Below are 115,343 nucleotides of genomic sequence, written 5' to 3' on the forward strand. Positions count from 1 at the left end.
CGCCTGGTCGTCGTAGTACTGGATCTGCACGGGCTTCAGCCCGTGCGCGACGTTCTCGCGGTCCCATGCGAGCAGGATCTTTTCCTGGTTGGTGCCGGCGTCGGTCACGATGCGCAGCCCCGCGACGTCCTTCGGCTCGCGGATCGCCTGGATCTTGCTGTCGTTGCGCACGTAGAAGCCGACCTGGTCCTTGCGGTAGGTCGAGAAATCGAACTTCTGCTTGCGCTCCTCGGTGACGGTGACGTTCGAGATCACCGCGTCGACTTTCCCCGATTCGAGCGCGAGCGGCCAGTCGGCCCACGCGAGCGCGACGATCTTCAGCTTGCGGCCGAGACTGTCGGACACGAGCTGGCCGACGTCCGCGTCGAAGCCGATCACCGTGCGCGCGTCGGTCGCATACGAGCTGATCGGCGGCAGGCTCGGCGCGATGCCGATCGTCAGCGTGCCGGGCTCGGCGAACTTGAACGACGCGGGCACCGCGCGTTCGACCGCCGCATCGGCCGTGCCGCGCGGGCGGCCGCGCTGCTCGGGGCTCAGGTCGAACGTCGCGGCGGCCGCGGCGAATGCGGTCAGGCCGATCAGCGCGGCGGCCAGCGTGCGCACGGCACGGGAAGAAAGCGGTACGGCTCGTTGCATGAAAACGTCCTGTCGTGGAAAGCGGAAGCGGAGATCGGAGTCGGAGGAAGCGGGGCCGTTGGTTGCGCCGTCAGCGCTGCAATACCGGTTCGGGCACGGGCGCCCACAGATCGGCGAGCGTCGACGTGCGCGATGGATCGGCGAGATCCTTGCCGAACCGCAGGTGGAAATACGCTTCGGGGTCGATCGACGAATCGAACAGCCGCGTATAGCCGGTGCGGTCGTACAGCGCCCACGCTTCGGGCTGGCGAAATCCGGTGGTCAGGTAGAGGCGGCGGTAGCCCTGCTGCACGGCGCGCAGTTCGAGCGCGTCGACGATGCGGCGCGCGAGACCCTGACGGCGCAGGTCCGTGCGGGTCCAGATGCGTTTGAGTTCGGCGGTCTGCGCGTCGAAGCGCTTGAACGCGCCGCCGCCGATGGTTTCGCCGTCGCGCAGCAGCAGCACGAACGCGCCTTCGGGCGGCGCGAACAGTTCGGCCGGGTAGCGTGCGAGTTCGTCGCGTGCGGACGCGCGGCTGTCGGGGCGATACGCGTCGTAACGGGTCGAATATTCGTCGATCAGCGCGTCGATCAGCGGTTGCGCGCGGACGTCGAGCGGCGTCGTATCGATGATGCGGTCGGTCGTGGCCATGGGCATCGCGAAGGGCGCGCGATGCGGACGTTCCTGGCGGGGCTCGGGCACGCAGCCCGTCCGGTCTGTTCCGTTATCGCGACGCGGTTGTCGTGATGACGGCAGCCGGTGCGCATCCTGCGATGCACGGGGCGGGCCGCCGCCGTTTCGAACACGTTAGCGGCGCGGCCGGCAAAGGCGAACGAAGCAATTTCGATAAGGATTTCGCGGGAAGCGTCAGAAGGCTTGCAGCGGGAGTGGGGTGGGGATGACGGGCCGCGTTCGCATGCGTCGGAGCGCATGCGCGATGCCGACATGCGAGCGCCTATGCTGCTCGAACTTCGGCGAGTAGATCGGGGTGACGATCCAGGATCTTCAGCAATTTCACGAGGGCAAGCGGCGGATTCGTCTTGCCTGTCTCGTAACGGGAGAACGCGTTGACGCCACCGCCGAAGAGCTCGGCCGCCTCGCGCTGATCCAGCCTCAGCTTCTTGCGTACCTTCGCGATGTACTTCGGGTCGACGATGGTTGCGTTCACCTGCTTGTTGAACTCGGCGATCGCCTCGCCGAGACGGGTCGCCTCGTCGAGATCCAGTATCGATTCCCCGCAGGCCGGGCAAAAATCGCCGGTGATATCGTGGACGACAGTCGACCGGCCTTTGTAGGTATAGGGGATGTCTCGCGTGTCGCGGACCAGCCTGGCGGCACCGCATGCGGGGCACTTCATCATCATCTCTCCTTGAAAGACACGATCAGCACATCGTCGATCACCGTCAGTTTCAGGTACACGTCGCCACGCACCGTCAACGGCCGGTAGACGTCCTGCCAGATCGTGTGGTCGGCGTACGTCGTCATGCTCTTGTGGAAGTCGAGGTCGGTCAGCGACATCACGACATCGAGCGCCTCCCTTTCCGTGAAACCCAGTTGCCGGGCGCCGAATACCGCACTCGTGGTCAACCGGACCTTGCCGGATTCGACCAGCGCCTTGACGAGGGGCAGCTTGCAATGAGGCCTTCTCTTTTCCATTTGCGATCATAACCAAGTAAGTTAATTTGTCAAGTTGGTTAATGACGCACGTATGCCGTCCGTCACGAACGACAGACTGCATGGAAAAGGGATGAATCCGGAACTGGCCTATTGGCCTATGCTCGGCGCTGCCGACGGCTCCGCGAGCTGGAACAGGCAATCGCCGCGCCGTACTTGCGCGGGCACGCGCTTGCACACCACTTCGCCGTCGCCCTTGAACCGGTGCAGCACCGGTTCACGCAACGGCGTATCGGGGAAATGCACCCATGCGGCCGGCTGCCCGGCCTTCACCTGGTCGCCGAGTTCGACGAGCGGCTCATACAGCCCGCGGTCGTACGCATAGACGAAATGGCGGTCGCCGTCGACGCGCATGAAGCGCGTGACGGTCGGCGGCGCGTCGGGCACAAGCGCGCCGTGCAGCAGGCCGATATAGCCGAGGTAGTGCAGCAGCCCGTGGCGGCCGAGCCGGATCAGCGACGGATCGGCCATGCCCGCGCCGCCAAGTTCGGTCACGATCGAGATCGCGCCCTGCCGGCGCGCGGCCGACGCCGAATGCACGGGATTCGGCGCGTGCAGCAGCGCATTCTGCAACCCGAATGCGACCAGCAGCCCGTTGAGCTTCGCGGCTTCGTCCGCGTCGAGCGGATCGATCGCGAGCATGTTGCCGCCGTGGTAGAGCAGCGAGCTGCCGCCCGAGTGCAGGTCGACCAGATACTGCGCGCGCGACAGCAGCGCATGCTCGATGTAATGCGCGATCATCTGCGTCGGCGTGCCGGTCGGGTCGCCGGGGAAGCTGCGGTTCAGGTTGCCCTCGTCGAGCGGCGACACGCGCAGCCCTGCATCCGCCGCCGGGAAATTCGCCATCGGCAGCAGGATCAACTGCCCGCTGACCATCTCGGGCTCGATCTCGCGCATCAGCTGCGACACGATGATCTGGCCTTCGTATTCGTCGCCGTGGTTGCCGGCCATCACGAGCGCGACCGGCCCGTCGCCGTTGCGGATCGACGCGATCGGGATCGGCAGCCAGCCGTACGCCGAGCGGTGCACGGAATGCGGCAGCCGCAGGTAGCCCGCGTGCTTGCCTTGCGCGTCGAGATCGATTTCGCAGTGGATGGGGTTTCGCTGTGAGGAAGGGACGGTCATGGCGGCATCGTGCGATGAACGGAATCTGCCATCTTATCGGGAAACGACCGCCGCGCGGCGCACCGGGGGCGAGTAGCGCCGAACGGTGTCAACCGGCATGCGCGCGAATGCGCATGGGCGAGCCGTTGTTTCGATACGCGCGACCGTGCGCGATGTTGCATCGGTGAACGCATGCCGGCGCGTCGGCCGGCTGCATTCTTGTGTGCGGTTTCGCGCCGATCCCTTGTCGCGACAGGGCCGGCGCGCGCGGCCGGCTTACCGGCCCGATGTTTCAGCTTCGAGACGTCCTTCTTCCCACAGTGCCCAGAAACGGCTGCCGGCGCGATACGGATTCGCGCGCCGCGTGCCGTAATCGGCGACGCCCTGGCGAAACGCGCCGTACAGCGTCAGCGGCGGATTGTCGACGCACGCGGCTTCGCGGGCAGCCGGCATGCGGCGCTCGGAGACGAGCCGCCGGATCAGCGATGCGCCGTCGATCACATCCAGTTCGTCGATGGTTTCGCTGCGGCTGAGGACTTCGACGGTATTCATGTTGGGTCTCCCTGACAACCTGTTTCCCTGACAGGGAGCAATAAGAGTGCCAGCCATGAAAAGCCTTGCCCTGCATCGATCGTGCCGGCTTCTGCGGCCAACGTGACGCGTCGAAACCGACGATGTTACGGAACACGTCACGTGACACGCGAGCGCGCCGCGTGACGTGCGAACACGCAAAGGGTTTCGGAATTGAATCGTCGGGAGGATGCGGACGGCAGGGGAAAGACGGAGGCGCGGCCGGTGCGCGCGGTGTCGGGTCAGCTCGCGGCGGCAGGCGCCACGCGCCGGCTCCCGTTCGAATAGAAGCGGTAGATGCCCTTGCCGTCCGACTTCGCATCGTACAGCGCGCTGTCGGCCTGCCGGATCAGGTCGTCGGGAGAACCGTGCCCGTCGTCGAGCGCGATGCCGATGCTGATCCCGAAGCAGACGGTCTCGCCGATCGACAGCGTGTACGGCGCCGAGATCTGCCGGATGATCCGCGCGGCGAGGATCGAGCACGCGTGCATCGTCGTGTCGTCGATCGCGACGACGAATTCGTCGCCGCCGATGCGCGCCGCAAGCTCGCCGGGCGGCAGCGTCTTGCCGAGCCGCTCGGCGACTTGGGTGAGCACTTCGTCGCCGGCCTGGTGGCCGAAGCGGTCGTTGATCGCCTTGAAGCCGTCGAGGTCGAGATACATGACGGCGAGCGAGGGGCCCGGCATGCGTGGCCGGCGCGCGAGCATCCGCTTGAGCTCCGCATGCAGTTCGTGGCGGTTCGGCAAACCCGTCAGCGCGTCGTGCCGCGCGAGGTGCCGGATGTGCTGCTCGGTCCGGCGGCGCGTGGTGACGTCCTCGACGATGATCACCGCGTTGCCGTCCGGTACGCGGTGGCGCGTGAGTTCGAGCTGGCGGCCGTCGCCGAGCACGATGTCGAACGGCGCGGGCTCGTCGCGGTTCAGCCAGCCGGCGCACTGCGCGGCGAGGCCGGTGTCGCGCGCATCGGTCACGGCGTTCGCGCCGAGCGCCGCGATGACGTCGGGCAGCGGCGTATCGAGCATGATCTCGCGCGGCGAGCCGAACAGTTGCGCGGTGCGCCGGTTCGCGACGATCACGCGACTGTCGCCGTCGATCATGCACAGGCCGTGCGGCATATAGGTGAGTGCGGCGTCGAAGCGCGCGACGAGTTCGGCGTTGCGCTGGCGCGCGGCGATCAGCGCGACGAGCACGCGGTAGTGGCGCTGCACGACCGTGCGCATGGCCGCGAGATAGATCGCGAGTGGCGGCAGCAGCAGCCACGCGCCCGAGCGGTGGGCCAGCAGCGCGCCGACGCCGATCGGCAGCACGCCGAGCGTGACCTGCGTCATCGCGAGCCGCGGCAGCGCCGAATTGCGCGACGCGATGCCGCCGAACACACCGCCCGCGACCATCACCGACAGCGTGCCGAGCTCGACGTCGACGGCTTGTATGCAGCCCATCACGCCAAGGCCGAGCACGAAGCACGCGACGAGCGACACCGGCGCATAGCGCATCGCCCAGTATTCGGCGCGATCGTTGCCGGCGTTGCGTTGCACCGCATAGGCACGCGCGATCGCGAGCCGGGCGGCGAGCAGGCTGACGTCGGCGATGAGCCACACGAGGCACCAGAGCTGCTGCAGCCGGATCAGCGCGATGGCCGCGACGAAGCCGCTCGCCAGCCCGGACAACGCCATCGGGCGGACGTCCTCGAACAGCGTGACGAGCATCGACGGGCGCAGCGCGGCCGTCACACGGTGGTTGCCGGAAGGGGGAGTGGCGAGAACGGAGTTCAGGAGAGATGCCCTGACTGCCATGGTTTTTGACCTCGACACGATGTAGCGATGGCTGGCGATGCCCGCACGGCACGTGGCGGAAGCGCCGGCCAAGCCGGATACGCGCGACATTACCATGAAACATGCGCGGCGCGGAGCGTCCGGGCGCCGGCGCCGGACGGGCCGGCTGGCCCCGGACGCTAGTCGTAAACCACGGCTGCTGAGGTCTTGCGCATTCGACAGCACGGAGGCAGCATCGTTGCACAACGAGACGATGTGCTGCGGCCGACCGGAGACCGGCCGCCATGGGTGGCGCGCTTGCGCGTCGGCAGGCAAACGTGCACAAATCGTCGACGCGTTGCGCGCCGCGACCGGCCGCCGCAGCCCGGCTGAATCCCGTTATAAGAAATTCAATAAGTATTTCATGCGAGAAATACTATAGGCGATATATCAAAAACAATGCCAGAATGCGCGCCGCTCCGAACGCCGCGACACCCTATCGCCGTCCGAGCCGCATCAGGAGGTTCCCCCACATGAAAAACCACGGCCTGTCACGGCGGGGTTTTCTGAAAGCCAGCGTGCTGGCGGGCGTCGCAGTGTATGTCGCGCCCCTGGGCAGCCGCGCATTCGCGGCGCTCTTCGAAGAAAAACTCCTCACCCCGGTCAAATGGGATAGCGTCACCGGCATCCCCCAATTTCGCATCGACGGCATCGCGAAGGTCACGGGCTCGAAAGTGTTCGCCCGCGACGTGCGCGCAGCCGACATGCCGCACTGGCCGCAGCAGCAGTCGCATGCGCTGATCCTGCGCGCCACGCAGGCCGACCGCACGTACGAAGGCTTCGACCTGTCGCTGCTCGGCGACGACCTGAAACCGGACCGCGTGGTCACGGCCGACGATCTCGCGCGCGACGGCGTCGCGTTCCCGGCGTTCTACGGCGACGACATGCTGTTGCCGACTGGCAAGACGCCCGCGTATCTCGGCCATGCGGTCGCGATCCTGATCTATCACGACTTCGCTCGCTTCCGCTTCGCGAAGAACACGCTCAAGTTCCGCGACGACGTGATCCGCTACGGCGCGGTCACGGGCCCGCTCGAGCGCGATCCGTGGGGCACGTTCCGCTACGTGCGCGTGGGCGGCAAGACGGCCTACGACGACGACGTCTATTCGAGCCTGAAGGACGCGCCGATCTTCCCGAGCATGATGCGCAAGCACCTGCCGGTGTGGCCGGACGGCAAGGAGCACGGCAAGCTCGACGAGCAGGGCATGTTCCTCGCGGGGCAGATCGCCAGCGAGCTCGATCATCCGTCGGCCGACTGGCTCGTGTTCGATCGCGAGTACAACACGCAGTCGATCGATACGGCCGCGCTCGAACCCGACAACGCGAACTGCTGGTACGACGCCGCGACGCAGTCGCTGCACCTCGTCGTGCCGACCCAGTCGCCGCTCGAAGTGTCGGAGAACGCGGCCGCGATGGTCGCGAAATGCCGCTTCCCGGTGAAGAAGCTGTTCGTGCATCCGTGCTACACGGTCGGCTACGGTTCCAAGGATCACTTCAATGTGCCGTTCTACGGCCTCGTCTGCGCGCTGTACGCTGACGGCCGCCCGGTGCGTTTCGCGAACGACCGCTACGAGCAGTTCCAGACGTCGCTGAAGCGTCACGCGTTCAAGATGCACTACCGGATCGCGGTCGACCGCAACACGGGCCTGCTGCAGTCGTTCAAGGGCGACTTCGAGGCGAACGGCGGCGGGCGCATGAACTTCTCGCCGTCGGTCGCGATGGTCGGCGCGACGGCCGCGCAGTCGATCTACTACTTCCCGAAGAGCGACCTGGCCGCGGTCGCGATCGCGTCACGCGCGATCGACGCCGGCTCCGCGCGCGGCTACGGCACGCTGCAGAGCATGGCCGCGACCGAGATGGCGGTCGACGAGATCGCCGCGCAGTTGAACATCGACCCGATCGATTTCCGCCTGCGCAACGCGCTGCGCTCGGGGATGAAGAACACGCAGGGCGCGATTCCCGCCGGCGCGCTGCGCGTCGACGAAGTGCTGGAACGCGCGAAGCAGCATCCGCTGTGGACGCACCGTGTCGCGCGCAAGGCCGAATTCGAGGCCGCGAACCCGGGCAAGCGCTACGGCGTCGGTTTCGCCTGCGTGCAGAAGGATTTCGGCACGGGCGCGGAAGCATCGTTCGCGAAGGTCGAGTTCGACGAGCACGGCAAGGTGTCGCTGCAGCACACGGCTGCCGAGATCGGCACCGGGATGTCGACGTCGCAGGCCGTCGCGGTCGCGAAATGGCTCGGCCGTCCGGCGACGGACGTGCGCGTCGCCGTGACCGAGTGGCCCGACCTGCCGGTCGAGACGAGCGGCGATCCGTACCTCATGTCGCAGGCCGACCAGGATCGGCTGAGTGCGAACCCGCGCTGGTCGCCGAACTATGCGTCGCCGTCGAGCGCGACCAACTCGGCGTACTACTTCACGCACAGCACGCGCGAAGCCGCGCGCGCGGTGTTCCGCTACGGGCTGTGGCCGGCCGCGATGTCGATCTGGACGCGCGGCCTCGGCGGCGGCCAGGCCGCGCCGTACACGATCCGCATCGAGGACGCGCGCTGGGTCGACGGCAAGCTGACCGCCGACGGCCTCGAACCGCTGACGTTCGAACAGCTCGCGAAGCAGGCGCATGCGCTCGGCCTGCCGACCGGCGCCGTCGTGCACGTGTTCAACCGCTGGCAATGGACCGACGCCGAGTTCGAAGTGGGCGGCATGGTCGATCGCCTGCCGATCGACGGGCTGTCGCTGCGCGTCGGCGCGCCGAAGACGGGCGACGACAACGGCCCGGTGCCGGGCACCGCCGCGCCGGCCGGCGCGACGACGATGCGCGGCACGCTCGCGCCGACCGCGAACGGTTATCGCGTGCTGGACCGCAAGCGCGTGTTCATCCCGCCGACGAGCCGCAACAACGCGGCCGTCACGTACTACACGGCCGTCGGCACGCTCGTCGAGCTGGCCGTGCACGAAGCGACCGGCAAGGTCGAACTGATCACGCACCACTCGATCATGGAGTGCGGCAACCAGATCTCGCCGCAGCTCGTGTCGGGCCAGTTGCAGGGCGGCCTCGCGATGGGCATCGGCCATGCGCTGCATGAATACCTGCCGCTCTACGAGGACGGCCCGGGCAACGGTACGTGGAACTTCAACCGCTACCAGCTGCCGCGCGCGTCCGACGTCGCCGTGTGGTCGCAGACGGGCGACATCCTGCCGCCGCTGTCCGAGACCGATCCGCCGAAGGGTGTCGCCGAAGTGGTGATGATCCCCGTCGTCGGCGCGATCGTGAACGGCATCGCGCACGCGATCGGCCATCGTTTCACCGACCTGCCGGTGACCCCGCAAAAGATTCAGGAGGTGCTCGCATGACGACCGCCCAAACCGCGGCTTCGGCCGCGAGCGCCAGCGCGGCTGCGACCGGCGCTTCCGCGCCGGCGGCGGCTTCGGCCGCACCGGCGTCCGCCCCGGCCGCTGCGCCGGCAGCCGTCGAGCGTCCGCTCGTCCGGTTCCAGCAGAAGCCGCTGTCGATCAATATCAACGGCAAGTCCGTCGGCCCGATGCAGGTACCCGAAGGGCTGATGATGATCGAGTTCCTGCACGAGTACGCGGGCCTCACCGGTTCGCGGCTTGGCTGCGGGCAGGGCATCTGCCACGCCTGCGTCGTGATCGTCGACAAGCCGGACGGCACGAGCGAGGAAATGCGCACCTGCATTACCGGCGCGCACTTCTTCCACGGCCGTTCGATCCGCACGATCGAAGGCCATGCGAAGCGCAACGACGCGGGCGAAGTGGTCGAACTGTCGCCGATCCAGCAGAAGTTCCTCGAGCACTTCAGCTTCCAGTGCGGCTACTGCACGCCGGGCTTCGTCAACGCGGCGACCGTGCTGATCGAGCGCCTGAAGCGCGAACCGGTCGCGAAGGCCGACGTCGAACGCACGATCACCGAGGCGCTCGACGCGCACATCTGCCGCTGCACGGGCTATGTCCGCTACTACGAAGCCGTGAAGGACGTGGTGCTGACGACGCCGGGACTCGTGAAGGACGCCGCATGAAACGCACATTCGCCCATCGTGTCGCGCGGGCCGCGGGCCTGCCCGTGCTCGCGGCGGCCTGCGCGCTGCTGCTCGCCGCCTGCGGCGGCCATGACGCGCCTGCGTCGAACGCGGCGTCCGGCGCACCCGGTGCCGACCAGGTCGCGCGCGGCCGTTATCTCGTCAAGGCCGCCGACTGCGCGGCGTGCCACACCGCGAAGGACGGCGCACCGTTCGCCGGCGGCGCGAAGCTCGATTCGCCGTACGGCACGTTCTACGGTTCGAACATCACGCCCGACAAGGATCACGGGATCGGCAACTGGAGCGCGGACGATTTCTACGCCGCGCTGCACGACGGCAAGGCGCCCGGTAAGCGCCTGTATCCGTCGATGCCGTACACGTCGTATCGACAGCTCACGCGCGCCGACACCGACGCGATGTACGCGTACCTGATGACGGTCAAGCCGGTCGCGCAGGAAAACCGCGCGCACGACCTGAAGTTCCCGTACAACATGCGCTTCGGGATGTTTTTCTGGGACATGGTGTTCCTAAAGGACAGCCTGCCGGACGCGTCGGCCGGACAATCCGCCGACTGGCAGCGCGGTCGTTATCTGGCGAACGCGCTCGGCCACTGCGCGGAATGCCATACGCCGCGCACGTTCACGGGCCAACTCGACAGCGCGAAGCCGCTCGCGGGCGCCGCGCTCGGCCGCGTGGCCGCGCCGGACATCACGCCGGCCGGCCTCGCCGCACGCGGCTGGACGGGCACCGACCTGCAGACGTTCTTCGGCGTCGGCATCGCGCCGCAAGGCTCGGCGTTCGGCGAGATGTATCCGGTCGTGCACCTGAGCACGCAATTCATGACGAAGGACGACCTGCGCGCGTTGTCCGTGTACCTGCTCGGCGACACGCCGCCCGCGCCGCAACCGGTGAAGCCGGTGTCGGCCGACGCCGCGCAACTCGCGGCCGGCCGCTCGGTGTATCTGGCGGTCTGCGCGGGCTGTCACGGCTTCAACGGCGAAGGCAAGCCGCACGTCGCGGTGCCGATGAACGGCAATTCGACGGTGCGCCAGGGCGACCCGCGCAACCTGCTGGTCGCGATGCTCGACGGCATCGACGAGCAGAAGTTTGCCGGCCTCGAAAACCTGCAGCCGATGCCGGGTTTCGCGCACACGCTGAGCGACGACGAACTCGCGCAGCTCGCGAACTACCTGCGCGCGACGTGGGGCGGCCAGCCAGCTAGCGTTACGCCGGCCGACGTGAAGGCCATGCGTTAAGTCGTGCCGCAGGGCGGGGCGTCGCGCGCGATGCGGCCGGTTTCCGGCGCTCGCGCGCGATGCGTCGCCCGACTTTTTGCGGCGGCGCTTCAGTAGCCTCCGCCGCCTCCGCCACCCCCTCCGCTGCCTCCCGACCCGCCGCCGTACCGGCTCATGCCGGGCCCTTGCGAAGTGCCGCTGCCCGACGTGCATCCCGCCGACAGCACAAGCACCAGCGCCGCGATCAGCGCCGCGGCCAACGTTGCCGATTTCATTGCAATCTCCTTGCAGCGCGCAGGCCGCTGGACAGGCCGGTTCGCGTGAACCGCGCGACTGCGCGATGACGAAACGTTTCGGGCGGACCGTTTATTCCATGCTTTTTGCGTATCGTCGTGCGTGAAAGTGCCGGATCGGACGCGCCGCACGGTGCCTTGGTACACTCCGGCACGCCGCCATTCCGATTCCGATTACAAAAACATGAGTGCCACCATCGATCGTCCACCGCGCAAACCGCTGCGTGCGTCCAGTCCCGTTGTGTTCGGCTGCCTGTCGTTTGCCGTCGGCGGCCCGCTCGTTGCGGCGATTGTGTGGCCGTCCGTGATGCTGGTTGCGTGGTCCGTGATTCACGGTCCGCAGTGGGATACGCTGAAACTCTGCGCTGGCATGGTGCTGATGGTTTTTGTCGCGTCGTTCGTATTCGGCTATTTTCTGCCCGCGGCGGTTGCGGGCGGCATCATGGGCGCGATCGGCACGCGCATCCGGCGGCGCTGGTTCGTGCTGCTGGGGATCGTCGTGGGCACCGGTTCGATGATCGGATACGTGCTGCTGCAGACCTATCTGTTGAAGTTGGATGAAATCGGTGGCATCGACGGGATCGCCATACTCGATTCGTTCGTGACGTCGGGCGTGATGTCCCATTGGCTGCATCGGCGCCTCGAACGCTTGCGTTGAGCATGACCGCGTGCGTCGCGCGATCCTGCGCCACGACGTGCACGACTTCGGTTGGAAGCCCGTTGCGCGATCACTGTCACGGTTCGGTGGTGTCCGGATGCGGCCGGGGCCCGGGCAGGCCCGCAGCCTGCAGTGCGTTCCTTTACGCGATGCCGCCGGCGCGGCTGCATCCTCGGATCAACGATAAACGAGATCGGCGCGGCGGTTCTGCGCCCACGAATCCTCGTCGTGCCCCAGCGCAACCGGCTTTTCCTTGCCGAGGCTGACGGCCTCGAGTTGCGTGGCCGGCACGCCGAGCGTTTCGAGCACGCTCATCACGGCCTGCGAACGGCGCTCGCCGAGCGCGAGGTTGTATTCGGACGTGCCGCGTTCGTCGGTATTGCCCTGGATCAGCACGTGCCGCGCCGGATGGCTGCGCAGGTAGTCGGCGTGCGCCTGCAGCAGCGACTGGTATTCGGGTTTCACGGAGTACTGGTCGAAATCGAAATAGATGCTGCGCTTCGCGAGCGGGCCGTTCGGATTGTTGAGCTCGTCGGCCGCCACCGTTGCGACGGCTTCGCTCGACGGCGTTGGCGCCATGCCGGCATTCTCGGGTGTTTTCGCCGCGTGGTGGCAACCGGCCAGTAGTGCGAAGGCTGCCAGGACCGCAAATCGGTTCGTTTTGCTCATCGTTCGTCTCCAGCGGTTGACTGCGTCGAAAGCGTGGTGCGTGCCACATCTGCACGTACGTATCCGGCCGCAACGGCGCGAAACTGCCGGCTCCGTCACGCGATGCGTTTCGTAAGCCGGCGGGACGCCATATGAAAGAGTGTTGTGGCCGGAGCACCGAAACACGATGCCGCTGCAACTAGATTAGGAAAAATGTCACAGCGTGACCAGTTTCTCCGCATTTTTTGCGCAGACGCGACAGTTCGGGAGACATTCCTGCTTCCGTAGGCGATCAAGCGAGCAGGGTGCCGCGTCGTCAGAACTTGTGACGCAAACCCAGTGCGACGACAACCTGGTTGCTGTTCGCCGACGGCGTCAGCGTCCAGACGGTCGCGTTGAACGCGGGATTGCCGTTGCCGCCGCTCACGCTCTGGTAGGTGCCTTCGAGGTATGCGTCCGTGCGCTTCGACAGCGCATAGTCGGCCTGCGCGACGACCTGGTTCCATTTAGGGCGTGTCTGGCCCGTGCGCGTGTCGAAGCGGCCCATCGTGTAGGTGTATGCGGCGGCGAGGCTCAATGCGCGCGTGACGAAGAAGCGCCCGTCGACCGAGAAGTTGTCGAACACCAGTGATTCGCCCTTCAGCGGCGCGATGCTGGCGCCCTGGAGCACACCCGTCACGCCGTCGGTGGTCGAGTGCGACCATGCGGCGCCGACCGAATGCGGCCCGAACGCATAGCGGCCTGCCGCGGCCCAGATCTGCTGGTTGCCGCCCGTGATCGTCGCGGAACCGTCGACCGTGCTCAGCGCGCCGTCCGGGTTCGGCGCATTGCGGTCGCGGCTGATCTTCAGGTAGCCGGCGCCGAGCTTCAGCGGCCCGTTCGCATACGACAGCCCCGCGCTCCACGCCGCGTTGTTGCTGAACTGGCCCGCGGTGTTCGAGAAGCCGAACATCGCGCCGAACGTCAGTCCGTGATACGTCGGGCTCGTGTACTTCACCGCGTTGTTGATGCGCAGGTTGCGGTTCGAATCGTCGTTGTCGTACGGATGGACCGCGAGGTTGCCGCCCCAGCCGGGCCCGGACGCGCCGAGCGGCGTCACGAAATCGAGGATCAGGTCGTACTGGCGGCCGAACGTGAGCGTGCCGGCCGTCTTCGAGCTCACGCCGATCCACGCCTGGCGGCCGAACAGGTCGACGCCTTTCTGCGACAGCTTGCCGGTGGTGCCCGAGAAGCCGTTTTCGAGCGTGAAGACCGCGGCCATCCCGCCGCCGAGATCCTCGCGGCCGCGCAGCCCCCAGCGCGCCGCGTTCAGTGCGCCACTCGTCATCGCGACAGCACCGCTGCCGGGCGAGCCGGCGCCTTGCGTGCGCTGGTTGGTTGCATAGGTGATCGACGTATCGATCAGGCCGTACAGCGTCACGCTGCTCTGTGCGTGGGCGACGCCCGGCACGAAGCCGGTGATGCATGCGGCAAAAAAGGTCCCCGCGACGCGCGCGCCGGCATGCTTGTTCATTTGGTAGGAATGCATAGGAGTTTTTATCGTTGGCCCGGCCCGGTGGCCGGCAGGTCGCGTCGGCGTGCGGGCCGACGGATCGCGCGGCCATTATTGGAGATCGAGCGACGGTCGATTAAGGCGCTGCACTGGAAAGGTCCTCTGCGAAATCGAGCGGAATCGCGACGTGTCGGCGCAGGCGTCGGGGAGTGTGTGGCGCGGGAGGGGGCGTGTCGAGGTGTCGGCGGCGCGTTTCGGTTTCAGTGCGACATCAGGCCGGTCGAGCCGTCGGTACGGAATCAAATGTCGAACGGTTAACGGCGGGCAATCGGCAGCGCGGCGTCGACGCCACCGCTTCGATACGCGGCACGCACGGCGATCGCCCTGGCTTCGATCGCTTCCGGCGACGGGCACGGTCTCAGTCGAACGACGACGCGCGGCAACACGGCAAGCTGATTGCGCAGGCGCACGATCGACCGGCAACCACGAAACGCCGCCGACGACGCATCCGGATGCGATGCGGCTTCGGCAAGCCCGACGGTCCACTCGACACCGCGATGGCGCCTGACGTCGTCGAGATGCGGCAGGTAGCGTGCATTGCCCGATAACGCGATCAGCAGCGCGGCCCAGTGCGCGCCGCGCCATCCGTGATTCATGTCGCGCGTCAGATCGGCCAGCAGCGGGTCGTCCAGCACGGACAGGCTTTGCTGGCACAGGTAGTGGAAATCGAGCGGTTGATAGCGGACCTGCGGATATTCGCGCAGGACATGCCCGAGTTCGACGCCGGTATCGACCGCGGCAGCAAGAAACCGTTCGGCCGGCGCAGCGCGGTTCAACTGCAAGGTCGGCACGCTCAGGAACAGCCGGCTGATGTCGTCGGGGTGGTAGTGCATCGGGAATGTCGTGGTGTGTGGAGGTTCGTCGCAACGGCGCGCACGGCCGCCGCGCCGGGTTTCTCCCGACCAATCAGTATGAATGGACGGCACGGCCGGCGGCAACGGGAAAAATTTACCGTTCGGACGGCATCGAACCGCGATCGGCAAGCCACGCCCGTTTTCCGCGCGCGCTGTTCGTAGCGCGCGTTTGCCGCTGCCGGCTTAACCGTGCCGCGGACTACGTAATTCGCGACTTTTTGCGCGCGATCGGTTCGGCACAATGGACCATTGCGCGTGGCGGCCTGCCGCTTGCCCGGAACGTCACGCATGCCGCGGGAGAACGGACATGGTGTTGATGGCAGTGGGAGGCGGGGGCGGACCGGTTGACGTGCCGCAGCCGCAGAACGACAACAACCCGACGAACAACAACGGGACGAACAACAACGCCGCCAGTGCCCCGCCGGCTCAGACGCCCGACCAGAAGGCCCTCGCCGCGGCACAGGCCGAGACGCAGCGCCTGCTTCAGCTCGCGCAGGCGGAGATGGCGACGCTCAAGCGCCTGAACGACCAGGGCGCGTCGCAAGCCGACCTCGACAACCAGGTCAAGAAGGCCGAATCCGCGTGGGGCGCGGTGCAGGTGGCCGTCGAAAACCAGATGCGCGTGGCCGCCGACGGCGGCGGCGACACGAACAAAGCGATCGCGGGCGTCGCATCGGATCTGCGCAACGCGACGCCGAACGATCCCGTGCTCGGCGAAGTCCTCGACGACGCGCAGAAGACCGTCTCGGCGGAATCGGCGCCGCAGCGCGCGACCAACGAAAAGGCCTTCCAGCTTGCGCAGGTCGCGCAGCAGGACCAGGACGCGAATACCGACTTGCAGCAGTACAACGCGTTGCCGGGCGGGATCCGGCGCGACGACCCCGATACCGGCGCGCAGTTGCGTCAGGCGGCCAGCACGGCCGATGCCAACTCCAACACCGCCTACACGGCGCTGACGAACGCATTGCGTCACGAATACAGCGTGTCGGCCGCTACGCTGCGCCTGAACGACGCGAAGGCCGACTATGCGGCGTGGCAGAAGGAGCCCGGCGGATTGCGCCGCGCCGACGAGTCCGACATCACGCAGGAAATGTCGCAGGCGCAGAGCCAGTACGACAAGGTGGTGACGGGCAGTGACGACACCGCGCTGACCTACGTGACGCCCGACGAGCAAAACCAGGCCGTCGCGTCCGTGAAGCAGAACCACGACGGCATGTGGTACACCGGCCTCGTCGACGTATTCGGCGAGCAAAGCCAGCTCACGCGTACGATCGCGACGATCAATCCCGACGATCCGTCGCTGACGCCGCAGATGAAGCAGCTCGCGCAGTCGGATCCGGTCAGCTTCGCGCTGATGCAGGACACGGGCCAGACCGTCGATCCGAACGACCCGAAGCTGTCGAAGCAGGAACAGGCGCTGGCCGCGCAGAATCCGCTCGCGGAGGCGTTCGTCAAGCTGACGGGCGTGCCGGTGAACCCGGCGGGCCTGAGCGAGGCGGACGCCAAGGCACTGAACGCACAGATCGACCAGGCGGGTGGCGTGTTTGCGTATGCGATGGCGCACGTCGACAAGAACTCGCCCGCGTACCAGAAGATCCAGACGCTGCTCGCGGCGGCACCCGACGTGCGGCTGCAGTACACGAAGCAGCAGGTCGACCAGCTGATGCATGATCCGGGCAGCAATCCCGGCGCCGCGCTGCAGGTGCTGAAGACCAACATGGACGCGTCGTTCTCGCTGGACGAGCGCCAGACACTGTGGACGCAGGCCGGCCAGCCGCATTTCGACGCGAAGTTCATCCATTCGCAGATCGATCCGCTGATGCAGAAACCCGATGCGGATGCAACGGATCAGGCGAGCATGCGTGCGCGTTACGACGACACGATGAACGCCGACAAGGCCGGCAAGTGGATGCAGGACATCCTGAACAACGCGCCGCCCGAGTTCGCGGGCGTCGTGCTCGACACCGTCGAGAAGGATTTCAACAACAAGTGGATGCAGACGAACACGGGCACGCCGCAGCCATACGGGCAGGGCACCGAGTTCTTCAAGGGGCTCAGCAAGGCGGTCGGGCTGGCCGACCAGCAGCCGACCGCGAACGGCGTGCCCGTGCAGCGCGAGGACGACGTCGCGAACTGGCTGCTCGACGACAAGAGCAACGCGAAGGCGGTGATCTACACGCTGCGCGGCAGCGACCCGGGCTACGGTTTCGACAGCGTGCGCGTGGCGCTGTCGTCCGGTGTCGATTCGTCGCTGTCGAAGGCGCTGCTGTCGAAGATGCAGGGCAACGACCGGTTCAGCGGAAACTTCGCGGTCGACTTCCAGCTGCGTTACCAGCAAGGGACGCAGAACGCGCAGAACAAGCAGAACAGTCAGGCCGCAACGGCCAGCTACAACCTGTTCAAGTCCAATCCGGACCAGCAGCTGCAGGCGTATTTCAACGACTTCCAGAAGAACTTCGACGGCCAGTCGCGCACGTTCACGGTCGGTTCCGACCAGCTCACGAACTTCGTCGGCGCAGGGCTCGGGATTCAGCCGGACGACCCGGGCGCGGTGCCGACCGACCGGAACGACGTGCCGTCGATGGCAACGCTCGAGCAGTTGATCGTCAGCAACGGGCAGTTGCAGAACGGTACGGCCGTGAACAGCCAGTCGTTGTATGCGAAGAATTCGGCCGCGACGCAGATGATCCAGACCGTCGTCGACCAGATCCGCAAGGTCGGCGGCGATCACGCGGTCGTGTCGCTGGTGCCGATCTACTACGTGTCGAAGGGGACCGGCACAGCGCCGAGCGCGCTGTTCAAGGTGCAGGTCGCGGGGCATCCGGACCAGTACCAGCTGATCGACGATCGCGGCTGGAAATACGACAGCGTCGACAACTACCAGCACAACAATGCGCTGTCCGACGACGGCCAGCTGTACGTGCCGAAGAGCTTGACGACCGATTCCGCCACCGGCGGTTTCTCGCAATACCAGTCGATCGACGCGCACAAGACCGAGTGGTACCAGCACGTCGAACACTACCTGGAAATCGGCACGGGCATTCTCGCGGCGGCCGGCGGTGTCGTGCTGGTCGCGAGCGGGATCGGCGCGCCGGTCGGCGGCGCGCTGCTCGGCGCCGCATGGACGACCGTCGGCGTGGGGATGGCGGTCGGCGTGCCGACCGCGATCGCCGACCTGAAGAACCTGAGCGATCACGGCCAGTCGATCGGCTTCGGCAATGCGCAGGCGCGCGGCGACTGGATCAGCCTGATCGGCAGCGGCACGGGCATGGCGGGCGGCGGGCTCGGCGTGGCGGCGAAGTCGCTCGCCGAAGCGTCGTCGCTGCTGCGCACGACCGGGCAGGTATCCGACATGATCACGCTCGCATCGCGTGGCGAGGGTGTCACGGCCGAGGCGGCCGGTGTCGGCCGTTTGACGCAGGGGGCCGATGCGTTCCAGACACTCGCGCAGATGACCGGCCGCACGGCCGGCGTGTTCAACGTGACCGGCGGCGCGATCGGCGGTTACCAGATGCTCGACCAGGGTGTGTCGCTGGTGAAGAACTGGGACGCGATGTCCGACTCCGATCGCGCACAGCAGTTGCTGAACCTCGGGATCGGCGTTGCGCAGATGGGCCTCGGCTCGCACACGCTGATGGAGCGGCCGATCCGCGCGATCACGAAGACGCCCGAGCCGCCGTCGGCACCGAGGCCGGTCGCGGTCGACGTCGCGAACTCGATGCTCGCCAACGGGCTCGCGAACCAGCGTCTCGCGGTCGGCGAGATCGGCAACCCGTGGCAACACGCGGAGGAGCAGGCGAACAGTTTCGGCGAATCGGCCGACGATGGCGAACCGGTGTCGCCGGCCGACGCGGGGCTGCGGTCGCGATTCTCCGCGTGGCTGCGGGCGCGCCGCACGCAGGGCACACCGGAAGAAGGCGACGCGATCCCGTTGCGGCTGGCGCCCGACACGGAGGCCATCGACGGCGAACCGACGCCGGCGATCGCGCATGCGCTGGCCGCCGACGAAGCGCCGCCGGCCGAGGCCGGCACGCCGGCAACGACGGGACACCCTGCGTCGTGGGAAATTCCCGCGCGGGCGGCGGCCGATCCGGACGTGCTGCGCACCGTGGTCGGATCGGTTCTCGCCGGCGGCAACCGTCTCGAAGACATCGAATACTACGTGTACGCGCTGGAGGACACCGAAGGCAACGTGCGCAACCCGGAGGCGGACGGACTGCCCGCGACCGACCGCGGCAACCTGTCGGACGACATCCGCGCGGCGAACGCGGACGAACGGCGCGCGGCCGCGGGCGACGATGCGGCGGCACGCGCGGCCGCGGCGGCCGAAGAGGACGGCACGATCGGCGTGACGCGATATGCGTCGTACCACGACGCGATGATGGTCGCGCTCGGCGGGACGGTGGCGGGCCGCTACCAGGTCGCGCTGGTCGACACCACGAGGCTCGCTGCGGACGGCACGGTGCCGCCCGAAGCGATGGTCGGCCATGTCGGGTTCGACAATGCCGGCAAGGCGCTGACCCTGTCGATGAACGATACGTACGATCGCACGCTGCGTGTGGTGTATCCGCGCGGATTCGATCCGGCCAAGCCGTTGATCCGCTTCGAGGACGGCAAGCGCATCGACGTGGTCAACGCGCTGGGCGGCATGCACGAAACGCAGTGGGGCGCGTATCCGCGCCGCGAAGCCGACCTCGCGATCTATTCGAACCACCCGTCGCAGCCCGAGAACCGGCTGCCGGCGGGCGAGCGGCCGTTGATGCCGGTGCCGCCCGGCTACTTCGCCGTGTACGCGCACGCGTGGTCCGATGCGTTGGCGAGCGCGACCGGCAAGCCGATGAGCGCCGACGACGTGGCCGCGATGGTGCGCCAGAGCGGCTGGGACGGCAAATCGCCGGTGATCCTTTATGCCTGCGGCTCGGGCACGCGCGTGACGTCGTTCGCGCAACTGCTGGCGAACGTGCTGGGGGTGGATGTGTACGGCTCGAGCGGCTTCGTCGTGTGGCGTTCGCCGCGCTATCGCAGCGACGGCCCCGATTCCGGCTATACGGCCGGCATCGAGCTGGAACCCGGCGCCCCCAGTTACGCGGGGAAGCCCGACCACTCGGTGCAGCATGCGCCGCGCACCTACCGGTTCTCGCCGGCTTTGGCGGTCATCGATCAAGGCGCGCATGCGGTCGACTGGAGCACCGTGGCGCCGCGCCCGGTTTCGAACCGCTGGGGCGGCCGCGACGCGTCGGGGCAGTCACGCGTGCCGCTCGGCGTGTACGTGTGGCGCGTACTGACGAATCGCGGGGCGATCGTCAATCCACGCAGCGGCCGCTCGGCGAGTGCGCTCGAGATGACGTACGCGCTGGAGGAGCTGGCGTGGAAGGGCTACACGCCGGGCGTGCCGGTTGCGCTGGAGGGGCCGCACAGCGGCGCCGATCCCGAGTTGCTGCAGGAATTCGCGGACCTGATCCAGGCGCCGGTATTCGGCCGGCTCGGCAACGACGACGCGGCCGGGTGGCGGCGCGCGATCCCCGATCCGGGCCGCCGGCTCGCGCGTTTCCAGATCGAACCGGACGTGAACGGCAAGTTCTCGCCGGGCCGTGCGCAGCCGGTTCGCGTCAATCCGCTGGAGTTGCGGCCGGTGCCGGGTTCGAGCGTCGTGAACCTGCTCGGCCATGCGACCGCGCGGCAATTCCTGAAGGTGTCGGGTTTCGACATCGCCGAATCGCACGGCACGCGGCCGCGCGACGTGAGCTGGGACAGTTCGAGCGCCGTCACGCAAGACGGCACCACGATGTCGCCGAGGGAATTCGCACGCAAGCTGCTCGAGGATCCCGCCTATACCGAAGGCAACGGCGTGCTGCTGACGGGGTGTTATCTGGGCTCCGGCGGCTACCCGTTCGCGCAGGAACTGGCATACGAGCTGCAGGTGCCCGTGATCGCGTCGATCGCGTCCAACTCGGTGCGCGGCACCGGGGCGCTCTACCTGTATCCGAACGGCGACGACATCGTCGTGCCGGCGCACGACCCCGACGTGTCGACGCGGCTCTACCTGCATATCCCGGAGGCACCCGACGCGAGCGAACCGCCGATGGTGTTCGCGCGACGCGGCGAGCCCGTGCCGAACGCGGCCGCGCATGGCGACGCGCCGGTCGAACCGGTGCGCCCGATCGAAGCGCAGATCGATCCGGAAGCGGACAGCGGGCGGCGCGGCAACGCCGGTGCGCAACGCGATGCCGGGCAGCCGGTGTCGCCGCCGCGCGGGCCCGCGCATCCGCGTCTCGGCGCCGAGCCGGACGCGGGCGAGCCGCCTGTTTATGTGCCGACGCCGATCGATGTGCCGACCCCGATCGTCGAGGTCGGGCCCGGGCAGATCTTCACGGCGGACGAATGGGCGGCGCGCGCCGAGCGGGCCGTCGCGGACGAGGCCGACGACGGCCTGTCCGGCATCCCGCAGAAGACTTATCCGAAGAACAGCCGGGTCTATACGGATCGCAGGATCGTCGACGGCGGCGTCGTCACGACGACGATCCACGGCCAGTCGATCCTGCAGACGGGATTCGACGACGTGACCGGCGTCGACGCGACGCAGCACCCCGAATTCCTGCGCCCGGCCGACACGCTGCTGATGCCGCCCAGCGACCCGCTGCATGCGATCGGCGCGCGCGCGCTGATGTCGCCGCCCGGCCATCACGTGGTGTTAGGACACGGGATGTCGGCCGACGCGATGCTGGGCCCCGAAGGCCGGCCGCTCACGCCGGACGAGGTGGCCGCGCGCGTCGCGCCGCATCTCGAACCGGGGCAGGACGTGACGCTGTACTCGTGCTTCGGCGGGTCGACCAAGCACGATCCGTTGCGGGTCGCGCCTGGCCAGGTGAAGGCCGCGAGTACGACGTTTGCCGCCACGCTCGCACAGCGTCTGTCCGAGCTCACGGGCCGGCCGACGACGGTGTGGGCGCCGCCGGACATCCTGCTCGTGCAGCCCGACGGTTCGGCGGCCGTGCGCGGGACGCGGCCGACCGGCCAGGTCGACAAGGATCGCCTGGCGATGCAGAGCTTCCGCGGCGACCCGACGCGCGCGGGACGCCCGGCGCTCCCCGCCGGGTCGGGCGCCGAGCCTTCGTCGGCCACCGCGTACACGGCGGCCCCGCCGATGCGCGAGGCGCCGGTGCGTCCGACGGTGCCGCGCGTGGCCGATCCGACCTTTGCCGATCCCGGCTACGACTTCACCGCGATTCCGGACGGTACGTTCGAATCGGTCACGCTCGACCATCCGTTCCGCAGCGCGCTGACCGATCGGCCGGGCGTGATCGGCGACACCGCGCGCGTCACGCGCGCCGGCGGCACCGTGAGCCAGCGCTGGCCGAGCTATTTCCTCGACGAACCGCAGCCGACCCGCGTGATCGACGGCGTGATGCAGGCGTTCGACGAAGCAGGCCTGACCAACCTGCGCGTCGAATTCGTCACGCACGACGGCAGTATCGTGCTCGGCAGCGGCACAGATTTCGGCGCGCTCGATCCCGAGGACGGCTGGTTCCGCTTCAGCGGCACGGTGCCCGACGCGACGGCCGAGGCAACGCACGCGCCGGGCCACGCGATGCCCGATGCACAGCGCGCGTTGCCGGAAGGCACGCGGGTGGTCGCGCACGATGATCTCGGCCCGGCACTCGATGCGGAGCATACCGGGCCGCGCCATCACGCGTACGTGCCGGCCGATGCGCTGCCGGACGCAACCGCGTTCGCGCAGGGTGACCTGACGGCGCAGGAACGCGTCGCGGCCCAGGCGGCCGCGAACCTGGCCGCCGTCGAGGCCGCCGCGCCGGCCGACGTCGTGCTGTTGTCGGCGCTCGGCCACGATCCGGCACGCGCGCTGCGCATCACGACGCCCGGCGGCGAGCTGTTCAAGCCGGCCGGCGTCGACATGTATGTCGTGCGAACCCGTGACGCGGCTACCGGCAATGTGTCGTACCGGCTCGCCGGCGTCGATGGTTCCGGATTGCCGGAAGGCTATGCGGCCGTGCATGCCGCCGGATTGCGCGCGGTCGGCTCGGTCGGCGGCCGCCCGGTCTGGCCGATGCTCGGCGGAGCGGACCCGGCCACCGGCCGCCTCGCGGGCACCGCCGGCGACCCGTCCGGCGCGGCGACGCCCGCCACCGTCTCCGGTCATGCGGGTGCACCTGCCACACCGCAGAGTGCCGCGGTGGCTGAAGCGGCCGAATCCCAGGCGCGTGCCGCCGCATGGCTCGACAGCGTCGGCCAGCGCACGCTCAAACGCGTCGACGGCCGGCACGCGCCGACGCTCGACGGCCTGGCGCGCCAGCTCGGATCCAACGCGCACGTGCTGATCACGGCGCATACCGTGCCGCCCGCCGACGGCGTCGAACACGCGCTGCCGGCGGTCGTCGCGGTACTCGAAACCGATGCGTACGGCACGCTCGGCCCGGCGCGGATGCTGAACGGCAAACGCGTGCAGCAGACGCTTCAAAAGGCGCTGGAGCAAGCCGCCGGCCACGGGCGCCGCGCGCGGCGCCAGTACGATTTCTATGTATCGCCGGTCGCGCACGACGAACTGGTGCAGCTCGGCGGCCCGTCGAAGATCGAGACGCCGGACGGCAAGACGTCGTGGCCCGTGAAGGGGGCGGCCGGCACGATCGATCCCGTGCTCGCCGCCGACGTGTCGAAGCTGCAGGACGCGCCGGCCTTCAAGCGGCCGCGCCAGGCGGTGCGCGCGGTCGAAGGTGAGCGCCGCTGGATTCACGTGGTCGAGGACGAGACGGGCAAGGTGCTTGGCTACGCACAGCGCAACACGAACCACGAATGGAAGTACGTCGAGAAGGCGCCGCTCGGCGATACCGAGATTCCCGAGCAGAACCTGCGGACGGTGTTCCGGCGACGGCGCCGCGGCGGCATTCCGGTCGGCCGCTCGCCGCGCCGCGGTATCCGGTTCGTGGTCAGCGACGTCAGGCCCGAGGTCGTCGATCGCATCGGCGGGTTCCGGCCGGCGAAGGACGCCGCTGCCACCGACAAGAAACCGTTGCGCTCGGCCGGCGACATGTTCCAGTCGATCGTGCCGGTCCGCAAGCCGCTGGCAGCCGCGGAACAGGGCGGCGGCACGAACGCGGCGCCGCGGCCGCCGGTCGATCCGCACCTGTTGCCGTCGGACAAGTCCACGCTCAACGCGGTCGACTTCAGCGGCAACGGCGTGTCGCACCTGTTGACCGCGATCCGCAACGGCTCGCTGGACGGCGGGCGTCACGTGATCTACGTGTTCAAGACGGACCAGGCGGTGGCCGAGGCGCTCGACAGTCCGCTCGGCGCGATCGCGGTGCGCAACGGCGAGATGCGCTGGTTCGACGAGATCAAGCACGCGGGCAACCAGAACAAGCCGGGCATCCCGCTCGACGAAATGCCGATCGGTACCGATCGCTTCGGCGCGGACGTGCATTTCCTGCTCACGCAGTTGCAGCCGCGCGACTTCCTGAACAGTGCGCGGCCGACGCGCGTCGCGGCGCTCGAGGCGCGTGAGAAAGCGCTCAAGGAGCAAGTGTCCGACGCGCAGGCGCGCGGCCAGCAGTCGGCCGCTTTCCGCGCGCTGGCGGCCCGCCTCCAGCACGGCTACAACGACGTGCTCGGCGAATTGCGGCGCGTGGGGAGCAGTGGTCCGGCGCCCGAGCCGCTGTCGATCGAACCGTACCAGCCGGGGTTGCCGTCGGCCACGGTTGTCGAGTTCAGCCTGCGCAACGGCGCGGCGAAGTCCGACGATTATTTCCCGACCCACGACCAGGTCGAGGCGTACAACAAGCAGGCGCAGCGGCCCGGCAACGTGAATCTCGTGCTGAAGGGCGACCCGCAGGCCGTGATGGTCGACGTCGGCATGTGGCGCACGCTGAACAACAAGCTGTATGTCGCGCGCGACGTGTCGACGTCGGCATCGCGATTCCTGCCGGTCAACGGCAAGCTGCGCCCGCACACGCGCCGCGTCGGCGCGGCGACCGTCGCCGACAAGCGGGTCCGGCAATTCTTCACGCGCTCGGACCCGCAGTTGCAGGATCGGATGGTGCCGATGGCGCGTTCGTACTCGTTGAGCGACGATCCTGCGCTGATGGGCGCGCAGGTCGAACGGTACGGCGGCGTGACGCCGGTCGTCACGCTCGTGATCGACCCGCATTCGCTCGCGGCGGCGCTCGGCAAGGCGCACGATCCGGATTTCCTGCGCGCGGTGAAGGCACTCGGCGACCAGAAGAACGCGACGTTCGACGGCGAGAACGGAATGATTCATCCCGCGCCGGGCTCGAAAGGAAAAGCGCTCGCGCTCGACGATCTCGACCATCTGCACCGCTGGCTCGACGAGGCGGCGCGCACGGGTTTCGCGATCCGGCTCGAGACGGCGCCGTCGCGCGCGCTCGTGTCCGGTGTCGACTACCGGTTCCAGTCGGGCACCAACGACACGTATCACGACTATGTGCGGGTCGTCACGGCGCTCGAACGCTGGTCGAACGCGCATCCCGACACGGTCGCGCCGAACGTGATGGTCACGTTCCACGGCTGGGACACGGTGCCGGAATCGGTGCCGGGCGCGGGGCACGAGAAGCTGTTGCGCGCGGTGCTCGAGCGCAAGGGGCTCGAATGGGTCCACATGGGGCTGTCGTACGGCACGCACGGCGCCGACTTCATCGGCAACCAGGAGCTCACCAGCGCGCTCGCGAAGCTGATCGTCGACAACCGCAAGCGGCCCGACGTGATCAACCGCCTGCACGGCGCCGATGCGTTGACGCGCGTGTTCGAACGTGTCGACCGGAAGACGCTGGCGAATCAACATCAGTTGCTGTTCGCGGAGGTCGAGCGGCTCGGCGCCGCGCAAGGGATGACACCCGCCGAAATCGCCGGGTTGCGCCAAAAAATCTACGAAGGCAACACGACGGTGTGGCTGAACCAGGCGCGCAAGGCGACGATCGAGCATGCGACGAAGCAGTGGGAGGCCGACGGCAACAAGCCGCGCTTCCCCACGGACAAGGGCGCGCGCACGTTCGGCGGGCGCTGGCTGGAGCAATACGGCAGCAGCGTGCCCAAACGGGTGAAGACGCGCGCGCAGCCGGCCGCGGCGGACCCGCTCGACTACTGGCGTGCGGTCGTGCGCGATCCCGCGCTGCTCAACGACGGCACGAAGCCGATCGGTACGAGCCGCCGGGAGGCCGCGCAACTCGCGAAGGTCGATATTCCCGACGCGCAGCGCGCACAGGCGGAGTTGCATGCGCTGCGGGTGCACAACGAGCCGATCGGCGTCAACCGGCCGCCCACGTCGTGGTGGCGGCGGGCCGGCGGCGACCTCGGAGCGGCGGCCGTGACCGGCGCCGCCGGGGCCGGCGTGCTCGTTACGGTCGGCAAGGAACCGGTACGTACCGCGACGAATTCCTTTTACGCGGGGCTGCGGGTCGGCCGCGTGTTCCAGGCGCTGCATCACGGTGCGGTCGCCAGCCTGAAGAACGGTGATCCGCGCGTGTTCGACCGGGTCGTCGACCGGCTCGTGCGCGGGTTGCAGACGCAACTGAAGGTGAACGGCTTCGACGTGGCGGGGCGCGGCGCGCAACTGGAGCAGATCGCGTACGAAGGCAAGGCCAAGGCTGCGCAGCTGCGCGGGCTCAACGACGACGGCCAGCTGTCGTTCGACGACACGGTCATGCATACGAAGGCGATCGCCGCCGACATGCTCTCGCAGATGCAGGGCGTGGTGGGCGGGACGTCGCTGAAGCTGCTGCACCACGGCAGCCCGCGGCACTCGGTCGGCCGGATCGGCCGCGTGCTTTCGCTGGGCGGTTACGGCGTCGCGATCAAGTTGAACGTGGACAAGGTGAGAGCGACAGGCGACTTGCTGGCCGGCGGACAGGCCCTGGGCGGAATGTTCGGCGCCGCGTATACCGGCATCGTCTACCGGGGCAGCCTGCGCGGCATGAATGCCGACAATCGCAGCCAGCTCGCGCGTACCCTGAGCGCGACCGGCGATTACGTGACCTCGGCAATGAGCATCGCGGGCGGCATTCATACCGCGATGACGAGCGATCCGTACACCGGCACGCTGACGACGATGTCGGGCTTGCTGCTCGGTGCCGGGCGCCTGCATTCGCATTTCCCGAACGCGACGCCGTGGCTGGCGCGCTTGCCGACCGGCATCGCGCTCGCGCCGGTGGCGATCTTCGGCATCACGCAAGGGATCAGCCTGATTACGTCGGTGACGGCGTCGCACGACAAGCACAAGCCACCCGGTTCATCGACGAATCATCTGGGCCCGAGCAACGGGATGCCGACGCCGGGCGCGTCGCTTGCGCCGTCGCCAGGGGCGACGACGGCGCCGGTTCAGCCGAGCGCGTCGGCGACGCCGTCGCAACCGAACGCATCCGCGACACCGTCGCAACCGGCGCAGCCTCCGTCGAGTTCGGCAAGCGCCACGCCGCTGACGGTGAATGTGGCCCCGGGAGATTCGTTGTGGACGATCGCCGAACGTCACGAAGGATCGCTGCTTGCCGCGGCCCACGTGCCGGCCGATCAACAGCAGCAGATGTCGGACGGTCAGCGGATCAACGTCGCGCTCAACGAGATCCTGCAACTCAACCGGAATCTGGCGAACGATCCGGGCGCGATCAGTCCTGGGCAGCAGGTCGTGGTTGGGTGAGGGTGGGCGAGTGGGGCCCGCGGTTCGGCGGTGGCCGGGCGTTCGGGCCGCCGCCGTGCCGCAGCGCATGGCGGTGCCGTCGTCACCGAAGCAGGCAATGGTCCGAACGTGACCGGCCTTGTCGATGTGGCGGCTTTTGCGCCCGATGCCGATAGCTTCGTGAAGATATGCAAGACCGGCATATTCGAAAGACTTCGCGCAGGATCTGACGCGAACGGAGAAGGGGCTGATCGTCGGCATGAGCGAGATTGAGCGGCCCGCCAAATTGTGCGAATCTGTATCGCAGACTTCGGCGTTCAACCTTCTCTACTGGCCCGGTACGGGAGACAACCATGGCCCTCGATCGAAGCGCGAGTCCGGAACGGACCGCTTTCGTGTTTGCCGGCGGGGGCAGCCTCGGTGCGATCGAGGTGGGCATGCTGCGCGAACTGCTCAATCACGGTGAACGGCCTGACTTCGTGGTCGGCGCGTCCGCTGGTGCGATCAACGCCGCGTATTTCGCCGGGCAGCCCGACGGCGACGGCGTCGCGAAGCTCGAAGCGCTGTGGTGCAGCATCCGCCGGCGCGACATCATGCCGTTTTCGATGCTCGGCCTGTTAAGGACGGTTCTGCAGAACCGCGCACACCTCGTCGAGGCGACCGCGCTGCGCATGCTGCTGGAACGGCATCTGCGGTATCGATACGTGGAGCGCGCATCGCTGCCGCTGCACGTCGTCGCGACCGACATGCTCAGCGGCAACGAAATCGTGCTGTCGTCGGGCTCCGTCGTCGACGCCGTGCTCGCCAGCGCGGCGATCCCGGGCGTGTTTCCGCCGGTGCGGATCGACGATCGACTGATGGTCGATGGCGGCGTCGCGAACAATACGCCGATCTCGATAGCCGTCGCGCGGGGCGCGACGCGCATCGTCGTGCTGCCGGCCGGCTTTGCGTGCGCGTTGCGCAAGCCACCGGGAAGCGCAATCGCGCAGGCGATGCATGCGCTGACGCTCGTGATCGCGCGCCAACTCGTGCGCGATCTGGAGTTCTACGAAAGTCGCGCCACGATCTGCGTCGTGCCGCCCCTATGTCCGCTCGACGTCTCGCCGTACGACTACACCCGGTGCAAGGCGTTGATCGAACTCGCGGCCGAGCGGACCCGCGCGTGGCTCGGCGATGGCGGCCTCGAACAGCGGTTCATTCCGGGGGCGTTGCACGAGCACACGCACTAGGCGGAGCGTCCGACCAGCGATGTCGGTGCGTAGCGCCTGCCCGGTCATACCGCCTGCATCGGCCTTCAAGGAATCAGTACGATTTTTCCGCTGACCTTGGATTTCGCGAGCTCGAACGACATGAGCGCTTCCGACAACGGCAACCGATGGGAGATCAGTCGAGCGAGACGTGCCTCATTGGCGATCACGAAATCGACCACGTTCCGCCAGGTCCGGCGCGTGGCTCGATAGGTACCGCGAATCTGGTGGCGCATCCGGACGAAGCGCGCGCCGTCGAAGGTGACGCCGTTTGCGTGAATTCCGCACAGCACCATTACGCCGGACGCGCGCAGGACGCTGAGACCGCTGTCGACGGCCGACTGGACGCCGGCTGCGTCGATCACGATGTCGAACGCATCGGTGCCGACCAGTGCGGCGGCGTCGCGCGGCGACTGCCGCTTGAGGTCGACGGTTCGCTCGATTCCGAGTGCGCGCATGCCGGCAAGCCGCTGCTCGTCGTCGTAGCCAGCAACGACGACCTGCGCGCCACGCTGCTCGGTGAGCAGCGCGATAGCCTGGCCGATGCTGCCGGGGCCCAGCACGAGCACCTTGTCGCCCGCGCGCGTGTCGCCGGTTTCCACAGCGCTCAGGGCGATCGACAGCGGTTCGCACAGCGCCGCGATCGACAGGTCGAAGCCGTCGGGCAACGGCAGGCAGTTACGGGCCGGTACTTTCACGAATTTCGTGAATGCGCCGTCGCGCAGCATGCCGATGCCTCGTCGGTCCTGACAGTCGTCGGGCCGACCGGCCGCGCAGTGCCTGCAGACGTTGCACTCGACCGACGGAATCACGACCACGCGCTGTCCGAGCGGAAGCGTGCGGGCGTCTCGTCCGTGTGCGACCACGACGCCGGCGAACTCGTGGCCGATCGTCACCGGCATCGCGGGCGTCACGAAGTCATACCCTCCCGACCAGTCGTAGATGTGCAAGTCGCTGCCGCACACACCGGCGGCGCCGACTTCGACGATCACGTCGTCGGCCGCGTCGATCGTCGGCGACGGGACGTCGCGCCATTCGAGACCGAACGCGGGCGCAGTCTTTTGCAATGCTTTCACTCGTTATCCTTGGTTCCAGTGCGGGGGAAAGAAGCGCGGCGAGCCGGCGATCCACGCGGATTTCACGCGGTATAGCACAGATCGTAGATGCCCGACGACATGATTCGGTCGGTGCCGTACGCGCCAGCCAGCTGCGCCTCCACGTCGGACAGTCGCGCCAGAAGCGACGATTCGCGCGCCGCCTCGAGCAGCAGCACGTAGCCAGGCGGCGTACCCATCTGCCACGCGTCGAAGATGGGCGCCGCGTTGTCGATGCGTTCTCCGAAATGCACGGCGGTAACGCCGTCGAGCGAACGGCATGCGAGGCCGAGCGCGCGGCCTCGCGAGATGTCGTCGTCCGGTGCATCGCCGGATGCGATGCGCACGCATGCGAGCACGCCGCCGACGCCGTGGCCCGAACTGTAGTGAGTCCGGCATACCGCCCGGACGACGTTGCGGAACGACGGCCGCATGGCGCGGGACCAGGCAGTAGGATGGCTGACGAGCGACAGGTAGTCGCGCGATTCGAAGACGGCAGCCTCGGTCACGTCGTACAGCGTGAAATAGTGCAGCGCACCGGAGCTTGCACGATAGCGGCGCCCGGAAAGGAAGCCGGGCACGCCGACGCGTTGCGGCACGTGTTCGACGGTGTGCCAGAGATCGTAGTCCGCTTCGCGCACGCCTTCGATGTCGTTCCAGAGGGCGAGAAACGCCGAGCCTCTCAAGGTCATGAGTCAGGATTTCCGTTGATTCGCGATGTTGAAGGACAGGTCGCCGCTCGGATCCGCGTCGCGCTGGCGCATGGCACTCATGCACAGCGCCGCTATCAGCATCGGGACGCAGGTCGCGGCGAACAGCGTGGCATACGGCAGGCCGGTGGCGAGCAGGTAACCGCCGAGCGCGGAGCCCAGCATCGAGCCGACGCGGCCGACGCCGGTCGCCCATGCGACACCCGTCGCGCGCACGGCCGTCGGGTAGAACTCGGCAGCGAGGCCGTTGATGCCGACTTGCGACCCGCTGATGCAGAAGCCGGCGAGAAACACGATCGGCGCGAGGAGCGCGGGTGTTGCGTAGACCCGGCCAACCGTGAAGATCAGCACGCACGCCGCCGTGTAGGCGAGCGCGAGCACCCGGTGCGGCGGGAAGCGGTCCATCGCCTGGCCGAGGAGCAAGCCGCCGCAGGTGCCGCCGACCGACCACAGCGCGGTCGTGAGCGACGCCGCGCGCATCGAACCGCCGGCCGTGGTGAGGATCGTCGGCAGCCAGTTCGCCATCAGGAACAGGACCATCAGGCCCATGAAGAACGTGGTCCACAGCAACATGGTGCCGCGGGCACAGGCGGGCGACAGCAGTTGCCGTACCGACGCGCGTGTGACTTCCCGCTCGGTGGCGACGAACACCACGTCGTCGCCGGGCGCGGCATCGCCGTGGCTGCCGGCAATGTGGCGGGCCAGCGCACGCAGCTCGGGCTGGGCATCGGGGCGGCGCAGCGCGAGAAAGCGCATCGACTCGGGGAGCCCGAACCACAGTGCCGGCAACAGGGCGATAGGCACCGCGCCGCCTATCACCAGCATCGCGTGCCAGCCGAAACGGGTGATGACCTGCGACGCAATCACGCCGCCCAACGCGGAGCCGAGCGAGTTGCCGCACAGCATGATCGTGATGATCGACAACCGGCGGCGCTCGGGGGCATATTCGGCGGTCAGCGTCGCGGCGGTCGGTGTCGCACCGCCGATGCCCATTCCGCAAACGAAGCGCAGCACGGACAAACCGAACACATCGCCGATCAGGAGCGTCGCGAGCGTCGAGACGCCGAAGAATGCGACCGACGCGAGCAGCACCGGACGCCGGCCCCAGCGGTCAGCCAGCGGCCCGAAAATCAGTGAGCCGACCATCATCCCGACGAGCCCCGACACGAACACGGGGGATAGCTCGGCGATCGAAAGGCCCCACTCGCGGCGGACCGACGGCGCGATATAGGCAGCGAGCCCGATGTCGATGCCGTCGATCGCGACGATCAGCAGACACAACACGACGACGCGGATTTGCAGCGCCGACAGCGGATGGGTATCGATGAAGCGCTGGACGTCCCGGCTGGCGGGGTGCTGGACTGCGGTTGCGCTGGCGGGTGTGCTCATCTCGTTCTCCAGATAGGCGGTGCGCGAAGGATCAGAACAGGTGCCGCAGGCCGATGCGCAGCGCCAGCTGGTTGCTGTTGCTCGACGGCGCGAGCCCGAGCAGGTCGGGGACAGCGTGCTGTCCGGTCGAATCGGTGCCGCTCGCATGAGCCCACACGCCGATCGCGTAGAGGTACGTGCTTTTCGAAAGGAAGTAGGCGGCGCCCAGGTCGACCGCCTGGTAGGTCGCATGCGGCGCGGCGCCGTACTGGTAGCCGACGCCGGCCATCGTTGCCGGGGTAAACCGGAACTGGTAGTTGATCTGGTAGCTGTTGAACGCCGCGTTCGGTTGCACGGCCGGGTTCGCGAGGGTGCGAACGATGTCCTGGAACCGCACGTTGGTATAAAGCACCGTGACTTCCGAGCGGCCGAACGCGTAGCCGGCGCCCGCGCCGGCGACCTGCTGGGTGCCCGCCGTCGTATAGGCGGAGTAGATCGGGTTCGTGACGGGGAGCGCATACGCCGCGCCGGCGGTTGGAGCCGTGCTCGCCCAAAACACCGATGTCGCAGGCGTCGACATGTTCATGTAGGCTGCCGCGACGGTCAGCCCGCCGCGCACGTACGAAGCGCCGAAGCCGTAGCCGCGGTTCGTCGCGAAATGGCCGGCGACGCCGCCCAGGCTATACATCGTGCTGAAGCGCAAACCGCGATAGTCGTTGCTGTTGAACTTGATTACGTTGCTGATCTTGTTGTAATTCCACGAAGCATCGAGATCGCCCAGCGTCGCACCGAGTCCGCCCGCGAACAACGTATCGGTGCCGAGCGGGCCGAGATAGTCGTTGGTCAGCGTGTACTGCCTGCCGAGCAGCACGGTGCCCCAACCGCCGCTCAGGCCGACATACGCCTGCCTGCCGAACAGGGTGTTCGCCGGCTGCTCGCTGCCGTCCTCGATGCTGAAGCCGGACTCGAGCACGAACACGGTCCTGAGTCCACCGCCGAGATCCTCGATACCCTGCAGTCCGAACTTGTCGCCAGCGCGTCCGCCGCTGGACGCCTGGTACGCCGACGCGCCTTTCTGGTTGTTGGTATAGGTCAGGGCGGCGTCCACGGCGCCGTAGAGCGTCACGCTGCTCTGCGCATGGGCGAGCGTGCACGCCATGACCGGCATGCATGCCAGGAATCGTTTCACGGTTGTCTCCTTGTTCCGCTGCCGAGCGGTTGTTGTCGTACGCATCGTCGAATGCGTCAGCCGGATTGTCGCGAGCATTGCGTGGCCCACCAAGCGGCAAACCGGAAAAAGTCGCTGGCAGGAAAGTGCGAGATGCCGGCCGTCGCTATGCGCGCCTGTACTTCATGACGCACACCCACGGTAATGCGATGAGATTGATCGCCAGCAGCAACTGGAAGTCGGTCTGGTACGCAGCGAATGCGGCGTCGGGCCACGCGCGGGTGGCGAGATTCGCTTCGGTGAAGCGGGTGAGCAGCGATTGCATCAATGCGACACCGGCACTGCTGCCGACGTTGCGCGCCAGCGCGAAGATCGCCGCGCCGTCCGCGCGCAATCCGGCATCCAGCGTCGCGAACGTCGTCGCGTTGAGCGGCGCGAAGATGAGCCCGAGCCCGACGCCGAGTATCGTGCCGGACACGATGATCGACACGGCCGAGACGGGACGCTCCAGCAGGCAGAGCTCGAGCAGCGCAATTGATGCAATGAGGAAGCCGCCCGCCATCAGGCGCCGCGGATCGATGCGCTTGATGACCGCGCCCGCCGCGAGCATCGCGGCGAGCGTGCCGACGCCGGTCGGTGCCATCAGCAGGCCGGTCGCGACGATCGAGTATTGCTCGACGTGCACGAGCAACTGCGGCAGCAGCGCACGCGTGGCAAACAGCACGACGCCGACGATCGCGGTGAAGCACAGGCCCGTGACGTAGTTGCGGTCGGCCAGGAGGCGCCGTTCGAAGAACCCGCCTGTCGGCGTGCGCATCACGTGCCGCACGAACAGCCCGAACGCGACGACGGCGATCGCGGTGGCCGCGACGATGCGGGGCGCTCCGAACCATCCGGCTTGCTGGCCGGTATCCAATACCGTCTGCAGAAACCCGACCGCCGCAGACAATGTGACGAAACCGACGACATCGAACGGTCTCGCATGGACCCGGGAGGTGCGACCGATCCATGCCGCGACGCCGGCAAACGCAAGCAGCCCGACCGGCACGTTCACATAGAACACCCAGCGCCACCCTTGCCACTGGCCGACGAGCCCGCCGACCACCGGGCCGAGAATGGGCCCGAGCATCACGCCGGCACCCCAATGCGACAGTGCGCGCGCGTGGTTTTCCTGCGGATTGATGTCGAGGATGAGCGCTTGCGACAACGGAATCAGCGCGGCGCCGAATACGCCTTGCGCAATGCGAGCCCACACCAGCAACGTGAGCGTCGTCGCGGCACCGCACCAGACCGACGCGCCCGTGAAGCCGGCAATCGACAGCAGATAGAGTGTCTTGCGTCCGAGCCGCGCGGCGAGCCAGCCGACGAGCGGCGTGGCGATCGCCGTGGCGACGACGTAGGACGTCAGCACCAGCACGACCGCGTCCTGCGAGACGCCCAGGCTGCGCTGGATCTGCGGCAGCGCGACGTTGGCGATCGTGCTGTCGAGCCCGGTCAGGATCGTCGCCAGCATGATCGAGCCGGTCGCGATGTGTTTCGAGACACCCTCGAGCGGCCGCGCGGCGGCAATCCCGACGTCGGCCATCTAGTCCGCCGCGACGCCGGTCGCCGGCAGTGCTCCGCGCAGCAGCGCGACGATCGTATCGATCACGTTGGCGTCCGTCGCGCCCCCCGTTGCGACGATGAAATCCGCCGCGGACCGGTAAGCCGGCAGGCGCTCGTCGTACAGACGTGCGAACGAGGCGTCGGGATCCGCGGCATCGACGAACGCCGGCAGACGCCCGCAAAACCAGCGCCGGCGGATCGTCTCGCGTGGCGTATCGAGCAGCACGAGCGGGCCCAGCTGGCGCAACCGGGCGACATTGGCGAGGGAAAGCGCGGTCGCGCCCGTCGTCGCGAGCACGGCCGGACGCTCGGGCGCGTCGTCGCCGAAGGCGCACAGTTCGTCGAGCGAGGCGCCTTCCAGGTGCGCGAAATGCGCGGCGCCGTGCCGCTCGAAGATCTCGTGCGCCGCGAGCCGTTCGCCGCTCGCTGCCTCGTGCCGCTGCTCGAGCACGCGGTCGAGATCCGCGCACCGACCCTGCAGGCGCGCGGCCAGCAGCGGCCCGTAGGTGCTCTTGCCGCACGACTTGAAGCCGATCAGGACGACGGTGGAAACGCTCATACGTACTGCTCCCCGTATGCGACGACATGCGTGCATTCGATCGTCAGCTCGCGCACCGACGCGGCCGGCGACAGCGACAGCAGATACCGCACGGTCCGATAGACGTCGTCCGCGGGAATCTTGTCGTCGTCGGGCAGCCACGTCTGGCGGGCGCTCTGATCCGTGTGCACGTAGCTCGGACACAGCGTCGTGACCTTGACGCCGTCGCGTGCGAGCTCCTGGTACAACGCGTCGCCGTATGCGCGCAGCGCGGCCTTGCTGGCTGCGTAGCCCCCGTTACCGGCCTTCGGCAGCAGCGCGGAGCGCGATGCGACATTGACGATGTGGCCGCTGCGCGAGCGCCGCATGAACGGTGCGACGGCGCGAATCACGTTGAGCGCGCCGAGCAGATTGGTGTCGATCAGCTCGCGCGCGTCGGCGTCGCTCAATGCGGCGGTACCGCGTCGGACGATGCCGGCGCCGTTGAACAGCAGGTCGATCCGGCCGGTGCACGCATGCACGGCCCGGATCGCGTCGGCGACCGCGGTTTCGTCGCCAACGTCGAGCGCATGCACGATCGGCGGCGCGGCGCCGGACGCCACGATGTCGGTGGCGACGGAATCGAGCGCCGCCGGGGTGCGCGCGACGAGCGCCACCGTATAGCCATCAGCGGCCAGGCCGCGCGCCACGGCGCGGCCGATGCCGCGGCTCGCGCCGGTCACGAGCGCGACGGGGCGATCCGCATCGGATTGCTGGGTCATGGGCGATCCTCGTTAGGTCGGGGCGAATCCGCAGGTCGCTTACGCCGCGCGCAACATGCCGCGCATCCGGATGATTTCGCGGAACAGCTCCGGGTGCGGTTCGAACACCTCGCGACCATGCAGCCAGTAGTTGTTGTTCAGGAACATCATCGAACCGACCGGAATCGTCAGGTACTCGACCGCCGGGTCCGATTCGATCGACTCGACGAACTCGCGCAGGTACGCAGCGTCTTCCAGCGTCGTCGGATGGATGAACTGGTCGGCGAAACGGACACACAGCTCGTCGTGCCAGTCGAAGAAGATCGGCCGGTCCATCGGCTGGCTGCGTACGTTGTTGCCCCATTGCTGCTGACGCGGATCGTTGGACGGCGGCAACGCGATCAGGAACGGCTTGCGGCCCTGCGGCGCGTCCGCGAAGCGTCGCAGGTCGCGCCAGTCGTCGAGGTGCAGCAGCCGGTTCCGGCCGCCCTTGACGTGACGCTCGACGGTCTTGCCGAATACCAGCCAGTCGGTGGTCGGGCTCGGCGACGCCGCGCCGTCGGTATGCAGCCCGAAGGTGCGGTACGGCTGGAACAGGTTGCTGCTCTGTGGCGTCACGTCCTTGCTCTGCACCGGCAGGCGCGCGTAGAACTTGCCCGACAGCACGTCGTTGTCGGGCGTGCCGATCGCATGCGCAAGCGCGGTCGTGAAACGAATCAGGTCTTCGTCGTTCGTGGTGGCCTCGGCGATATCCAGCACGAAGCCGCCACTGCGGCGCGCGACGATCAGCGCACGGAGCGTGTCGATCAGCGACGTCCCCCAGATCCGCTGGACCGATTCGGTCAACGTGAAACGGCTGTACGGCACATATTCGAGCGAACGCGTCGTGATGTGCGCGGTGTCGTCGAGAAACTGCCGGACGTCGTCGCACTGCAGTGCGACCCGGGGCAGACGTTGCGATTCCGGGTGGGGGACAACCCGGTGCGGCGCCACGCTGGCGCGTGCGCGGTCGGACGTGATCGGAGCGGATTCGGTATGCGGATTCATCGGCAGGCCCTCTCGTTTTGTGTCAGTTGTCGGTATCCGTCGCCCACGCACCTTGCCGGGTGAGCAGGTCGAAGTTCTGTGCGCGGTGGCGCAGCAGATGATCGAGCAGCACGATGGCCACCATGGCCTCGGCGATCGGTGTCGCGCGAATGCCGACGCAAGGGTCGTGGCGGCCGTGCGTCGAGATCACGGCCGACTGTCCTTCGATGTCCACCGTGTTTGCCTCGAGGTGCAGGCTCGCGGTCGGTTTGAGCGCGATGCTCGCGAGGATGTCCTGTCCCGACGAGATGCCGCCGAGAATGCCGCCGGCATGGTTGCTGCTGAACCCGTCCGGCGTGATTTCGTCACGATTCTCGGTGCCGTGCTGTTCGATCGACGCGAACCCCGAGCCGATCTCCACGCCCTTGACGGCGCTGATGCTCATCAACGCATGCGCGAGATCGGCGTCCAGCCGGTCGAAGATCGGCTCGCCAAGGCCGACGGGTACGCCTGACGCGATAACGTTGACGCGCGCGCCGATCGAGTCCCCGGCCTTCGTGAGCGCAGCCATGAAGGTTTCGATCTCGTCGATCCGATCCGGATCGGGGCAGAAATACACGTTGTTGTCCGCATGATCGAGATCGACCGTACGCATCCGGATCGGGCCGATCTGCGCGAGATAGCCGCGCACGCGAATACCGTGGCGATCGGCCAGATATTTCTTGGCGATCGCACCGGCGGCGACGCGCACGACCGTTTCGCGCGCGGACGAGCGACCGCCGCCGCGATGCTCGCGCAGCCCGTATTTCTTGTAGTAGGTATAGTCGGCATGGCCGGGCCGGAACAGGTGGCGGATCGAGTCGTAATCCTTCGAGCGCTGGTTCATGTTCTCGATGCGCAGGCCGATCGGCGTGCCGGTCGTCACGCCGTCGAGCACGCCGGACATGATCCTGACCGCATCGTCTTCCTGGCGCTGGCTGACGAAGCGAGAGCGGCCGGTCTTGCGCCGCTCGATGTCCGGCATCAGGTCCGCCTCGCTGATCCGCAATCCGGGCGGGCAGCCGTCGATGATGCAGCCGATGCTGTCGCCGTGGCTTTCGCCATAGGTTGTGACGGAAAAATTCTTGCCGATCGTATTGCCTGACACGATGTACTCCCGGAGATTTACAAGATGATGCTGACCATGCCATGCGGGGTCAGCGTTTCGTGATCGAGCACGGCGGCGCGGCGCCGGATGCGCAGGATGCCGTCGCAGTCGACGAGCTGGTGCCGGTAGTGACCGACGAAGGTGTGCATGCCGCCATGCCGGAAGCGCCGGATCGTGAAGTTCGATTGCACGTCGATCGTCGCGTCGCGCCGGTCGACGAGCATCACGTTGGTGATCTCGCGCCGGGTCCTCGACGCAGGATGCTCGGCCCATGCGCGACCGCCGAGCAGCAGGTCGACCCGGTATGCGAGCCGGTGCCGGTCGTCGTGGATCAACGTCAGGTCGCTGTCGGGCTGCGGAGCAGGGTGATCGGTCGTCGGGACCAGATAGACTGCGTCGTCCGTGAACAGGTCGAGCCATTCACGCAGTTGCCAGCGGTCGAGCAGGTCGGCTTCGCGATAGAGGAACTGCCGCAGCCGGAGGTCGAGCGACAGCTCCGCGAGCATCGGCTCAGGGATCGCTGCATTCATCGCGTGCCTCCTGCCGCCGCGTCGCGCGGATCGGTCGCCGCGACGCGGCGGCGCCACTCGCGCCAGAAGATGCGGTTCTGGTATTCGTCGGTATGGAGCGGCACGTCGCGCGCCACGCCGCGCGACAGGTCGTTCCAGCGGATCTCGGGTGCGGCGTACGCGCGCTGGCATGATTCCAGGATCTCGACGTCGTCCGGCGTGCCGAAGCCGCCCGGGCCGACGAAAGTCAGCAGCGAATCGAGTCGCAGCTTGCGCGCCTCCGGCGCCTCGCCCTTCGGCGCCAGTGCCCAAAGCTGAATCGCGATCCGGTCGACGGCCACGGGTTCGAACGTGCGCAGGGTGACGGCCATGTTGTCGTTGACGATCAGGTTCGGGAAGATGAACAGGCCGCGATTGGTTTCGCACATGTCGCGCGCTTTGCGCTCGCCGTACTTTTCGTAGAGCGACGCACGCAACGCGTCGAGACGCGGGCGATGCGATTCGGGAAACGCAGGTGCCCACCACGCGATCGGCCGCCCGCCCGACGGCGGCGAACTCTTCGCGACCGCGTGCCCGCCGCCGAGATGGACGACTTCGCCGGTGCGCCGAAACGCGTTCTCCTGCGTGCCTTCCCCGCTCAGGAAATCGAGGTAGCGCCTGTGTGCGAACGGCAGGTGATAGAGGTCGGTGCTGTTGTCCGCGAGCACCTTCCAGTTGATCTGCATGCTGTGCAGGTACGAGCCGTGCACGACCTCCCAGCCGCCGTCGAGCTGGTCGCATATCAGGTCGAGGTAATAGCGCGCGTCGCCGAGATAGTCGGCGAGCGGCTCCGCATCGGCCGAGAAGTTCAGGAAATAGAAGTCGCGGTACGAGTCGACGCGGCCGGCCGGCATCAGGCCCAGTTCGTCGCGACGGAATTCGCCGGTATAGGCGTCCGCGCCCGGCAGGCCAACCAGTTCGCCCGTGTTCGCATAGGTCCAGCCGTGATAGGGACACTGGAAACGCGCCTGATTGCCGCGCGCGGCCGGGCAGACCTGGGTGCCGCGGTGTCGGCAGGCGTTGAGGTGGGCACGAATGGTGCCGGCCTCGTCACGAACCACGATGATCGGCCGGCCGGCGATACTACGCGTGACGAAGTCGTTCGCACGCGGCAGCTCGGACGCATGGCCGAGATACAGCCAGCAGGTCGAGAAGATCGTTTCACGTTCCCGGCGGAACAAGGCCTCATCGGTGAATGCTGCGCGATCGACGCGGAACAGGGCCCGTTCGGGGGCATCGATCAGATATTCATCGGGTACTCGCACGCATGCCTCGCTTGTCTGGCGTCATGGTTGCTCTTCCCGGACGGAGACGACACGCGGCGTCCGGCCTGCCGAGTTCAAAGACTCGGATGGCGCTGCTGGATATGCTGCACGCGCGACACCAGATGGTCCGTCAAGCGCGCGAGCAGCAAGGACTTGTTGTGATGTGAAGGGCGCTGGATCTTGATCCAGAGATCCGGCAGTTCGTACAGGCCGAGAATCTCGACCAGTTCGCCTTTCTGGAGGCTTGCCTGCGCGCGATAGCGCGGAAGGATCGCGATGCCCAGCCCGCTGACGGCCGCGCAATGCATCGCCTCGATATCGTTGCTGTGGAACTGACCGTTCACGCTGACGTCGATGTTGCCCGCCTGCGCGCTCTTGAACATCCAGACACGCGCGGGCTCGACATACGAGTACAACAGGCAGCGATGATTCTGCAGGTCGCTCGGATGAATCGGTTCGCCCATCCGTTCGAGATATGACGGCGCCGCGCACACGATCCTGCGGAACGGGCAGAGCGGCAGTTCGTCGACGCCGTCGAACGACGTCGGCAAGCCGGTGATCACCATGTCGAGATTCTCGGTCAACGGATTGACAGGCCGGTTCGTCAGTTGAAGATCGATATTGATCTTCGGATGTTCGAGCAGGAATTCATTCAGCACTTCTCCGATGAAATGCACGGTGAACGAAATCGGCGCCTTGATCCGCAGACTGCCGGACAATTCGCGCGTGCCGTGCGCCGTTATATTGACGATGCGTTCGTATGAACTCAGGAATTCGCGTGCCAGCGGAATCATCTCGCGGCCCGTCGCGGTCAGTTCGAGGCGCCGCGTGCTTCTCACGAATAGCAGTTCGCCGACTTCCTCTTCGACCGCGCCGATTCGCTTCGTAATCACCGATGCGGACACACTCAGGCGACGTGCGGCACTCGAGAAACTGCCTGATTCGACTACAGCGAGAAACGCCCGAAAGTTTTCTACTGAGTTCATTTGGCCATCCTACACACGGGATTTCGTATTTATCGAGAAAAGTGACTTTCCGTAAACAGCGTAAATATATTCGCCTCGGACGATTTTGACGCGCACCGTTCTGGCAATGAATGGCCTTGGGCGCAGGGTGGGGGCGATTCGATGCGATTCGGAATGATTCGACGCGAAACCGGTCAGGCAAACAAGGACCGAGACGAACAGTGATAATCCCGTCAGGCCCGATGGCATTCAGGGAATGAAACGAGTTCCTTTCAATTTCATAACATTTTCGGATGCGCAGAAGCAGATTTCTTCCGCGTCCGATGCGTCGGTATGCTAGGCTCACCCGTCGCGCGACACCACCTGAATAAACCAAATTGCAATCGGTTCGATCGGCGAATCTGACTTGCTCAGCCAAGATGCTTGATCGCACGCGCGAAACCCAGAGCAACGGACTTACCCGCTTTCGGCGGCTCGGCCGGGTCCGTAGAGTCGAATTTCGTGATGTGTTGAAGAGGTTGGCTAATGAACGTTACGCTCCGACAACTGAGGGCATTCGTTGCGGTCGCTCGTACCGGAAGCTTTACCCTTGCAGCCGGAAATCTTTCCGTGACGCAATCGGCGCTTAGCGGTCTTATCAAGGAACTGGAAGAAGTAATCGGCTTGAAAGTCGTCGATCGCAAGGCGCGCCGTGTCCGTCTTTCGGATGTCGGTGCCGATATTTATCCGCTGATCGAGAAGATACTGGGGGAACTCGATACCGTAACGGCCGACCTCCTGAACCGTAAAAATCTGAGAACGGGAACGGTTCGTGTCGCTGCGCCCCAGTTGCTGTCGTCCACCGTGTTGCCTGCCGCCATTTCCGCGTTTGGCAAAAAGTATCCGGGCATCCATGTCCAGGTCGCCGACTGCATGGTGGACAACGTGACTGCGCATGTCGTTGCACGGGAGGTGGATTTCGGGATCGGTCCCGAGCGCGAGACGCACTGCGACATCGATGCCGCTTTCCTGTTCGAGCAACCGTTCATCGCGGTGCTTCCGCCCGGGCACGTCCTCGAGCAGCAAGCGAAGCTCCGCTGGGAAGACCTCGCGCCATTGCCGTTCATTTCGCTGCGCGGGCAGTTCACCGAGAACCTGTCCTGCGACCTTCGGGCGACGCACGATTTCAACCTGTCGCCGTCCAGCGAAGTGGCGTTCATGTCCACCGCGTTGTCGATGGTGAACGCCGGCCTCGGCGTGACCGCCTGCCTGTCGTACGCACGATCGCTTGTTTCACTGTACGGGCTGCAGGTGCGTCCGCTGATCGATCCTGTCATTACGCGCGCGTTCTACATCTTCACGCACAGCGGGAGATCGCTGTCGCCGGCCGCGCAGGCGTTCCACGATTTCCTTCTCCAGCACCTTCAGCAATCGACCGATACGTTCTGAACATCCGGCGCGAGGCCGACCCCGCCGCCGGTCGACCGGCGATCAGGCGGCTTCAGTTGTCCGTGCGCTGGCGGCGCCTCCACCGGCGCGCCGCACCATTCGGCGCACACGGGCAGCGGACCCGTCAGACGCCGGCTGCATTCGTCTCCGCGAAGTGGTGGCCTTCGATTTCACGGATCGATTTCCAGTCGGAGACCAACTGGTCGAACTGCGTATCGAACAGCGCCACGGTGCCGAGCGCAGTCTGGAGGTCCGTCGTGACGCTGAGCTTGTCGCCCGCCTTGACCCACCGCTTCACACCGACACACGACGGAAGCTGTTCGATCGATGCCCACGGGAAATCGGCGCTCATCACCCCGGCTCGTGGAGACACGAGCAGAACGTGGCCGCAAAAGCCGCTGAAGCGTGGCGGTTCGTCGAGTGTCTGCTTGAACAGCACCGGATTCAAAAACGCCTCGACCGTTGCCGAGACGTGATTCCGTCCGGTTACCGCGGTCGTGAGCCGCGGGTCCAGACTGCCGTGCAGACGCGAGTTCAGCTCGACGATGACCGGCCCGTCGGCAGTGACGATCAACTCCATGTGCGACGGGCCGTAGTGCAGGCCGACGGCATCGAGCACCTTGAACGCGTATGCGATCAACTCGCGAAAGCGGGGCGCCGTGTGGTCGACCACGAGCATTTTTTCCAGTCGCGGCGAATGACCGCGATCGCGTTCGACTTCCCACACGCTGATCACCTTGTGCCGACCGTCGAAGGAGACCGCGTCGACGATGTATTCCTGTCCCTCGCTGTACGACTGCACCAGGATGTCATCCTGGACTTCGCCGTAGTACGACGTGCTTGCCTGGATGCAGCGGGCGGCTTCTTCGACCTGCGCGAGCGTCCGGCAGATTTTCACGCCGCTGACGCCTGCGCCGCGCGTCGGCTTGACGACGACCGGCAGGCGCCCTAAGGTTCGCGCCCAGTCGACGATTTCTTGCGCCGAACGCGCCTGAAACTGCTGTGGCGTGTGCACGCCGGCCCGCTTCAGTGCCTCGATCTGTTCGAACTTGTCGCGCCGTGCGCTGGCCAGCTCGACCGGGTTGCGCAGCGGAACGTCCAGCGCTTCGGCCAGCCATGACGCAAGCTCGATGCCGCTGCCGCCACCCGGCAGCACGACGCTGATGTCGAGATCGCGCAACTGGTCGGCTGTTTCCCTAACATCGCCGCGATGCACGACGTTGCGTACGTAGTCGCCCGGATTGATCTGCGCCTTCAGCCGGTCGGGAAGCGATTCGCTGCTGAGGATGTGGACGCACTTCACCCCGTACGAGCGGAACGCGGGGGCGAGATGCACGCTGGTCGATGCGCCGTCGACGATGGCAACCGTGTCAATCAATGGTTTTTGCATGGAAGGCTCTCTCTGCTTCGGGTTGAAAGGGACTGCGCAGGTACAGATAGGCGCGACGCTGGCGACTCGTCAGCCGCTGCGGGCCATAGCTGATGTGGAGGTCGCCGTTCTTCAGTTCGCCGGGCTGCGAGTAATCCCAGGGCACGGGATCGCTGTCGAGAAGGAAATCGACGCGGGCGAACGCGCCCGGCGCGAACAGTTCGGGCACGACGACGCGTTTGCCTTCCAGCTTGTCGAGCAGGCGGTCGATCGTGTTGAAGCCGTATGCATCTCGCACGATGTCGCAAATGAAGCTTCCCGCGATGCGCGGGTTGATCTCGACGATGTGTGGTCGACCGTCGCTGACGATGCAGTCGAGATGCACCGGCCCCCATGTCAGGCCGGAACGTACGACGGCCTCCGTGCCGCAGTCGATCAGGCGTCGCAGCGACGGCGCGTCGAGGTCGAGTTCGGACGTATAGCCGCGCTCCAGGAAGCCGTCGCCATACCGTTTCAGCTTGCGCAGTGCACCGACGTATCGACCGTCGAAATACTCGACACAGTATTCGCTGCCGGCAAGGTAGGTCTCGATGATGACTTCGTCGCCGGAGTCGACTCGGGCTTCGGCACGGGCATTGCGGGACAGCGAGGCCAGGTGGTCCAGCACGTCGTGCCGGTTGTCGCAGCGCCTCACGCCGTACCCGGCCGTGCCGCCGACCGGCTTGATCACGACCGGAAAACAAAGGTCGTCCAGTTTCCAATGACATGCCGGCAGGTCGGACAGCTTGACGACGATGCATTCGGCGCTCGGTATGCCGCAGTCGGCCAGCAAGGCCTTTTGTTGCGCTTTCGACGCGGCCCGCACCACGCACGGTGCATCGGGGCCCGGGAGCCCCAGCGTATTCGCAACCGTGGCGGCCACGGCCGCATAGGCGTCGTTGGTGGTCGTGACGCGCAGCAGGCGGTCCGGATCGGCGTAGTGCTTGCGAATCCATGTGGCAATGACGTCGGCGTCCCGGGCCATGCAGACGATGTCGACGTGCGCGGGAAACACGCCTTGCAACGCGTCGTCCGGGCCGCCGATCACCGTGACGTCCAGGTTTCGGTCGAGTGCCGCACGAACCAGGGCAAGGCTGCTGCCCGTCTTGCGGGTGCCGATTACGATCAGGCGCGACATGAGGATTACCTCTGGGCAAGGGAGTCAAAGAAAGAGCGCGGCCAGCAGCGCGCTCACAAGACGCAGGCAGGTGGATACGTCGAACGAGACGGCCGCGCCGGCGGCGATCTGCGTCGGTGCGCCGGCCAGCAGCGTTCCGACCAGCGCGACGCCGAGTGCACTGCCGACCTGGCGCGATGCGCTGAAGATGGCCGACGCGGTGGCGGCGCGCGCTGGTTCGACGCTCGCGAGAATCGACGAGGTGAGCGCCGGCGTACTCATGCCCGTGCCGAGGGCGAGGAGGAGCAGCGCAGGCAAAATCTGCAGGTAGGGCGTTCCGTCGTCGATCCCGTGCAGCAGCGCGAAGCTGACAGCCGACATGATGTTGCCGAGGATGACCGGCGTGCGCCGCGAGAAGCGTTTGGCAAGATGCGCGCTGGTCAGGTTCGCCAGCATGATGGCGGTGAAGGGCAGTAGCGCCAGGCCCGTCTCGGTCGGGGTATAGCCCCTGGCGCGTTGAAAGTAGATGCTCAGTACGAAAATCAGTGCGTAGAACGTCAGATTCGTGATGATTCCGAGGATGACCGACACCGAGAGCACGCGGTTCCGGAAGAGGCGCAGGGGAATCATCGGCGCGGCAACGCGTGCCTCATTGGCGATGAACGCGCCTGTCGCGACCGCCGCGATTGCAAAGCCGGAAAGCACATCCGTTGCAAGCCAGCCCGCCACGCCGGCCTCGATCACGGCGTGCGTCAGAAAGACCAGTGCGACGATGGCCAGCAACTGACCGCCGATGTCCAGCCGTTGCGCAGGCAGGCGGACCGTTTCGGCCACGTGGCGACGCGTGGTCAGCAGGCCGATTGCACAGATCGGGAGATTGACGAAGAAGATCCACCGCCAGCCCAGGCTGCTGGTCAGCACGCCGCCGACAACCGGGCCGATCGCGCTTACGACGCCGCCGATGGCGGTCCACCAGCCGACGGCATGTGCACGCGCTTCCGAATCGCCGGCGCAGGCATGGGAAAGGAGCGAGAGCGAGGCGGGCAGGATCAAGGCGGCGCCGATTCCCTGCGCGGCGCGCGACAGGACGAGGGCCGCGATCGACGGCGCGGCCGCACACGCGAGCGACGCCAGCGCGAACAGGACGAGCCCGACACTGAACACGCGGCGACTGCCGAAACGATCCCCGATCGCGCCGGCGGGCAGCAGCAACGCCGCAAAGGCGATGGTGTAGGCATCCACGATCCACTGGAGCCCCTGTACACCGGTGCTGAATCCCGCACCGATGGTCGGCATCGCGACGTTCACGATCGTCACGTCGAGTTGCACGACGACAAACCCGAAGCTCGTCGCAGCGAGCGTCAGGCCCATTCCGTTCGCGTTGCCTGCGGTGGGTTGCCTGGTGACCGTATTCATTGTCGGGACTTTCCTTGACGCATTCGTTCGTGTGGGAAAACCTGCCGCTTGCCACGCTCGCGGCTCGCGGCGCGGCGACGCGTCAAGGCTGGTAGTCGGGCTGGGCAGCTGGCGCCGAATCCAGAAAAGCCGGCATCGTCATGCACGTATCGAAAATCTCGGTCGAGATCGGAAAGCTGGCGAAGTCGCATCCCATTCGCAGCGCATTGGTGATCTGCGGAACGAGACAGCATTCGGCCAGCGTCGGTTCATCTCCGAAACAGAGTGCGCCGCGACGATGCTTGCGCAGCAGGCTCTCGACGGCGACGAATCCTTCGTGCACCCAATGCCGGTACCACTGCGCTTTCTGCGCGTCGGTCGCATTGAAGGTCCGGCCCAGATACTTGAGTATCCGCATGTTGTTCACGGGATGGATGTCGCATGCAATGGCATACGACAGTTCCAGGGTCCTCGCCCGCGCGACAGGATCCTCCGGCAGCAGTCGTGGTTCCGGAACGGTCTGGTCGAGCCAGTCGATGATGGCGATCGACTGGTGAAGGGTAAAGTCGTCCTGGACCAGCAACGGGACGCCGCCGGCAGGATTCAGCGCCAGATAATCGGCGGACCCGTTCTCATTTGCCCGGAGATTGACGGGCAAATATTGATAGTCGATACCTTTGAGGCGCATCGCTATGCGTACGCGGTAGGAGGTCGAACTGTTGAAGTAGTTGTGCAGTTGCATGCTCGGCAGTTAGATGGTGAGACTGAGAGCCCGAGAATCGGGGCTTTCATCGGTCGCGGCTTCCTGCGCGGTTGCGTCGAGCTGCGTTGCCAGGGCTGCGGCAATGCGCTCGGCCTGGCGCGAGATCATGTCCAGCGAATCGACATAGAAATAGGTGCCGCTCGTAACGTGACCGAGCGCACGAATGTTCGGGTCGATCGATCCGGTGCGGGATACGAGCGCACCGCTTTCGAAGTCGACCTTGATCCCGCCTCTTGCGTCCCGCTCGGCGATGCCGGACTCGAGAAGTGACCAGATCAGCGCCGAATCGTCTTGTGTGTCGACGCAGGCCGCCGTTCCCGTGGCGTTGACCACCATGTCGTATCGCTGTTTCGCGCCGTCGCGCCGCGTCATCTCGATCCGGCCGCACGCGGTCGGGGCGAAGGCCGCCGGCCCGGACAGGATCCGAAGCTGGTCCGCCTGCATCATCGCCTGCAGGCGGGTGGCGTTCTGAAGCGGGATCGGCGTGCGAATCGACATCCAGCGTCTCGAGAAACGGGCCAGAAAGAGATGCTGCGACGCTTCGTCGAGCGCATGCCAGAGATCGTGCACGAGCCCGTTCAGCGCGCGGAATACCGGCGCCCATGGCCGGATCTCGCCCGCGCTCCTGATTTGCGCGTCGAGATGCGCGTCGGCCGGACCGCATTCCGCGCCAAACAGGACTTTCCAGCTGACGCCGACAGCGCGCAGCTCCCGCCGGAACAGCCGGAACATCGTCCGCAAGCCGATCTTGGCGGTCCCGCCGCCGGTCATCCGTGCCAGTGCCTGCCCGGTCAGGTGCCGAAGGGTATGGGACGGGTAGCTCTTTCCCTTGACGTACGGCAGCAGCCCGCGTTTCGAAAGCATATCGATGCGCCCGCGATATCCGACTGCCTGAAGGCTGACCGCAACGTCGATCGCGGTCAGGCTCGCGCCGAGGATGCAGATCGACGCGACGGACCGCAGCTTCCCGAGATGCTCGCTGACCGGGTAGGCGAAGTGAAGGTAGCGATCGTGGCCCGCGAGCCCGTAGTAATCCTTCGGGTTGGTGTGACCGGTCGCCAGGACGATGTGCGTGGCAGGCCAGCTTCCGGATTCGGTATGCACGCACGGGACCGAACGGCGATCGATCGCGGTGACCGTTTCGTGAATCACCCGCACGGATATTCCTCGACTGGCCGCGACGCGCTGGATTTCGAGGAAAGCGTCGTGCAGGAATCGTCCGAACAGCCGCCGCGCCACATAGGTATCGGGAAAGCCGTCGCCGGTGGCCTCGCGTATCTCGCGCGAGTAACAGGCTTTCCACAGCATCCAACGGGAAAACAATGTGGTGTCGGTCGGGGAGATCGACATCGCATCCGCAATGCGGTTCAGGACAAGCGCCTCACCGTCCTCCTGATACGCAAGGCCCGGCCCGACAGCAGGTTTCTTCTCGAATACGAGAATGTCGAGCGGGCTTGCTCGACGGTCGACGCAATGCGGAATCAGCTGATGCAACAGGGAAACACACGCCGCGCCGCCACCGACGATCGCCACGCTTGCGACCGCTGCGTTAGTTGAAGTTGTCACGTCGTATTCCTGATTTTTTTCGATCACGAAAGAGGGGGCGACGACGCCTGGACCGCACGCGCCGGCGTCACCGGTTGCGTGCGGACATCGGATCAGGCCCGGCGTCGCATGGCGGCCGATCAGGCCGCGGCGGTCGTGTGTGGGCCGGGGTGCGTGTCGGCCTTGCCGAGCGAGCTCGGATCGAACACGCGGGCCAGCGTTCGGTCGAAAACCCGGTAGTTCCAGAGATTCGGCGCGAGAAAGATGCGCTGCACCCAGCGATTTGCGCGGCCATTTTCGTCGAACGTCGGCGAGAACCGGTCGCGGGAATGCAGCGCGAAGCGATTGTTGATGTAAACCAGTCGGCCGGGCGTGATCTTCACGCCGACGGACACGGATCTGACGGCCTGATAGAAATTCTCCAGTGCCGTGCGTGCGTTCGCATTCACCGGAAGCACCATGTCGGGATAGAACGCGACCGTGACGCGAGGCGCCTCCGCGGGGCCGGATACGATCGAGCACAGTTCGGTATTGTCTTGCGGGCCGGACGCGGTGCCGCGCCAGCGATAGGGCACGCGGATGATGAAATGCCGTTCCCTGAGGTAGCGGATGTCGGAGTCGTCGAGCAACGCCAGCGCCTTTCTTGCATCCGACAGGTGCGTTTCAGGTTCTCCGTCGCCGGATTGCCGACGAATGCCCAGCAGGATCAGCGCGATCGGCGAAGTGTCGCCGTAGGGCATGTGCGCCTGGGCGGCGTTCTCAGTATGAAAATCGAGTTCGACCAGTGAGCCCAGCCCCGTGTAATCGCGTGCAGTGTGCAGATGCGGCGTCAGGTTGTTGATGAGTTCGCGGCCCTCGTGATAGATCGAATACGGCTCCGCAATCACCGCACCGATGGCGGACAGGATATTTTCGCTGAGTACGCCCGCCTTGAAGGTCGCACCTGTTTCATGAAACGAGGGGCTCCCCGTGATGCCGCCGTCGATGGGGAGATTGTCAACGACGAGGTAGGGCGCGTGCGACCCGCTGGATTCCTTCAACGTCTCGAGAAGGGCGATCAGCCTGTCCGGGAAGCGTGAGTAAACGGCCTTTCTCAGTGTGGCCAGATATTCGACGCCACCGCCGGGATCGTACTCGATCCCTTCCAGGGCGGCGCGAACCGACGCGGCCTCCGAATCGTCAAGTTTTACAAACGCTTCATCGTTTTCGTGAATCTTAGAAGCCATGCAGCCCTCCGGATTATTCTATATTTTAAGGATTACAGAATAAAAAGATTGGAACCGTGTTGACGAGATACCTGAAGTCATGCTGGAAAAGCGGGCGATAAAGCGGCCGGCCGTTTGCCGCGCATCTGCGCGTGCTACGGGCCGCGCTCCCTGCTTGCCGGGCCGGCTCGTCCGGCCCCCGGACGGCCCGGCATCATGCCCGTGTGCTGGCGACGCGGGCGCTGCCGCCGCGCGTAATCGTCAAGATGACGATTGCACCGGCCAGACCCATGATTGCCGTCGGCATCATGGCCAGGTTCGTGCTGCCGGTCTTGTCGAGGATGATGCCGTACACGTTGACCATCAGTCCTCCCGCCAGTGTTCCAACGGCGTTGATGCCCGCGAGCCCGACGGCCGCGACGCGTGGCGTCAGTAACTCGAGCGACAATGCCCAGAAGGGGGCCTTGAACGAGTAGGCGCCGATCAGCACGCAGGACAGTAGCGCGAGAATTGCGCCGAGGTTGCCGGCCAGGCCGGCGAAGCCGAAACCGACGGCGATCAGGAGCAGCGGCGCACAGGTATGCCACCTGCGCTCACTCGTGCGGTCGGAGCGCCATCCCCAGATCACCATCAGAACGGACGCGATGCCGTATGGAATCGAGTTGAGCATGCCCGTTTCCAGATTCGTGAGGCCGTGTGACTTGATCAGTTGCGGCTGCCACACGCCCAGTACACTGCCGGCCGCCAATGCCGCCGCGCACGCCAGCGTCAGGCCCCAGACATGCCGGTTGCGCAGCAATTGCCACGCCGAGACTTCGGCGATCGGGCGGGCCGTGTTGCGCTCGGCCTGCAGACGCGACGCAAGCCATTCCTTTTCGGCAGATGTCAGCCACGATGCGTGCTCGGGGCGATCCGTGAGCAGAAACAGGCAGACGAAACCGAAGCCGAACACCGGAAGCCCCTCTGCGATGAATAGCCAGTGCCACCCGCGCAGGCCGTGCAGGCCGTCGAGCGAAAGAAGCCACCCTGAAATCTGCGAACCGAAGAACCCGGACAACGGGATCGCCACCATAAACAGCGCAATCACACGGGCCCGGTAGGCCGCAGGTAGCCAGAACGTGAGGTAGAGCAGCACACCGGGGAAGAAGCCTGCCTCGGCCGCGCCGAGCACGAATCGGGCGATACCATACGACACCGGCCCCGTGACCAGCGCCATCGCCGTCGCGATCAAACCCCAGCTGATCATGATGCGTGCCAGCCAGATTCGGGCGCCGAATTTCTGGAGGAGGATGTTGCTGGGTACTTCGAACAGGAAATATGCGATGAAAAACAGGCTGCTTCCCCAGCCGAAGGCCGACCTGGACAACCCGAGATCCTGGTTCATCTGCAGTGCGGCAAGGCCAACGTTGTTGCGGTCGAGTATCGCAAACACGTAACAGACGGTCAGGAACGGGACAATGCGCCAGATAAATTTTCTTGTGACGCTTTGCTCGATCGGGTGAGTGCCGTTCGTCATCTCCGCCATGTTTCCTTATTGTGTGTAGTGGCTTCCAGGCCGCGTGCGTGACTCCGCATCGAGCAAGGATTGGGGGCATGCTGATCGATCGGCACGTCGAGCGGACATCCGGCGCCCGTCCTGCTTACCGTTCGTGTGCTTCGAGTTGGCATTCTCGGGGAGCGATTTCGATCGAGCAAACGGTCTTTTCTGATAGTTCCATGGGATTCTCTTATGCTATCGAACGGTACTGATTCAACCCGGCTCGGTTGGGGACGAGCACGACGGGTTGCCGGTTATCGGACCACCTTGGTGGTTTCTATGCCTTGGTTTCCTGAACGTGCAGGGTGCTTGCGTTTGTGCCGCTGCTATCGGTCTGGATCAGCTCGCCCAGACAAGCACGCCGCGCCCGCGGCTGGTAAATCTTCGGCGGATGCTCTTTGCGCGGAATCCATAGTCTCGCGTCTTGCATCCAGCGCCGCACCGTTTCCTTGGCCAGTCTGATGCAGTGGCACTCGTACAGCTTCTCGCAGGCCGGCGTCGACCCGAAATCGGCGTAGCGCTCCCGCACGAGCGCTATCGTCTGTGTGCGCAAATCGATCGGTAGCGCCCGATTGCTTGGCATCCCGCGTTTGACCGATACCAGACCCGCCACGCCGACTGGGCTTCAAACCCGTCTCGACGACCGCCTGGATTTGAGTCGGTCAAGTTGGCTAGAACACGACATCAGGATATGGCTGCCACAAGCAAAATGTAATGAATCCTGGTACTTGGGGCGCCGCGTTGAAAAGTCCTTCCGGAGAACGTTCGCGGGAGCCCGCCTATTGGCTCGGGGCGAGCGGGCGTGTCATGGCAAGAAGCGAGTCGACGAATGCCGCGCGCTGCGCCGGGTCCAGCGGACGCAGTCCGCACACCTCGTCGAACCACAGACCTTTCACGGCAAAGCGGATGATATGGGCGGTGCGCTCGGGCAACTGGTCGCGGCTCAGCAATTCCGCCCAGCGGGTCGCGATGATGTACGTGCGCGTCCAGGCGCCCGGCTGGCGTAATCGCTGGCGTCGACCGGCACCCGTTCGCTCAGGTATGGCTGTCGTCGCCCGGGGCTGGTAGATCCCGGGTGGGCACTGTCGGGCCTGGATTTTCCGGACAGTGCCGAGCGTTGGTGCTCGGCCCAATGAAGTCTGGAGCCTGGACATTGTCGCCGACCAGTTGGCCGACGCTATCCCCGATGATTTGCCCGCTATCGACTCGGCGTCATTTCCCCGCCATGCGTCGGAGATCCACCAGCCTGTCGAATGTCTCTCCGTCCAGCAGGCCAAGCTCGATCGCTGCCTCGCGCGGCGCGATTCTGCGTCCGGTGGCATGGCGGGTGATGGAGGCTGCCTTGTCGTATCCCAGCACCGGATTCAGGGCGGTTACGGCGAGCAAGGGGCTCTGCAGATCGCGCGCGAGTCGTTCCGTGGCCGGCCGGAGGCCGGGAATGAGGCGAGTGGCCGCAACGTTGGCACAGTCCGCCAGCAGTCGGATCGACTGCAGGACGTTGTAGATCAGCACCGGCTTCGCCACATTCAGCTCAAAGCTGCCGGACGCTGCGGCCATCGTCGCCGTCACATGGTTGCCTGCCACCTGCATGGCGGCCTGCACCATGACCTCCGCGATGGTCGGATTGCGTTTGCCGGGCATGATGGAGGAGGTGAGCCCATCGTCCGGCAGCAGCAATTCGCCAAGGCCGGCGTTCGGACCGGAACCCATCCAGCGCAGGTCATTGGCGATCTTGGTGAGCGACGCGGCGATCACGTTAAGCACACCAGAGAGTTCGAGCAATGCGTCGTGTGCGGCCATGCCCTCGACTTTGCAAGGATTCGGACGGAATGCCAGGCCGCTCAGGCGGCTCGCTTCCTCACAGAACGCCTGGTCGAAGCCGGGCGGGGCGTTCAGGCCGGTTCCCGCCGCCGTACCGCCCTGCGGCAGGACGAGCAGGCGGGGCATCGTGTCGCACAGGCGTGCCAGCGCATTGTCGATCTGCGCGGTGAAGCCGTCGAAGGCGCGGCCGAGCGTGGTGGGGACCGCGTCCATCAGGTGGGTGCGGGCGATCTTCAGCACGTCGGCAAAGGCGCCGGCGCGTTCGTGCAGGCTGTCGCGCAGCCGGCCGAGCGCCGGGACCAGTCGGTCTTCCAGTTCGATGGCAGCGGTGATGTGCATGACCGACGGAAAACTGTCGTTTGACGATTGCGACGCGTTCACGTGGTCGTTCGGGTGGACGGGCGACTTGGTGCCCAGAGGCTGCCCCAGCCGTTCGTTGGCGCGGTTCGCGATCACCTCGTTGGTGTTCATGTTGGTCTGTGTGCCCGAACCGGTCTGCCAGATGGACAGCGGGAAGTGTTCATCGAATCGGCCGCCGCGCAGCTCCCCCGCGGCCGCGATGATGGCTGCACCGAGCGACGCGTCAAGCACGCCGCACCGCATGTTGGCGTGGGCGGCGGCCATCTTGTGCAGGCCGAACGCATGGACGAGGCAGTCCGGGAAGCGTTCCTCCCCGACTGCGAACACGGCCAGCGCGCGCTGCGTCTGGGCACCCCAATAGCGGTCGGCGGGTATGTCGGCAGGGCCGAACGCGTCATTCTCGGTGCGGTACGTTGTCATGTTGAATCCAGCGAAGGTTGTTCAGTTCAGGCGGCCGTCGTGCGCTGCAGCGGGGTGCGGGACGCAGACGGATCGGCCGCATGGGTAGCGCCGCCCGGCAGAACGCCGTCGTCAAGCGCGGTGTCGGCCGCGGCCGGGTCGGGATAGCGCTCGGGATAAAGGTGGCGCTTTGCGGTCTCGGCATCGAACGTGCCCGACCACTTGGCCACGACCACCGTCGCCACGCTGTTGCCGATGGTGTTGCAGGTCGAGATGGCCATGGACAGGAAGCGGTAGACACCGAAGATCACGGCCAGCCCTTCCACCGGCAGCACCCCGGTCGACGTCACGGTCGCGGCAAACACCACGAACGAGCCGCCGGATACCGTGGCCGCGCCTTTCGACGTCAGCAGCATCAATACCAGGATGCCGAGCTGGTGGTCCGGTGTCAGTGGCACCCCGTACGCATGGGAGATGAACATCACGCCCATCGCCATGAAGATGGACGTGCCGTCGAGGTTGAACGCGTAGCCGGTAGGCAGCACCAGACCGACGGTCTGCTTGGCGCAGCCCAGCCGCTGGAGCTTGATCAGCAGACGCGGCAGTGCACTTTCCGACGAGGCCGTGCCGAGCACGATCAGGATCTCGTCCTTGATATACCGCAGGAAGCGCCACAGGCTGAAGCCCGCCACCTTCGCGACGATGCCGAGCACGACGGCGATGAACAGCGCCACCACCGCGTAGAAGCTCAGGACGAATTGCGCCAGTGCGACCAGTACCGCTGCGCCGTTGATACCCACCGAATAGGCCACCGCGCCGAAGGTGCCGATCGGCGCCAGCTTCATCACGAGATTGATGAAGGAGAACAGCACTTCGGAGAGGGTGTCGAGGCCATGGTTGATCGTCGCGCGACGCGTCTCCGGAATGGCCAGGATCCCGATGCCGACCATGACCGCCAGCACCACGACCTGCAGTAGTTCGCCCCTGGAAAATGCGCCGACGAAGTTGTCGGGCACGATGTGCATCATGAATTCGGGGAAGCCCTGCGGTGCCACCGCCTTTGACGCCGGCGCGACGGCGCTGCCCGTGACGTGGGCCATCCCCTTGCCGATCTCCAGCAGGTTGCCTGCGAGCATGCCGACCATCAGCGCGACGGTCGAAATTACCTCGAAGTAGAGGATCGACCGCCAGCCTACGCGCCCGGCGCTCTTCACGTCGCCCGCCGAGGCGATACCGTGCACGATGGTCAGGAAGACGAGGGGCGCCACGCCGACCTTGATGAGCGACAGGAACAGGTCTCCCAGCAGCTTCAGCTTCACGGCCAAGGTCGGGAACACGAAGCCGACGCCGATGCCGAGCAGCAGCGAGACGAGCACCTGCATGCCGAGCTTGCGATACCAGGGACGCCGTGGGGAGGCCGGCGGCGCGGTGGGTGGAACTGCAGGGGTCTGGATGGTCGGGTCTTGCATGATGTCTACCTCCACCGGGGCCTGTGTTCAGGCCACCTTGTTCGAGAGTTCGATGGCGCGATCCACCATCTGCGGGGCGAGGCCGAGATAGTTGACCGGGTCGCACAAGCGCTCGACGGCGGCCCGGTCGAGATGCTTCGTGACGATCGGCAGGGCGCAGAGCGCGTCGGCCAGCGTGCCGCCGGTTTCGTTCACGGTGCGGCAGGCGTCGTACACCACGTCGTGCGCTTGCTGGCGGCCGATGTGCGGCGCCATGCCCATCATCACGGCCTCGGCCACGATCAGGCCGTTGGAGATATCGAGGTTGTGTCGCATGCGGGCGGTGTCGACGATGAGCCCGCCCAGCGCGAATTTCGCCTGGTGCAGCGCGCCCGAGGTCAGGATGAAACTCTCCGGAATGGCAATCCACTCGGCGTGCCATGGGCCGGTGGCGCGCTCGAAGTCCTGCACCATTGCATCGACCATCAACCCGGCGTGCTGGCGCACGGCCTTGGCGGCTGCCAGCATCAGTTCACTGGAAATGGGGTTGCGCTTCTGCGGCATCGTGCTGCTGGCGCCGCGCCCTTTCACGAAGGGCTCGTAGACTTCCGCGAACTCGGTCGAGGCCATGATCATGATGTCGAGTGCGATCTTGCCGAGCGAGCCGGTGACAAGCGCGAGCAGGTTGACCGCTTCGGCGAAACCATCACGTGCCACATGCCAGGTGGTGGCCGGCACGCCCAGGCCCAGCTCTTCGGCCAGCGCCTGCTGGATCGCAAAACCCTTCTCGCCAACCGATGCCAGGGTGCCGGCCGCGCCGGCGAATTCCACCACCGCCACGCGGGGGCGCAGTTCGGCGATACGCTGCTGGTGCCGGTCGAACATCGCCAGCCAGATCGCGGTCTTGTAGCCGAAGGTCACCGGTAGCGCCTGTTGCAGGTGAGTGCGGCCGGCCATCGGGGTATTGCGGTGCTTCGTCGACAAATCTGCGAGAATGCCGCGCAGTTCGCGAATGTCGGCGTCGATGCTGTCGAGCGCGTCGCGCACCTGGAGGGCGACGGCGGTGTCCATGATGTCCTGCGTGGTCGCCCCCCAGTGCACGTAGCGACCTGCTTCGCCGCACATCGTCACAAGCTGGTGTACCAGCGGCAGGATCGGATAGCCGACGATGTCGGTTTCCTCGCGCATATGGTCGAAGTCGATTCGCTCGATGCGCGATTCGCTCGCGATGACCTCGGCGGCTTCGTTCGGGATCGTGCCGACGCGTGCCTCAGCCTTCGCCAGCGCGATTTCGACGTCGATGTAGCGCTGCACGAGCGCACCGTCGGAGAAGATCTGACGCATCTTCTTCGTGCCAAAAGCATCTCGGAAGAGCGCGGAGTCGACGACGGTGCTGGCGGCGGGGATGGCGTTGAGGGGCATGGTGCTACCTTGTGATGGGAAGTCGGGTTGGCTAATATGTTCGAACAAGTCGCATTAGATATGTTCGAACATGTTTGGCAAATCCGGGTTTACCCAATTCGAATGGAACGTGATGTTGTCGAACCAGATGAGCAAAACCAACGCGGCGGAGATCGCCAGGCAACTTCTTGACGGGATCGCCAGCGGGCGCTTCCCGGTCGGCACTCTGCTTCCCACGGAATTCGAGTTGTGCGAGCAGTTCAACGCGAGCCGGTACACGATCCGCGCCGTGCTGCAGGAATTGCAGGACCAGGGACTTGTGTCGCGCCGCAAGAACGTGGGTACGCGGGTGGAGGCATCGAGTCCCCAGGCCAGGTTTCGGCCGACGCTTGCCTCGGTGGACGATCTCGTCCAGTTCGGCGTCGAGCATTCGCGCCACGTGCAATCGGTGGGAACGGTCAAGGTAAAAGGAGATCTGGCGCGAGAGATCGGCTGCGCGGAGGGGACGCCTTTACTGCGAATTTCCAGTATCCGTCTGGAGGAGGGCCGGGCCGACGCCCCGATGGCCTGGACGGATATTTATATCGATCCGGCATACACGGACGTCGGCGAGATGGTGCGCAAATCGACGGAGCTCGTCAGCGCCCTGATCGAATCGCGCTATGGCCGCCAGATCGCGGAGATCGAGCAGGACGTACGCGCGTCGACCCTGACGGATGAACGCGTAGGAAAGGGGCTCAGGCTTGAGCGTGGTGCAGCCGTGTTGAGGATTTCGCGCCGCTATCTGGATGCCACCGGTGAAGCATTTGAGTTTTCCGTGACGGTGCACCGTGCGGACAGCTTTTCGTTGTCGATGCGGCTGAAGCGATCGACGAGGTAGGTGTTGGGGCTCGTCGGAATCGTTAAGGCCGGCGCATGGTTCTCGAACCAGCGGTGGTCGCTGCCGTCGATCTGAATCAGTTCGCCCAGGCACGCGCGGCGATTCCGCGGCTGGTAGACCTTCGGCGGGCGCTGTTTGCGCGGAATCCACAGGCCGGAAGCCATCATCAGCGTACGAACCGTTTCGACGGCCAGATCAATGCCATGACATTCGCGCAGCTTCTCGCACGCCAGCGTCGGCCCAAAATCGGCGTAGCGCTCTCGGATCAGCGCCAGCGCCCGTTGAGCCTTGCCAGCAGGCAACTGATGATTGCTTGGGCGCCCACGCTTGCCCGACACCAGTCCCGCCACGCCGGCCGCGCGATAGCGCAACACGAGGCGCTCAACCTGCCGCACGCTCAATCTCAGCCGGTCGGCTGCCTGGCCGGGCTTGAGCCGGCACTCGGCCACCGCCTCAATGACCTTCAGCCGATCCACTTCATGCATCGTCATCGTGATCGTCCCAGTCGCGTTCATTGCCGGCGCTCCCTGTGGGGTGTCGGCGATCAACCTACAGGCCAAAACGCGACATTTTTATTTAGCGGAAACGCGACATCTGAACTTGGGACCTACACCAAATGTCATACCCGGATTCAGATGTCGTAGCGCCAGCTAAATACAGATGTCGCATGTTTCATCGGCTTTCTCGTCATTCAGCGTCGAAGGAACAAGCCTGAAGTAGCAGGGCGCTTACGCTCGATCAGCGGGCCTTGGTTGTCCGCCGCGGCCCGTTTCTGTTTCTGCTTGATGTGTTCGAGACGCGATCTGCAAGATGGCCGCCTCGACGTCTGTTTCCGTGAACGCACGCTGTTTCTTGACGTCTGGAGCCGATACCTTGGCCCGTACCGGCAGTCCCCGATTGGTGCGTGACGGAGAACCGGAGATCCGCCGATTGTCGCGCTGCGCCTGCATCGCTTCCGCCACTTGCAGCGCGTGACTCAAGCGCTTGTGTTCGACGATCGCGCCTTGATCGACCTCCGCCAGCTTGTCGTACAGGCGGCATGGCAATGCCTCGCCATCTGCCCGGATTTCGATCCGACCATCCGGGTACTCCCAGACGTCGATGTAGCGATGAATCAGCTTCCGGTTCTCAAGCGTATCCTCCAGCAGATACAGCACTCGGTCGTACAGCACCGTCAGCGACTTCGAGACCCGGCGCGTTTCGCGCCAGGTCATCAACCGGTCCAGATTCTCGTCGTTTCGCAGCGGCCGGTGCGCATTGAAGTCGCTGCGCGGCGGCTTCGCGAAGCGCGCGTTATACATGGCGATGAAGGAGGGCGCATAAGCGTTGGCGTCGGCCACCGTGTTGATGCCGCGCAATCTCAACTCCTTGACCAGCCGATCCTGCAGCGTCAGGTGCGCTCGCTCGACACGTCCCTTGGCCGAGCTGCTGTTCGCGCAGAACGTGTCGATGTTCAGCTCATACATGGCCCGACCAAACTGCGTCACGCTGCTGCCGGTCTTGCTGGCCTTCGGGCTGCGGAACACGCTGTACTTATCGCTGTAGAACGCTACTGGCTTGCCGTAGTGCTCCAGATACGCCCGCGTTGCCTCGAAGTAGCTAAAGGTCGATTCGGTTGCCGTGAAGTGCAGATGCATCAGCCGGCTCGTCGCGTCGTCGACGTACACCAGCAGCGTGCAGGCCGGCGCCCGCTCCTCAAACCATCGATGATCGCTGCCGTCGATCTGCACCAGTTCGCCCAGGCATGCCCGGCGCGCTCGCGGCTGGTAGACCTTGGGCGGTCGTTGCCGGCGCGGAATCCAGAGCCCAGCGTCCGTCATCAGCTTCCTGACCGTTTCCTTCGACAACTGCAGCCCGTGACATTCCCACAGCTTCTCGCAGGCCAGCGTCGGGCCAAAATCGGTGTAGCGCTCGCGAATTAGGCTCAAGGCTCGATGAGCCAGATCCTCGGGCAGTTGATGGTTGCTCACGTGGCCACGACGCTGCGAAACCAGTCCGGCCGGGCCAGCAGCACGATACCGGGCGACCAGTCGTTCAATCTGTCGTCGACTGATCCCGAGCCGTTCTGCGGCTCGCCAAGGCATCAGACGCTGCTCGACGATGGCTTCCACGACCTTGAGACGATCCAGCTCACGCATGCTCATGGTGATCAGTCCAGGATGGCCCACGATGCGCTCCGGCAGTCCAAATCGCCGCCAGCATGCGCTCAACCCCTCGAACTACGACATTTCAACTTTGCCCAGATGCGACATTACAATTTTGCTCCCACACACAAATTATCGATAATTCACGTTATGTAAAATCATTCGAACCACTTATGAGATGGAGAACACTCCCATGGAACCTTCCGGCATATTTGCACCCGGTGTCAACCTGCTATCCGTTCTCGGCTGTGGGGTTCTCACCATCGCTGTCGCAACAGGTCTTACCCATCTTGTCGGCAGCATCAACAGAACCGCAGGGATCTTCGCTGAGATAGTCGGCCTGTTCGGCGGCCTCGCGATCATGTTGCAGCTCCTTCTCTGAGTGCCTTGTGGTACAGACATCTCGTATTGACATCTTTGCTTTGCTCTACGGCCAACGCATGCCTACTCGCTGCCGCCAACTACTCACGTCGAGCCCGTCCGATAGCATCGCATTGCTCTCGTCGTACAAGTCCTACTCTACGGTACTGATCGGTCGCTTACGTTCAATGGCTGCGTACGAGATCAGCGGGGTAGTACGGATTGTCACAAAAGCTGGCATCGTCGATTCCGAATAATTTCACCACCAGCGCCGCTTCGAAACACCAGTAGCCAAAGTAGCCAACGTCTTCACCGTGATGATTTTCGTACCAGGCTGCCTGGGAACTACCTTCGTACCAACCGTCAAGAAACGTCTTTACGAATTTTTCTTGCTGCTCTTGAGAACAGGCATCTAATGCTTGAAGTAAGTTCCCATATTGCGCCGGAAACTTTAATTTTCCGCCCACAGTCCGCTCTTCGCCGAGCTGGACTGCCAGGCGATCGATAAGGGCATCTTGACCTGCATTGCCTATCAGCGCGAGTACTTGGTGAACATGCGCCCTTTCCATGCCCAGGCAGACAGCAAGAGACAGCCACCAAAACCAGTCGATATAGTTATCGAAAGATAGACGTTCGTATATGACACGTGCAGGTTGTTCTTCAGGAGGCAGAGCATCGCAAAATTTCAGAATCTGTTCACGGGCTGTCAGTAATAAGACCATGTCGTCATGTAAATCGGCCAGGTCATCTCCGCGCGAATATCTCATGATTACCCGACGCAATATTCCGTCGGACTGTTGATAAGACGTAATCACTCTTCCATAAGGCGAAACAATGGCACCGGAATCCAGCCGGACCTGGGTTTCCCTCATTTGCACCGCATCAAACCCAATCCAATGATCAAAATACTCGTTCGCCTTGCGCTTGTCACGAAGCATAATCTACAATCCCTCAAAATTTCGGAATGGTCGAGCTGCGGATAACATCACCATTCGCGTCAATAAGTGTTTTTTTTATTCTGCCTGATCTGTCAACATCAAGTAGCCACTTCTCCACTTTACCATCCTGCATTGCCTTTTTAATCGCCGCAACCTCTTTGCCATCTTTCACAGCCTTATTTAATCGTTTATCAACCCATACATCATCCATCTGATTCGTGCGGTCGGCGAGATTTTTTTTAAGCGGGGCTCCTTCGAATTTCACCTCGGTTATTATATAATTAGGTGGAGGGTGCGGATTCTTGTAGACGCCATCAATTCCTGTTTCTCCAGGTTGGTAGGGTTCATCGGTTTTGCCAAGTGGTTCGTAGTCCTTGACCTTCATTCGCTCGTTGGCGGTATATTCGGCAAATGCGGCATTCCTGTGTTTTTCGATGGTTTCATTTGCGCTGGCGATTATTTTCTTTTGTCTTTCTTTTTCATTTTCAATTATTTTTAATCTATTTAAATATTCTGAGCCTCGCAGGGGGTAAACACTCCCGAACCCGTCATCGTACTCTTTGCTGCTATAATATTTCTTGAGTTCTTCGCCCTCCTTTTTAAGCAATTCTGAAATTCTCTCCTTTGCAATTTCAGCATTTTCTTTCTGTCTTCTTTCCCAGTCTGCCCTGAGGTCCTGATCTTGCGAATCCGCTGACTCGTCCTCGTGCTGTTCAGACGGATTGTCCTCGTTTTTCGGCGTTGCTTCCTGGTCCGAACCTGATTCCGAACAATTCTCCGGGCATGCATCGCCATGAATTGGGCACGTCGTCAACCCCAATACGTCCACGTAGACCAGCGGATTTGCTCCATATGCATATAAATTCACGCCACCCGATTGACCCGCTGGATCCGATTGCAAGTAGCGCGCCATCGCCGGTCGATATGATCTGAATCGGTTGTAATGCAGCGCTGTTTCGACATCGAAATAATGTCCAGGCCATCGAAGTGCGTAACCCACGCTGTTTCCTGCTGCAACCAGAACCGCTCCGTAGGGGTCGATATCCTCCGCCATCCACACTTTCCGGCGCTCGGCGTCCTCGATCCATTCCGGTACACCGACCTGATTGCAAAAAACAAAGTACGCTTGGCCCAATTCCGGTAGCGCATCTGCATACGGATAATCTATGAACATGAATGGCAGATACGCGCTCTGGCTCGCATAGACGTAGATCCGCAACTGCCCGCCAGGTCCCAATTCCGCCGCCAGCCGATCTCCGTCCCAGTAGAACTCGGTGCGGATCTTGCCCATCGTCTTGGTGACGCGCCTGCAAAGTCCGTCGTACTCCGCCTCCCAGACTTCGTCCCGATCGCTCCAACGCACCTTCACCAGCAGGTCCATGCTGTCGTAGTGCCAAGTCGTGCGCCGGCCATCTTCGGCGGTTTCCTCGGCCAGGTGGTTGCGATCGTTGTAGTAAAATGCGCCGTGCGATGCCGTCGCAAGGCGGTTGCCGTCTGTATAGCGCATCCACTGACACGTCGGCGCCGACAACAGGTTGCCGCTGCGATCGTACTCGAAGCGTCGCACGGGCCATCCGTCGTGGCTCTCGCCGATCAAGCGATGTGCGTCGTCGTAGAGATATTCCGTGGTGCCCGTTGTGTTAGCGATCACACGCCGCAGTTCGCCCATCGCGCTGTACTGATACGCAACACGGTGGCATTCTTTTGGACGCCCCTCAGGCCACACGAGTCGACCGACGCATCGACCGTGCGCATCGAACCGGCACAACACATTGGCACCATTGCCGAGGCGCAGCAAAATCTGACCATCGGAGGAGCGCTGGAGTCGGTGAGTACCTCCGACTGGAGCGTGGATGAGCACTTCACCATCGGCCTCGGCTTCGTAGCGCACCGTGAAGCGCCCGAAGTATGTCGTGCTGCGTAGCCGTCCGTCGCCATATACGTGCTCGATGCCGCGTCCGTCGCGCTTCTCCCCGGTGCGGCGGCCGTGTGCGTCATAAGTGCGCGTGACGTCGAACTTGTCCGTCGACGCTTTTGTAAAATTCCCGCGACGGTCGTACTCGTAGGTGTGCGTTTCACCGCTCGCTAGGATGCGCTTACTGTGCAGGCCGCTTTCGCCCACCTCGAAGCGCAACAGCAAGATTCCTGCCCCATCGCGCTTTTCGATTAGCCGGTCGCCCGCATCGTACGCGTAGGTCTCGCGTACCACGCCATGCCGTATAACGCTCGTAATGCGCCCCTTGTAGTCATACGCGTACGCGCTTTCGTTGCCATTCGCATCGACGATAGCCGTGATCTCTTGTTTGGGTGAATACCGGTATCGGACAACGTTGCCCAGCGGATCGGTCTCGCTCTCGCGCAGGTTCCACGATGCGATGCGGTACCGGTACTCGCGTCCGTCTTTGTCGCAGACTTGAACAATATTTCCGGCAGCATCGCGTCGGAATTGCTCAACTCCCCCTTGTTCGTCTGTACGAGCAACTACCTGCCCGCTGGCATCATGTTGTTCGCTGGGAGAAAATGCGGGCTGCTGAAATAGCGATTCCGCAACTTTCTGTATTTCTGGGGGAAGCAGAACCATATCTGTCAGCTCTGTAGGCTTGACCTCTCCCCATTGCAGACCAAGCGGCGTAACCGGTACGGTATGCGCCAATGGGTTCGGCAAGACAGGGGCTTCGTCTCTCGTCGGCCAGCGATTTCCCCATCGGTCCGTGCGTCCCGTGTTATGCCCTCGCTCGTCATAGAGCCAGCGCATGACGCGTCCGCCTGAATCGATCTCGTGAAGGATTCGACCGTCGTCGCCGGTGACGCGCTCGTTCACTCCGCCATACGGATCGACGATGCGTGTCACCGTGCGCGCCTGGTCGTACAGGAATGTCCATTTGCCGCCATCGGCACGCGTCACCACGGTGCGACCCGGCTGATAGTCGAGCGACACATGCCACAGCCCGTCCTGGCCCATGCTCTCGATGCAGCGGTCCTGGCTGTCGTATTGGTAAGAGAATGAGTAACCGTTTGCGTCCGTTTCCCGGACCATCCGACGCCGGCCGTCATACCCATGCGACATCACCGCGCCGAGGGGATTGGTAAACGCCACCAGACATCCGGTCGTGTCGTAACGGTAGTGGACGATACGTTTCACCTCCCCCTGCGGGTCCGTGAGGTAAAGCTCAACGATATGACCGCGGTCATCGTAGCCAAAGTCGATCAGTTGCCGACGAAGGTCGCGGCCTTCCTCTTGGGTGATGCGCATAAGTGCGCCGTTACGCGCATATTCCAGCGTGCTCTCGACGCCGTCCCGGATATGGTTCACAAGCCTGGCTGTGCGGTCAGCTTCGCTCGCACGCTCGAAAAACATGTCCCCGAGCCGACCGTGGCGGAGCACGAAGCGACGCCCGTCGTGCTGCTCCAGTTCATAGCCGGCGAAGACGCCTTGATAACGGCCGGCTGCATTCCGGCGAATCGGATATTCCCGGTTGAGGCTATCCACGTATATCGCCTGCGTGCGCAGCAGACGCAACTCGTGCAGAAAGCAATGCCGGAACCCGAAGCCAAGCTCTCCACCCTGCTCACTCCAGCCGCTGCAGTAGTAGCGCTCCCACTTGAAAGCGGGCGCCGAGTGCGCCTCGTAGTCGACAAACTCGTTTTCCGCGGTGCCTCTGACCACATCGACCGGATGTCCATCCTTGCAAGGACTGGCTTCCTTTTGCCTGTTCGTTATTTTGGTCTTGACCTTCTTCCCGATCCCATGCTTCGCCCCATGCCACATCATCTGCGAGTCCGGCAGCGGAAACCCGCCGATCAGCACCGTCGGATCACCCATGAGCAGCGTGCCCATACTTGGCTCGATACCGGGATCCTTGCCCATCAGATTGCTGAGCATCATGAACGCGAGATCCGCGGCAGTCTGCGCGGCCGTCATCGCGGCGGCCGCGATCTCTCCTTGCCATGCATCGTCAGCGGCAGTCGCCGCCCCTGACGCAGGCCCAACCGCCGCGTTACCAACCGACCACGCCTTACCTGCCCTCCCCAGCAACTTCGCCCGGCCAGACACCTGCGCTGCCTCGCTCGCCACCTCTTCGCTTTTCTCGGCAGCACTCGCCGCTTCACCGCCCGACTTCCCCACATGCCCCATCGGATTGCAATGCCGCGTGATGTCGATTCCCATGCGTGCCGCACGCATCCCGCCGATGAACGTATTGCTCGAGCCTGTCTGAATGTCGAAGTAAGGCGTCAGCCCGCCACAGGTAGGAGCGAAGCCGATATCCAGCACCCGGGCTGCAGGAATCCCGCCGATCAAAACACTCAAACAACCGCTGCCGATCGTCGTGCCAACGCTAGGCAGCGGAAAGCCGTTGCTCGGAGGATGACCGTGCGCATGTGGCGTGCCGAGGTGAGGAACGCCGATAGTGGCTGCCGGCATCCCCGGCATCTTGTCGAGCAGCGGGATCTGCGCGATGCCGGTGTTGAGCAACTGCGACGGCATGCCCTGCAAGGATGCAAGCGAATTTACCGCCTCGCTGACATGATGGAGCGTGCTCCCTTTCGACGAGAACGTTTCCTTGAACGGATCGAGAGTCGACTTGACCGTACCGAGCAGCGAATCGCACGCGGTGTCCGCTTTGGTTTCCGATTGCGTCGTGTGACTTTCGGACGAATCGGACGCACGCGTAAAACGAGGTTCGGATTCGCTCATTGCCTTGCCCGTTCATATCCGGCCATTGCCTCGCGCGCAGCTGCCGTAGCCGTTCCACGTAGGCGAGCCATGTATAGCGGATCCTTCTCCAGCTCGTACGCTCTCGCCTCCGTTTTCAGGCCGGCGTCTCCGTAAAGCGACACAAGTCGATCAAGGATGGCGATGCGTTGTCGTTCGCAGCCAAACTGCTCGCATAGCCCCTTCGCGGCGATCCAGCTTTTCGCGGCTTCCGCTGCCTGGCCACATGCCAGCAGGGCGACACCGCCTTTCTCCATCGCCTCGATCTTCGTATGTACGAGCATCAGCCTGCCGGCGGCGCCGCTCGCCAGATCGAAATAGGTCGCCGCCTTCGCATGCTCGCCGAGCGTGTTGCAACAGCCACCTGTCGCCATCAGCGCATTGAGCACGACCAGCAGATTCCGGCCGTCGAGCGCTGCCGGCAGCGCTCGCACGTACCAGTCCTTTGCATCGCGTGGCGATCCGTGGCGCAGTGCCACGTCACCCAAGCCGTGCAACGCGACTGCACAACCCGTTGAATCCTTCCGTTCCGCATGAAATGAGAAGAGCGCGTAATACTTGCGCTGTGCGTCGGGCAGCCTGCCGTGCGCAAGGTCGATACCGGCGATCTGCATCAACGCACCCATGCGCTGTTCGATCGGATGCGCCGCGTCGTTCGCGATGTCGACCAGATTCCGGGTTGCCTTTTCTGACGAGAAATCGACAAGAAGAATCAACACGTGCTCTGCTTTTTTCTCGCGAGCGAGCGGAATCAGGCAAGGATGCTTCCGGTCGTCGCGGATGCAGAACCGATGCCCTTCCATCCAGTCTTCAAAGCCGTTCAGTGCCAGACATTGCAGCACCAACTTCGCGAAGCCGCCAAAGTCGCCCATCGGTGACGGCAACCATGCCCAAACGACTTTCACACGTTCCGGAACCAGCGTGTGCACGTGAGCGATAGCGTCACGCAATCGCTGCACAGGCGAGCGCCTTTGATCGGTACAAGTCAGAGGCAACGGCGGCCAGCCTTTTTCACCGCGCTCGACGCGTGCATTGCTTTCGTCGTCGATTTGACGAGCAAGCGCCGCCATGCATGTCTGCAAATACGCGTCGACCGAGTCGCACGGAAACGGAAAGATCAGGAAAATCGCGTCGCCGACACGCTCGTCGAGCGATTGCATCATCTTCAGCACGGGCACGATGTCGTTGTCGGTTGCTTCGAGTAGCAACGTGGGATCGTCAGGCTGATCGATGAACGCCTCAAGCGACGATTCGATGGTGGCGAATTCGCGGTGCATGTCGTCGGGCCGCCGTTTCAGTTCAAGCGAACGTATCGGCTGCGCACCACGGTGTCCGCTTCGGTCCGGATGTCGACACCGCCCCGCCCACCTTCCAGTTCGAGTGTCTGCGCACTCAGTCTCAGCTTACCGGCGACTTCGATGTTCACGTTCCGGTTCAGCAGCGTCACGACCGGTCCGTCCGGCGATGCGCGCACCTGCAGCAACGGAGTGCCCGCCGCATCGGCGATCTGCACGCATTTGTCGGCTTCAAGCGAAAGCGCTACGGCAGGCTCGACAATCGGCTCGACCGGCTCGCCATTTCCCTTCCGCTTCAGCATTCCGGCGATCAGCGGTTCGGGCCAGTTCACCGGCGATTGCAGCAGCACACGATCGCCGATACCGGGTTTCACACCGTCCACGCATTCGAGCCAGCGTTCGCACGTTTTACCGTCTTGCCCCGACCACTTCACGCGAATGAGTCCCATCGCATCGGGATGATGCGTATCGGTCACTTCGCCGATCAATGTCGATGATTCGTGGTGTTCCGCAGACGGAGTGCGATCCGGCGTCAAATCGCTGGCGAACAGCCGACGCAGCGCATCGACCGTTTCCGCTTCGAGCGTTTCATTGACCGTCATCTGATCCGATTCGTTTTCCATCGAACGTCTCCCATGCTTCGAATGCAATCGGGCAGCCGGCAGCCCGCCGGTCGAAATCAATTGATGTGGGCGATCGTTCCCTGGATCGTCACGCCCGAACCGTCGAGCGTGACTGAACCGCCGCCGGTTGCCAGAACAATCTTTGTCGCATTGACATTGACGTTGCAGCTGTCCTTGCCGTTGTCGATATTCACCGTCGGTGCCTGAAGATTGGCCGTCGACTTGCCGGAAAGATTGAGATCGTTCTCGCCGTAAATCGTCACGCCCGGTGCATAGCCTGCAATGTTGACGCCCTTGCCGTATCCGGCGATGACCACACCGCCATCCTGGCCGCTGATCCCGACACCGGTATCGCTTGCGGTTCCGCCGATGGAGACGCCGATGTTGTCCTTGTTGATCGACACGCCGCTCTTTCCTGCACCCATGTCGATGTATTTGCCGGCTGCCAGTGAAGCGACTTTGTTGACGTCCACGGAATGGTCTCCGGCATTGACCTTTGTCACATACGACCCGGTGCCAACGACATGCGTGCTGTTCCCTTCGACAAAGACATCATGCGTGCCGGCGACCACCGCGAGGTTGTGATTGCCCTTCGTCACCGTATGCGAGCTATTGCCGTCAACGGTCACGCTGCGATTCCCGGTCACCCCATGCGTCTCATTCCCCCCGATCTGCGCAGCCTTGTGCTGCTTGATATTCACCGTCTCGTTCTGCCCCACACTCCGTTGCCGATTGTTCTTCACCTGCATCGTTTCGTCGTTCCCGACCGTATGCATATGGTTGTTCCCGACCGACAGCGAGTGATCGGCCTCCGTCTCCGCATCGAAATTCCTTTCCGCGTGCATCCACAGCTGTTCCGCGCCCTTCTTGTCCTCGAACCGGAACGCATTCGCATGCTCGGTCGTCCCACCCGGTGATGATCTCGACAGCATCCCGCTCTGCGTCGCACTCCCCGGCAAGCCCCAAGGCGGCATCTTCTCGCCGTTATAAACACGCCCGGTCACGATCGGCTCATCCGGGTCACCATTCAGGAAATCGACCACGACCTCGTCGCCCACACGCGGAATTTGCACGCCACCGAACCCACCGCCAGCCCAAGGATTCGACACCCGCACCCAGCACGACGAATCCTGATTACTCTGCCCGTACCGATCCCACCGGAACTGCAGCTTCACGCGCCCGTATTGATCGGTCCAGATTTCCTCACCGGGCGGCCCGACGACGGTGGCCGTCTGCGGCCCGTTGGTCCGTGGCCTCGGCGTCTCACGTGGCGACCGATAAGGCAAGCTTGACGGTTGCACGAGCATCATCGTCTGATGCACGACAGCCTCCGCGCCTTGATCGCTCGCATACGCGTTCTCCTGGAATCGGTACTGGCATCGCACGATCAGGTACTCGCGGTTCTGGTCGGCACGCGGGCAATGCGCAAGCGTGAACAGATAACCAGGCGCCGCCCCGCGCACATCGGTATCGGCGTTCGCGCGCTCATGTTCGGCCTGCTGTTCCTCGAGCCGCACGCGGCTGTAGTGCGCACCGGGCGCGTCGTCGCGATATCCACCGGGCCATTCGAACGACGCGAAGCTGTCGTGATCGTGGCCGCGCGGATCGACCTTCTGCGAAGAAAGATCGGCGCGCGGCTTCGTGTAGTCGTAGTCGGTGGTCTGGTGCTTGCCGACGCTCACCTCCTGCGCGGGCAGCCAGCCGTCGATGTGTTCCTCGTCGGCGATCGCGGTGCGGTCGCGCGCGATGTACGGAATCGTCTCGTAACCGGGCAGCGCGGTGTGCGACGACATCGCGTCGCTCAGCATCAGCGTATGCGTGTCCTCGGCGTGCCGGAACCAGTAATAGATGCCCTCGAACTCCATCAGCCGCGACACGAACGCGGCATCGGTCTCGTTGTACTGCACGCAAAACTCGCGCGGCACATACGATTCGACGAGGTGGTTCTCGATCGGAAAGCCGTACGTCGACAGCACCTCCTGCACGATCTCGGGCACGGTCTTGTTCTGGAAGATCCGGCAGTCGGAGCGTCGCGTCGCGAGCCACAGCCACGGGCGCACGACCAGTTCGTAGCCGTAGTACCGCTCGGCACGCCGGCCGGCAAGCGATGCGCGCGCAACGATCCCGTTGAGGTAGCGCGTCGACTGGTCCTGCTGTTCGATCCGCACCGTCACGGGCTTGCCGAGCATGTCCTTCAGCGACAGGCTGTGGCTGTCGGCGAGCGCCTCGATCCGGAATTCGAACAGCCGGCCGAGTTCGTCGCCGCCGTCGAGCGTGTGGAATTTCAGGTCGTCGCCGTGCGGGCTGTCGAGTGTGAAGACGCGATTCACGCCGCTCCCTCCTCGTCGAACCGGTAAGCGAATTCGCCGCCGGCCGCGCTCACCTCGATCGACGTCAACGCGCGCCCTTCGAGCGTGGCCTGCAGGATCGCGCGGCTGATGCGCGGCATCACGGTATGCGTGAGGATCGCGTCGACCATCCGGCCGCCGGATTCGATGGTCCGGCAACGCTCGACGATCAGCGCGGTCGCCGCGTCGGTGCAACGCAGCCGGATGCCGTGATGTGCGTCGATCCGCTTCTCGATCCGCCGCACCTGAAGTGCGACGATGCGCGCGAGCGTCGCGTCGGTGAGCGGGTAATACGGCACGACGGTCAGCCGGCCGAGCAGCGCGGCCGGAAACACGTCGAGCAGCGGCGCGCGCAACGCATCGGCAAGCGTCTGCACGCCGGGCAGACGGTCGGGATCGCGGCACAGCTGCATCACGCGATCGGCGCCGACGTTCGACGTCAGCAGGATCACGGTGTGCCGGAAATCGATGTCGCGGCCCTCGCCGTCCTCCATCCAGCCCTTGTCGAACACCTGGAAGAAAATCTCGTGCACGTCGCGGTGCGCCTTCTCGATCTCGTCGAGCAGCACGACGCTGTATGGCCGGCGGCGCACGGCCTCGGTCAGCACCCCGCCCTGGCCGTAACCGACATAACCGGGCGGCGCGCCCTTCAGCGTCGAGACGGTATGCGCCTCCTGGAACTCGCTCATGTTGATCGTGATCGCGTTGTGCTCGCCGCCGTACAGCGTGTCGGCCAGCGCGAGCGCGGTCTCGGTCTTGCCGACGCCGGACGGGCCGCACAGCAGGAACACGCCGTGCGGCTTGGTCGGATCGTCGAGCTTCGCGCGTGCGGTCTGGATCCGCTCGGCGATCAGTTCGACCGCATGCCGCTGGCCGACGACGCGTTCGCCGAGCGTATCGGCGAGCTTCAGCACCGCCTGTGTTTCGTCGCGCACCATCCGGCCGAGCGGAATGCCGGTCCAGTCGGCGACGACGGCCGCCACCGCATGCGTGTCGACGGCGGGCAGCACGAGCGGCGCATCGCCCTGCACGTCGGCCAGCGCCTGCTGCGCGGCGGCGAGGCGCGCCTGGATATCGGTGCGCGTGGCGGCGTCGAGTTCGTGCGACGGATCGTCGTCGAGCAGCGTGGCTCGGGATTCGACGATCGCCGCCAATGCATTGCGTTCGGTTTGCCAACGCGCGTCGAGTTGGTCGAGCGCGGCCTGCGCGTCCGAAATGTCGGTGTCGATCGCGTCGCGCCGCGCGGCATCGCCGGTGCCGAGCGCGCACTCGCGGCCGATCCGCTCCTGCTCGACGCGCAGGCTGTCGATGCGGCGGCGCGCATCCTCGATCGGCGCGGGCACCGCGTGCTGGCTGACGGCAACGCGCGCACAGGCCGTATCGAGCAGGCTGATCGCCTTGTCCGGCAACTGCCGGGCGGGGATGTAGCGATGCGACAGCGTGACGGCGGCCTGCAGCGCGTCGTCGAGCACGAGCACGCGGTGATGGGCTTCGAGCTTCGCGGCGAGGCCGCGCAGCATCGTCAGCGCGGCCGTCTCTTCCGGCTCGTGAACGTGGACCAGTTGGAAGCGCCGCGTTAGCGCGGGGTCTTTCTCGATGTACTGCTTGTACTCGGACCACGTGGTCGCGCCGATCGTGCGCAGCAGGCCGCGCGCGAGCGCGGGCTTCAGCAGGTTCGCGGCGTCGCCGGTGCCGGCCGCCCCGCCCGCGCCGACGAGCGTATGCACTTCGTCGATGAACAGGATCGCCGGCCGCTCGGACGACATCGCTTCGTCGATGACGCCCCGCAGCCGGCTTTCGAACTCGCCCTTCACGCTCGCGCCGGCCTGCAGCAGCCCGATGTCGAGCAGGTACAGCGCGACGTCGCGCAGCGACGGCGGCACGTCGCCGGCCGCGATCCGCAGCGCGAAACCTTCCGCGACAGCCGTCTTGCCGACGCCGGCCTCGCCGACCAGCAGCGGGTTGTTCTGCCGGCGCCGCAGCAGGATGTCGACGATCTGGCGGATCTCGGCGTCGCGACCGACGACCGGGTCGATCTCGCCGGCCCGCGCGCGGGCGGTCAGGTCGACGGCAAAGCGCGCGAGCGCCGAGCCATCGGCGGCCGCTGCTCCGCGTACGGCCGCGTCACCTCCCGTGATGGCAGATCCAGCCGATTGCGCCTCCGGCGAACCGTCGACGATCGATTCGAGTTGATCTGCGAGCACATCCGGCACGATGCGCTCGAATTCGCGCGTGATCGCCACCAGCACGTTGCGCAACTGCGGCGTCTTCAGGATCGCGAGCAGCAGCACCGCACCGCGAATGCGGGTCGCGTCGTATTTCAGCGTGGCATAAACCCACGCGCGTTCGACCGAGTCGTCGATATGCACGGACAGGTCCGACACCGATCCCGCGCCGCGCGGCAGCCGGTCGAGCGCCGCGACGAGCCCGCGGTCGATGGTCGCCGCATCGATCTCGAAGTGGCGCAGCACGCGCTGCAGGTCGCCGTCGGGCCGCTGCAGCATCTGCTTGAACCAGTGCGCGAGTTCGACATACGGATTGCCGCGCAGCCGGCAGAATCCGGTCGCCTGCTCGAGCGTCTCGTAGAGGAACGGATTCAGTTTTCCGAACAGGTTGACGCGGCCGATATCGGACATGACGGTTCCCGGTTAGGCGGTTTCGCGATGAAGGGCCGTGGCGCCGCCCCGCACGTCGTAGCGGACGACGAGGTCGCGCGCGGGGCCCGGTTCGAGCCGCTGCCCGAGCCACGCGGTGCGACCGATACCCTGCGGTTTGCCGAGCGCGATGGCGGGCACCGCGTCGGCCGCCAGTTCGAGCTGCACGTCCCAGTCGAACTCGATGCCGACGTATTCGCGCACCCATAACGCGAGCTGCCGCGCGTGCGGCCCACCCGGCAGGAAACGGCGGTACGCATCGAGCGAGAGCGGGCCGAGCACGATCCGGAAGCGCGACTGTGCATCGCGTACCGCGACGCCGAGCGCGACGGCGCCGACGCGCAACGTCGGCCGTGTCGCGCGGATCGTGCAGCGCTGCGAGCGCTCGATCGCGACCCATTGCGGCACGTGCTCGACGATGCGCGCCTCGACGCCGAAATGCCGGCGCAGGATCTGCACGAGCCCTTCCGGGTTGCGCGTGTGCCGCACGAGATGGCCCGCATGGAAATAACGCGCATGCGGCGCGAGCGTGTCGCCATCGGCACCCGTACCGGCACCGGCGTGCACGGCCGGCCTGTCGCCGTTCGCCGTGCGCCCGATCAGGCTCGCGACATAACCGTCGAACCGTGCGCGCTCCGGACGATCGAGGCTCACCGTCGGCTGCGCATCGGCCCACGCGCGGTAGAACAGCAGGATCAGCCGGTGATGAAACAGGTCCGCGAACGCGGCGAACGTCGGGTCGTCGTGCTGGGCCGCGCGCTCGTGCGCGTATTCGGTCAGATGCGTCGGCAGCGGCCCGTTCGGCCCGAACAGCCCGAAACCGTGGATCGCGATGCGCGGCGGCGCGGCGCCGTTCTCGTACACGCCGGCCAGCATCGACGCCGCGAACGCGAGCGACGGCTGCTGCCCGAGCCGCACCGCTTCGTCGCGCGGCCGCGCGGCATGGCCGAGCGGTGCGTGCCCTGGCGACAGCGCGTCGAGCCAGCGCAGCGCCTGGAACAGGTCATAACCGTGCGGCGCGGCCCGCAACCGCGCCCACCATGCGTCGCGGCGGGCGGTTTCGGTGGCCGGCGGCGCGCCGGGAGACGTGTCACGCTTCATATCGCGGGCCGCCTGCCGATGCGCGCCGGCCAGTGCGCGAGCGTGCCGCGCTGTACGCTGGTCAGCACGCATTCGGCGAACGCGTTGATCGATACGTGACGCGCGAAGAACTGTTCGAGCACCGCGCCGAGCAGGAACGGACTGTCGCCGGAGAACGCATGGTCGTCGACAGTCACGTTGACCTGCACGCCGCGCCCGAACATCAGCGGCCCGGACGCCGGTAGCAGCCGGAATACGGGCGAGAACGCGACGCGCTGCACGCCGTCGATCTGCCGGCGCATCGCGGCGTCGGCCGGATCGGCGTGCAGGCCGAGCAGTTCGCGCAGCGCATGCGCGCCCTCGTCGTCGTCGAGATCGGTCAGCGTGTGCCGCGCGAGCCCGAGATGGCGAATCAGCCGCCACGCGGTTTGCGCATCGGCGATCGGCGGGCGTGGCCGCGACGGGCCGCGAATCGCGACGATGCGCTCGACGGGCGCCGATACGCGCAGCGTGAACGTGTTCGCGTCGCCGGGCGGCTGCAGCAGCACGAGATCGCGATTGGTGCACAGCGTGTCGGCGGACAGATAGCGCATCGTCTCGTCGTACGGCGCGCACTGGCTGTCGACGAGCGACACGTAGGTCTCGCTGCCGACATAACCGGTGCGCGTGCCGTTTGCGCGTGCCTGCGCGGACACCAGCCGCGGCTCGCGCCGCACCGTGTAGTACGCGCCGTGATTACCGTTATCGCCCGCGAACGACGCGTGAAACGGCCTGAATTCGCGCGACTGGCCGTCGTCGCGCTGCTCGCTCGCGAGCCGTTGCACCGCATAGACTTCATGGTCGAGCGGCCGGCTGCGATCGACGACGACATGATGTTCGCGCGCGCCCGGCTGTAGCGGAATGCGGTCGGCGCGGCGTGCAAACAGGTTCACGGCCGGCGTGCAGTTCAGCGCGAGATGGCGTGCATCGACGGCCGCTTCGAGCGCCGCATCGTGACGGTCGAACAGCACGGTCAGCTCGCACTCGTCGCCGGTCGCACGCGCCAGCGCGGCGCGCAACCCGCCGATGCTGAAGAACAGGAAGCGCGCCGGAAACGCGAAATACTCGCGCAACAGCCGGTAACCGTGGAAGCTGCGGCCGTCATCGGGGAGGATCGCTTGTGCCGGATCGAAACCCTCGTGGACGATCTCATCGGCGTCGAGCGTATGCAGCCAGCGCGGCGGCTGCCCCGGGTCGTGGCACACGGCGCCGAGCGCATGCGCGGCGATCAGTTCGAGCAGATGCAGCGCGTCGCGCTCGGGGCCGGCGAGATGGAACGTCAGCCGGTCGAGCGGCAATTGCGAGAGCCTGGCGCCGCCGCGCGCCTTCAGCCGGATGCGCAGCGCGCCGCGGACGTCCTGGCGCGCCGCGACGGCGCCGCGCGGCAGCCATGACGGCGCGCCGGTGACGGTCGCATCGGTCAGTTCGAGCGGCCACAGCGTCAGGTCGTGCGCGGTGCGGAATTCGCACGCGGTCTGCTCGGACGCGGCCGGCCGCGCGCGCAGCGCGGTGCCGGCCGGCAGCCGCCAGCCCTGCGCGAGGCTGCCTTCGTTCATCATCGGCGCGAACCGCACGATCGCCATCGACGGCAACGGCGCGATATAGCCGGGATACACGGCGTCGAGCAGCGCCTGCGTGAAGCGCGGGAATTCGGCGTCCATCTTCAGCTGCACGCGCGCGGTGAGGAAGCTGAAGCCTTCGAGCAGTCGTTCGACGTAGGGGTCGGGCGGTCCCGATTCGTGCAGCCGCAGCCGCGCGGCGACCTTCGGGAACTGTTGCGCGAATTCGCCGCCGAGCTCGCGCAGGTACGCGAGTTCGCGGTTGTAGTAGTCGAGCAGGCGCGTATCCATCGCGTCAGGCTCCCGCCACGGATTGCAGCGACATCGCGCCCGTCTCGAGATCGAGGTCGGAGCGCAGCACGAATTCGAGCGGATGCGGGATCGACCACAGCGTGCCGCGGATCTCGAACAGCAGCACGTTGTGGCGCCGTTCGCCGGCCCGGCCGCCCGGCGCGTCGAGCACGCTGCGGACCTCGACGCTGTCGGGTGCGATGCGCGGCTCGAAACGGACGATCGCGTCGCGGATCGACGCCTCGACCGACATCCGCTCGACGCCCGACATCGGTTTGCCGACGAGCGGCCGCATGCCATAGTTGAGCACCGACGCCTGCGCATGCGCGAACGCCGACCAGTCGACGAAGCCGTCCTCGGCGTTGCGCGTGTTGAGCAGCCACGCGAGATCGCGCAGCACGGCCGCACGCAGCCGCTCGGTGCCGATCCATTGCGCGCCGGGTGCTTCGGCCGTGCGCTGCGGCGCATCGTCGGTGAGCCGGTCGAGCAGCGCGGGCTGCAGCCGGTCGCGCAGGCTGCCCTCCCGGCCGTCGCGGGTTCGCGGGTCGTCCATGGTCGTCTCCGTGCGGGTTCGACCCGTCACATCTCGGTGTTTTCCTTGATGTTCCAGCCGACCGTCACCTCGGCGCCCTTGCCGCCGTTGTCGTTCTGCTGCCAGTACTGCTTCTTCACCTTCGCGGCCTGGAAGCCGTAGTGCATCATCAGCCGGTCGGCGACGTCGCCCGGGTCGATACCCGCGACCTGCGCGGACGTGACGAGCACTTCCTGCAGCGTCACGCGCATGAATTCGACTTGCGTGCCGCCTGTCTTGCACGCCGAAATCTCGACCGAAGAAAGATGCTTGCCGTTCGCGCAGTTCTTGATGATCGCGGGCGCGCCCTTGTCCATGTACGCGGCGACGACGAGATCGTTGAAGCTCGCCTTGCCCGCGTTGCCACCGCTGCCGCTTGCCATCGCGCCTGGCTGGCTCGCGCCCCACGTGAACGACTGGATGTCGGTCCAGCCCTTGTGCTGCGCGTCGGCCGATTCGCCGGTCACGCCGTCCACCTTCATAAACATTGCCACGCCCATTGCCGTCTCCGTTTCGGTGCGATGTCAGGTTGAATGCCGGTTGCCGTTCACTCGTTTGCCGCCTTCGCGGTCGGCAGCCGCGAGATGAGCCGCAGCGACACGGTGAGCCCTTCGAGCTGGTAGTGCGGTCTCAGGAAGAATTTCGACGTGTAGTAGCCGGGGTTGTCCTCGACCTCGTCGACGACCACCTGCGCGGCCGCGAGCGGTTTGCGCGCCTTGGTTTCCTGCGACGAGTTCACGGGGTCGCCGTCGACGTAGTTCATGATCCAGTCGTTCAGCCAGCGCTCCATGTCGTCGCGTTCGCGGAACGAGCCGATCTTGTCGCGCACGATGCACTTCAGGTAATGCGCGAAGCGGCAGCACGCGAACAGGTACGGCAGGCGGCCGGACAGCCGCGCGTTCGCGGTCGCGTCGGGATCGTGATACTCGGCCGGCTGATACAGCGACTGCGCGCCGATGAACGCCGCGAAATCCGAGTTCTTCCGGTGCACGAACGGCATGAAGCCGTTCTTCGCGAGCTCGGCCTCGCGGCGGTCGCTGATCGCGATCTCGGTCGGGCATTTCTGGTCGACGCCGCCGTCGTCGGTCGGGAACGTATGGCTCGGCAGCCCTTCGACCGCCCCGCCCGATTCGACGCCGCGGATCGACGAACACCACCCGTACTGCTTGAACGAGCGGTTGATGTTCGCGGCCATCGCGTAGGCCGAATTCGCCCACGTATAACGGTCGTGGTTCGCGGCGTCGGTGTCTTCCTCGAAGTCGAATTCGTCGACCGGGTTGGTGCGCGCGCCATACGGCAGCCGCGCGAGAAAACGCGGCATCGCGAGGCCGACGTAGCGCGAATCCTCCGACTGCCGCAGGCTGCGCCACGCCGCGTATTCGGTGTTCTGGAAGATCTTCGTCAGGTCGCGCGGGTTCGACAGCTCCTGCCACGAATCCATCTGCATCAGCTCCGGCGACGCGCCGGCGATGAACGGCGCGTGCGCGGCCGCCGCGATCTTCGACAGCTCGCCGAGCATCTCGACGTCGGGCGGGCTGTGGTTGAAATGGAAATCGCCGACCAGGCAGCCGAACGGTTCGCCGCCGAACTGCCCGTATTCTTCCTCGTAGATCTTGCGGAACAGCGGGCTCTGGTCCCACGCGACGCCCTTGTAGCGCTTCAGCATCCGCGCGACCTCGTTGCGCGACGCGGGCAGCGCCTTGATCTTCAGCAGCTCGTCGGTCTCGGTGTGTGTGACGAGGTAATGCAGGCCGCGCCAGGCGCCCTCGAGCGTCTGGAACTCGTCGTGATGGAGGATCTGGTTGATCTGCTCGGACAGCTTCCGGTCGATCTCCGCGATGATCTGCTTCACGCTGCCGTACGCGTCGGTCGTCATGCCGACCGTATGTTCGAGCGCCTGCTGCGCAAGCGTGCGGACCGCGCGCTCGACCGACTCGCGTGCCTCGGCGGTCTTCGGCTTGAATTCCTTTTGCAGCAGCGCGGCGAATTCGTCGTGCGCGACGGCCGGCTGCGCGGCGTCACGCGCGTCGGCGCGGGATTGGACGGGGTCATTCATCGCGGGCCTCCGGTTGGGTCGAGTCGCGGCGCTGCGCCGGCTCGGGCGGTTCGCGCACGAGCGTCTTCAGCAGGTCGGGATCGTTGATCGCGCGCTCGATCAGCTGTTCGGCGCCGTGCTTGCCGTCCATGTACGACAGCAGGTTCGACAGCTCGGTGCGCGCTTCCAGCAGCCGGCGCAGCGCGTCGACGTTGCGCGCGATCGCGGCCGGCGAGAAATCGTCGATCTGCTCGAACGTCATGTCGACGTTGAGCATCCCTTCGCCCGTCAGCGTGTTCGGCACCTGGAACGCGACACGCGGCGCGACCGACTTCATCCGCTCGTCGAAGTTGTCGACGTCGATCTCGAGAAACTTGCGCTCGGGCAGGTCCGGCAGCGGCTCGGCACGCTTGCCCGCCAGGTCCGAAATCACGCCCATCACGAACGGCAGCTGCACCTTGCGCTCGGCGCCGTAGGTCTCGACGTCGTACTCGATCTGCACGCGCGGCGCCCGATTGCGCGCGATGAACTTCTGTCCGCTGCCTGCCGCCTTGGTTCTGTCCGTCATCGTCTACTCCTTCGCATCGATCAGGTTACGCAGTCCGTGGTCGCCGCCGGTGTGGCGGCCCCTTTCGTTCGTTTGGTTCGTTTCATTCGCTTCGCTCGCCGCTCAGCAGGTCCAGCTTCGGCAAACTCTCCGGCGCGAGATCGCGGATGATTTCGTAGAAGTCGAGCGCGAGCAGCCGCTGTGCGCGCCGCAGCAGCAGCGGCGCCGGATGGCTCGGCTCGTGCAGTTCGAAATAGCGGCACATCTTGTCGAGGCCGAGCCGCACGTCGTCGCGGCTCGTGACGTCGGCATCGCGCCACGCATGGCCGTTCGGTATCGCCGCCGGCGCGGGTTGTGCGCCACCCGCCTGCAACGCGTCGCCGGATGCCGCCTGCAGCGCGGACACCGCGCCGTCCGGCGCACCCGGTCGCGGCTCGGGCCGCGGCACCTCGCGCACGATCCGCTGCAACGCCTTCTCCGCATCGCCTTCATCGGGCGCCCATTCACGGCCGAGCTTGTCCGTCACGCACACGCGGATCGCATCCAGCGCGTGCAACGTGGCGCGCGCCGCGTCGAGCGGTGTCGTACCGTCGTCGCGCGCGGCCGACAGCGCGGCGACCAGGCTGTCGCGGCTGCCTGCCACGGAGCTGCCCGCTTCGTCGCGGCCGTCGAGCAGCCGCTCGGCGTCGCGTACGCTCGGGCCGCCGTCGAACAGCGGCTGGCGGCGCGCCGCACGCGCGCAGTCGTGCGCGCCGGCCACATCGGCGAGCGCGTTCATCCGGGGCGTCGGGTCGGGTTCGCCGTCCGCGTCGAGCCGCGGATGCAGGTCGTCCCACCGGCGCTCGAGCAGGTTCGCGACGACCGCGAGCGCGTCCGCATAGCCGGGAACGCCGTGCTGCTCGGTCCAGCTGCGCGCGAGATACGCGACGACGCGCAGGTCCTTCGTGCGCGCGGACAGCGCAAGCGCGAGCCGCTCGACCGCGCGCCAGTCGGGCGCCTCGGCCGGGATCACGGTGTCGCCGTACTGCTGCTCGGCGCGCGGCGTCGCACGCTCCTGCAATTGCAGGAACTCGGCGTCGTATTCGAGGTTCGCGCCGCACGGTGCATCGGGCGCGACGTCCGCGAGCAGCCCGTCGATCAGGTCGGCGCGCGGCGTTGCCCACGGTACGCCGCGCGACCCGGGAGCAAACGCGGCGGCGGCCAGCGCCGCCTGGCTGATGTCATTCGAATGCATAGTCGATGTTGATCGGTTTGCTGCCGAAATCGACCGCCAGCGTGCGGCGCATCGGCGGCAGCGAGCCGTTGCGGATCTCGATCTGGTACACGCCCGGCGTCAGCGATACCGAGCGCAGCGGCGGGCTCGCGCCGCGCCGTGCGCCGTTCACGTAGACGTCGCCCCACGGCCGCACGCTGAAGCGCACCTGGACGGTTTCCTGCGTCTTCGGCGGACGTGGCTCGGCAGGCAGCACGTTCACGGCAGCGATGGTCGTGTCGGTTTCCGGTGGTGGCGGCGGATTCGGCGCCGGGGCTGGCGTCGTGGTCGACCGCGCGGCGACTTCCGACGGCGGCACATTGACGACGCGCTCCGACGCGTCGAGGCTACCGGCCGGCGCGATGGTCGAACGGGAGCCGGCTTGCGACGGGGCCGGGTTCGTGACGGTGGTCGCGACCTGCGGCGCGGCGGCAGCGGCTTCGACGGCTGGCGTGCTGGCCGGTGCGGCGGCGACGGGCGGCGGCGGAACCTGTTCCGACGATCCGGCCGGCAGGCTCGACGGCGGCACGACGGTCGGCGTTGGTCCGCGCTGGGCCAGCGCGGCGTCCGGCGCGCTCGCGGGCAATGACGTGCCGGCCAGCGGCTGGCTCGCGCCGGGTGACGCCTCGTCGGCGACGCGGGCGGGACGCGACAGATAGGTCGCGGCGAGCCCGATGGCGATCAACGCGACGAGTGCGCTACCGACGTAGACGGGAATGCGGCGGTTGCGTGCGGGGCCGGGTCGAATGCCGGACGGTGTGGATGCGCCGCCCGACGATGATGCCGATGCGGCGGGATGCGGCGCGGTCGCGCTGGCAGCACCGGCATTCGGGCTCGTATTCCCGGCATCCGCTGCACCACGCTTTCCGATGTCGGCGTCGGCGCTTGCCGATCGCGTACCGGCCGCGGATGGTTCCTTTGCGCGCTCGCTTTCACTGCTGCCGGGTCCAACGGACCCGACCGGCTGCGCCGCACGCACTGCCGACGCTGCCATCGTTCCCGCAGCCGCAAGCGCGGCGCCTTGCGCGGCCGCCGTCGATGCCGATGGCGCACCGGACACCGCAGACGAAACAGATGCGGTCTCCGCCGGCACCGACACATCGTCCGCCCGCCCGGGTCGCGACGACTGCACGTCCGACGTAGCCCTACCCTCGCCGATAGCTGCCGCAGCACCAGCCGACGCGGTGCCGGCCGCTGGGGAAGCATCGCCCTTCCCGTCCCCGCCGCTGCCCGCATCGCCCACCGGCACGACCGCCGCGCCATATCCCCCACCCGTCCGGTCGAAATCCCGCAATCCGAGTTCCGCCGCGAACGCCGCGACCGATTCCGGCCGATCCGGAATCCGCAACTGCAGCGCATGATCGACCGCCGCGAGGAACGCCGGGCTGTACACCTCGCCGGCCGGCAACTCGCGCGATGCGAGCGGCCGGTACGTATCCTTGATGCTGCGCACGACGGCCGCGGGCGGCAGTTCGCCGGTAATCATCGCGTGCATCACCGCGCCGAGTGCATAGAGATCGGTCCACGGCCCCTGGCTGAACGCGGGGTCGTCGGTGTACTGCTCGATCGGCGCGTAACCGGGCTTGATCATCATCGCGCCGTCGTCGACGAGATCGCCGATCCGTTTGCGCGCTGCACCGAAGTCGAGCAGGATCGCGCTGCCGTTCGGGCGGATCAGCACGTTGTCGAGCGCGACGTCGCGATGGAAGCACTGCGCGCGATGCAGCGTGTCGAGCGCGCCGAGCAGCGCGGCGACGATGTTACGCAACTGCGTCTCGCTGATCCGCATGCCGCCGTCGAGCAGTTGCTTGAGCGTGCGCCCTTCGTAGAACGGCATCACCATGTATGCGGTGCCGTGGCTTTCCCAGAAGTGCAGGACCTTGACGAGCCCCGGATGGTCGAATTGCGCGAGCAGGCGCGCTTCGTTGAGGAACGCGCCGCGCCCCGCGTCGAACGCTTGCGCGAACCGCTCGGAACGCAGCGACACCGTGTAATCGCCGCCGCGCGTCGCGAGCATCGACGGCATGTACTCCTTGATCGCGACCGCGCGCCGCAACGTGCGGTCGAACGCGCGATAGACGATCCCGAAACCACCGATCCCCAGCACCTCGTCGAGCTGCAGTTCGCCCAGGCGATGGCCGAGCGGCAGCGGCCGCACCGTGAATTCGGATGCGTCGCCGCGTGTCGCGGTGTCGTGCTCGTTGTCTCTCGATCCTGGGTCCTTCATCTCCACCACCTCTCGAAACCGCGTCCTTTCTGCTTGTCGCTCACGCCGCGCCAGGCGGCCCGCTAACCTCCGCCGAACAGCGTCAGGAACAGCGCGTTGTCGGGCGTGCCCGTATGTGCGTGCGTGCGCAGCGGCGATCCGTCGGCACGGTTGGTCCACCAGAAGCTGGTGCCGCCGTGCGGATCGAAATAACCGGACAGCCCCGGCCACGCGGCCGGCGCCGGCAGCGCCGGCAGCGCCGCCGGCAAACCGTCGACGATGTCCGCGAGCGTGCCGCCGCCCGGCGCGAGCCGCACGCGTTCGAGCGTCTGCTCGAGATGGCCCGGCGCGCGCGCATGGCGGATCGCGTCGAGCAGCGCATGGCCGACCTGCCAGTAGAACGCGTCGGCGGCGTCGGGTAGCCCGTTCCAGTAATCGGCCGCGCGCATCGGCAGCGTGACGATCACCGGGTAGTAGCGCCCCACGCGGTCGCAGCTCGGCGCGAGGCAGCCCGGCTGCACGCACGACGCGCCGGCGCCTGCCGGGATCAGGAAATTCCAGACCGGCGCGACCGTGTAGTGGCGCTCGATCTCGTCCGCGCCGCGCTGGCGCATCGCGGCCATCCCTTGCAGGAGCCAGCGTTCCCACCAGAGCGCGAGCGCATGCGGCAGCCGGCTGTTCACGAAGTCGCCGGCACCGGGAATCTTCCCGTACCAGGCCGGCGCGTCGCCATCGGCGCGCGCGAGCGGCGGTGTCGGGCTCATGGCTTCGGAGGGCATGTAAAGGACTCCATCTGGGGCAGCCTGAACGGATTGCGGACACTGCCCGCATTCACCTGCAGCACGATCGGTTTGCCGTCGACCGTGAAGCGCGCAATCATCTGGTCCGAGCCGCGCCCGGCCGACACGCCCGCGCGGTCGAACAGCCGGTGCAGCGCCCACGGCCCGTCGGTCGTGAAGCCGTCGGTCGTACCGGCCTGCCCCGACACCTGCAGCCGCACCTGGTTGCTGCCGCGCGGGCCCGGCCAGTCCACCGCGCTCTGCACGAGCGGGCCGTGCGCGTAACGGACGATCTGCCCGTCGACGTCGAGCACCATCTCCGTGATCGACGGGTCCATTTCGAGCGGCTGGATCTGCACCTTCAACTGCGCGGTGCGCGCTGCGCCGCCGAAATAGACGTCGCGGATCACCGCGGCCTTCTCGAACGACGCAAGCATCTCGGCCGCCGACGGATCGGCATCGGCATTACGGTTCGCGAAGCGCCACGGGTGCGACGTCGTATCGACGATCGACTGCAGGTTCTTCTGGAAGAAATCGTCCATCAGCCCGCCCGGCGCGAACATCTGCGCGAAGTCCGCCGGCGCGACGTCGCGCGACGATCCGCGCGCGAACGGATAATGGCCCGCGATCGCCTGCCGGCAGAAATCGCCGACGTTCGCGCCGGCGCGCTGCATGACGCTGCGCTGCTCGACGGTCGCGACGCTGCCGTTCGCGACGTTCGACAGGTCGTCGAGTACTTCGCGGAATGGCGTCGGCAGGCGGCCGGCCTGCGCACGCAGCCGCGCGGGCGCGTCGGACGGCGGCGGTTGCGCGCCGCTGCGAAGCGCGTCGTCGGTGGCCGTCAGGTAGGTGTACAGCGCGTCGATCGATTTCAGCACCGCGTCGAACGCCTGCGCCTGGTCGCCGCTGCCCGGTGCGAACGTGCGAAGCCCGGCGAAGTGGCTGTCGATCACCTGCTCGGCGCTCGCGGGCGCCGCCGCGGACGGATTCGCGTCGCTGGCCTGGCCCGCGAAGATCTGCGACAGCGAGCTGCGTGCCTCGTCGACCTTGTCCTGCGCACGCGACGCGAGATTGCGCGCCCCACCCGGCGCATCGCCGAGCGCGGTGTCGCGCGCGAGCGCGACCATCAGCCGCGTGAGCGGCGAATCGGCCGACGACAGCGCGCGCGCGACCTGGATGCTCTGCGCGAGCGTCGCGGTGCGCTGCAGCTTGATGTCCGCGAGATAGTCGTCCCAGATCTTCAGGTAGTCGTTCAGGTAAAGCTGGCGGATGTCGCGCGCCCAGGCGGCCGCGTCGTTCGGCCCGGGGATCTCGGACAATCCAAGGTTCAGCACCCACACTTCCTCGCGCCCGTACGCATCGACCTCGCCGGCCAGGCGCGGCGCGAACACGTTGCGATAGCCGTTGCGCGTATAAAGGCCCGGCACGCCTTCCGACAGCGGCTTGCCGCTCTGTCGCCGGAACACCAGCGACGCGTCGGGGCCGACCGCGCGCGCGACGCTGAAGTCGAACGCGGACGTCGCCGGGCGCAACGTGCGCGTGAGCTGCCGATACAGCCGCTGCGAGAACGGCACCTGCCGCAGCCGGTCGCGCACGTCGGCCACGAGCCGCTCGTTCATCGGATACGGCGACACCGCGACGCGGCTGCCGAACAGCGCGGCGAGATGCGCGCGCAGCGCCGAACGTTCGGCCGGCGAGAAATCGGGCGGTAGCGCGCGCTCCACTTCCAGATCGACGACGGCCTGCACGAACGCGGGATCGTAGTGCGCGCTGTCGTACAGCATCAGGTACGCCTTCAGCGCCGCATACGCGTATTCGGTCTCGTCGGGCCGCGCGTCGCGCAGCGCGGCCTCCATCCGGCTCGCGGCGATCGGCAGCAGCACGTCGTCGAGCGCGCGCCGGTACACGGCGTCGACGGCCTCGTCGATCTTCTCGCCCTGGAACAGCCCCCACCGATACGCCAGCGGCGGATGCGACAAGTCGACGCCGCCCGCGTTCGCGAGGCTGCCGAGCGCGTCGAGCAGGGGCAGCAACCGGGCGATGTCGGTCGCGTCGGAGAACTTCGCGCCTGCGATCTGCGCATCGACGGCCGGCACGCGCGCGGCGATCTGGTCGAGATACGCGCGGTTGTTCGAATAGCTGCGCAGCCACGCGACCAGCACGGCCACGCATACCAGCGCGAGCAGCGCGTAGCCGGCGATCTGCAACACGCGCCGCTTCTGATGCCAGCGCAGGTCGCTGCCGGCCAGCGCCGCTTCGCGGAAGATATGTTCCTGCAACAACGACTTCAGGAAGAAGCTGCGCCCGGTCGAGCCGACCTGCGCGACCGGCGGCACGCCTTCGATCTTCAGGAAGCGCTTGATGCCGCTCATCACGCGATCGAACGCGGTGCCTTCCTGCGTGCCGCTCGTCAGGTAGACGCCGCGCAGCATCGGCATCGGCTCGAAGCTCGAGACGGAAAACACTTCGGCGACGAACTGGCCGAGCATGTCCTGCAGGTCGGCGATCTGCTGCGGCAGCAGGTACGTCATCTCGCGCTGGCGCGCATCGGTCTGCGCGGCCAGCAGTTCGGGCAGCCCGTCGTTGAGCCGCTGGTGCAGCAGCCGGTATTCGCGGTCGAAGGCCGCGCGCAGGTCGAAGCCGGGCGCCTCGCTCTGCGCGAGCGGGAACGTGAAGCCCCACACTTGCGCGCATTCCGCGCGGCCGTAGTTGCCGAAATACTCGGCGAAGCCCGCGAGCAGGTCGGCCTTTGTCACGAGCAGGTACACGGGAAAGCGGATGCCGAGCTGCGCGCGCAGCTCGAGCAGCCGCTTGCGCAGCACCATCGCGTGCTGCGTGCGTTCGATTTCCGATGCGCCGAGCAGGTCGGCGACGCTGATCGTCAGCATCGCGCCGTTCAGCGGCTGGCGCGTGCGGTACTTCTTCAGCAAATCGACGAAGCCCTTCCACTCGGCTTCGTCGAGCGCGCGGTTGCCCTCGTGCGTCGTATAACGGCCGGCCGTGTCGATCAGCACTGCGTCGTTCGTGAACCACCAGTCGCAGTGGCGCGTGCCGCCCACGCCGCGAATCGCCGCGCGGCCGAACTGCTCGGCGAGCGGAAAGCTGAGCCCGGAATTCACGAGCGCGGTCGTCTTGCCCGAGCCCGGCGCGCCGATGAACACGTACCACGGCAACTGATACAGATATTGGCGCGACATCCGGTCGAACCAGCGCGGCAGGCCCTTGCGCACCGTGTCGGCCTGCCCGAAGCGGACTTTCTTCAGCAGTGTCGCGGCTTCGTCGAAGCGGCTGCGCAGTTCGTCGAGCTGCGCCTTCGCCGGATCGTCGGTGGTCGCTGGCCCCGGCACGGCCTCGCGAAGCTGGTTCAGCAGTTGCGCGTTGAGGCGGCCGGCGCGCCAGCTGCGCCACGCAACGCGCGCGCCCCACGCGGCGAACAGCACCGCGATCGTCAGCCCGCGTGCCCAGCCGCTTTCGAGCGGCCGGATTTCGGCGAACGCGAACAGCGGGCCCGCGAGCCACACGAAGCACGCGAGCACGACGAGACCGGCGAAGGTCCAGATCTCCCGCGACGGCAACGGCCGGACGAAACGCGCGACAGCCTGGTTCATGTCAGTTCGCCCCCTGCGTCGCGCCGACGGCGGCGCTGCCGGGCGCCGGCAGCAGCGTGATCTCGACGCGCCGGTTCAGCGCGCGGTTCGCGGGCGTATCGTTCGGCGCGACCGGATCGAGCGTGCCGCGCCCTTCCGCCGCGAGCCGCTCCGGATGGTCGAGCCGCGCGGCGATCATGCTGCGCACGGCTTCCGCGCGTTCGCGCGACAGATCCCAGTTCGACGCGAAACGCGCCGTATGCACGGGCGTGTCGTCGGTATAGCCGGTCACGCGCACATTGCCGGGCACCTTGTTCAGCGCGTCGGCGACCCGCGCCAGCACCGGCGCGTAACGGTCGATCACCGATGTCGAGCCGGACTTGAACAGCCCGTCGCCGCGCAGCACGATCACGCTGCGATCGGCGTCGTCGCGTACCGACACGAGGCCCGCCGCGATCTCGGGTTCCAGGAACCTGGCGATGCGTGGCGCCGGCGCCGGGCGCGGCGGTGCCTGCGCGGGTTGCAGTTTCGGCACATGCAGCGCGTCGATCGACGCGAACAGTCGATCCGAATGCCCGGCGAGCGCGATGCGCAGCCCGACAAACACGCCGAAGCCGATCAGCAGCGCGAGCGCCACGCACATCCACAGCGGCACGACGAAACGGCGCGCGACGTCGCGGGTGACGACGTCGCGCCAGTGCGGCGACAGCGCGGGTTCGAATTCGCCGCGCACCGAGCGGATCGTCAGCGCGAGCTGGTGGCGCAGCGCATCGAGTTGCGCGTGGCCGTTGTCCAGCACGCGATAACGGCCCTCGAAGCCGAGCGCGAGACAGAAGTACAGCAGCTCGAGCAGGTCGAGATGCTGGCGTGGCTGCTGCGACAGGCGTTCGAGCAGGTGGAAGAACTTCTCGCCGCCCCAGGTTTCGTTGTGGAACGACACGAGCAGGCTGTGCGACGACCACACGCTGCCGCCCCACGGCGTCAGCGCGGCCGCCTCGTCGAGCGCCGTGCACAGGCAGTAGCGCGCACCGATGATCGCCTCGGACGGCACGCCGGCTTCCTGCGCACGCGCCTCGAACTGGCGGATTTCGACGACGAGATGCTCGCGCAGCCACGCCGGATTCGGATGATGGACGGTCGAGCGGATCTGCGGCACCAGGTTGAGCAGCGGGTTCGCGGCCGCGACGAGCGGGTTCGTGCCGCTCGCGGCCCAGCGGCCGGGCCGCGGCTGCGTGGCGGTCGGCCCGGCCGGACCCACCGCGCCCGCCGTGGCGGCCGGATGCATGCCGCCCGGATTCGGCGGCACGAATCCGCCGGCGCCGGCGGAGATCGAATCGGAGGAAGAATTCATCGCGATGCCCGCCCTCACCCGCGTATCGCCCAGAACTCCATCGAGAGCCCCGGGAATTCGCCGGCGAAATGAAAAGCGAGACCGCCCGAGCGCGCCAGTTGCTTCCACAGGTCGCTGCCCTTGTCGATCTCGAAGTACGTATGACCCGCGTGATACGGGATCTGCCGCGGCGCAACCGGCAACTGGCGCATCGTGATGCCCGGCAGCTGCAGCTGCACGAGATCGCGGATCCGCTCGACGGGCCCGAGCTTCGCCTGCGCGGGAAAGCGGGTGCGCAGGCTGTCGGCCGGCACGTCGGCGCGTACCGCGAGCACGAAGCCGGCCGTGTCGCGCAGCGCCGGGTCGGCGAGCGTCGCGACGCGGATGCCGTTACCCGCATCGCGCAGTTCGATCTGGATCGCGTTCTGTTCGAGCACCGTCGACAGCGATCGGCGCAGTTCCGTCATCAGTTCCGCGAAGCTTGTGCGCAGGTCGTCGTGCACGTAGACCGCGAGCGACTGCGGGCGCCGGCCGGCCGCCGTGAACGTGCTCAGGTCGCACGCGAGCTTCAGCCAGTCGCAGAACAGCGCTTCCGGATGCGTCGAAACGTGCTGCTGCGCATGCCAGGTCAGCGCGAGATAGCGGTTCACGAGCTGCAGCAGCAGGAAATCCGCGACTTCCGACACGCCGCCGCGCCCGGGTTCCGACAGCCGTTCCGCGAGCGCCTCGCTGCGTTGCGTGAGCAGCCCGTGCAGTTCGCGCGCATACGCCAGCAACACGGCATCGCGCTGCGCGACGAGCCGCGGCGGGATGTAGCCGTCGTCGACGAGCAGCCGCGCGTCGGTGCGCCGCTCGACGATCCGCGCGACGCCGAGCGCGTGCCAGTCGCCGGTCAGCTCGGCTTCGAGCATCAGCCGCACGTTCAGGCGCCCCGTTTGCAGCAGCGCGGGGCCGAGCGCGACGGCGTTCGCGTCGGCCACTTCGTATTCGCGCACGACGTAGCGCGCGACGTCCGCATTTCCGTTTGCGCCATTTCCACCGTTTCCGCCGTTAGTGGCGCCCGCGCCGAACGACACTTCCTCGCCGCCGCCGCGCCACAACGGCAGCGCGAGCACGACGAGCTGGTCTTTCGCGTCGGCCGGCACGTCAAGCGGCTCGGGGAGATCGTCCGGATGTGCCAGGTCGAACGGCGTGCCGTCGCGCATCACGCCCGATGCGGCGCGCAGCGCGACCTTGCCGAGCGCGAGCTGCTCGCGATCGATTTCCAGCGCGTCGAAGCCCCAGTAGAAGCCTTGCAGCGGCAGGCAGCGCAGCGCGACGTAGCGTTCCCAGTGCCGTTCGAGCTGCTGGAAATGCTGCGGCCGCAGGAACATCCCTTCGGTCCACACCACGCGCTGGCGGAGTGCCGCGACCGGCGTCGCGGACATTGTCGGTTCGGTCATGGGCGCCCCCGCGTGTCGTTCAGCGCGATGCCGCCGTTCCTGATCGCGATCGACAGCTTCAGCTCGCCCGGCGACGTCTGCCAGAACTTGTAGAGATTGAGCTGCTTCGCGCGCGGCAGCGGCACCGTCAGCCGCCAGCGATTCTTTTCGAGCACGCGGTATTCGGCGACGACGCCGATCGCGCCGGCCTCGACATTGCCGCGATAGTGCAGCGTGCGCGAGTCGCCGGGCCGCAGGATCACGCGGTCGGTGCCGAGCAGGTCCGCGCCGAGCACGTTCTCGGGCTTGTCCTGCAGCGAGAAGAAATCCGCGCTGTCGAATGCCGATGCCGCGCGCAGCTGGAACACCTTCAGCACGATCGGCGACGGTTTGCGGTTCATGTCAGGGTTGACGTCGGGCGCCACGTCGACCGTGATCGCATACGGCACCGCCGCGGCGTGCTCCGTCGCGCCGCACCCCGGAAGCAGCAACACGCATCCCCATACGATGAGACTGCTCGACCGCCATTGCATATTCCACCCTCGCCACCCAATAGCCATTCGCCGATCCTGGACTACGGAACCGGATGGTCTGATCAAAAAAGGGACAATTAATTGACCGGTAATTGTGTAACTCGAATATCCTTCCATTGCAATTTGTGCCGGCAAATCGTTTTTGTAAAAAGCCGGGTCAAATCATCCGTGGTTTGTAAAAGTGAATTTGGTGAGATGACAGGTAATTTGATTGAGTTCGTTCATTTAACAGAAAAAATTAATCCGACCAGTTCGCCATGGCGGCCCGGTTCTATTGCGTGGACACCCGTCGGATGGGCTCGGGGCGCAAGCCGGCCGGCCGCCGGGCAAGGGACGCCCGCGACGTTGATGGTGTGCCAGGCTATTCGTTTTGCGCGAACGGACGAACCATTTTTTCGTGCATTGACGAGCGCCGACAAAACAACTGACGAATCCGAAAAACACAGCGAACTATAGGTTCGTTTTTTTGGATTCACAAGCACTGAAATTCGTAGTGATTTTCCATTTAATTGGAATCGGATCGTCTAAATGAAACAAAACGTAACAGCAACGGCGATGCCGATGATTGGCACTAGAATCCAACAGCGCTTGTGTGCCACCTTCCAATTACGCGAATTCTTAATTTCAATAATGACAGGCCGTTCATTGCTCGTTGTTTTGCTCGGCGCGTTGTGGCTGGGGGCCGGCGGGTGCAGCACGTCCCCGCCGCAGTCGGCCGCACGCACGACGGTCGACAGCGCGCGCGCCGCGTACGACAGCGGCGACTACGGGCGCACGATCGCGTTGCTGAGCCATGCGAAGGAGATCGACGGCGCCGACATCAACACGCAGGTCGCCGCGCACAAGCTCCTCGCATTCAGCTATTGCGTGACGAACCGCGTCGCGCAGTGCCGCGCCGAGTTCTCGAGGATTCTCGACCTCAACCCGCGCTTCGACTTGTCCGCTGCCGAGAAGGGCCATCCGATCTGGGGGCCCGCGTTCGAATACGCGCGCCGCAGACATGCGTCGTCATCCTGAACGAACCGGTCGACACGCGCGCGCTTCATCTACAGAGCGACGTATGACATGCAACTGATCGTGATCGAACATGCCGGCGAGCCGGTCGAAAACGACTCCTACGACGCCGTCGTGTTTCATCCGCCGGGCGGCACCATCGGCCGGGCCAGCGACAACCATCTGGTGCTGCGCGACGACACCCGGCAGATATCGCGGCTGCAGGCACTGCTGCAGGTCGGCGACGACGCGTGCCTGCTGAAGAACCTGAGCAGCGTCTCGACGATCGAGGTGAATCGCGAGCCGGTCGGTTACGCGCAGGAGCGCCCGCTCAATACCGGCGACATCATCCGTATCGGGCCTTACGTGCTGCGGGCGGAGCGCGACGATGGCAGCGACGCGCCGGTCATCGACATGGCGCCCGATGCCGGTGTGCACGTCGACAGGCGGGGCGCGCCGGAAGCCGCCGCGCAACCGTCGCGCGCGCCCTCGCCTTCGCGCGACGATGCGAAAGGCGCCGGCAACCGGCTGTGGGGGCTGCTCCAGGATCGTCTCGCCCCGCGTGGCAAGGTGGCGGATGCCGGTACACGACCGGGCGGTCCCGCACGCGCGGACGCCGCGCAGCCTGCGCACCGCGCCGCGTCGGCCGAATCGCCCGCGCCGTCGCAGCGCGACCTGAATCAGTTGTCGACCGATCCGCTCGACCTGTTCGCGCAGTCGTCGGGCGATATCGGCGGCACGTCGGGTACCGCGTCGTCGGCCGCTCGCGGCGATGCGGATCGCGATACGCCGTCCGCGACGCAGGCCGATCACGCGCCCGAGTGGACGCAGCACGTGCGCGTGCAGCCGGCGGCCGCACATGCCGATACGCGGCCGGCTGACGAACCGGTGCCGCATGCGACGCGCGCACCGGCACCGCCGACGCCCGACGAGTTGCTGAATGCGTTTTTCGAAGGCGCCGGGCTCGATACGGCCGCCGAATCGCATCAGTGGTCGGCCGAGCAGCTCTATATCGCGGGCCAGTTGCTGGCGCTGTTCGCGAACGGCACGGTCGAGCTGCTGTCGTCGCGCAGCATCCTGAAGCGCGAGGTGAAGGCGCACATGACGATGCTGCTCGATCGCGAGAACAACCCGCTGAAGCTGCTGCCCGACGGCGGCGCCGTGCTGCGGCAGATGTTCGGACTGCCGCTGCCGGGCTTCATGTCGCCGCAGAGTGCGGTCAGCGATGCGTTCCAGGATCTGCACGCGCACCAGATCGGCATGGTCGCCGGCATGCGCGCTGCGCTGATGGACCTGCTGACGCGCTTTTCGCCGCAACGGCTGCGCGAGCGCGACGATGCGATGCGCTGGTACGAGAAACGCGTACCCGCGCTATACAAGGCGCGGATGTGGGATCGCTACGCGGCGACCCATCGCGATACGGTGTTTGCGATCGAAGACGATTTCGCGTCGGTGTTCGGCAAGGCGTTTCTTGCCGCGTACGACGCGGAGGTGGAGAGTTATCGGGGGAGCGGCCGGCATTGAAGGGGCCGATGCCGGCCGCGTCGCATGGATCGCGCGACGAACGTCAGACCAGCGGCGGATGAACCGCCTGCTTCAAGCCGCTCGAGTAGTGCTTGTAGTCCCAGGCCACGCTATCGCCGGGTTGCAGTGTGTAGACCGCACACGAGACGTCGGGCATCTGGCCGTTGACGAAATACACCCACCAGTAGCCGTTGCCGCCCTGGTTGGCCTCTACGCCACCCAAGGCCGTAATGAACAGGCTCGCGCCTGAACCCTGCCATTGCGGGCTGAGAGCGGGCGACACGCCGTCGGCCGTCAGCAGATCGAATACGGTTGTCACGCCGGGGGCAATCGCGATGCGGTCGTTCGCTTGCCACGGCGGATTGTGAAATTCTGAACCCCAATCGACGAATTGATTCGCTACCGAGCTGGCCATGGAGATATCTCCGTAGTGGTGGTGAATGCCTGAACTGCGCCCCTCTGCTCTTTTTCGTGGTTTGTTGAAAGCGCCAGGTTCTGACCTGGGTGTCGGAAAGCTGTATCGATCATTTGCTGATCGCTCAATTCAAGCCGATCGCCGAATCACAGGCAGACTGTTTCAATTAAATGACGTCGCTCGGTGATTGTTGCAAATTCTGTTGGCATGATTTCCGTTTCGAATGGCGCATTTTCCGTTTTTCTATTACAGGCGCCTTTGCCGTCCGTGAAATCCTGATATTCGTATTGGTCAGAGAATAGGCGATGGACCGCCCCCTCGCAATGCCAGTCACTCGACTGGTCCGGGTTCGCTTCACCGCGGACGTCGATCGTCACGACAAACAAGGGAAAACTGAGCTGGTTTTCGAGAACCTGTCCGCATTTTGGTAGGCGACGCAATTGAAGAGATTATGACGCAATCGTCATTTCTCCATTACGCGCGCCTTGCCGTCCTTTAAATCCCGATATTCGTATCGATCAGGGAATAGCCAATGGACCGGCGGCCCGTCATATCGCTCGCGCGTGACTAACGCACAGCGCCCCTCCGCTCCCCGGGCAAGTCACAACAGCTCGCCCCGCACGTCCCTTCCTCCTGTGTCCTTCACCCCATGACGTCGGGCAGCGCTTTCGGCCCATAGGCCGCCTGCGTGCGCCTGCTTGTCGTTGACGCATGCCCGCTCGTGGGCCCTCTCCCATCCACGAAATCACTGGAGCCCGTTCATGGATATCGATCGTAACCCTATCGGCGGCACCCTGCGGATCGCCGCATGTTCGTTTGCCGCCGCACTTTCTTTCGCCACGCAGGCGCAGGGGGCGACCGCCTGCTATGCCGTCGACATGCGCGGATCGCCGCTCTACGTGACGTCGGATGTGTTGCGCGACGCCGCGCTCAAGGTCGCGAACGCGCGAGTCGACGCCGCCGGGAATACGGCGTTGACGCCGGTAACGCCCCCGCCCGACCCGAAACGTTGCGACGGGGCGAACGATCGCCTTCCTGCGGAGGGTCCCGGCACCGGCAACTACTTCGGCAATGTCGTGAGCCCGTTGAAGTTCCTGCGTCTCGCGGCGTATCAATGCTCGGGAGCAGGAAGCCAGAGTCAGTTCTTCTCGATGAACCAGGCCATTTATTATCGTCAGTGTGGAGGCGGGCAATACTCGAACTACATTCACTTCTGGGGACGCGCGAACGGGAACGCGAGCACGTGTTTCGCCAGCGACTACCCGACGATGTTTGCCAAGGCCACCAAAGACAGGACGCAGGCGGACCTGCTCAACGCGATGAAGACGGTTTACTCGGGCGGCCTGAGCGGAGCCGCCGCGAACGATCAGGCGCTCGGCAACGCGATGGCGGCGATCCTGATCGCCGAAAGCAATCGCGACTACCTGGTCAACCTCGAGAACTACATGCTGATGGACCTGGCCGGTGTGAAGAAGGCCACGCCGGAGCAAATCATCGGGGGCCACTGCGTGCCGAATGCCGGGTCCTGCCAGAACCGCGGCCAGTCACAGAACGGCAAGCACCCGATCGCGTGGGGCGGAGCGCAGGAAACCATGATGGTGAACGGCTGGGGCCAGGGGGCAGGTGCCAATAGCGCCTTCGGCAGGATATTCGAAGGCAACCTGTCGGCCGAGTGGGCAGTCGCGAAAGGAAAGGCCGCTAGCGCGAAGGTCGCCGAATGCGGCAAGGTTCCGCGAACCTACGGAGATCTGAACCCCGACCAGCAGAAGGCAGTGAAAGGCGTCTTTGAAGGCATTCTGCCGGCCCGCTGAGGTTCGCCGTCGGTCAATGCGTCAGGAAAACGCCGCCGCCCCCATACGCGGAAGCGGCGGCCTCACTACGCTCGACCTGTCGTCAAACCGCCATCACCGTCACCGACTTCGTGACGAGGTACGGCTCGAGCGCTTCCGGCCCGCCTTCCGACCCGTAGCCCGAATCCTTCACGCCGCCGAACGGCATTTCCGGCCACGGCGTTGCCGGCTGGTTGATCCACAGCATCCCCACTTCGAGGCGCTGCGTGAGCAGGTGCACGTTCGCGAACGAACGCGTGAACGCATAACCGGCCAGACCGAACGGCAAACGATTCGCTTCCGCGATCGCATCCTCGAGCTTGTCGAAGCCGCGAATCGCCGCAACCGGGCCGAACGGTTCGTTGTTGAACACGTCGGCCTCGAGCGGCACGTTCGCGATCACGGTCGGCGCGAAGAAGTTGCCTTCCGAGCCGATCCGCTCGCCGCCGGTTTCGATGCTCGCACCGACCTTGCGCGCGTTGTCGACGACCGATGCCATCGCGGTGAGGCGGCGCGGGTTCGCGAGCGCGCCCAGCGACGTGCCTTCTTCGAGGCCGTTGCCGACCTTCAGCCCTTCGGCGTGCTTGACCAGCGCGCGCGTGAATTCGTCGCGGATGCTGTTGTGCACGAGGAAGCGCGTCGGCGAAATGCAGACCTGCCCCGCGTTGCGGAACTTCGCGCCGCCGGCGGCTTTCACCGCGAGCGCGACATCGGCGTCCTCGGCGACGATCACCGGCGCGTGCCCGCCCAGCTCCATCGTTGCGCGCTTCATGTGCTGGCCCGCGAGCGCGGCGAGCTGCTTGCCGACCGGCGTCGAACCCGTGAACGTGACCTTGCGGATCACCGGGTGCGGGATCAGGTACGACGAGATTTCAGCCGGATCGCCGTACACGAGGCCGATCACACCGGCCGGCACGCCCGCGTCGACGAACGCGCGCAGCAGCGCGGCCGGCGATGCCGGGGTTTCTTCCGGCGCCTTCACGAGGAACGAACAGCCGGTCGCGAGCGCGGCGCTCAGCTTGCGCACGACCTGGTTGACCGGGAAATTCCACGGCGTGAACGCCGCGACCGGGCCGACCGGCTCCTTCACGACGGTCTGCTGCGCGCCGAGGTTGCGCGGCGGCACGATCCGGCCGTACACGCGGCGGCCTTCGTCCGCAAACCATTCGATGATGTCGGCCGCCGACAGCATTTCGACGCGCGCTTCGGTGAGCGGCTTGCCCTGTTCCTGCGTCATCAGCTGCGCGATCGCGTCGGCGCGTTCGCGCACCAGCGCGGCCGCCTTGCGCATCGTCGCCGCGCGCTCGTGCGCGGGCACCTTGCGCCACGCCTCGAAGCCGCGTTGCGCGGCGGCGAGCGCGCGGTCGAGATCGGCGATGCCCGCGTGGGCTACCTTGCCGATTACCTTGCCGGTCGCCGGGTTCACGACGTCGATCGTCTTGCCGCTCGCGGCGTCGACCCACTCGCCGTCGATCAGCAGTTGCGTATCCGTATAAGTCACGTTAGCCATCCAGACACCCCTACATTGCGTCGATAAAACGCGCGCTGCCGCTCATGGCCGCGCGCCGGTTGACAGAAAGAGCAAAGCCGCCGGGGCAGACAGGCACCCGGTGGCACCGACGGCAGGCATGCCGGCCCGCCGCCGTTCCGCATGGGGCCGCGCTCAGCGCGCGGCCGCCGTCGCCTTGCGGAGTTTCGCGACGTCCGCCGCCTGCACGGGCGGCGCGCCGTTGTTCCAGCCGGCGCGCATGAACGTCAGCACGTCGGCGATCTGCCGGTCGTTCAACTGGTTCGAGAACGCCGGCATCGGATACGCGGACGGCACGCCATCGATCACGAGCGTGTCGCTGCCGTTCAGCGTCACGTTGATCAGCGACGATGCATCGGTCTCGAGCACGTTCGGATTGCCGGCGAGCGGCGCGAGCAGCGGCGCGTAACCGCGCCCGTCCACGCCGTGGCAATGCAGGCAGTAAGCGTTATACACCTTCGCGCCCGGATCGGCCGCCGGCCGGCCCAGCACCACCTGCGTCGCCTTCGGATCATAGCTGTACGGCGGCGCGCCCGTGCCGCCCGCGGCCGGCAGCGATTTCAGGTAGCGGGAAATCGCCGCCAGATCGTCGTCGTTCAGCGCCTGCGTGCTGTGGTTGATCACGCTCACCATCGAGCCGAACGCGGTCGCATGGCGGTTCGCGCCGGTCTTCAGGAACTGCGCGACGTCGGCCTCGTTCCAGCGGCCGAGCCCCGTGTTGGGCTCGCCGGTCAGGTTCGACGCGAACCAGTTGTCGATCGGCGCACCCGACAGGAACGCCGCGCCGCCTTCGTCGAGCGCCTTCTCCTGGAAGCCGACGCCGCGCGGCGTGTGGCACGACCCGCAGTGCCCGAGCCCCTGCACGAGATACGCGCCGCGGTTCCACATCGCGTCCTTGGCCGGCTTGTCGGCGTACGGCGTCGTGTCGAGGAACACCGCGTTCCACAGCGCGAGCGGCCAGCGCATGTCGAGCGGCCACGGGATGTCGGACGGCCGGTTCGCCTGCTTCACCGGTTCGACGCCGTGCATGAAGTACGCGTACAGCGCCTTCACGTCGTCGTCCTTCAGCTTCGCGTACGACGGATACGGCATCGCCGGGTACAGGTGATGGCCGTCTTTCGCGACGCCCGCGCGCAGCGCGCCCGCGAACTCGGCCTCCGTGTAGCCGCCGATGCCCGTGTCCGGATCGGGCGTGATGTTGGTCGTGTAGATCGCGCCCATCGGCGTGACCATCTTCAGGCCGCCGGCGAACGGCGTGCCGTGCGGTGCGGTGTGGCACGCGACGCAGTCGCCGGCTTTCGCGAGATACGCACCGCGCGCGACGAGCGCGCTGTCGGCCGGCGCCGTCGACGCGGCGTGCGCGGCCGTGCCGGCCAGCAATGCGGACAGCGCGAGCAGCGATGCGCCGAGCGCGTTCAGGGTGAGGTTTCGCATGATCGTGCCTCCCTCAAGCCGTCTTCAACTGGTTGCCGACCGGCAGCTTGCGCAGCCGCGTGCCGGTTGCCGCGAAGATCGCGTTCGACAGCGCCGCCGCGGTCGCGGCCGTGCCCGGTTCGCCGATCCCGCCCGGTGCTTCGCCGCTCTTCACGAGATGGACCTCGATCGGCGGCGTCTCGTTGATCCGCAGCATCCGGTAATCGGTGAAGTTGTTCTGCACGACGCGCCCGTCCTCGATCGTGATCTCGCCATACAGCGCGCCCGTGATCCCGAAGATGATGCCGCCCTGCACCTGCGCCTCGATCGTGTTCGGATTGACGACCATCCCGCAGTCGACCGCGCACACGACGCGCTTGACCTGCACCTCGCCGTCGTCCACCGCGACGTCGATGACGATCGAGAAGAAGCTGCCGAACGCGTGCATCACCGACACGCCGCGCCCTTGCCCCTTCGGCAGCGACGGGCCCCAGCCGGCCGCCTTGGTCGCGACGTCGAGCACGTTGAGCGCGCGCGGCGTCTTGCCGAGCAATGAACGGCGGTACTGCACGGGGTCGGTCTTGGTCTGCGCCGCCAGCTCGTCGATGAAACTCTCGACGACGAAGGTGCTGCGCGTCGGCCCGACGCCGCGCCAGAACGCGGTCGGTACGTGGCGCGGCTCCTGCCGCACGTAATCGATCAACTGGTTCGGCAGGTCGTACGGCAGGTCGGTGGCGACCTCGACCGCGTCGGGATCGACGCCGTCCTTGAACGCGGGCGGCGCGAAGCGCGCGAGGATCGACGAACCGACGATCCGGTGCTGCCACGCGACCGGCTTGCCGTTCGCGTCGAGGCCGGCCGAGATCCGGTCGTAGTAGTAAGGCCGGTACATGTCGTGCTGGATGTCTTCCTCGCGCGTCCAGATGACCTTCACGGGCGCGTTGACCTGTTTGGCGATCTTCACGGCCTGGCCGATCATGTCCGTTTCAAGCCGCCGACCGAAGCCGCCGCCGAGCAGGTGGTTGTGCACGACGATCTTGTCCGGCGGAAAGCTCGTGAGCCGCTGCACGGTGTCGACCGCCCGCGTCGGCACCTGCGTGCCGACCCAGATCTCGCAGCCGTCGCTGCGCACGTGCACCGTGCAGTTCACGGGTTCCATCGTTGCGTGTGCAAGGAACGGCTGTTCGTAGACGGCGTCGATGCGGGTTTTGGCACCCGCGAACGCCTTGCCGACGTCGCCGTCCTTGCGTGCGACCGCGCCCTTGCCGTTCGCCGCGGCCTGCGCGAGATCGGCGACGATGTCCTTCGTCGATACCTTCGCGTCCGCGCCTTCGTTCCACTTCACGACGAGCGCCGACGCGCCGCGCTTCGCGGCCCACGTGTGATCGCCGACCACCGCGACCGCGTTGTCGACGCGCACGACCTGGCGCACGCCGGGGATCTTCTTCGCGGCGGTGTCGTCGACGCTCGCGACCGTGCCGCCGAACACCGGGCTGTTCACGATCACCGCGTACAGCATGCCGGGCACGCGCACGTCGAGGCCGAACTGCGCGGTGCCGTCGACCTTCTCCGGCGAATCGAGCCGCTTCGCGGGCGTGCCGATCAGCTTGAAATCTTCCGGCTTCTTCAGCGCGACGTCCTTCGGCACCGGCAGCTTCGCGGCTGCGTCGGCCAGCTGGCCGTACGACGCGCGCCGGCCGCTCGGCGGATGCTGCACCTCGCCGTTCGCGGCGCGGCAGGTTCCCGGATCGACGTTCCATTGCTTCGCGGCCGCCGCGACCAGCAGCGTGCGCGCGGTCGCGCCCGCGCGGCGCAGCGGCTCCCACGCGTAACGCACCGATGTCGAGCCGCCGGTGAGCTGGCCGCCCAGCAGCGGATCGAGAAACAGCTTTTCGTTCGGCGGCGCGTGATCGAGCGTCACGCTCGACAGCGGCACTTCGAGTTCCTCGGCGATCAGCATCGGCAGTGCCGTATAGACACCCTGCCCCATCTCGACCTTCGGCATCACCAGCGTGACCTTGCCGGCGCGGTCGATCTGCACGAACGCGTTCGGCGCGAACACGCCGGCGCGCGCGGTTTCATCGCCGTCGCCGCCGATCACCGACCGGCGCGTGTCGTCGCCCGCGGCCGGCAGGCTGAAGCCGAGCAGCAAGCCGCCGCCCGCCGCCGCGCCGAGCGACACGCCGAACTTGAGAAACGAACGGCGCGACACGCCCGCGCCGGCCCGACCTGCTTCGATGAGTCCTCGAGACATGTCAGGCTCCCTTCGCGGCTTGTTTGACCGCCGCGCGAATCCGGTTGTACGTGCCGCAGCGGCAGATGTTGCCGGCCATGGCCGCATCGATGTCGGCGTCGCTCGGATTCGGGTTCGACGCGATCAGCGCGGTGGCCGCCATCACCTGCCCCGACTGGCAGTAGCCGCACTGGACGACGTCGAGCTCGCGCCACGCCTGCTGGACCTTGTGGCCGGCCGGCGTCGCGCCGACGGCTTCGATCGTCGTGATCTTGCGGCCCGCGACGGCCGCGACCGGCAGCACGCACGAGCGCGCGGCGACGCCGTCGAGATGCACGGTGCACGCGCCGCATTGCGCGATTCCGCAGCCGAACTTCGTGCCGGTGAGGCCGACGACGTCGCGCAGCACCCAGAGCAAGGGCATGTCGTCGGGGGCGTCGACCGTGCGGGTTTCGCCGTTGATGTTGAGGGTGACCATACAGCCTCCGGGGCCGGTGTATTGGGGAAACGGCGCGAACGGCACGCCGTGCGGGGTCGTCATTGTCATCGCCGTCGCGCGGTGCGCCACGGGTGCCGCGCGGCCCGGGTGGGGCGAGCCGCGGCGGTGGTCCTGCGGTTGTTACTCGGCCACGTCGAGGCCCGACAGCACCTTGATGACCGGCGGGGCCGTGAACCAGTCAGCCGACTTCGCGCGGAATTCACCGAAATACGGGCTGGCGAGGTGCGCGTCGAATGCGGCCTGATCGTCGTAGATCTCGTACAGGTGCAGGTTCGGCGAGCCGTCCTGCTCGCGGAACAGGTCGTAGCGCCGGTTGCCCGGTTCGGTGCGCGTCTTGACGACCATGCTGCGCAGTTCGGCCTCGGCTGCCTGCGCGTGTTCGGGTTTCACGAACAGCGAAGCAATCACGTGAAGCGCCATCTTGTTACTCCTTTCGAAACGGGATCGAGCATGCCACAAGCCGGCGTCGCGTGACGCCAGCGTGCAGCCGCATGCAGTTGCCGTGCGGTGGTATCAGGCCAGTTCGTCCGGACCCACGCGCACGACGACCTTGCCGAAGTTCTTGCCGGCGAGCAGGCCGATCAGCGCGTCCGGCGCGTCGGCGAGGTCGGGGACGACATCTTCCAGCGTCTTCACCTTGCCCTGCGCGACCCACTCGCTCATCTCCTTCATGAACGGCGCATAACCGGTCGCATAGTGATCGAGGATGATGAAACCCTGGATCCGGATGCGTTTGCGCAGGATCGTGCCCATCAGTGCCGGCACGCGGTCGCGGCCGCTCGCCACGGCCGTGTCGTCGTATGCCGAGTCGTTGTAATGCGCGATGATCCCGCACACGGGCACGCGCGCGTGCTCGTTGAGCAGCGACCAGACCGCGTCGAACACGGCCCCGCCGACGTTCTCGAAATAGACGTCGATGCCGTTCGGGCACGCGTCCTTCAGCTTGGCGGCAAAGGCCGGATCGCGGTGGTCGACGCAGGCGTCGAAGCCGAACGTTTCAGTGACGTACGCGCACTTGTCGGCGCCGCCCGCGATGCCGATCACGCGGCAGCCCTTCAGCTTCGCGATCTGGCCGACCACCGCGCCGACCGCGCCGCTCGCCCCCGCGACGACCACGGTTTCGCCGGCCTTCGGCTCGCCGATCTTCAGCAGCCCCGTATAGGCGGTGAAGCCCGGCATGCCGAGCACGCCGAGCGCGTACGACGGATGCGCGAAGTCGCGGCCGAGCGGAATCAGGTCACGACCGTCGGACAACGCATAGTCCTGCCAGCCGGCGCCCGCGACGACGAGGTCGCCTTCGCGGAACGCGGGCAGGTTCGACGACACGACACGGCTGATCGTGCCGCCCACCATCACGCCGCCGAGCTCGACCGGCGGCGCATAGGACGGCGCGTCGCTCATCCGGCCGCGCATGTACGGGTCGAGCGACAACCAGACCGTGCGCAGCAGCACCTGGCCGGCGCCGGGCGTCGGCACGTCGCCGGACTCGGTGCGGAAATCGTTCGGCGTCGGCGCGCCGACCGGGCGCGAATTCAGGATGATCTGGCGATTTGCGGTCTTGCTTTGCGGCATGTGAGCCTCCGTCAACAGGAATAAACGTGCTTCGTGGGCACGATCGGATCAGGGGTGGACCAGCAGAAGATGCGCGCCGGCGGCAGCGTCGGCGGTCAGGCCGTTGCGGTCGCATGCGTGCGGTTGGAATGATCGGGACAGCGTAACGCGGAGCAAGGCGTTCGTCATGCGTGATTGAGTAGACCAGTCGTCTAGAATCAGGGTAAAAACAAGGCGCGCTGATGCGCGCCCGGCTTACGACTGCGCGCCGTCATGCGCGGCCGGCGGCAGGTTCAGCATGCGCCGCGTTTCGGCCATCGCTCTTTCGAGCGGCTTGCGGTTGCGGTGAATCTTTTCCAGCAGCGTCGCGCCGAGCCACAGCTCGTAAAGGATTGCGGCCGTGTACGACGGATCGTCGACCGCGCTCAGCGAGCCGTCGGCCAGCCCGGCCTCGATGCCGCCCGCGAGCCGCTCGATGATCTGGCTCGTACCGTTCCGCAGCACCGCGCGCATCGCTTCCGACAGGTCCGACACTTCCGCGCCGAGCTTCACCGCCAGACACTTGCCCTCCGGATCGTCCGCGCACTGCGTGTGCAGCCAGTTGCCCCAGTACGTCATCAGGCGCTCGGCGCCCGTGCCGGCCTGATGCTTGAGCAGGTTGTCGAGATGCGCGAGATAACCTTCGAAATACGATTCGAGCAGCGCTTCGCCGAATGCCTCTTTCGAGCCGAAGTAATGGTAGAACGAGCCCTTCGGGATGCCCGCCGCAGCGAGAATCTCGTTCAGACCGACCCCCGAAAACCCCTTGTGGAGCATGATCGGCTTCGCGATATTCAGGATGTGCTGGCGAACTTCCGCGCCTGAAGATGCATTCATGATGGCGTATGGTAGCAACGATTAGACCGGTCGTCTAGTAACGTCCAACCGGCATGTTTAGCGGCACTTTACCCGATCCCTGCCGCGCGCCCAATGCCCGGCCGGCTTTCTCCGTCACCTGCTCCCGCATAACCGCGTGCCGGCGTCACACGAACGACTCGGTTTCGTCGCGGGCGTTTCATCGATCTCCCGCATAAATACGCGCGGCGCATCTGCCGGCGAGCGCGAAACCGCGGCCGGCATTGCACACGTGTGCAATGCGCCGGACTGTCGTTGCCTCCTCCCGAACCCGTGACCAGGAACGCCCAGGACCGCTTCGAAACCCGAACGCCCGTCCGCGCCGAACCGCCGGCGCTTCATCCAGCGCGGCGCCGCGCTGACCCTGTCGCCGCTCGTCGGCACGCTGGCCGCCTGCGGCGGCGACGGCAGCACGACGTCCGCATCGTCGTTCGCCGCCGCCGGCGCGGCGGATGCGTCCGCGCGCAGCTACGGCATCGCCGATCGCTCGATCACGATCAACGTCGTCAATGCGATCCCGTCGACGACGCTCGCGTTCGGCAACGCGGCGAGCCAGAGCGGCTCGTTGCCGCAGGCGTCGCAAGCGCTGGTTGCAACCGGGCAATCGACCGCCGTCAGCGCGTCGAACAGCTGGGGCGATTGCACGGGATCGTTCAACCTCGGCGGCGGTGATGCATCGTTCTCGATCTCGTATACGCATCCGTTCGGATCGCAACCGACCACCGTCAGCGTGACGCCGTCGGCCGGCTACGTGTCGGGCGCGGACGCCGCCACGTTTCCCGGCCACGACTCGGTCGCGAATCTCAACCTGTATCGCGGCGTCGCGACCGCGAACGGCGCCTGGGTCGTCCCGCTCGCGCAGCTCGCGACGCCGCCGACCAACAACTGCCAGGATTTCGCGAACAGCATGTTCGGCAGCAACGTGCGCACGGCCGCGGCGATCCAGTCCGCCTACCAGAGCACCGGCCCGCTCGGCTACGTGCCGCCGGCCGACTTCACCGGCGGTCAGCTTGCGGGTTTCGTTGCGCAATGGGTGCAGCGCTGGCAGAACGGCGCGTCGTATGGCGTGCTGCCCGGCGCCGATGCGCAGCTCGTCGATGCGCTGAAGCAATATGTCTCCACGGCATCGAGCGCCGGCCCGTTGACGATGTGGGTACCGCAGATCGCGTGGCAGGCCGGCTCCGATCCGGCCGTGTTCGCGTTGACAGGCTATCGCGCGTTTCCGTTCGTCGACGCGCAAGGCAACTGGATCGCGGACACGCTGTCCGCGTTCCTGACGCTGCTGGCGGCCGGTTCGCACCTCGTCGCGATCAGCGCGACGAGCGACCTGCCGGCGGGCGTCACGATGCAGGCGTTCGACAGTTTCATGGGGGCGAGCGGGCTGACGACGTCGACGGATATCGGCAATTCGCACTACGCGTCGGTCGTGAATACGACGGGCCGTTATTACCTGAGTGTCGGCAGCGATTTCGCGCCGACGAACTGCGGGCTGATCCTGTCGTTCCTGTACGGACGCACGGTGAACAACCTGCTCGCGGGCGCCGGCACGTACAACACGTTCATCCAGCTCGAAGGCTGGCAAGCCGGTGGTTCGCGTCACAACGCCGACTACGCAACGTATCAGCAGACGCTGTGGAACATCTCGACGTACGGCGCGTCCGCGTACAGCGAGAAGCGTGCGACGTCGATCTTCCTCGCACCGGCCGGCTGGACGCCGCAGATCTATCAGACGACGCGGATGATGCCGTACGTCGGCGCCTACGCGCAGTCGAACGGCACGCCGCAGGGCTGGCTGAACACGTCGCTTGTGACGATTCCGGCGGACGCGCCGCCGCTGCCGTCGAAGTATGTGCTGAGCTGAGTTGAATGGGCAGGCAGGCGTTTCGGGTGCGGGGCCTCTCGCCTGTTTCGCTGCTTGCCTGCCTCGGTGTGCGTCGGGCGTGCGCCGTCGTCGGCTGCTGGTTTCGCCGTCAACGCGCCGCGTCGTCGGCACGCTTTCGCGTGCGCGTTCTTCGCTCGTCTCGTTGCGCGGCCGGCGCCGTCTTGGCGCCGCGTAGCGGGGCCCGGCGCGCGAGCACCGTCATCTCCCGCCTCAGCGCATCGAGCTCCTTGCCGCGCGCCGCATCGGTCGCCTGCGCGCCGTCGAGTTGCCCCTGAAGGACACCGCATCGATGCAGCGCGTCGCCGAGTTGCGCTTGCAGCGCGGCGATGTCTTTGCGGTGCTGCGCATCGCGTTGTTCGGCGCGCGATGCCGTGGCATCGAGTTCCTTTTGCAGCCGCGCGGCCGCGAGCCGCTCGCGATCGATCTCCTGAAGCGCCCGCTTCTCCGAGGCGCGCAAGCGTTCCTCGGCCCGGCCCGCGTCGTCACGCAGCCGGTCGAGCTGGGTGGTGAAATCCGCACGAGCCTGCACGAGTGCGCGATCGCCTTCCGTGTTGTCGGCCTTCAGGCGTTCGATATCCGATTGCAGCGCGCGCCGTGACGCGTCGTCCGCCGCCCTCACCTGCTCCAGTTCCTGAATGCGCACCTGCGCGGTCAGCAGTGCGGCCGTGCGTTGTTCCAGCGCGGTTTCGGTACGGCCGAGTTCGGCCTGCAGCGCGGCGACTTCCGCGTTCGCCGCCGCCCGCTCGGCTTCGACTTCCGCGCGCAGTGCGTCGAGCGCGGAGGCCGCTTCGGTGCTTGACCGACTCCACAACGTCGCGACCAGCTCGCCGGCTGCCGCCTGCAGATCGGCCGGCAGGTCGGGATGCTCGATACGGACGCGACTCTTTTCCCGCAGTTCGGCCCAGAACTCCCCGAGGACGGCCGTCGGTGTGCTCATGCTCCCCTTGCGAACGAGCTGGTACAGGCGGTTCGCGGTGGGCGTGATGCCGAAACGGAAGAACAGCAGCGCGCAGGCTTCGCGATACAGCTCGCGGGTTTTCGGGAAGTCGGCCTTGAGGCGCTCGATTTCGGCGGTCAGGCGGGGTTCGTCGGCAGCGAGATCGGACATGGCGGGTTTCGTCGGTGATTTCATCAATAATATAACGTAAACCGTTAAATATCCAATCATCGCGGTCTAATGATTTGACATTATTTCTATAATGTTGAGATAGAAGGATGCCGGTGCGGCGCGCGGAATCTCGGCTGTTCTTGTGCACGACCTTGTAACCGCCTCCCCTCGTGAGGGATCGGGCGGCATGACCCAAGCGTTACCCAGTCGGGCTCGGCGGCTTCACGGCGCGCTCTTGGGTGTGGATCGGGAGGTGGATCGGCGGTTTGAACACGGTAGCGCTTGCCGGATAACTGGCGACTACGGCATTCACATCCGCGCTGACGGAACGGCGGCGACGGTCGTTGGATCGCTGCAGGCGCAGCATTTCCGCATGCTGGACGGCGGTCAAACACCCTTGGCAAGCGGAATGGCATATCCATCACCGCCGAGCCATCCCCCGTTCAATGTCGCTCGCGGCAGGATCGTTCGAGACGCGATCCCGGAGAGCGAGCAAGGTCGGAAGTGCCCGAGACGATTACGTGCAGCTGAGAAAGTGACGTGACTGGAGACACACCCACGACGGCCACATGTCCGCCGTGGTACTCGATCCGGGAATATTCAGAACCCCGGGAGCGACATCGAATGCGGAACCTGACCGGAGAATGCCGGTACCTTCTCGTGCTCGAGGAGCCAGCGCTTCCGGTCCAGGCCCCACGCATACCCCTTCAGATCGCCGTTGCTTGCGATCACCCGGTGGCACGGCACCACGATCGCGACAGGATTGGCGCCATTGGCTGCGCCAATGTCGATCGCGGCGCGGGGGTCTTCAAAGCCCAGTTCCTTCGCGAGTTTTCCGTATGTCGTCGTCGTGCCCGGCGGAATGCGCCTCAAGGCGCTCCACACGCGCTGCTGCAGATCGGTGCCGACCGTTGCGGTCGGCACCGCGTCGATAGCGGTCAACTCACCCGCAAAATATCGGTCGATGGCACGCTCGATCACTTCCGGCGCCGGGCGGCTCGTGACTTCGGTCACCCCATATCGTTCGCGCAGACCACGATTCAGACGCGTGGCGTGGCTGGCAAACTCGAGTGCGCGAATTGCATCCTGGGTATCGGTGACAAGCAACATGTCACCCATCGGGGTTTCAAGACGACTCTGAAAAAGCTGCATGATTCGCTCCCGATCGAAAGCACGTTACGGTGCACCTACTGTATCTGTATGAAGCCTCAGCCGAACTCCGGCTCTTGCGCTCTCATTCGTGTTCTTCCGCGTGCGTTCCGATGCTACTTCGCGTCGTGGAAAATAACGCCGAGCGTACGCCGCTCGCCGCGGCGCAAGCGGCTCACGCCGTGCCGGAGCACGGCTCGATAGAATCCCCGCGACGACTTTACCGGCCGATGGTTCACCGCAAGAACGACCGCGTCGCCTTGCCGAAGCGGCACCACCTCGGCCCGGCCCGGCTTCTTCGGATCGCTTTCGGTCAACAAGAGCTCGCCGCCGTCGAAATCCCGCCCGGGTTCGTCGAGCAGGAAGATTGCCTGCAACGGGAACACGAACTCGCCGTAAAGATCCTGGTGCAGGCAGCAATAGTCGTTCTCGCGATAGCGCAGAAGCAGTGGCGTCGGCCGGGTCTGCCCTGCGTTGCGACACACGGTCTGGAATTCCGAAAGCGTCGCAGGAAACCGGGTGTCTATCCGCATCAAACCATGCCAGCGGTTCGCAATGGGCGCCAGACGCGAATAAAGCGATTCACGCAGTTGACCGACGATATCGGGCAGCGGTCGCGCGAAATACTTGTATTCGCCGCGGCCGAACGCGTATCGCTCCATCACGATGCGGCTGCGAAAGCGCGCTTCCTGAGGAAAGTAGCCGGCTACCTCGATGCAGAGCGACGGCGCGAGCAGTTTGGGAAGTACCGCGTACCCGTCGTGCGTCAGGTCTCGCTCGAATGCCGCCCAATCGATCGCCGCGATCCTGGCGTCGACCGACGTGTCGGCTGATTCCTCGTCGACATCCACAGGATCGGCGTCGAACAACAGCGTTGCCTGTCGGGTCATGCGTGCGACTCCTTGGTGCGTGTTTTATTTGAATGCGATGCCGTGGCCGCCTTCCACGCCGTGTACTTTTCCGGCAGGCAGACTGCGCACGGACGATAGCCGGCCGCTACAGCGGTCGCTTCGTCTTGAAAGAACACGCGATGTTTGACGTATTCGCCACGCGCGATTGCCCGCAGCGCGGACCGGCAATCGAGCCGGCCGTAGATACGGTTGCGTCGATGCCCGCCGAGTGTGCCCGGCACGTCGCTGTCGTACGGCTTGCCGTCTCGGCCGATCAGTTTGAATTGCCTGGATGGCGTCACGTTCGCTGTCTTCCAGCTCGTCAACGGGCATTGTGAAACGACAGCTCGACGCCAAGTCGCTCACCGCCGCGAACGCGGCTGATCGCATGCTTGAGATTGACGCGGTAGTAGCCCTTGGTCCCCTTGAAGGGGCGCTGCGCGGTGCTGATGATCGCGGCATCCCCCAGCGTGAGCGGCACAACCATCGGGCGCGACTGCATGCGCGGGCGCTGCTCGGTGAGCACACATTCCCCACCCGTGAAGTCCTTTCCGGCTTCACTCAGCAGCACGACGACCTGCATCGGAAAAACGTGCTCGCCATCGCTGCTCTGATGCAGCGCCAGATGATCGCCGGCGCCGAGTCGGTTCAGATGAGACAGGGGTTGGCTTTGCCCGTCATCGCTGTTACGCCGCAGGAATGCGTTCAATTCCAATGGATATCGATACTCGACACCCAGGATCTCGTTCCAGCGATTGGCGATGGGGGCAAGATCTCGATACAGCGCGGCACGCCAGGACGCCAGCGGCTCCGGCAGTTGCGCACCGAAGCGCAAGATTTCCCCGCGCCCCAACTCGAGCGAATCGAGCGACACGCGGCGCCCCACCCCGTCCTCGCTGATCTGGCGTGCGAGTTCACGGGCCTCGTCGCGATCGAATGCACCGGGCAGCAGCGCGTATCCGTCGGAATCGAGTTGCGCGCCGATGTCGATCCAGTCCGGCGCGGCGCAGCTGATGGCAGTTTCGGTCATGTTGAAAGTCATGTTGGGGTTTGAGTTCGGCGCGCTCGAGATTGGGCTTCGCGTCGCAGGCGCTCGCGTTTGCGGTCGACGCCTCGTCGGTATGAAAAGGAATACCTCGAATTTACATGCGACAGCCCCGAGCCGAACTCCATTTCTTGCGGTAGTACTCGCGTACCGCGATGCGATTCACCAACCGGGAAATCGTGCGATCAACCTGATCCAGATCGTCAGGCAACCGGCGTCGTGCATGTAGCGCAATGCCTCGCTCGCGCGCCACGTGCACGGTACCCGTCGTAACCAAATGGAATCGGCTCCGGACCGGTACATCCACACGATCGTCGCCGCCATCATTTGTTGCTCCGGGGCCATCGCGCGAAAACCGGCCCGCCACGCGGCCATTTCTGCCGGATGGTGTTCCCCGGATCGCTCGTCGTAGGCAGCCGGGCAGATACCCCGATGGAAGTCCCCCTGGCTGCTGGAACAGAACAGCCGCGACAGTCTCAATTCGGTGATCGCCTGCTTCAGGACGGTGAGGAAGTGGGCCGGTGTTCTCATCGCTCTGACGTGCGTTTCGCCGGCCAACGCCTCCAGCGACAGCGCCGCGTGTTCGTCGAGATCCAGCGATCGAGCAACCAGCCGGTCCAATCGCGTTTCGTCCATCGGCGTCGGAATTTGAGCCTGTGCGTGCAGCACGTGCAGGATCGCCTCTACGTCGCTGTCAGTCTTTTCGCACTCGGTGATGAATTGAGAATCGATGTTCAACACTTCCGGTCTTTGACTTTGTGAACGGGTAATCGCATCCGCTACGTGTGCGATTCGCTTTCTCGTCGAGAACGATATCGGTTGGAGGCGAATGATTCGATCCGTTTCTTGCTGCCTAATTTTCCCGTATCGACGCCGTGAAAGCGGACGACGATTCGTTGAATGGAACGACAAGAAACGAATAGAAGTGCGCATGTTCGATCGCTATCGTTCGTTCCGAGCGGAGCCACTCCGTCTCTCTATCAACCGAGATCACCAAGGAGTCGAACATGTCGAAGGAAGACGATAACAAGGCAGTCGTCGGTCGCTGGTTCACGAATTTCTGGGGCGAGAAATGCGACCTCCGCATCGTCGACGAAATTGCGGCGCCGGACATGCTGCTGAAGTACTCGCTTCATGAGCCGCGCCGTGGCCGTGAGGATATCAAGGCATTCATGATCGACTTCCGCGCGGCTTTCCCGGATCTCAACTTCTGGGGTGTCACCGATCTGATCGCCGAAGGCGACTACGTGGTCGGTCAGTGGGAAGGTGGCGGCACGCACACGGGCCCGGCCTTCAGCGACTTCCTGATCGGGTCGCTGCCTGCCTCGACCGGCCGGCGGATGCACTTCACCGGGACCACGGTCCTTCGCCTGAAGGATGGCCTGATCGTCGAAGAGCTCGGCCTCGATGACGGTGTGACGGCACTCACGCAACTCGAGCTGATCAAGAAAGCCTGAGCGCGGACACGGTCGGTTCACCGGTCGGATATTGGCCGTAGCAAACCACGAGCACGGATCGGCTCAAGCCGATTCGTGCATTTTTAATGCGCGAATGGTAACGGGAGTGCGCTGACCCATCCGTCATCTCCGCCCCGACCCGCCCTCTCGGCAAACGCCGCTGCAATCGCCGCAAAGGCCGTGACCATTGAGCGCTCATGCCGGGCATGCTTGCCGCCGCCGCCCGGGATGTCGTGCGCCGCGTTGCAGGACGGTGCACCGGAATCGGGCCCGGTCCGAGCCGCGTCCGCCGCTTGTCATTTACCTGCCACCGTCGACCGGTAGCGTTCGGGGCTGACCCACGCTATCGACAGACGAATCCGCCATGCAGCGCACGTCGCGCGCCACGCCCCACGTTTATGCGGCCACGTCCCGCGCCCTCGCCGTCAGCCTCGCGATCAACCTGCTGCTGCTCGCCGTCGAGACGGTCGCGGCGTGGTCCGCGCATTCGTCGGGCTTGCTTGCGGACGTCGCGCACGCGGCGATCGATCTCGCGGCCGATGCGCTGATCCTCGTCGCGTGCCGGCTCGACGCGCGCCTGCCGCCGGATCGGCGCCCGACCTACGAACCGCTCGCGCTCGCCGGCCTCGGCGCGTTGCTCGCCGCGACGGGCGCGCAGATGATCTGGCACGCGATGACCCGGTTCGATACGCCGCCGGTCGTGCAGCCGGTCGCGACGACGCTCGCGCTGGTCGCCGTGACGCTCGCCGGCAAGGCCGCGCTGTCGTACTGGATGCTGCGCAAGGCGCGCGAAACGGGTTCGGCGCTGCTCGAGGCGAGCGGCTGGCATGTTCGTACCGATGCGTTGTCGTCGTTGCTGGCGGCGCTTGCGATGAGCGCGGCGCTGGTCGGTTTCGGCCGTCTCGACGACGTGGCCGCGCTTGCGATCGGCGCACTCGTGATCCGCACGGGCGTTGGGTTCATCCGGCGCGGCTGCGCGCAGTGGCCTGCGCTGGCGGAGTGGGCGAACCGTTCGACGCGCGGGTCGTGAACGCGGGCGACATCGTCGGGCATTGCGCCGACGTGTGAACCCTTCCAATACCCACTATCGGTGATCGGCCGGGCGGAATGACAAAGAGGCTCGCGTCGTGCGAGCCTCTTTTGCGTGATGTCGTCATCGGCCCCCATGCCGATGAATCGCCAGACGAATGCGCCCGGTTCCGATGGTGTTCGGTATCGGCCGCCGCTTACCCGAGCGGCACCACACTCCCGAGCAGGATCCGCACGAGCGTCGCCTGGCGCGTGACGCCTGTCTTCGAGAAGATCGCACGCAGGTGCGTGCGCGCCGTGTTCTTGCTGATCCCCGATTCGTCCGCCGCTTCCTCGAGCGTCAGCCCGTTCGTCAGCAGCAGCGCGAGCGACGTCTCGGCGGGCGTCAGGTCGAACAGCTTGCGGATGATTTCCTGCGCGCCCTGCGGCTTGCGGTCGGGGTCGCGCAGGAACAGCGTGACGGCCGGCCGCCGCTTGTTGTCCTCCGACCAGTCGGACAGCAGCACCGTGCGCACCAGCAACCCGAGGCGCGGCTTGTCGAAGCTGCGCGTGATCGGCATCGCCTCGACCGTCGCCGCGGCCGTGCCGTGGTGCCCCATCACCGCGTGGCGGATCAGCCGCTTCAACGTGCGGTTCTCCTGCGCGTCGGTAGCCTCGATCGTGCCGCGCGCAATCGTCAGACCGTTGTTCTGCTTGAGGATCTCGTCGGCGACGCTGTTCATGTCGATGATCGTGCCGTTCTCGTCGAGCGCGATCGTGCCGACCTGCATCCGGTCGATCGCGTTCGCATAGATCGACCGTTCGACCTCGGCCGAGTCGAGCCGCGAATGCAGTTCGATCGCACGCTTCAGGTGCGGCAGCAGCAGCGCGCAGATCGCCTTGTCGCGCGCGGAGAACTGCTTCGACGCATGGTTGCGGCACACGCGGAACCGGCACTCGACGCCCGATGGCGTGCGCAGGTCCGCGCCGAGGATATAACGCACGTCCTGCGGCTTCAGGAACTGCTTGTACAGCTCGCTCGACAGCCAGCCCGTGTCGCCGAACACGTCGTCGACCGTCACCACGCGATCGGCCGGCAGGCCGACGAACGGGTCGAGGGAATAGTAGTAATCGTTGTAGGCCGCCTGGCCGTCGCCGGGGACGACCGGGCCGAATTCCGATGCGTGCACGGACAGCGGCGCGCGGCGGTCGCTCGCGGCCGCACGCAGGATCAGCGTCACGTAGTTCGCCTGCAGCCAGCGGCGGACGAGTTCGAGCGCACCGGCCCACGGCGGCGTCTCCAGTGGCCCCTGGTAGATGCGTGCCATCAGCTCGCTGAAATCCGCGACGCCGACATCGGCCTCGTCACTTGTTGCCTGGCTCTCTTGCGGAGCCCATCTCGTCTCCATCAGCACGCTCCATCCTCCATACGACATGTTTCCAGTGCGACTCGATCTCGCAACCATGATTAGGACGCGTCTAAATTCCGGCGTCATCGGGGGGATTCACTGAATAGTGAGAATTGGCCATCCGGGCGGGCGAACCATCGTCCAATCGGATGATGTGGCGCACTGCCCGCTGCGCTGGAATGCCCGACAGGCCGTGCCGGCAAGCGTCCGGCCCGGACTCAGGGAAAACCGCGACACGGGTTTACCTGATTCAGACCGCATCCGATTCAGACAGGAGTTCCCATGCCGCTCGACCCTCAGGCGCAGGCGCTGCTCGCCGCGTTTGCCCAAGCACCCGCGATCGATTTCGCCCAGCTCACCGTTCCCGCCTACCGTGCGAGCCTCGCCGCGGGCGGCGCCTTCGCGCCCGGCGACGCCGTCGCCGCCGAGGAGGACTGGCAGATTCCCGCCTCGGGCCGGCAGTTGTCCGCGCGGCTGTATCGGCCCGAGGCCGACGGGCCGTTGCCGCTGACCGTGTTCTTCCACGGCGGCGGCTTCGTGTCGTGCGGCATCGATTCGCACGCGAACCTGTGCCGCAGCCTCGCGGCACGTGCGCGCACGCTCGTGCTGTCGGTCGACTACCGGCTCGCGCCCGAGGCGCACTTCCCGGCGGCCGCGCACGACGCGTGCGATGCCGTGCGCTGGGCCGCCGCCAGTGCGCGCGATCTCGGCGCGCGCCCCGGCGCGGTGGCCGTGGCCGGCGACAGTGCCGGAGGCAATCTCGCGGCGGTCGCCGCGCTGCAGTTGCGCGGCTCGGGCATCGGCATCGCGCATCAGTTGCTGCTGTATCCGGTCGTCGATTGCGCGACCGAGCATCCGTCGTATGAATCGCTCGGCGACGGTTATTTCCTGACGGCGGAGATGATGCGCTGGTTCAAGCACCATTATTTCGACGCCGGTGCCGATCGCGCGTCGCCGCTCGCGAGCCCGCTCGCCGCGCCGGACGTCGCGGGCGCGGCACCGGCGACGATCGTCAGCGCCGAATTCGATCCGCTGCGCGACGAGGCCGAAGCGTATGCGCTGCGGCTCGCGCAGGCCGGCACGCCGGTGACGCTCGTGCGCTGGCCCGGCCAGTTGCATGGTTTCGCGAGCATGCTCGGCGCCGTCGATGCGGCCGATCGCGTGCTGACGTTCGGCGCCGACGCGCTGCGCCGCGCATTCGACGCGACGGAGGCACAATGACGCTCGCCGGCACGCTGGAGATCGTCGACGAGCTTCGTGCGGGGCGGATGGTCCTGCTCGTCGACGAAGAGGATCGCGAGAACGAAGGCGATCTCGTGATCGCGGCCGATCACGTGACGCCCGACGCGATCAATTTCATGGCGCGCTTCGGGCGCGGGCTGATCTGCCTGACGCTGACCGCCGAACGCTGCGAGCAACTGCGGCTGCCGCCGATGGCCGATCACAACGGCACGCCGTTCGGCACCGCGTTCACCGTCAGCATCGAGGCGGCCGAAGGCGTGACGACCGGCATTTCGGCGGCCGACCGTGCGCATACGATCCGCGCGGCGGTCCGAGCGGGCGCCCGCCCCGACGATCTGGTGCAGCCCGGCCACGTGTTCCCGATCGCCGCGCGCCCGGGCGGCGTGCTGGTGCGCGCGGGGCACACCGAGGCTGGCTGCGATCTCGCGGCGCTCGCCGGGCTTACGCCCGCGTCGGTGATCTGCGAGGTGATGAACGACGACGGCACGATGGCGCGGCTGCCCGAGCTGAAGGCGTTCGCCGCGCTTCACGGGCTGAAGATCGGCACGATCGCCGACCTGATCCACTACCGCCGCGAGCACGAATCGCTCGTCGAACGCATTGGCGAGCGGCCGCTGCATACGCCGTGGGGACAGTTCCGCGCGATCGAGTATCGCGATACCGTGCACGGCGCGCCGCATCTCGCGCTCGTGCGCGGCGAACCCGATCCGGCGACGCCCGTGCTGACGCGCGTGCACGAATGCCATTCGCTGCTCGACCTGCTCGACGCGGAGCCGTCCGCGCATTCGTGGCCGCTGCACGCCGCGCTGCAGCGGATCGATGCGGCCGGCTGCGGCGTTGCGGTGCTGCTCGACTGCGACATGCGCGGCGACGCGATGCGGATGCCGGCCGCCAATGCGCGGCGCGACGGGCGCGTGACGGGGATCGGGTCGCAGATCCTGCGCGACGTCGGCGTGCGGCGGCTGAACGTGCTGTCGAGCCCGTTCCGGCTGCCGGCGCTGTCGGGGCACGATCTGGAGATCATGGCGTTCATTCCGCTCGGGGACGACGATCCGGAAAGCGCGCGGGGTGCGCACGCGAACCCGCTGCGGGCGGCTTGATGTTCGGATGACGGGCGGGCGTCGTGTGCGGCGCTCGCAGGCAGGATGGCCG

87 protein-coding genes and 3 pseudogenes (1 of these 90 cut by a window edge) are annotated in these 115,343 nt (G+C 66.0%); 18 read left to right on the forward strand and 72 right to left on the reverse strand.

The features are described from left to right. The 7 genes from ACTRWB_RS09220 to ACTRWB_RS09250 form a co-directional block, all read right to left on the reverse strand. Window positions 1–636, reverse strand: the 5' portion of a protein-coding gene (locus tag ACTRWB_RS09220) for an ABC transporter substrate-binding protein (RefSeq protein WP_048247689.1). 306 nt of this gene lie to the left of the window's left edge; 636 of the gene's 942 nt are visible here — the first part of the coding sequence; the start codon lies at window positions 634–636; its stop codon lies off the left edge, out of view. 70 nt (window positions 637–706) lie between these two features. After that, on the reverse strand, window positions 707–1,267 hold the full coding sequence (locus tag ACTRWB_RS09225) for a GNAT family N-acetyltransferase (protein WP_343494546.1): 561 nt from the start codon (window positions 1,265–1,267) through the stop codon (window positions 707–709). 304 nt (window positions 1,268–1,571) lie between these two features. Continuing rightward, window positions 1,572–1,973: a type II toxin-antitoxin system MqsA family antitoxin gene (locus ACTRWB_RS09230; protein ID WP_193102115.1), complete on the reverse strand. Its 402-nt coding sequence runs from the start codon at window positions 1,971–1,973 to the stop codon at window positions 1,572–1,574. 2 nt (window positions 1,974–1,975) lie between these two features. Continuing rightward, window positions 1,976–2,272 (reverse strand): type II toxin-antitoxin system MqsR family toxin, encoded by a 297-nt coding sequence (locus tag ACTRWB_RS09235; protein WP_048247685.1) that lies wholly within the window; start codon window positions 2,270–2,272, stop codon window positions 1,976–1,978. A 108-nt stretch (window positions 2,273–2,380) separates the two neighbouring features. Beyond that, window positions 2,381–3,415 (reverse strand): succinylglutamate desuccinylase/aspartoacylase family protein, encoded by a 1,035-nt coding sequence (locus ACTRWB_RS09240; protein ID WP_446901672.1) that lies wholly within the window; start codon window positions 3,413–3,415, stop codon window positions 2,381–2,383. Between the two features lie 255 nt (window positions 3,416–3,670). Next, entirely contained in the window at window positions 3,671–3,946 is a 276-nt protein-coding gene (locus tag ACTRWB_RS09245; RefSeq protein ID WP_048247680.1) for a hypothetical protein, read from the reverse strand. A 260-nt stretch (window positions 3,947–4,206) separates the two neighbouring features. Continuing rightward, the gene (locus tag ACTRWB_RS09250) at window positions 4,207–5,757 is read right to left on the reverse strand and encodes a diguanylate cyclase domain-containing protein (RefSeq protein WP_446901673.1); all 1,551 of its coding nucleotides are present in this window, start codon (window positions 5,755–5,757) and stop codon (window positions 4,207–4,209) included. Window positions 5,758–6,248: 491 nt separating this feature from the next. Between ACTRWB_RS09250 and ACTRWB_RS09255 the strand changes: the two genes are divergently transcribed. The 4 genes from ACTRWB_RS09255 to ACTRWB_RS09270 all read left to right on the forward strand — a co-directional run bounded on the left by ACTRWB_RS09255 (window position 6,249) and on the right by ACTRWB_RS09270 (window position 11,997). Next, window positions 6,249–9,128 carry a xanthine dehydrogenase family protein molybdopterin-binding subunit gene (locus ACTRWB_RS09255; RefSeq protein WP_446901674.1) on the forward strand — a complete coding sequence of 960 codons (2,880 nt, stop codon included), beginning with the start codon at window positions 6,249–6,251 and terminating at the stop codon, window positions 9,126–9,128. Further along, on the forward strand, window positions 9,125–9,811 hold the full coding sequence (locus tag ACTRWB_RS09260; protein ID WP_412024518.1) for a (2Fe-2S)-binding protein: 687 nt from the start codon (window positions 9,125–9,127) through the stop codon (window positions 9,809–9,811). The genes ACTRWB_RS09255 and ACTRWB_RS09260 overlap by 4 nt, the downstream gene beginning before the upstream one ends. After that, window positions 9,808–11,067: a c-type cytochrome gene (locus tag ACTRWB_RS09265; protein WP_446901675.1), complete on the forward strand. Its 1,260-nt coding sequence runs from the start codon at window positions 9,808–9,810 to the stop codon at window positions 11,065–11,067. The genes ACTRWB_RS09260 and ACTRWB_RS09265 overlap by 4 nt, the downstream gene beginning before the upstream one ends. Window positions 11,068–11,523: 456 nt before the next feature. Further along, the gene (locus ACTRWB_RS09270; RefSeq protein ID WP_446901676.1) at window positions 11,524–11,997 is read left to right on the forward strand and encodes a hypothetical protein; all 474 of its coding nucleotides are present in this window, start codon (window positions 11,524–11,526) and stop codon (window positions 11,995–11,997) included. Between the two features lie 177 nt (window positions 11,998–12,174). Here the strand turns inward: ACTRWB_RS09270 and pal are convergent, their stop codons facing one another. The 3 genes from pal to ACTRWB_RS09285 form a co-directional block, all read right to left on the reverse strand. Next, entirely contained in the window at window positions 12,175–12,666 is a 492-nt protein-coding gene (gene pal, locus ACTRWB_RS09275; protein ID WP_446901677.1) for a peptidoglycan-associated lipoprotein Pal, read from the reverse strand. Between the two features lie 295 nt (window positions 12,667–12,961). Further along, window positions 12,962–14,173 carry a porin gene (locus ACTRWB_RS09280; RefSeq protein WP_446901678.1) on the reverse strand — a complete coding sequence of 404 codons (1,212 nt, stop codon included), beginning with the start codon at window positions 14,171–14,173 and terminating at the stop codon, window positions 12,962–12,964. Window positions 14,174–14,451: 278 nt separating this feature from the next. Next, entirely contained in the window at window positions 14,452–15,030 is a 579-nt protein-coding gene (locus ACTRWB_RS09285; RefSeq protein ID WP_446901679.1) for a hypothetical protein, read from the reverse strand. Between the two features lie 370 nt (window positions 15,031–15,400). Between ACTRWB_RS09285 and ACTRWB_RS09290 the strand changes: the two genes are divergently transcribed. The 3 genes and pseudogenes from ACTRWB_RS09290 to ACTRWB_RS09300 all read left to right on the forward strand — a co-directional run bounded on the left by ACTRWB_RS09290 (window position 15,401) and on the right by ACTRWB_RS09300 (window position 28,917). Further along, complete coding sequence (locus tag ACTRWB_RS09290) at window positions 15,401–27,709, forward strand: LWXIA domain-containing protein (protein WP_446901680.1); 12,309 nt, start codon at window positions 15,401–15,403, stop codon at window positions 27,707–27,709. 63 nt (window positions 27,710–27,772) lie between these two features. Continuing rightward, window positions 27,773–27,856 (forward strand): annotated as a pseudogene (locus ACTRWB_RS09295) (alpha/beta hydrolase); the annotation flags it as partial. A gap of 185 nt (window positions 27,857–28,041) precedes the next feature. Continuing rightward, window positions 28,042–28,917 carry a patatin-like phospholipase family protein gene (locus tag ACTRWB_RS09300; protein ID WP_193102119.1) on the forward strand — a complete coding sequence of 292 codons (876 nt, stop codon included), beginning with the start codon at window positions 28,042–28,044 and terminating at the stop codon, window positions 28,915–28,917. Between the two features lie 65 nt (window positions 28,918–28,982). Here ACTRWB_RS09300 and ACTRWB_RS09305 read toward each other — a convergent pair whose 3' ends face one another. The 12 genes from ACTRWB_RS09305 to ACTRWB_RS09360 all read right to left on the reverse strand — a co-directional run bounded on the left by ACTRWB_RS09305 (window position 28,983) and on the right by ACTRWB_RS09360 (window position 41,130). Next, window positions 28,983–30,011: a zinc-dependent alcohol dehydrogenase gene (locus tag ACTRWB_RS09305; protein WP_446901681.1), complete on the reverse strand. Its 1,029-nt coding sequence runs from the start codon at window positions 30,009–30,011 to the stop codon at window positions 28,983–28,985. A gap of 62 nt (window positions 30,012–30,073) precedes the next feature. Next, entirely contained in the window at window positions 30,074–30,721 is a 648-nt protein-coding gene (locus ACTRWB_RS09310; RefSeq protein ID WP_446901682.1) for a hypothetical protein, read from the reverse strand. A 3-nt stretch (window positions 30,722–30,724) separates the two neighbouring features. Continuing rightward, the gene (locus ACTRWB_RS09315; protein WP_446901683.1) at window positions 30,725–32,128 is read right to left on the reverse strand and encodes an MFS transporter; all 1,404 of its coding nucleotides are present in this window, start codon (window positions 32,126–32,128) and stop codon (window positions 30,725–30,727) included. 31 nt (window positions 32,129–32,159) lie between these two features. Then, window positions 32,160–33,296, reverse strand: coding sequence for a porin (locus ACTRWB_RS09320; RefSeq protein WP_446901684.1), 1,137 nt, complete (start codon window positions 33,294–33,296; stop codon window positions 32,160–32,162). Between the two features lie 145 nt (window positions 33,297–33,441). After that, window positions 33,442–34,860 carry a DHA2 family efflux MFS transporter permease subunit gene (locus ACTRWB_RS09325; RefSeq protein ID WP_446901685.1) on the reverse strand — a complete coding sequence of 473 codons (1,419 nt, stop codon included), beginning with the start codon at window positions 34,858–34,860 and terminating at the stop codon, window positions 33,442–33,444. Then, window positions 34,861–35,439, reverse strand: coding sequence for a shikimate kinase (locus ACTRWB_RS09330; protein WP_446901686.1), 579 nt, complete (start codon window positions 35,437–35,439; stop codon window positions 34,861–34,863). Then, on the reverse strand, window positions 35,436–36,179 hold the full coding sequence (locus ACTRWB_RS09335; protein WP_446901687.1) for an SDR family oxidoreductase: 744 nt from the start codon (window positions 36,177–36,179) through the stop codon (window positions 35,436–35,438). Before ACTRWB_RS09335 ends, ACTRWB_RS09330 begins: the two co-directional genes overlap by 4 nt. Before the next feature lie 39 nt (window positions 36,180–36,218). Then, window positions 36,219–37,205, reverse strand: coding sequence for a carbon starvation induced protein CsiD (locus ACTRWB_RS09340; RefSeq protein ID WP_446901688.1), 987 nt, complete (start codon window positions 37,203–37,205; stop codon window positions 36,219–36,221). A 22-nt stretch (window positions 37,206–37,227) separates the two neighbouring features. Continuing rightward, complete coding sequence (gene aroC, locus ACTRWB_RS09345; RefSeq protein WP_446901689.1) at window positions 37,228–38,331, reverse strand: chorismate synthase; 1,104 nt, start codon at window positions 38,329–38,331, stop codon at window positions 37,228–37,230. A gap of 17 nt (window positions 38,332–38,348) precedes the next feature. Then, on the reverse strand, window positions 38,349–38,861 hold the full coding sequence (locus ACTRWB_RS09350; RefSeq protein WP_446901690.1) for an aromatic-ring-hydroxylating dioxygenase subunit beta: 513 nt from the start codon (window positions 38,859–38,861) through the stop codon (window positions 38,349–38,351). Next, window positions 38,858–40,144, reverse strand: coding sequence for an aromatic ring-hydroxylating oxygenase subunit alpha (locus tag ACTRWB_RS09355; RefSeq protein WP_446901691.1), 1,287 nt, complete (start codon window positions 40,142–40,144; stop codon window positions 38,858–38,860). The genes ACTRWB_RS09350 and ACTRWB_RS09355 overlap by 4 nt, the downstream gene beginning before the upstream one ends. 74 nt (window positions 40,145–40,218) lie before the next feature. Continuing rightward, entirely contained in the window at window positions 40,219–41,130 is a 912-nt protein-coding gene (locus ACTRWB_RS09360; RefSeq protein ID WP_446901692.1) for a LysR family transcriptional regulator, read from the reverse strand. A 504-nt stretch (window positions 41,131–41,634) separates the two neighbouring features. Here ACTRWB_RS09360 and ACTRWB_RS09365 point away from each other — a divergent pair. After that, window positions 41,635–42,537 carry a LysR substrate-binding domain-containing protein gene (locus ACTRWB_RS09365; RefSeq protein WP_446901693.1) on the forward strand — a complete coding sequence of 301 codons (903 nt, stop codon included), beginning with the start codon at window positions 41,635–41,637 and terminating at the stop codon, window positions 42,535–42,537. Between the two features lie 124 nt (window positions 42,538–42,661). On the opposite strand, the gene ACTRWB_RS09370 is transcribed toward ACTRWB_RS09365, so the two are convergent. The 12 genes and pseudogenes from ACTRWB_RS09370 to pcaB all read right to left on the reverse strand — a co-directional run bounded on the left by ACTRWB_RS09370 (window position 42,662) and on the right by pcaB (window position 56,957). Beyond that, complete coding sequence (locus ACTRWB_RS09370; protein WP_446901694.1) at window positions 42,662–43,927, reverse strand: ATP-grasp domain-containing protein; 1,266 nt, start codon at window positions 43,925–43,927, stop codon at window positions 42,662–42,664. After that, entirely contained in the window at window positions 43,908–45,083 is a 1,176-nt protein-coding gene (locus tag ACTRWB_RS09375; protein ID WP_446901695.1) for an ATP-grasp domain-containing protein, read from the reverse strand. Before ACTRWB_RS09375 ends, ACTRWB_RS09370 begins: the two co-directional genes overlap by 20 nt. Window positions 45,084–45,107: 24 nt before the next feature. Further along, the gene (locus ACTRWB_RS09380; RefSeq protein WP_446901696.1) at window positions 45,108–46,478 is read right to left on the reverse strand and encodes an MFS transporter; all 1,371 of its coding nucleotides are present in this window, start codon (window positions 46,476–46,478) and stop codon (window positions 45,108–45,110) included. An 82-nt stretch (window positions 46,479–46,560) separates the two neighbouring features. Then, complete coding sequence (gene maiA / locus ACTRWB_RS09385) at window positions 46,561–47,199, reverse strand: maleylacetoacetate isomerase (protein WP_446901697.1); 639 nt, start codon at window positions 47,197–47,199, stop codon at window positions 46,561–46,563. A gap of 9 nt (window positions 47,200–47,208) precedes the next feature. Further along, window positions 47,209–48,786: an FAD/NAD(P)-binding protein gene (locus ACTRWB_RS09390; protein WP_446901698.1), complete on the reverse strand. Its 1,578-nt coding sequence runs from the start codon at window positions 48,784–48,786 to the stop codon at window positions 47,209–47,211. Window positions 48,787–48,905: 119 nt separating this feature from the next. Beyond that, window positions 48,906–49,991, reverse strand: a complete 1,086-nt coding sequence (locus ACTRWB_RS09395) for a TauD/TfdA family dioxygenase (protein WP_446901699.1) — start codon at window positions 49,989–49,991, stop codon at window positions 48,906–48,908. Between the two features lie 193 nt (window positions 49,992–50,184). Then, window positions 50,185–51,486 (reverse strand): MFS transporter, encoded by a 1,302-nt coding sequence (locus ACTRWB_RS09400; RefSeq protein WP_446901700.1) that lies wholly within the window; start codon window positions 51,484–51,486, stop codon window positions 50,185–50,187. Window positions 51,487–51,829: 343 nt separating this feature from the next. Then, window positions 51,830–52,123 (reverse strand): annotated as a pseudogene (locus tag ACTRWB_RS09405) (ISNCY family transposase); the annotation flags it as partial. A gap of 163 nt (window positions 52,124–52,286) precedes the next feature. Then, complete coding sequence (locus tag ACTRWB_RS09410; protein WP_446901701.1) at window positions 52,287–52,829, reverse strand: hypothetical protein; 543 nt, start codon at window positions 52,827–52,829, stop codon at window positions 52,287–52,289. Beyond that, complete coding sequence (locus ACTRWB_RS09415) at window positions 52,720–54,108, reverse strand: class II fumarate hydratase (RefSeq protein WP_446901702.1); 1,389 nt, start codon at window positions 54,106–54,108, stop codon at window positions 52,720–52,722. Before ACTRWB_RS09415 ends, ACTRWB_RS09410 begins: the two co-directional genes overlap by 110 nt. Window positions 54,109–54,134: 26 nt before the next feature. Then, a complete protein-coding gene (locus tag ACTRWB_RS09420) occupies window positions 54,135–55,556 on the reverse strand; it encodes a cation:dicarboxylate symporter family transporter (protein WP_446901703.1) in 1,422 nt (473 codons plus the stop codon). Window positions 55,557–55,583: 27 nt separating this feature from the next. After that, window positions 55,584–56,957, reverse strand: coding sequence for a 3-carboxy-cis,cis-muconate cycloisomerase (pcaB, locus tag ACTRWB_RS09425; protein ID WP_446901704.1), 1,374 nt, complete (start codon window positions 56,955–56,957; stop codon window positions 55,584–55,586). 127 nt (window positions 56,958–57,084) lie between these two features. On the opposite strand from pcaB, the gene ACTRWB_RS09430 reads away from it, so the two are divergent. Next, entirely contained in the window at window positions 57,085–57,816 is a 732-nt protein-coding gene (locus tag ACTRWB_RS09430; RefSeq protein WP_048247721.1) for a GntR family transcriptional regulator, read from the forward strand. On the opposite strand, the pseudogene ACTRWB_RS09435 reads toward ACTRWB_RS09430, so the two are convergent. Further along, window positions 57,789–58,331, reverse strand: a pseudogene (locus ACTRWB_RS09435) (helix-turn-helix domain-containing protein); the annotation flags it as partial. The gene ACTRWB_RS09430 and the pseudogene ACTRWB_RS09435 sit on opposite strands and share 28 nt — an antisense overlap. 213 nt (window positions 58,332–58,544) lie before the next feature. Beyond that, complete coding sequence (locus tag ACTRWB_RS09440) at window positions 58,545–59,960, reverse strand: ISNCY family transposase (RefSeq protein ID WP_446902037.1); 1,416 nt, start codon at window positions 59,958–59,960, stop codon at window positions 58,545–58,547. 193 nt (window positions 59,961–60,153) lie between these two features. Between ACTRWB_RS09440 and ACTRWB_RS09445 the strand changes: the two genes are divergently transcribed. Next, window positions 60,154–60,342 (forward strand): hypothetical protein, encoded by a 189-nt coding sequence (locus ACTRWB_RS09445; RefSeq protein WP_446901705.1) that lies wholly within the window; start codon window positions 60,154–60,156, stop codon window positions 60,340–60,342. Between the two features lie 163 nt (window positions 60,343–60,505). On the opposite strand, the gene ACTRWB_RS09450 is transcribed toward ACTRWB_RS09445, so the two are convergent. The 19 genes from ACTRWB_RS09450 to tssJ all read right to left on the reverse strand — a co-directional run bounded on the left by ACTRWB_RS09450 (window position 60,506) and on the right by tssJ (window position 90,122). Continuing rightward, complete coding sequence (locus ACTRWB_RS09450; RefSeq protein WP_446901706.1) at window positions 60,506–61,258, reverse strand: PoNe immunity protein domain-containing protein; 753 nt, start codon at window positions 61,256–61,258, stop codon at window positions 60,506–60,508. A gap of 13 nt (window positions 61,259–61,271) precedes the next feature. Further along, a complete protein-coding gene (locus ACTRWB_RS09455; protein WP_446901707.1) occupies window positions 61,272–65,954 on the reverse strand; it encodes an RHS repeat-associated core domain-containing protein in 4,683 nt (1,560 codons plus the stop codon). Beyond that, window positions 65,951–67,249, reverse strand: a complete 1,299-nt coding sequence (locus tag ACTRWB_RS09460) for a hypothetical protein (protein ID WP_446901708.1) — start codon at window positions 67,247–67,249, stop codon at window positions 65,951–65,953. The genes ACTRWB_RS09455 and ACTRWB_RS09460 overlap by 4 nt, the downstream gene beginning before the upstream one ends. A 17-nt stretch (window positions 67,250–67,266) precedes the next feature. After that, on the reverse strand, window positions 67,267–67,890 hold the full coding sequence (locus ACTRWB_RS09465) for a hypothetical protein (protein WP_419689426.1): 624 nt from the start codon (window positions 67,888–67,890) through the stop codon (window positions 67,267–67,269). Window positions 67,891–67,946: 56 nt separating this feature from the next. Next, entirely contained in the window at window positions 67,947–70,220 is a 2,274-nt protein-coding gene (tssI, locus tag ACTRWB_RS09470) for a type VI secretion system tip protein TssI/VgrG (RefSeq protein WP_446901709.1), read from the reverse strand. Beyond that, complete coding sequence (gene tssH / locus ACTRWB_RS09475; protein WP_446901710.1) at window positions 70,217–72,874, reverse strand: type VI secretion system ATPase TssH; 2,658 nt, start codon at window positions 72,872–72,874, stop codon at window positions 70,217–70,219. Before tssH ends, tssI begins: the two co-directional genes overlap by 4 nt. A gap of 12 nt (window positions 72,875–72,886) precedes the next feature. Next, window positions 72,887–74,065: a type VI secretion system baseplate subunit TssG gene (gene tssG, locus ACTRWB_RS09480; protein ID WP_446901711.1), complete on the reverse strand. Its 1,179-nt coding sequence runs from the start codon at window positions 74,063–74,065 to the stop codon at window positions 72,887–72,889. Next, on the reverse strand, window positions 73,990–75,861 hold the full coding sequence (gene tssF / locus ACTRWB_RS09485) for a type VI secretion system baseplate subunit TssF (RefSeq protein ID WP_446901712.1): 1,872 nt from the start codon (window positions 75,859–75,861) through the stop codon (window positions 73,990–73,992). Before tssF ends, tssG begins: the two co-directional genes overlap by 76 nt. 4 nt (window positions 75,862–75,865) lie before the next feature. Continuing rightward, entirely contained in the window at window positions 75,866–76,414 is a 549-nt protein-coding gene (tssE, locus tag ACTRWB_RS09490) for a type VI secretion system baseplate subunit TssE (RefSeq protein ID WP_412024538.1), read from the reverse strand. A 26-nt stretch (window positions 76,415–76,440) separates the two neighbouring features. Next, window positions 76,441–76,932 (reverse strand): Hcp family type VI secretion system effector, encoded by a 492-nt coding sequence (locus tag ACTRWB_RS09495; protein ID WP_027791618.1) that lies wholly within the window; start codon window positions 76,930–76,932, stop codon window positions 76,441–76,443. 47 nt (window positions 76,933–76,979) lie between these two features. After that, complete coding sequence (gene tssC, locus ACTRWB_RS09500; RefSeq protein WP_419689420.1) at window positions 76,980–78,488, reverse strand: type VI secretion system contractile sheath large subunit; 1,509 nt, start codon at window positions 78,486–78,488, stop codon at window positions 76,980–76,982. Further along, window positions 78,481–79,035, reverse strand: coding sequence for a type VI secretion system contractile sheath small subunit (gene tssB, locus ACTRWB_RS09505; RefSeq protein WP_193100533.1), 555 nt, complete (start codon window positions 79,033–79,035; stop codon window positions 78,481–78,483). Before tssB ends, tssC begins: the two co-directional genes overlap by 8 nt. Window positions 79,036–79,117: 82 nt before the next feature. After that, complete coding sequence (gene tssA / locus ACTRWB_RS09510; protein ID WP_446901713.1) at window positions 79,118–80,248, reverse strand: type VI secretion system protein TssA; 1,131 nt, start codon at window positions 80,246–80,248, stop codon at window positions 79,118–79,120. Next, window positions 80,235–82,493, reverse strand: a complete 2,259-nt coding sequence (locus tag ACTRWB_RS09515; protein ID WP_446901714.1) for a serine/threonine protein kinase — start codon at window positions 82,491–82,493, stop codon at window positions 80,235–80,237. Before ACTRWB_RS09515 ends, tssA begins: the two co-directional genes overlap by 14 nt. A 62-nt stretch (window positions 82,494–82,555) precedes the next feature. Then, window positions 82,556–83,251 carry a type VI secretion system-associated protein TagF gene (gene tagF, locus ACTRWB_RS09520; protein ID WP_446901715.1) on the reverse strand — a complete coding sequence of 232 codons (696 nt, stop codon included), beginning with the start codon at window positions 83,249–83,251 and terminating at the stop codon, window positions 82,556–82,558. Next, window positions 83,233–86,859, reverse strand: a complete 3,627-nt coding sequence (tssM, locus tag ACTRWB_RS09525; RefSeq protein WP_446901716.1) for a type VI secretion system membrane subunit TssM — start codon at window positions 86,857–86,859, stop codon at window positions 83,233–83,235. Before tssM ends, tagF begins: the two co-directional genes overlap by 19 nt. A 1-nt stretch (window position 86,860) precedes the next feature. Next, window positions 86,861–88,189: a DotU family type VI secretion system protein gene (locus tag ACTRWB_RS09530; protein ID WP_446901717.1), complete on the reverse strand. Its 1,329-nt coding sequence runs from the start codon at window positions 88,187–88,189 to the stop codon at window positions 86,861–86,863. A gap of 14 nt (window positions 88,190–88,203) precedes the next feature. Beyond that, complete coding sequence (gene tssK, locus ACTRWB_RS09535; protein ID WP_446901718.1) at window positions 88,204–89,610, reverse strand: type VI secretion system baseplate subunit TssK; 1,407 nt, start codon at window positions 89,608–89,610, stop codon at window positions 88,204–88,206. After that, window positions 89,607–90,122 carry a type VI secretion system lipoprotein TssJ gene (tssJ, locus tag ACTRWB_RS09540; RefSeq protein ID WP_446901719.1) on the reverse strand — a complete coding sequence of 172 codons (516 nt, stop codon included), beginning with the start codon at window positions 90,120–90,122 and terminating at the stop codon, window positions 89,607–89,609. The genes tssK and tssJ overlap by 4 nt, the downstream gene beginning before the upstream one ends. 630 nt (window positions 90,123–90,752) lie before the next feature. Between tssJ and ACTRWB_RS09545 the strand changes: the two genes are divergently transcribed. Both ACTRWB_RS09545 and tagH read left to right on the forward strand, forming a co-directional pair. Then, complete coding sequence (locus tag ACTRWB_RS09545; RefSeq protein WP_129517284.1) at window positions 90,753–91,139, forward strand: TssQ family T6SS-associated lipoprotein; 387 nt, start codon at window positions 90,753–90,755, stop codon at window positions 91,137–91,139. A 48-nt stretch (window positions 91,140–91,187) separates the two neighbouring features. Beyond that, a complete protein-coding gene (tagH, locus tag ACTRWB_RS09550; RefSeq protein ID WP_446901720.1) occupies window positions 91,188–92,639 on the forward strand; it encodes a type VI secretion system-associated FHA domain protein TagH in 1,452 nt (483 codons plus the stop codon). A gap of 43 nt (window positions 92,640–92,682) precedes the next feature. Here tagH and ACTRWB_RS09555 read toward each other — a convergent pair whose 3' ends face one another. Beyond that, window positions 92,683–93,054 (reverse strand): DUF4430 domain-containing protein, encoded by a 372-nt coding sequence (locus ACTRWB_RS09555; RefSeq protein WP_129514902.1) that lies wholly within the window; start codon window positions 93,052–93,054, stop codon window positions 92,683–92,685. A gap of 146 nt (window positions 93,055–93,200) precedes the next feature. Further along, window positions 93,201–93,431, reverse strand: coding sequence for a hypothetical protein (locus tag ACTRWB_RS09560; RefSeq protein WP_446901721.1), 231 nt, complete (start codon window positions 93,429–93,431; stop codon window positions 93,201–93,203). A gap of 384 nt (window positions 93,432–93,815) precedes the next feature. Between ACTRWB_RS09560 and ACTRWB_RS09565 the strand changes: the two genes are divergently transcribed. Beyond that, window positions 93,816–94,865 carry a hypothetical protein gene (locus ACTRWB_RS09565; RefSeq protein ID WP_446901722.1) on the forward strand — a complete coding sequence of 350 codons (1,050 nt, stop codon included), beginning with the start codon at window positions 93,816–93,818 and terminating at the stop codon, window positions 94,863–94,865. Window positions 94,866–94,947: 82 nt separating this feature from the next. On the opposite strand, the gene ACTRWB_RS09570 is transcribed toward ACTRWB_RS09565, so the two are convergent. The 8 genes from ACTRWB_RS09570 to ACTRWB_RS09605 all read right to left on the reverse strand — a co-directional run bounded on the left by ACTRWB_RS09570 (window position 94,948) and on the right by ACTRWB_RS09605 (window position 103,646). Then, window positions 94,948–96,393, reverse strand: a complete 1,446-nt coding sequence (locus ACTRWB_RS09570; protein WP_048244459.1) for an NAD-dependent succinate-semialdehyde dehydrogenase — start codon at window positions 96,391–96,393, stop codon at window positions 94,948–94,950. Window positions 96,394–96,546: 153 nt separating this feature from the next. Next, window positions 96,547–97,845: a c-type cytochrome gene (locus ACTRWB_RS09575; RefSeq protein ID WP_446901723.1), complete on the reverse strand. Its 1,299-nt coding sequence runs from the start codon at window positions 97,843–97,845 to the stop codon at window positions 96,547–96,549. 13 nt (window positions 97,846–97,858) lie between these two features. Then, window positions 97,859–100,078 (reverse strand): molybdopterin cofactor-binding domain-containing protein, encoded by a 2,220-nt coding sequence (locus ACTRWB_RS09580; RefSeq protein WP_446901724.1) that lies wholly within the window; start codon window positions 100,076–100,078, stop codon window positions 97,859–97,861. A gap of 1 nt (window position 100,079) precedes the next feature. After that, a complete protein-coding gene (locus tag ACTRWB_RS09585) occupies window positions 100,080–100,535 on the reverse strand; it encodes a (2Fe-2S)-binding protein (RefSeq protein WP_048244466.1) in 456 nt (151 codons plus the stop codon). A gap of 141 nt (window positions 100,536–100,676) precedes the next feature. Further along, window positions 100,677–100,976 carry a putative quinol monooxygenase gene (locus ACTRWB_RS09590; protein WP_193100546.1) on the reverse strand — a complete coding sequence of 100 codons (300 nt, stop codon included), beginning with the start codon at window positions 100,974–100,976 and terminating at the stop codon, window positions 100,677–100,679. A 93-nt stretch (window positions 100,977–101,069) separates the two neighbouring features. Further along, window positions 101,070–102,128: an NADP-dependent oxidoreductase gene (locus tag ACTRWB_RS09595; RefSeq protein WP_446901725.1), complete on the reverse strand. Its 1,059-nt coding sequence runs from the start codon at window positions 102,126–102,128 to the stop codon at window positions 101,070–101,072. Window positions 102,129–102,362: 234 nt separating this feature from the next. Then, a complete protein-coding gene (locus ACTRWB_RS09600) occupies window positions 102,363–102,983 on the reverse strand; it encodes a TetR/AcrR family transcriptional regulator (RefSeq protein WP_193100548.1) in 621 nt (206 codons plus the stop codon). Window positions 102,984–103,469: 486 nt separating this feature from the next. Next, window positions 103,470–103,646: a hypothetical protein gene (locus ACTRWB_RS09605; RefSeq protein ID WP_446901726.1), complete on the reverse strand. Its 177-nt coding sequence runs from the start codon at window positions 103,644–103,646 to the stop codon at window positions 103,470–103,472. Window positions 103,647–103,731: 85 nt separating this feature from the next. On the opposite strand from ACTRWB_RS09605, the gene ACTRWB_RS09610 reads away from it, so the two are divergent. Continuing rightward, on the forward strand, window positions 103,732–104,862 hold the full coding sequence (locus ACTRWB_RS09610) for a hypothetical protein (RefSeq protein WP_446901727.1): 1,131 nt from the start codon (window positions 103,732–103,734) through the stop codon (window positions 104,860–104,862). Window positions 104,863–104,971: 109 nt separating this feature from the next. On the opposite strand, the gene ACTRWB_RS09615 is transcribed toward ACTRWB_RS09610, so the two are convergent. The 6 genes from ACTRWB_RS09615 to ACTRWB_RS09640 form a co-directional block, all read right to left on the reverse strand. Then, the gene (locus ACTRWB_RS09615; RefSeq protein WP_446902038.1) at window positions 104,972–105,991 is read right to left on the reverse strand and encodes a DNA-binding protein; all 1,020 of its coding nucleotides are present in this window, start codon (window positions 105,989–105,991) and stop codon (window positions 104,972–104,974) included. Between the two features lie 600 nt (window positions 105,992–106,591). Further along, window positions 106,592–107,143, reverse strand: a complete 552-nt coding sequence (locus tag ACTRWB_RS09620) for a methylated-DNA--[protein]-cysteine S-methyltransferase (RefSeq protein WP_446901728.1) — start codon at window positions 107,141–107,143, stop codon at window positions 106,592–106,594. Between the two features lie 113 nt (window positions 107,144–107,256). Beyond that, window positions 107,257–108,030, reverse strand: coding sequence for a 2OG-Fe(II) oxygenase (locus tag ACTRWB_RS09625; protein ID WP_446901729.1), 774 nt, complete (start codon window positions 108,028–108,030; stop codon window positions 107,257–107,259). After that, on the reverse strand, window positions 108,027–108,356 hold the full coding sequence (locus ACTRWB_RS09630; protein ID WP_446901730.1) for an Ada metal-binding domain-containing protein: 330 nt from the start codon (window positions 108,354–108,356) through the stop codon (window positions 108,027–108,029). The genes ACTRWB_RS09625 and ACTRWB_RS09630 overlap by 4 nt, the downstream gene beginning before the upstream one ends. After that, window positions 108,353–109,060, reverse strand: a complete 708-nt coding sequence (locus tag ACTRWB_RS09635; protein WP_446901731.1) for a 2OG-Fe(II) oxygenase — start codon at window positions 109,058–109,060, stop codon at window positions 108,353–108,355. The genes ACTRWB_RS09630 and ACTRWB_RS09635 overlap by 4 nt, the downstream gene beginning before the upstream one ends. 177 nt (window positions 109,061–109,237) lie before the next feature. Next, entirely contained in the window at window positions 109,238–109,813 is a 576-nt protein-coding gene (locus ACTRWB_RS09640; protein WP_446901732.1) for a hypothetical protein, read from the reverse strand. A 269-nt stretch (window positions 109,814–110,082) separates the two neighbouring features. Between ACTRWB_RS09640 and ACTRWB_RS09645 the strand changes: the two genes are divergently transcribed. After that, entirely contained in the window at window positions 110,083–110,532 is a 450-nt protein-coding gene (locus tag ACTRWB_RS09645) for an ester cyclase (protein WP_446901733.1), read from the forward strand. Between the two features lie 364 nt (window positions 110,533–110,896). Continuing rightward, window positions 110,897–111,562: a cation diffusion facilitator family transporter gene (locus tag ACTRWB_RS09650; RefSeq protein ID WP_446901734.1), complete on the forward strand. Its 666-nt coding sequence runs from the start codon at window positions 110,897–110,899 to the stop codon at window positions 111,560–111,562. A gap of 196 nt (window positions 111,563–111,758) precedes the next feature. On the opposite strand, the gene ACTRWB_RS09655 is transcribed toward ACTRWB_RS09650, so the two are convergent. Further along, entirely contained in the window at window positions 111,759–112,949 is a 1,191-nt protein-coding gene (locus ACTRWB_RS09655; protein ID WP_129514887.1) for a helix-turn-helix transcriptional regulator, read from the reverse strand. Between the two features lie 282 nt (window positions 112,950–113,231). Here ACTRWB_RS09655 and ACTRWB_RS09660 point away from each other — a divergent pair, with 282 nt between their 5' ends. Both ACTRWB_RS09660 and ribBA read left to right on the forward strand, forming a co-directional pair. Further along, window positions 113,232–114,170, forward strand: a complete 939-nt coding sequence (locus tag ACTRWB_RS09660; RefSeq protein ID WP_446901735.1) for an alpha/beta hydrolase — start codon at window positions 113,232–113,234, stop codon at window positions 114,168–114,170. After that, the gene (gene ribBA, locus ACTRWB_RS09665) at window positions 114,167–115,291 is read left to right on the forward strand and encodes a bifunctional 3,4-dihydroxy-2-butanone-4-phosphate synthase/GTP cyclohydrolase II (RefSeq protein ID WP_446901736.1); all 1,125 of its coding nucleotides are present in this window, start codon (window positions 114,167–114,169) and stop codon (window positions 115,289–115,291) included. The genes ACTRWB_RS09660 and ribBA overlap by 4 nt, the downstream gene beginning before the upstream one ends. The last annotated feature ends 52 nt before the right edge of the window (window positions 115,292–115,343 follow it).

It is taken from the genome of Burkholderia sp. YIM B11467 (assembly GCF_052952715.1).

What these genes read in the sequence shown, in the direction of transcription:
- tssG (WP_446901711.1), bottom strand. Translation starts at nt 74,065, where the DNA reads ATGCGTGCTGACCAGCGTACAGCGCGGCACGCTCGCGCACTGGCCGGC.
- ACTRWB_RS09455 (WP_446901707.1), bottom strand. Translation starts at nt 65,954, where the DNA reads ATGAGCGAATCCGAACCTCGTTTTACGCGTGCGTCCGATTCGTCCGAA.
- ACTRWB_RS09280 (WP_446901678.1), bottom strand. Translation starts at nt 14,173, where the DNA reads ATGCATTCCTACCAAATGAACAAGCATGCCGGCGCGCGCGTCGCGGGG.
- ACTRWB_RS09230 (WP_193102115.1), bottom strand. Translation starts at nt 1,973, where the DNA reads ATGAAGTGCCCCGCATGCGGTGCCGCCAGGCTGGTCCGCGACACGCGA.
- ACTRWB_RS09330 (WP_446901686.1), bottom strand. Translation starts at nt 35,439, where the DNA reads ATGAGCGTTTCCACCGTCGTCCTGATCGGCTTCAAGTCGTGCGGCAAG.
- pal (WP_446901677.1), bottom strand. Translation starts at nt 12,666, where the DNA reads ATGAGCAAAACGAACCGATTTGCGGTCCTGGCAGCCTTCGCACTACTG.
- ACTRWB_RS09460 (WP_446901708.1), bottom strand. Translation starts at nt 67,249, where the DNA reads ATGCACCGCGAATTCGCCACCATCGAATCGTCGCTTGAGGCGTTCATC.
- ACTRWB_RS09590 (WP_193100546.1), bottom strand. Translation starts at nt 100,976, where the DNA reads ATGGCGCTTCACGTGATTGCTTCGCTGTTCGTGAAACCCGAACACGCG.
- ACTRWB_RS09620 (WP_446901728.1), bottom strand. Translation starts at nt 107,143, where the DNA reads ATGCAGCTTTTTCAGAGTCGTCTTGAAACCCCGATGGGTGACATGTTG.
- ACTRWB_RS09335 (WP_446901687.1), bottom strand. Translation starts at nt 36,179, where the DNA reads ATGACCCAGCAATCCGATGCGGATCGCCCCGTCGCGCTCGTGACCGGC.
- ACTRWB_RS09350 (WP_446901690.1), bottom strand. Translation starts at nt 38,861, where the DNA reads ATGAATGCAGCGATCCCTGAGCCGATGCTCGCGGAGCTGTCGCTCGAC.
- ACTRWB_RS09595 (WP_446901725.1), bottom strand. Translation starts at nt 102,128, where the DNA reads ATGCCGCAAAGCAAGACCGCAAATCGCCAGATCATCCTGAATTCGCGC.
- ACTRWB_RS09575 (WP_446901723.1), bottom strand. Translation starts at nt 97,845, where the DNA reads ATGCGAAACCTCACCCTGAACGCGCTCGGCGCATCGCTGCTCGCGCTG.
- tssK (WP_446901718.1), bottom strand. Translation starts at nt 89,610, where the DNA reads ATGACCGAACCGACAATGTCCGCGACGCCGGTCGCGGCACTCCGCCAG.
- ACTRWB_RS09565 (WP_446901722.1), top strand. Translation starts at nt 93,816, where the DNA reads ATGGATATCGATCGTAACCCTATCGGCGGCACCCTGCGGATCGCCGCA.
- ACTRWB_RS09375 (WP_446901695.1), bottom strand. Translation starts at nt 45,083, where the DNA reads ATGTCGCGCCTGATCGTAATCGGCACCCGCAAGACGGGCAGCAGCCTT.
- ACTRWB_RS09495 (WP_027791618.1), bottom strand. Translation starts at nt 76,932, where the DNA reads ATGGGCGTGGCAATGTTTATGAAGGTGGACGGCGTGACCGGCGAATCG.
- ACTRWB_RS09395 (WP_446901699.1), bottom strand. Translation starts at nt 49,991, where the DNA reads ATGGCTTCTAAGATTCACGAAAACGATGAAGCGTTTGTAAAACTTGAC.
- tssH (WP_446901710.1), bottom strand. Translation starts at nt 72,874, where the DNA reads ATGTCCGATATCGGCCGCGTCAACCTGTTCGGAAAACTGAATCCGTTC.
- ACTRWB_RS09360 (WP_446901692.1), bottom strand. Translation starts at nt 41,130, where the DNA reads ATGAACTCAGTAGAAAACTTTCGGGCGTTTCTCGCTGTAGTCGAATCA.
- ACTRWB_RS09545 (WP_129517284.1), top strand. Translation starts at nt 90,753, where the DNA reads ATGACAGGCCGTTCATTGCTCGTTGTTTTGCTCGGCGCGTTGTGGCTG.
- ACTRWB_RS09660 (WP_446901735.1), top strand. Translation starts at nt 113,232, where the DNA reads ATGCCGCTCGACCCTCAGGCGCAGGCGCTGCTCGCCGCGTTTGCCCAA.
- ACTRWB_RS09515 (WP_446901714.1), bottom strand. Translation starts at nt 82,493, where the DNA reads ATGAAGGACCCAGGATCGAGAGACAACGAGCACGACACCGCGACACGC.
- ACTRWB_RS09625 (WP_446901729.1), bottom strand. Translation starts at nt 108,030, where the DNA reads ATGACCCGACAGGCAACGCTGTTGTTCGACGCCGATCCTGTGGATGTC.
- ACTRWB_RS09255 (WP_446901674.1), top strand. Translation starts at nt 6,249, where the DNA reads ATGAAAAACCACGGCCTGTCACGGCGGGGTTTTCTGAAAGCCAGCGTG.
- ACTRWB_RS09530 (WP_446901717.1), bottom strand. Translation starts at nt 88,189, where the DNA reads ATGAATTCTTCCTCCGATTCGATCTCCGCCGGCGCCGGCGGATTCGTG.
- ACTRWB_RS09615 (WP_446902038.1), bottom strand. Translation starts at nt 105,991, where the DNA reads ATGTCCGATCTCGCTGCCGACGAACCCCGCCTGACCGCCGAAATCGAG.
- ACTRWB_RS09600 (WP_193100548.1), bottom strand. Translation starts at nt 102,983, where the DNA reads ATGAATGCATCTTCAGGCGCGGAAGTTCGCCAGCACATCCTGAATATC.
- ACTRWB_RS09400 (WP_446901700.1), bottom strand. Translation starts at nt 51,486, where the DNA reads ATGACGAACGGCACTCACCCGATCGAGCAAAGCGTCACAAGAAAATTT.
- tssF (WP_446901712.1), bottom strand. Translation starts at nt 75,861, where the DNA reads ATGGATACGCGCCTGCTCGACTACTACAACCGCGAACTCGCGTACCTG.
- ACTRWB_RS09445 (WP_446901705.1), top strand. Translation starts at nt 60,154, where the DNA reads ATGGAACCTTCCGGCATATTTGCACCCGGTGTCAACCTGCTATCCGTT.
- ACTRWB_RS09315 (WP_446901683.1), bottom strand. Translation starts at nt 32,128, where the DNA reads ATGAGCACACCCGCCAGCGCAACCGCAGTCCAGCACCCCGCCAGCCGG.
- ACTRWB_RS09300 (WP_193102119.1), top strand. Translation starts at nt 28,042, where the DNA reads ATGGCCCTCGATCGAAGCGCGAGTCCGGAACGGACCGCTTTCGTGTTT.
- tssJ (WP_446901719.1), bottom strand. Translation starts at nt 90,122, where the DNA reads ATGCAATGGCGGTCGAGCAGTCTCATCGTATGGGGATGCGTGTTGCTG.
- tssM (WP_446901716.1), bottom strand. Translation starts at nt 86,859, where the DNA reads ATGAACCAGGCTGTCGCGCGTTTCGTCCGGCCGTTGCCGTCGCGGGAG.
- ACTRWB_RS09365 (WP_446901693.1), top strand. Translation starts at nt 41,635, where the DNA reads ATGAACGTTACGCTCCGACAACTGAGGGCATTCGTTGCGGTCGCTCGT.
- ACTRWB_RS09415 (WP_446901702.1), bottom strand. Translation starts at nt 54,108, where the DNA reads ATGACAACGTACCGCACCGAGAATGACGCGTTCGGCCCTGCCGACATA.
- ACTRWB_RS09650 (WP_446901734.1), top strand. Translation starts at nt 110,897, where the DNA reads ATGCAGCGCACGTCGCGCGCCACGCCCCACGTTTATGCGGCCACGTCC.
- tssC (WP_419689420.1), bottom strand. Translation starts at nt 78,488, where the DNA reads ATGAATGACCCCGTCCAATCCCGCGCCGACGCGCGTGACGCCGCGCAG.
- ACTRWB_RS09340 (WP_446901688.1), bottom strand. Translation starts at nt 37,205, where the DNA reads ATGAATCCGCATACCGAATCCGCTCCGATCACGTCCGACCGCGCACGC.
- ACTRWB_RS09645 (WP_446901733.1), top strand. Translation starts at nt 110,083, where the DNA reads ATGTCGAAGGAAGACGATAACAAGGCAGTCGTCGGTCGCTGGTTCACG.
- ACTRWB_RS09430 (WP_048247721.1), top strand. Translation starts at nt 57,085, where the DNA reads ATGAGCAAAACCAACGCGGCGGAGATCGCCAGGCAACTTCTTGACGGG.
- ACTRWB_RS09370 (WP_446901694.1), bottom strand. Translation starts at nt 43,927, where the DNA reads ATGCAAAAACCATTGATTGACACGGTTGCCATCGTCGACGGCGCATCG.
- tagH (WP_446901720.1), top strand. Translation starts at nt 91,188, where the DNA reads ATGCAACTGATCGTGATCGAACATGCCGGCGAGCCGGTCGAAAACGAC.
- ACTRWB_RS09380 (WP_446901696.1), bottom strand. Translation starts at nt 46,478, where the DNA reads ATGAATACGGTCACCAGGCAACCCACCGCAGGCAACGCGAACGGAATG.
- ACTRWB_RS09265 (WP_446901675.1), top strand. Translation starts at nt 9,808, where the DNA reads ATGAAACGCACATTCGCCCATCGTGTCGCGCGGGCCGCGGGCCTGCCC.
- ACTRWB_RS09635 (WP_446901731.1), bottom strand. Translation starts at nt 109,060, where the DNA reads ATGACCGAAACTGCCATCAGCTGCGCCGCGCCGGACTGGATCGACATC.
- ACTRWB_RS09270 (WP_446901676.1), top strand. Translation starts at nt 11,524, where the DNA reads ATGAGTGCCACCATCGATCGTCCACCGCGCAAACCGCTGCGTGCGTCC.
- ACTRWB_RS09235 (WP_048247685.1), bottom strand. Translation starts at nt 2,272, where the DNA reads ATGGAAAAGAGAAGGCCTCATTGCAAGCTGCCCCTCGTCAAGGCGCTG.
- ACTRWB_RS09285 (WP_446901679.1), bottom strand. Translation starts at nt 15,030, where the DNA reads ATGCACTACCACCCCGACGACATCAGCCGGCTGTTCCTGAGCGTGCCG.
- ACTRWB_RS09410 (WP_446901701.1), bottom strand. Translation starts at nt 52,829, where the DNA reads ATGCCACCGGACGCAGAATCGCGCCGCGCGAGGCAGCGATCGAGCTTG.
- ACTRWB_RS09450 (WP_446901706.1), bottom strand. Translation starts at nt 61,258, where the DNA reads ATGCTTCGTGACAAGCGCAAGGCGAACGAGTATTTTGATCATTGGATT.
- ACTRWB_RS09250 (WP_446901673.1), bottom strand. Translation starts at nt 5,757, where the DNA reads ATGGCAGTCAGGGCATCTCTCCTGAACTCCGTTCTCGCCACTCCCCCT.
- ACTRWB_RS09465 (WP_419689426.1), bottom strand. Translation starts at nt 67,890, where the DNA reads ATGGAAAACGAATCGGATCAGATGACGGTCAATGAAACGCTCGAAGCG.
- tssE (WP_412024538.1), bottom strand. Translation starts at nt 76,414, where the DNA reads ATGGACGACCCGCGAACCCGCGACGGCCGGGAGGGCAGCCTGCGCGAC.
- ACTRWB_RS09240 (WP_446901672.1), bottom strand. Translation starts at nt 3,415, where the DNA reads ATGACCGTCCCTTCCTCACAGCGAAACCCCATCCACTGCGAAATCGAT.
- ACTRWB_RS09440 (WP_446902037.1), bottom strand. Translation starts at nt 59,960, where the DNA reads ATGAGCATGCGTGAGCTGGATCGTCTCAAGGTCGTGGAAGCCATCGTC.
- ACTRWB_RS09310 (WP_446901682.1), bottom strand. Translation starts at nt 30,721, where the DNA reads ATGACCTTGAGAGGCTCGGCGTTTCTCGCCCTCTGGAACGACATCGAA.
- ACTRWB_RS09260 (WP_412024518.1), top strand. Translation starts at nt 9,125, where the DNA reads ATGACGACCGCCCAAACCGCGGCTTCGGCCGCGAGCGCCAGCGCGGCT.
- ACTRWB_RS09655 (WP_129514887.1), bottom strand. Translation starts at nt 112,949, where the DNA reads ATGGAGACGAGATGGGCTCCGCAAGAGAGCCAGGCAACAAGTGACGAG.
- pcaB (WP_446901704.1), bottom strand. Translation starts at nt 56,957, where the DNA reads ATGCCCCTCAACGCCATCCCCGCCGCCAGCACCGTCGTCGACTCCGCG.
- tagF (WP_446901715.1), bottom strand. Translation starts at nt 83,251, where the DNA reads ATGCCCTCCGAAGCCATGAGCCCGACACCGCCGCTCGCGCGCGCCGAT.
- ACTRWB_RS09570 (WP_048244459.1), bottom strand. Translation starts at nt 96,393, where the DNA reads ATGGCTAACGTGACTTATACGGATACGCAACTGCTGATCGACGGCGAG.
- ribBA (WP_446901736.1), top strand. Translation starts at nt 114,167, where the DNA reads ATGACGCTCGCCGGCACGCTGGAGATCGTCGACGAGCTTCGTGCGGGG.
- maiA (WP_446901697.1), bottom strand. Translation starts at nt 47,199, where the DNA reads ATGCAACTGCACAACTACTTCAACAGTTCGACCTCCTACCGCGTACGC.
- ACTRWB_RS09555 (WP_129514902.1), bottom strand. Translation starts at nt 93,054, where the DNA reads ATGGCCAGCTCGGTAGCGAATCAATTCGTCGATTGGGGTTCAGAATTT.
- ACTRWB_RS09585 (WP_048244466.1), bottom strand. Translation starts at nt 100,535, where the DNA reads ATGGTCACCCTCAACATCAACGGCGAAACCCGCACGGTCGACGCCCCC.
- tssA (WP_446901713.1), bottom strand. Translation starts at nt 80,248, where the DNA reads ATGCATTCGAATGACATCAGCCAGGCGGCGCTGGCCGCCGCCGCGTTT.
- ACTRWB_RS09580 (WP_446901724.1), bottom strand. Translation starts at nt 100,078, where the DNA reads ATGTCTCGAGGACTCATCGAAGCAGGTCGGGCCGGCGCGGGCGTGTCG.
- ACTRWB_RS09225 (WP_343494546.1), bottom strand. Translation starts at nt 1,267, where the DNA reads ATGGCCACGACCGACCGCATCATCGATACGACGCCGCTCGACGTCCGC.
- ACTRWB_RS09325 (WP_446901685.1), bottom strand. Translation starts at nt 34,860, where the DNA reads ATGGCCGACGTCGGGATTGCCGCCGCGCGGCCGCTCGAGGGTGTCTCG.
- ACTRWB_RS09245 (WP_048247680.1), bottom strand. Translation starts at nt 3,946, where the DNA reads ATGAATACCGTCGAAGTCCTCAGCCGCAGCGAAACCATCGACGAACTG.
- ACTRWB_RS09420 (WP_446901703.1), bottom strand. Translation starts at nt 55,556, where the DNA reads ATGCAAGACCCGACCATCCAGACCCCTGCAGTTCCACCCACCGCGCCG.
- tssB (WP_193100533.1), bottom strand. Translation starts at nt 79,035, where the DNA reads ATGACGGACAGAACCAAGGCGGCAGGCAGCGGACAGAAGTTCATCGCG.